We start from the raw sequence: 115,343 nt of genomic DNA on the forward strand, positions 1-115,343 counted from the left end.
TTCTTGAAGAAATAACACGCTATTTTCATAATATGAAAGGAGATGCAGTTGATTGACATCTCCATCATTAAAAAGCTTCATACAGCAACATACACATTTTATAACAGATTTAGAAACAATTATTGATACAATTATTGAAAAGCAGCACGTTTATCTTTACGATACATCTGCCATTTCGATTCATGAAAAGGCATACTTTCGATATGATGAAAGGTTATTTCTAAAGAAGGTTAAAGATACACCTGTTTTAATCACAGATGTAATCGTGAAAGAAATGCGGCTAATTGAGGATGTAGAGCAGCGATATATGAAATATTTACAGCATTTCAAAACGATTTTATATGTCGAAGAACAGCAATTATATGAGTTACTTAAAGTTGATTTCGATGTTACAGGTGCAAAGCGAGAGTTTTTAGGAGCAAGTGAGCAAGCATTTACTTGTATACAGCCGCTGCGAGACACGGTACGAAAGGCTAGAAGATCATTCCAAAACGCTGAAAATATCATTTTAGATGACTACATTAATTTTTTTGTAAACAAGCATGATAAAAATCGCGGAGAAATCTCTTTACTATGGACCGCATGTGTGCTAAATCGTTTACCTGGTACATTTTCGATTACATTTATCGGTATTGATCATGATTTATTCTCCTATGTAGAGCAATCTTGTTTGTTAGGTAGAAATAAAGATTACAATGTATACATCATGAGTAATGAGACATTACTACAAATAGAGTACGTTCAACATCAAAATACAACTAAATTACAAAAGCTTACTGATATATATCGCAATGAAGATCGAAAAATCATGTATTTTAACCGGAACGAAGAAGGTATTATGCATTTAATAAGGCAAAAGAGCAAACTATCTAATCAAGATTTTATAAAGAAAATTACTTGCAATCAAATTCAAATTGTGTATTAAAAACTTCCTAATAAGCGGAAGTTTTTTTATGTACCAAACAAGCATTATGTTAACTAGGATGAAATTCACAACAATTAACATATAGAAGACCGAATCAAACAGATTGAATAACAAATATAAATCGACTGAAATACATACAAATTTCACGATCGTACACATCACTTATAAATAATGTTACGTGTCATTTCTGAAATGCTTTTTTGCAATTGATTCTACGCGCCTTATTTTTATGGACTCAGCCATGTGAAATTTGTACAGAAAATCTTTAAGTGTTTAAACGAATCGTTTCAATATATAAATCAGCATAAAAAGACAATCTCATCGGAAAAATTTTCTTCTGTCTCATTTTGTATAGTTTACTTGTATTTAGAGACAAGAAAATACTTTATTTCTATAACTGCCTATAATATATATTATGTCTACTAGGAAAAAGTAATAAACTTATTTATAGTAATCGTTATTCCCTCTCGTAATCTAAATTTTTTATTTTCGATCACCATTAGTTTTGGATACTTCAATTATTTTTTGAGTAAGCAGATATAATGTACAGATAAAAAATCAGTACATACACTAAATAATTAGTTGTGCATACGTACTGATTGAGTTTGTTTTAGTATATGTTCACAAAAACTATTTTTTTAGTTGGAAAATTTCATGTTTTCGTTGTAAAAATAATTCTTTGTCGGTATAAATCCATTCCGAGAACTTTTTAATGGTATTTTTACCACTTAAATATATACGATATTGTTTTTCTTTATTAATGAATTTTGGTTGATAATTGTATTCCATAAGAATTTGTTTTAAAGAATTCATAAAGTGATATGAACCACCAACAAAACTTACAAAATGTCTTTGCGGATTTACGTGGCCATCTCCATCAAAGTACCCCCTAACAAAATGATGTAGATGCTCTTGTGGGACAAATGGGAATTGTACGTCGTATGATTTACAAGGCGTTATTCCATGTAAGTTCATTAGATCATTTTTCATTATTTTACTATTTAAATTTAACATGTAAACGCCAGTGTTTTTATTTTGGTACAACGGCTGATTTGAATTGAGTTCGATTTTTATATCTTCTAAAATTCTCGATTCTTTTTGAGAAATACTTACGGTTTGATTTTCTTTTGTAATGACACCATCTGCAATGAAAAATCCTAATATATACGCCATATTATTAGACCAATTCTTAAAATAATCTTCATTTAAATGATATTTTCGTTTCCAGCTCCCTCTTGCTCTCTTTTCAACATTGTTATCTGTTAAAACCATCCGAACATATCTAGCTGAGACATTAGCCAATTTCGCTATATTTGACGTGCTCTCCCCTTCTAAATATAGCTTAATCATTTCGTCCTTTTCCAGTGTACATTTAGACTTCTTTTTGCTCCTGTCAACCACTTGATTCTCTCCTTTCAATAGATATAAATTAGGTGTACATCTTCTTCTATATCATATAAAAGAACGGATGTTCTGTCCATTTTATCTATTGAAATTGGAGTAACATTTTTATTCATTGTAGAACTTTTCTTCGTAGATTTTTGTTCGAAAGGCAGCTCAGGATAAAAATAGTTTTTTCGATTCTTCCCATTTCCCTCGAAGCCTTCGCAACTTTATTCTGCCGGGTATAGGAACCTAATTTTCTCATAATAAGTGAACCAGATACTTTTCCTTCTCGAATGGAATGAGCGATAGGAGAACCGATCGTATATAATTTAGAACTTGATATATCTCTTAATCGTGGTGCGAAACGAAATCCTAATAGATGTGTTAGACCAAATACTTAATCTGTCCTGCTGTATCCGTATAATGCTCTTCAATCATTAAATCTGATTCGCGATAAAGTATTCCATCAATTACGTGTACAGCATCCCTTGCATTTGTATTAATCACTTTTGTATAAAAAGAAGAAAATTGATCACTTACAAATCGATATATAGTTGCCCCTTTTCCAATCCCGTAGTGTGGGTTAGAACTGATGTGTAATTCATTTTCTTTGCTTGTAGCCTGATCAATTAAATCTTGTGTTAAATCAAGTAAATAAGCTACCAATATGGCATACATACCTTTTGTATCAATATTTAACTGTAAGCCTTTTATATATTCTAAACGCAATTACCTTTAAAAAGGATTCTGGTGAAAATTGGCCAGGTATTTCTTTTGCTTTTTGTTCCGCTTTTTCTATATTAGATGCATGCCCTAATTCTACTAATAATCCCGTTTCTTAGGTTCTTTAATTTCATCTGTCAAGTGAATTATTATTTCTTTTGTCTCAAGAAACAATCAATATACAAATCAGCTATGCATCGAGTTTCATCCCTAATTTTTATAGCATGATATTGAAATTCCTTTTTAAAATAAAATTGCTGCGCTTGCTGCTCCTCTAGATTTTTTTCCCATACCAAGGCCATTTGTCTATTTTTCATATTTTTAACAACTATTCTTGCCGCATACTTATCTTTTTTCGCCTCTTTTTACTATTACCATGAACCTTTTTACTTTCTTCGCAGTTTTAACAACTTTTTTCACATTTTTATTTGTTGTGAGTTTATACTTGGTTTTCATTTCAACATGCTGCTTAAAAAGGTGTTTAAAAATCTAAGTTTTTATTCAACTATAGCACTCGATAATTGAAGGATCATTCACGTGATTTTATAATTCAAACCTTTTTGATACTATTTCAGCTACTTCTGCAGCACTCAAATTTGTATTATTAATTTTTATGTAGTTCTCATTTTTAATTTCACCTTTATAGGAATTCAATCTGTATATTCTCATGGATTCCCTTAGTTCTTTCTCCGACCAATCAATGTTTCTTTTGGTAGGTTTATGCTCAAGTCGATGCGGACTTTTATTTCGTTCCAGCCTCTCGTCCATATCAGCTTCTAATTCTATAAAATAAATAGTGGCACCCTGGGATTCGAAAATTTCACATGTCTGACTTACGAAGTCTGAATCCTCTTGTTGATCAAAAGCCCACACATATGTAAAGATCAAACCTTCCAGTTCACTTTCAGCCACTGCTTTGAATATTTCTTTTCTAAATAAAGTTGACAATCTTCACAGTTTCGGGCTAAATCCGAATAAGGGCTCAAGTAATTCAATGGTCATATGGTTATGAAATCATTTTAATCCAGTTACTTTAGATAACTCTTGCCCTACTGTCATTTTACCAACTGCTTGCGGACCAAATATAAGTGCAAATTTCATAGAATTCCTCCATTAATGATTTTTTATTATTATACAAGTAATTTCAAGTACCCTTTTTCACAAGTATCACGGTAATCAAGATGAATAGAACAAGTCAATTTAATTTCAAACTATGTTTATCATTTTTTTTCGTTTTCACGTAATGAATACCTTCTAAAGTTAGGAATCAGAATACTTACTAATGTTGCCCCAATAGCAGCAGAGAAACCGCCAATAATTATACTAAAGGTTTTGGGGAAGAAGGTTCCTACCATCCCAGCTCGGAAATCCCCCAATTGTGGTCCGCCAAATCCAAGAGTTTCAAAAGTATAATAACCAATCTAAAGAGTCTTCTTTCGTTGCTATATATCCATCTAAACTTTGAGCAATACATAATATAATTTTTCGTTGATTCCTCTAATATTTCTCCCATTCACACTCTGACATGAGAATGTATGTTATTTCATACTTTAACAAAGAAACACTTTTCTTGGATGGAATATTTAAGTAAGAAGGAACTCATTTTGAAATTTGATTTCAAAAAAACTCAGTGCTATATTGTAACACTGAGTTTTAATGTATAAATGTAGTTGAACCTTCACGATTGATGTTCCATTCAAGCTATCTCATTCACTCTTTATATAATTATAGTTGTTCTTTTTCTTTCTCCCCTTGTTCTGCATTCCCATAAGTGAAAACTTCAGCAACAAATTCGCATAAACCAATGACTACTTCTCCGATTACTTCATCCATATGTATCTCCCCTTTTTGTAAATTATAATTTCATTATATGAAGGATGATTTATTTATACGATCGAAGAAGATGACATAAACATTACAAATTTGTAAGGATATTATTTGCTTCTAAAGTGGATGGAATTTAGGTGGATAATTGAAATGAAAAAAATCTATTAAAAATAGCCCTCGCTCAAAAGGGCTATTTTTAATAGAAAATTATGCTGGTTTTCGATAAAAATTTTGTGCCTCTTTTTTCTTCTTTTGAATTGGGGGCCGAATGAAAATAGCGATAATAAAGGAAAGAATACAAAGAATCCCAATTGCAATAAAGGTTGGCTGAAACCCACCTAGTAAAGCACCGATAAATGAACCGGCAAGTGCCCCGAACCCAAATCCTTGATAAACAATTCCGTAATTTGTACTATGATGTTTCAAGCCAAAAAAATCTCCTACGATAGCTGGAAAAATAGTAATGTTTCCTCCGAAACAAAAAGCTACACTTGCTACACACGCAAAATAAATTGGATAATTTAAATGCATAAAACTTAGAATAAAAACAGATAATCCAATGATCACAAACGTAGCTGAAACAATTTTTAATCTGCCAATTTTATCAGATAACGTTCCGAGAATAATTCTGCCAACTGTATTAAAAACAGCAATCATGGCAACAGCATTCGCGGCAGTTGCAGCGCTAAGTCCTACAAGCTGAACACCGATATCCTTTACCATCCCGATTAAATATAACCCACTCATACACGAAGTAAATAACATGAAAAATAAAAGATATCCTTGATTTGTACGTAACATTTCCTTAGGTGTGTAGTTATTATTCGCAGTTTGAGTAATCGTCTCATTCGTAGGTGCTTCATGTAAAAAGAAAGATCCTGCTAAAATGAAAAGTAAAACAATCATGCCCCAGTATAAAAAAGCCTGTGATACACCAACTGTATCGATTAGCTTAACGTTTACATATTTAAAAATTAAACTTCCCATTCCGTAAGCTGAAACGGATATCCCTGAGATGAGACCTTTACGATTTGGAAACCATTTTATTAAATTTGATAATGATGTAATGTATGCAGTCCCATCTGCATAACCGACCACTACACCAGCTAATATATATAGTAAAAATAAAGAAGAAATTTGGGAACTGAGTATCAATCCTAACCCAAGAATAATTCCTGAAATTGCAATTAATTTGCGAAGTCCTATTTTTTGTTGCAATTTACCTGCAAATAAGGTTGAAAATGATAATGAAAAGCTGGTAATAGAAAAAGTAACTGCTACAGCATGAAGTGGCCAACCGAATTCATCTACTAAAGGTTGATTAAATAAACTCCATGTATAAATTGTGCCGAGGCCAATTTGTACCACGATTGTACCTAGGACAATAAGCCATGGGTTAATCATTGTTTGTTTCATGCTAACTGTCCCTTCTTTTAGTGATATGTTTTTCACGGTTTAGTTTTAATATATCCATGTTCAGTTGTGAGATACGAACAGAAAAATGGAAATTATATTGTGTAAAAACAGACAAAAAGACGCTCCATTGTAGGAAACGTCTTTTTGTAGATTATATACGGTTGTTGAAAAAAGTTTGTTAAGATAAGGCATCTTCAAATGCTTATGTATATATAGTATCAAACCATTTTGTAATTGTTATAGGGCTTAAGATGTATATTTCATTCCTGAAAAAGTCGGATATTTAGTATTCAATCTCCTCATAATCTTTCGGATGAGGAACAGTCTGCATATTTGCTGCATCTTTTGGATCACTATAAACTGCGTTTTGTTCCGTACTTATTTCTTTTGTAACAAGTTCTTTTTTCTTTTTATTTGGCTGTTTCTTCATGAAATTCAACTCCTTTATATCTCTTTATAAGTAGCTATACCCTACTTTCGTTGAGTTTACTAATGATAAATTTCATGATATATGTGTAAAATAAGGAAAGAAAAGTATTTTACATACGTTTCACTTTTCTTTCCTATGATGGAATCCATACAGATTAGAAATTAAATGAAAAACCACCAGTTCCAGCAATTAAAACAACCGAAACAACCAAAGCATCCGAAACAACGTCCGCCGCAGCGACCGCAACCTCCACAACGCCCACACCCGCCGCAGCGACGAGCATCCTCTTGCATATAATAATATGGATATTGATTTTGTTGATCCCAATACACTACATTACCAGGTTGATAATCGTTAAGACTTAACGATTGCAGTTCTTGTTGAAACTCATTCATATCGACGCCCTCCATTTATTCATTAAAAATTTAGCTATGCCGCTTTCTATTTTTTCTCGGCTCAATAGGACTGATCTATAAACTAATACGTACACCAACAAAATATGACCTATCAGTAGGTGATGTACCTTGTTTAGATGCCTATTTTTCATAGTTATTTTAATAAACTAATTTGAAATAAATGGAGTTACTATCCTTAAAGATACCTCGGATAATGTGTCATTGATATACTCCTAATCGTTTGTTTTTATATATCGTATCGTTTAAGATTTGTTTGATAAAATCTGTTTTCCCTTCACAATAACCATCTATGTTATAACAATAGATGCTAGCTAACTGATACTTTAGTTTTTCATATTCTTTTCGCGCTCGTTCATTAGCAGATAAATAATCCCGCAGTGCAATGTGTTCTAAATATCCTTTCCCATCCTGTGGGCAAACGTAAAGGTGATACTTCATTCCACTCTCGTCATCTTTTCTTTGAAAAGCTTCACGCCCTTCCACCCCTAAATTCCCTTGATGTTTATACCCTTCTTTTTCTAATCGATCGATAATGTTTGGTAGTAGATCGTTGCTTTCAATAACAACATCAATATCAAGAATCGGTTTAGCAGCTAAGCCTTCTACTGAAGTACTCCCTACATGTTCAATTCTTAAAATGAGATCCCCAATGTATCTTTCAAGCATCTTTTTTATTTTTTGAAACTCATCTTTCCATTTCGGATTATATGGGACAACTTCTATTTTTCTTTTTTCAGGTATCATTATTGGTTCCCTTCTCTCTTTTTTCATAAAATTTCTTTTAATATCTATATTTCGGCTCAATATACTCAAATATATTTCCATCTGGATGGCGTGCAATCATTTTTACTCCCGTTGGAACTGAAATAGGTTCTGTAAGAATATCGCCTCCGTGTTTTACAATAAATTGTTTAGCAAGTTGAACCGTATCTGTCACGAGCGTTGCTGCAACATGGCGTGTCGCTATGTGGTTTTCATCTACAATTAATAATAAATTAGAGAATCTAACTACTTTTGTTTCATGTACTTGAAATTCATGAGGTTTGTCTTGTTTTAATAAAGATCTGTAGAAATTAAGATGCGGTTGTAAGTTTGAAATATATATACGGGGTATAGCGGTTAATATATTCATATTGTTCCCTCTTTTCATAAGTATATATAGAAAAAACATTCCATTTGCTAGAATATACAGAAAATACCTTTTGTAAATTTTAACAAGTACATCTCATGATAGCAATCATTCGTGTAATTTTAAAAAGAAATGAAAGATACAAAATCCATATATATGATTTCCTTGTTTCTAAAAAATGTTTTCTTTTCCCCGTATACTTCCATTAGAATACTGTTCCATTTTTTAAAAGATGATGAAATTAATTTGTGAACATGATAAGATTGTCGAAATGAAAAAAGTGGTATATAATAAGCAGTAACATTACTAGTAATTATTTTAGGTATTCCTAGAATAAAGGAGCGATACATATGAAAATTACTATTTATTTCGGAAGTCATGAAGATCAAGATGTACGTACAATGGATTGTCATTTAGATGTAGACGATGCAGAAGAACTTGTCTCTGTTTCATAATATAAATTGAACATAAATAGGGAAGAACCCTCTTCCCTATTGCATGTAGACACCTTTTTATAGGTGTCTTTTTTGTTGTTTTTCGGCGGAAAATCCTTTACTTTAGCGCAATAAAATAGTAAAATATAAACATACGAACAAACGTTCTTTTTATTTTATTTGTACTTGAAGGGATGATTTTTACAATGGCTCAAAAGAAGCGCAGAGGAAGAAAAAAGCATACACCTACTATCTCAAATACAGGCTTTATTGGCTCTGTCTTTATTGATACATTGGAATTACAAAAAAAATCTTATTACTTCGCCCGAAAAAAGTTGCAAATTGTCCATCACGTATTAGATGGTCTTGCTGAAGCAACAAGTTCTTTATTTCATGAGCATGAAGTTGCAGCACATATATCTTGCGTATATTTACATAAACAAAAGAAAATCGGTTTCGTTCTTTCTACAAAACCGTTTGAACAAACCGATGGTATTGCTTATTTTAAAAATTATTTAATCGAAAAGAATTTTTATGGTAAAACGGATCAAGATGTGGAATATCAAGAAGTATTTAATACAGGGTTTATCGGTGTTGTATTTGCGGATTTATCTAGTATTGATCGCTTTCATTTTGAATTTGAAATGAATATGCTATTTAAACTTATGAAAGATATGATTATTCCGGTTAAAGAACTTTTCTTACGCCATAACATTCCGGCTTATATTTCGACATCTCATTTAGAGGATCAAAACAAGATAGGATTTGTTTTATCTATTAAACCTTATGATGAACGAGCAGAAGCGGATTTATATTTTGAAACATACTTAAAAGAGCGCGGTTTATTTACCGGTGATGAAGAAGATGAAATAGATAAGATTGTGATTCGAAAGAAAGTCGAACTTCTATAACAAAAGCACAGGATGAATAGAAATCCTGTGCTTTTTCAAATGTATTAATATGGATCTGCTTCATGCCCTTTTTCTATTGCAATTTTAGTTGCTTGATCACCATCTCTATTTCCAAGTGGCTTTTGACTAGACCCATCTTTTATGGCGCTTTCTATTCCCTCTCTTAAGCGTCGTCCATATTCTTCATCCGCTTCTTCCGCAAGAGCAATCATTCTATCTTGAATTCTTTTATCGCATTTTGAAAGATCTGCTACAAGATTAGAAATCAATTCTTCTTTTTCCCATTCTTCAAATTTACGATATGTTTCGCCTGCCTGTTTTGTGTTACTTTGTCTATCAATCGATTCACGTACTAAATTGCCTTTGATACGCGGTTTGTGCTCTTTTCCGACTTGTTTTGCCTCTTTTAATCCTCCTAAAATAGAAGGTTCATAATTAATATGCGGATTTTGGTTTGGAGCACGATCGACTTTAAATTGCATTTGTCCACCACTTTGATTTGTAGCAATTCTTTTTTTCGATGCATTAATTGGTAATTGTAGATAATTTGCACCTACGCGATATCTTTGGGTATCTGAATATGAAAACGTTCGTCCTTGAAGCATTTTATCATCTGAGAAATCAAGGCCGTCTACAAGAACACCAGTACCGAATGCGACTTGCTCTACTTCAGCAAAATAATCTTCAGGATTTCGATTTAAAATCATTTTCCCTACTGGAAGCCATGGAAACTGATCCTCTGGCCATAATTTTGTATCATCGAGAGGATCAAAATCTAATTCAGGATGTTCATCATCACTCATAATTTGAACAAATAATTCCCATTCTGGATAATCTCCACGTTCAATTGCTTCATATAAATCTTGAGTTGCATGGTTGAAATTTTTCGCTTGAATTTCTTCAGCTTCTTTTTGTGTTAAATTTTTTATACCTTGTTTTGGTTCCCAATGGTATTTAACAAGAACTGCTTCACCCTCATTATTGACCCACTTATATGTATTAACTCCAGATCCTTGCATCATGCGATAATTAGCAGGAATTCCCCAAGGTGAATAAACAAAAGTAACCATATGGAATGTTTCGGGAGAACTTGCGCAAAAATCGAAAAACCTTTGGCTATCTTGAATGTTTGTAATGGGATCAGGTTTAAATGCATGAATCATGTCTGGGAATTTCATTGCATCACGAATAAAAAATATTTTTAAATTATTTCCAACTAAATCCCAGTTCCCATCTTCTGTATAAAATTTGACAGCAAAACCTCTTGGATCACGGAGTGTTTCTGGCGAATGACCACCATGAATAACAGATGAAAAGCGAACAAAAACAGGGGTCTTTTTTTCTTTTTCTTGAAATAATTTAGCTCGTGTATATTTAGAAATTGACTCATTCCCAGCTGTTCCATACGCTTCAAAATAACCATGTGCCCCTGCACCGCGCGCATGCACAACACGCTCTGGAACTCGTTCTCTGTCAAAATGACTAATCTTCTCGATAAAATCATAATTTTCTAAAGTAGCAGGACCACGATTACCAACAGTTCTTATATTTTGATTGTTCGTAACAGGATGTCCCTGCCTATTTGTCAAAGTATCTTCATTTTCAATGTTCGTTTGCCCTTTTTTACCTCTATCTCGATTTTTTGTCATCTTATATTCTCCTTATCCTTTTTAGAGATACTCATTGTTTTTAAACTTTCCTACATGTATGATGTAAGAATCAAATGTTATTCTTTCTTTTTTTATTAAAATTATCCATATTATTACAAATTAATCCATTCATACTTGTCATCGCTTATGACGATTTTGATGATACTGAACTACAAGACAGTTTAAACATATGGAAAGGCTTTTTTAGATGCCGGACATTAAATTACCTAAAATAGATCATTGGATAAACAAAAAATTATGAAAATCTCTTTTATTTCTGAACAACTTTATCAGACTGGCTGTATCATGCTAAATGATAGTCGATATGGATTGTTCCCCATTCCTTTTCCATACAAAAATAAAAGGATAAATCTCCATAGATAAGAGATTTATCCGAAATTTTCATTTTCTAAAATAACAACAGAATCATTTGTCATGTTTCCGGCTTCTTTTGTATAAGCAACAAGCCTTTGTATATTATCACAACAAAGTTTTGCTCCCCATACAAGTAATGGGACACCTATAAAATCAATATGTAACCTTCTTGAAAATAAGCCCCCGAATGTCATTGGTAAAGGTACAGTTGGTGATGTATTCGAAAAGATAATTTTTTCGTTATTTTGGTATTGTTGTTGAAGAATCTCTGCCAAATGCTTCATTGCGGGTACGACTACTTTGGATGCTCCATGACCAACTGTGTAAACAGGATTTCCTAGCTCGTCTCTCCCGCGAAAAATAATCTTCCCCATATCCGAAGTTTTTAGTTTGTTGAAATACGCTACATTTAAAATTTCTTCTTTTGTTAGTTTTCGATCAGTTGGTAGCTGATTTAAGTGATACGCTGCAGCAAGCGAAGTTGTATGTGTCCCGCCAAAATCTGTATAAATAAAAATCATCTGTATCATCCTTTATTGTAATTGTTCAATGTATATTAGTATCACCGAATGTAACATTTACTAATCAAAAGACTTTTATATTTAAAGAACATGGAAAGTGTACGAAGCATGTTCATTCTGTTATTCTTGCTAGGTTGCAGAGGGAATGTAGAGATGATATGACAAAATAATGGATTTCTTCATAAATGCTCAATATCTAATTGTAACTTTTATAAAAAGACTGCATATAGTTAAAAAGATTACTTTTCTAAAAAGGAGCTGATTCAATTGTTACAGGCCCTTCTTGTTTTTTCGGCCCTTTCCTTTTTATTTATTCTAGGAGGATTTCTTCTCTTGTTACAACAACAAAAAGAAATCCAAAATATAAAAAATATGTTAAATGAACAACAAAATACTACGAACAACGCATCGGGAAATGGGACACCTGTTAAGCTAGATATGAATGTTTTAAATAGCCTTCTCAGCGCTAGTTTATCTAAAGATCTGAACGTAACAAGTAATCATAAGGAAGAAGCTAAAGAATAGCCTCTATGTCCTCGTTATAAAAGGAGAATTCCTATGTCAGAGAAATCTATTTCTATTATAATCCCTGTCTATAATCATTCGAATTCGTTAAGAAGCATATTACCATCTTGTCACCAGTTAAATCCGCTAGAAATCATTTGTGTCGTAAATAACAATGCTACTCTCCCACTTCATATTACGGAAAATAAAGTTGTTAAGATAATAAAGGTGGATGAAACTCTTCATCACAACAACCGTCAAGTAATAGGCGCAGAAGAAGCAATCGGAGATGTCTTATTATTTTTAAATTCACAACCTATCATTTCTTCTTCTGAATTCTATGTATTTCTTAAACCATTATTGAAAGATGACGCAGATGTAGTATTGAATAATGTAAACAAGATTTTTTACAAGAAAGAACGCCCAAATACAATCAGTATATGGCAACAAGTAGCAAATCATATTTTTAATCGCCCTGATTTAAATATCGATTCTTTTTTATCATTGCCTTACGCAATAACGAGAGCTGCGATTGAGACAATCGGCCTTAAATCATTAGTAAATCCCGTTCTAGCAGAACAAAAAGTAATCCAGCATAATTTTCGTATTGCTCATCATGTAGAAGTAGATTCTCATTCTCCTTTCCATACGAAATTTCATGATAACGAACTCTCTCTTGATGAAAAAAGAATGATCCATCATTATATAGAAGCAATCGCAAATCATCTTCATAGCTCACAAAGCTCTAGAGCTAAATATACTGACGGAAATCGTCGGCGAGATATTGCTGCGGATTTCATCTCCCGACAGTTAAAACATTCCCCAAAAATCACGATCGGTGAGCAAACATTTTCTAAGCTTTATGGAGGAAAGCAGCTTTCTATTATCATTCCTGTTCGTAATGAAGAAAAAACAATAGAAGCTGTTATTCAAGAATTAAAGAAATTAGAACCGTTAGAAATCATTGTTGTAATGAATGGAACAACAGATCATACGGAAGAAATTGCAAAAAAATGCGGTGCCACTGTTATCGTTTATGAAGAAGCACTCGGAAATGATACAGGGCGTGCGATTGGTGCCTATTTTTCAAAAGGAGATATCGTATTATTTGTCGATGGAGATTTCGTCATTCCGAAGTACGATTTATTGCCATTTGTGCAAGCTGTACAAAATGGCGTCGATTTAGCCTTAAACAACTTAGATTCCTACCACATGTATCGCTTCCCTTATTCCATTGTTACAGCTTGTAAATACGCTGTGAATGCAGCATGTGGCCGCAAAGATTTAGGTATGGGCTCTACGATTGCGGTTCCACATGCTTTTAGCCGTAATTGTCTTGAAAAAATCGGTTATCTTTCACTTGTTTGTCCAGTCTATAGTCAAGTGAAAGCAATACTAGAAGGTTTCCATATAAAAAATGTTCATTCTGTTTCTGTTGATACGATGAATCGCATTCGTCCAGAAAAGCATTTTTCTAAAAATAAGGGGATCTCTTTAGCGACGCAACAAATTATTGGAGATCATGTAGAAGGGATTTCTTATCTTATTACTCAGAGACTTCAAAGTAATCGATAATGTGATGCAGTGTGTTATCAATGCTAAAAAGGATTGGTAACACACTGCAAAATTATTCATATGAAAGATTTTGTTTTTTAATTAAATAGGACAATGCCTCGATATGGTCTCCCATTATTCTTAATACTGCAGGAGGATGCCCGCCTTTACTAAAGTGCTCTTTGAAACGAAAGCGGTTTGGTTTAATAACGTCTACATAATGAACACACTCCACTTTGTAACCTGCTAAAATCGCTTTTACTTGCGCGAAGCTAGGACATATTAGACTTTCCCAACCAATCCCTTCTATACATTCTCTACTTATTGCATGTGGAATCGCTACTAATGAACCATTGCTTAAATCAGGCCGACTATAAGACAGATTTAACATATACTTTAAAATATCAACAATGTGAAATGGTGGCTTTAAACTAGATGTTAAATGATTTAAAGCGATATCTATCCCTTTTGCCACTGCTAGCACATATGGAGATAAATCATTGGCAGGAATGCTGAAATCAGCATCTACAAATAAAAGAATGTCTCCTGTAGATGCAAATGCACCGACCGCTCGCCCAACATTGTGCCCCAGTGACTCCGTATATTCAATCACTGTCGTCCCTAGTCTCGAAGCAATCGTTGCTGTTTGATCACTTGAACCATTTACAACGACAATCACTTCTAACGGTTCTATTTTTCTTACTTCATGAATCACGCGTTCTATTGTCTTTTCTTCATTTTGCGCTGGAATGATAACGGAAACTTGTTTCTTATTATAAAGGGCAGATTGCATTCCAAAACCTTTTTGATAAAAAGGAAATGACTGATCATACTGCAATTGTTCGATGACATCTCTTCGCTTTCCTCCATCTGTAAATCCTCCTCGAACATTACGCCCTCTTAACCAGTTTGAAATTGCTAGTAGATAACGTTCCACTTCAAGACTTTCCTCTTTTGATAAACCATCCTTATATAGACTGCTTTCTTCTAGTAGTGCTTCAGCAAATAATGTATGAAGAGCACAATGGTGACGAATGCGCCAACCTTGTTCTAATAATTGTATATGTGATAGAAGTGGGTTTTTAAAATTGACATATCCAATATTTGTCACCACTTCTTTTGTAAGAGCAAAGGGAAGAGAAAGTAATGAATTACTCTTCAAGTCTGGGCGACCTAAAAATTCATTTAATACTTTTCGCCATACGATGTGTAAGTTTTGATATTTCTCTATAGGAAGAATCCCATCTAATTTATTTAAAACCACATCCGTATCATCATAAAGAATAGGTGCTAAAAATTCTTTTATTTGTTCAGATGACAAAAGAAAGCTACCATGTAAAACGAAACAAACATCACCCTTTACGATCTCTAAAGCAGAGGAATAATCATTATATTTTGTCTCAGATGTATTTTTAAAGATAGGTAAACAATGATATTTCTTAGAAATTTCAATCACTTCACGCTGTGAATGAGAACATAACATGATAATTTCGATAGGATTTAGTTGCTTCACATTTTTAATTAATTCCTCCAATATATCAAGTTGATTGCTGCATACAATAATTGCCGTTAATGACTTTTTCATTCCCTTCCACCGTCCTCTCTTCGCATTTTGTTTTATAAAAAATACACGCTACTAAATTACTATATACAAATGGAATCGATAGCGTATAAAATAAACGTCTATTTTTTATAAGAAATATTTATTATGTATACAAAAGGAAGAAAGGTATTGGGCCAATCTTTTATTTTGATTTATTGCCGTTCCATCAAATATTTTCATGCATATCGTACTCATAGATGCTATTAGAAAGGAGGAAAAATCTATGGCATGTACGACGAATAATATTTGTTTTGACGTCTGTCTTGTTATCACAATTACACCTGGAAATGGTATATCAAGCTCAGTAAATTGTGACGGGACATGCGGGAATAGTCCATCTATTGAAATCAGTCCAACTGGATCAATAATCATCACACTACCGTTAATCGCATGTTTCTCTATTACTTTAAATGATGATTTAAGCGTTGCTTCTCAGCTGACAAGCCTTTCATTTCAAACTTCTTAATTTTAAAACGATATGTAAATGCACAAAAGCGAAAAAGAGATGGAATTTCACTGTCTCTTTTTCGCTTTTGCTATATATAAAGAAATATAATAAACATTTCCATTTAAAATATCATTCATAATTAATCCATATTATGCTGGATAAGTTCTAATAAAATACTTAATCCTTTTTTTAATTCTTCCAATGATGCATAGGCATAAGAAAGACGAATATGATGGAAATCGCTTGATTCATAAATATAGCCTGGATTGATTAAAACATTTTGTTTCAATAGATTTAGAAATAACGCCTTATTTACAATAGGCTCATGAAATCTGAGCCATATATAAAAACCACCTTCAGGATTTTTCCACGTAGCGATTTTTTGAAATCGCTGTTCTAATATTTCTTCTACAAATGTAGCCCTTCTTTTCAGTTGTTCACGAAGTTTCATTAGGTGCTTTTCATATAACCCTGACGATATCCAATATGAGACGATTTCTTGAGAAAAAGCACTAGAACCATAATCCGTTTGCATTTTTATATCAGCCAATCGCTCAATTACAGGTAAAGGTGCAACCACCCAACCAATTCGCAATCCAGGGCTCAATGTTTTAGATACACTACCGATATAAAGCACTTGGCCTGATGTGTCAATTGATTTTATAGCAGGAGAAGAGGATTCAAATAACAGTTCGTGATACACGTCATCCTCAATAATCGGGATTTGTAGCTCTTTGCACGTATTATATAGTTGTTTCTTTTCTTTCATTGACCAATTAGACCCTGTTGGATTGTGTAATGTTGGTACACAGTAAAATAAAGATTGTCTTTTTCTTTTGAGTGCCCGTAGATTGTCGGTTAAACTAGCATCCCTCAAAACTGAAATCATACGCATTCCAGCGGATTGAAAAGGATGCACAGAATGTAAATAAGAAGATTGTTCTTGAAAAACAATGGAACCTTCTTCTAATAATCCAAATGCAATTAATTGCAGTGCTTGAAGTGCACCTGAAACAATTAAAATGTTCTCTGGCGTTGTTTGAATACCACGTTTTTTTAAATAGTTACATAAAACACCTCGTAGCTTTTTATTTCCTTGTGGTGATGAATAACCAATTGCTTTTGAATCAATTGAAATCTCTTTTAATGACTGTTCAATTTGTTTTGTTGGGAGTAATTCTGGTGATAATTCGCCTGTTCCAAGACGAATTATATGATCCATTTGCTCGTATTCGTTGATGAGTTGAATCGTATGATAGTTTGGCTTATGAATACTTGATTCAATGTGTTTCTGCCAATTCGGTTGAGATTTATTTAAAAGTACATTCCAGGAATTATTAGCCACAAATACTCCTGAACCCATTTTTGATTCAAGCAAACCATCCGCCTTTAATTCATCAAGAGCAAGTTGCACAGTACTTCTATTCACATGAAATTGCGTTGCTAGTTGGCGTTGTGTTGGAATCTTTGTGCCAACAGTCCAATCCCCTCGTTCAATATGAGATTTTATCCAAGCTACAATTTGTTCTTGAACAGTTAAGTGAGAATAACGGTTTGGTTTCCACTTCATATAATCTCCCCTTAAATTGGGTGGATAAGAAACCATCCAATTGGTTGTTTTCTTTTAGTTGTATCATAGTACGATAGTAATTGAAAGGGAGTGGATTATATGGAAGCTGTTATTCATGGAATGATTTTAGCATTCGGACTTATTCTACCTTTAGGAGTACAGAATGTATTTGTATTTTCACAAGGAGCCACACAACCAAGATTCATTCGTGCACTTCCGGCTACTATTACGGCTGCACTATGTGACACATTTTTAATTCTTTTAGCTGTCTTTGGACTATCCATTATCGTTTTGCAATTTCAATGGCTACGTCTTAGTCTAATGATTGTAGGGATTTTATTTTTACTCTATATGGGGTATGTTATTTGGAAGTCTAAACCAACAACTAATGAATCAAACAAAGCATTATCGACCCGTCAACAAGTCATCTTTGCTTTATCAGTTTCTCTATTAAATCCTCATGCCATTTTAGATACAGTTGGGGTTATTGGAACAAGTGCATTAAAATATGTCGGAACGGAACAAATTTTTTTCACAATGGCATGTATTACAGTATCTTGGATTTGGTTCTTTGGATTAACGCTCGCTGGTACAGTTATAAAGAATCTAGATAGTACAGGTAGTTTAATGAATATCTTCAATAAATGCTCCGCCTTGTTTATTTGGGGAACTGCCGTTTATCTTTTTATTGGATTGATATAACACCTTTATATTCAAAAGCCAGGCGAAAATTTAAAGTGATTGGAAATTGAATCGAGAAAAAAGCACTCAGTACAAGTGCTTTTTTCTCATGATTTTGTCTTCCATACCGTTATCCTAAGTGTCGGCATAAGCGACATAACTGTATCCTAATTTGCTCATTCCTAGCTCGGTGTTATGTTTAGTCTGCTCCTCTCTCCTTGACGAACAACCATAATCCAATTGCAAAGAAAAACAAAATATAGGCGATATCTATCGCTAACGACATAGGTAAGCCAACTAATTCCGATTTATATTGTGACGTGCTCCAATAGACACTTAAATCATCATGATGAATGAATAGAATGTGTGTCCATGATATAGATAAGAGACTACCACCAAATATCATTTGTAAAAAGTATAGTACTAAGCTACTGCCTACTGCGATAGCAGCTGATCTTGTCCACACGCCAATCAAGGATGCTAGACTTGCATATAGGCAACATTGCAATACGATTGCTCCGATAGAATATATAACATCCGTCATGTCGCCCCATTGTATGTTTTGGGGAGCCATCAGAAGATTCGCTAACAAAGAAACAATGAATATATTAACAACGCTCGTAATGATAAGCAAAATCATCGCAGCAATTTTTGCAACATACAACCGTGAGCGCGAGGATGTATGCAGGAACAGTTGTTTCAGAGTACCATACTGATACTCATCCGTCCAAATAAGAGGTGACAAAACAATCGCCCAAGGTAGAATAACAAGCATCCCCGATAGGCCAAGCAAAGCATTTACCATTTGAGCCACCGTATCTTCAGCCTTGAGATTACTGGTGTGTGCCCAAGAGAACAGTATCGTCATCATAATAAAACCAATGTGTGAAAGAATAAAGATTCTTTTATTCACTATCTTCAAACATTCATTCCATAACAACTTAATTCACCTCACCGCGCGCAGTTGTCCATTTTAAATACTTATCCTCTAAACTCGTATGTGCCGACAACACCCGATGAACTTCCACCCTGGCCTCACACAATGCTCGAATCAGCTTTGGAACTTGACCTTCATCAATAGCTACTGTCATAGTATGCAAACCGTTAGATAATTTCTCTGTCTGCATAGAATCCCATGCATGATGATCGTCCCCAAACAAGTTAACCACAACTTCGCTTGTAAGCTCAACATTATCAATGTGAAGAGTGATACAGAATTCCCCATCATTTAACCCATCATCAATCCGCTGCTCTGTCACTAAGCAACCATTCTGCATAATAACCACTCGGCGTGCCATCTGCTCAATCTCAGACAGTTGATGACTGGAAATCACAATTGCTACGCCCAAATCTGCCGCAATTCTATTTAAATAGTTCCGGGTTTCACGAACACCAGCAGGGTCAAGTGCATTCATCGGCTCATCTAACACAAGCAACTTTGGCTTTCGCAGTAGTGCTTGTGCAATTCCTAAGCGTTGTTTCATTCCCATGGAGTACGTGCCTACTCGCTGCTTAAGCGCATGTTCTATGCCGGTTAAACTGGCTACCTCCAGCAACCAATCCTTACTCGCATTTTTGTGCAAACGCTGATATTGACGTAAATTTTCGTACCCACTCAAATAAGGATAGAAAGCTGGTGCTTCAATCACTGCCCCTACATTGAAGAGCGCTTTAGAAAACTGACTCTTCATACTGTAACCTGCAATCTGCACGTCTCCGGCACTTATAGTGCTTAGACCAACTATCATCTTCATTGTCGTTGTCTTGCCCGCTCCGTTTGCACCAAGTAGTCCAATAATCTCTCCCTCTACCACATCGAACGATATGTCTTGCACAATCAACTTGCCCTTGATTTCTTTCGTTAGGTGTTGTACCGATAGTACCGTTTTCAATTGTCCCACTCCTTACAATTAGTCTCCAATGTAATCTCAAGTCGATCCATATATTGTTAGTTTAGCTATTATGTTTTAAAGAAGACATGTATTATTCTTACGTTTGCCTTACAATGTTGTAAGGTGTAATGAGTATTATGTTTTCAAACTGAATAATTACAGAAATGAGATGAGATTGTATGAAAATAGCGAGAGGTAGAGAATTGCTTACACTGGAACAGCGACAAGCCTTTATGCAAATTCCTGAAGATGAGTGGGTGCTAGGAATCTACTACACTTTTTCCAAACGAGATTTAGACATTATAAATAAGCGAAGGAGAGAAGAAAATCGTTTAGGGTTCGCCGTTCCATTAGCCATTCTTCGGTATCCCGGTTGGTCATACACTCATATCAAAAGCATCCCATATATAGTGAAACAAATCGGTTCTACTCCATCTTCGCTTAGTCTTTATCTTCAAAGAGAAAATACACTTTGGGTTCATTTGAAAGAAATTCGTAATGAATACGACTATGTAACTTTTACTCTAAAAGCATATCGAATAACATTTAAGCACCTTCATCAATTAGCTTTGGAAAAAGACATACAAAAACGCTATCCTTTCCTATGATTCTACAGAAAGGATAACGTCTTTTTAGTTTTATGGATAGTGCAAAACTTTAGCTTTATAGCAGTACTTTATATAGCCGTTTAATAATTAATTCTGTTATTTACCTATGTTTACATGACCTTCGTTATCGGTAATAAAATGAATCTTTCAGTAAAGATCTTTTTTATTTCATCACTATTATTTAATTTTATTTATTAAACAAAGAATTTATTGAAACGAATCTTTAAGCTCATTTGAATTAGAATAGAATTTTACTTTTGATGGTTGAACACTGCAAATAAATAGTATGATAGATATCAAAAACATTACAAATGCTCTTGAAACTACAACAAATCGCATAGATATAAGCTCTGAAAAAACACCAAAGATTACAGTAACTGTAATAATTAAAAAAGCCTCAATAAACCCGTAAATACTGACAACTCTGCCCATCACATCAACAGGTGTATTGTTTTGATAAAATGTGTAAAAACCGGTATTAGAAAAGGCAGTAGCAAATGATAAAACAAAAACCCCTACAGATGCTATAAAAAAGGTATTAGAAGATGTAAAAATCATATAACCTACTGCAGTTATTAAGGAACCCATACCCATAAGCCATGAGGTAGGTATTTTTTCATTAATTATTGCATTAGATAAAGAACCTACCAATACTCCTGCTCCAGCAATGCTGACTAAAATTCCATATTCACCTTCAGATAAAGAAAGTATCCTAGTTGCAAAAGCAGCTTCCAACGAATCTGTAGTTGTCATCATGACTACCATCGCACGAAATAAAATTTTGTTGTATCTGATGTTTTTTCTAACTGTGCAGTGGATTCAACATTGGGCATTCCTACTGTAATGAATGCAGATAAAAATAACCCGTTAAAATAAATAATTCTCATCTAACAACTAAAAAAAGAAAAACATTTCAGAGAAAAAATCATTTGCAACTATAATACAAAGTCGTTTTTGGGGTGCTATCAAGCTAAGCCCATACAACACAACGTCAAGTAGAATAGAAGTTGTTTCTTTTTTCTAAAAGCTAAGTGTAGAGAATTTAAAGATTTGCATGCGAAATAAACCCTATCGAGTTTCGTTTTTTGAATTAGGCCGCTTGATCATCCAGACATGGTACAATTGTAAACAGCACCTAATATATCAAAGACGGTTCTCTTCTCATACCTATCGGATTTTCGCCCGTTTTGCTGTAGGAGGTTGAACAGGCAAATGAGAATCTTTGATAGTTCTTGGGTGTCTTTCTGTATAGCTTGATAAATAAGAAAAAATAATCTTTAATCATATATATGGCCTTATATTCACTGAGTTCTCGTTTCTTTTTCATAAAAAGGAATTGTCGCATTTGAAACATAGTAGACGAACAGAGTAGAATGGCAATCAGTTGCCCATACAAATGGTATTCCAATCGTTCTCTTTTTATCTTTTTACAATGATGAATATGAAAGAATGATTTCCATGTTTTAAATAAAATCTCGATTTGCCAACGTAAAGAGTACCAATTTTTTCACACTCTATTAACAAGGCAATTATAGCATCCTGGTTTAGCGTTAAGAATGTGAATATACTCTACTTCTTTATTATCAAAAATTTCATCTATATTTTCTCTTAAATTTACACCTTCTGTAACCCTTGCTTCTACAATCATTGAGTCAGCATTGTAGCCGCGTATAGATAGATACCTATGATGTAACATAAGCGGAATTTCATTTACATCTAGCTTAGCGGTAGTTGCTCCCTTTCGTATAAATATAGGACCACTTGCTTTATAAGGCGAATTAACACTATGATATTGGTAATTCAGTAAGATTACCTCTTCTCCTACCTCTGCATCCTTCAAACTTATCCTGCAAGGATATCCAGGATTTTTATTTGCTATTATTTTGACTGCCCCGATACTTTTTAATGCTTCTTCATTCATTAGAAATAGGTTATTAAACTCCTTTTCTTGTAACGCAACGATTTGAAAGTTATTTCTCATATTCTATCCCTCCTTAATCAGTTGTTATAAAGAATTTCACTAATGATGCTACCACTAAAGTTCATAAAACTTGTTCAATAATCCTACCCGATCGCAGAAGATTGAATTTTCATAATCTTTATAGTAAGTTTAACATAAAATTCCACAGGAGCCTCTAAAAAAATCAACCTTTTTAAAATAGGATGATTGCCCAGTTTATTAATATCGTTTAAAGTAAATCGTTTATCGGTTAAATTTAGTTTCTGAACTGGCGTTTATCTTGTCTTTTTAGATACTTTAGTAGCCAAACAGAAGTTGTAGTACGTTCTAAAAATATATATTTTTTGTTTTAGGAATAATGTATTTCTTAACTTGATGGCGATGTGGTGCTACCCCATGCCCATTAAGCTAAGATTTTGAAGTGCCCCCAAAACGAAATTTCTATCTAAGAATTAAAACATTAAATGTAAAATTAAAATAAATGTATTTTATTTTAATGTCTTAAATACGCATAACCCCGTTCCAATTTTAGAATGGGGTTAAAATAATTTTTTTTAGTTTTTGATGCGATATACTTCCATATTAAAAATATAATAACACACATTCGTTTAAATATAGTTTGGATTATTCCACAATCACTCCTGATTGCTATAGATCAATAATTTTTTTGAGGTTCTCAATTTAACAGGGTAAATAGTGATTTATCGGTAATTATTATGAATTGGTTGGAACAAATCCTCTCGGCTGGTCCGAACAACAGAAAAATTGTCAACATTGTAATGACCATGAAGTATTTCATTATGATGACTTATTATCTTTTCAGCAGATAGGATTGAAGAATCTGTCGTTGAATGACCATCCCCAACTAAAGTAACATCAAAATGATTCACCGTTGCAGTTCTAACCGCTGTGTCAATACAATGTTCTGTTTTACATCCCATGATAATAAGATGTTCGATCTCGTTTTCCTTTAAAAAATCCATTAATAGTGTACCATAAAACGCATTTGTAGCTACTTTATCAAATATTTTTGCATTGGTTGGCACTTTTACTGTCTGGTGTATTTGAAAACCTGGACCTTTGCCCTCAGCAACATCTTTATCCCTCACAAAGATAATCAAAGCATGTGATTCTAGTGCTTTATCAATAACTAAATTAACATTATCTAACAATTCCTCTTTATTAAACACATTTTTAGTTTCGTTATTACCATCAACTAATTCTTGTTGGACATCAATAATAAGCAAAGCTTGGTTCAATATAAAAACTCCTTTACGCTATAATTTATATATGTTCTCCATATCTTTCTTCATTCTAATAATCATAATATTGCCCTCTTTTATCTTTTGAACCTATTTCGTTACGAACCTAATAAGTAGTATTGTTATATGTTAAGAGAGCAGACACTACTAGATAGGGGTCTAGGTCTTTTGACAAGCTCTCCTTGACAATCAGGACATACATAATTCATTAATTTTGTACACTCCTCACAAAATGTACATTCATGTGTGCAAATAAAAGCCAAAGATTGCTCTTCAACCTTATTATTACATTTCTCACAGCATTTCCTCATCTCAAGTCCCATTTTTATTCCTCTAATAACATTTTTTCATTATATACATAAAATTATAAATATAATATAATTTTGTTTAAATACAAATTATTAGCTATTTCATCCAAAAGACTTAAAAAATTTATTCATTATAAGCGTTTTGCTTTAAATAAAAAGGGGATGTTTAAAACGGACCATATTGACCGAAAGATTTTACATATTCTTCAAGAAGATGGACGCATATCTATGACTGAACTAGGAAAAATGGTGAACTTATCAACACCTGCTGCAAAAGAAAGAGTAAAAAAATTAGAGGATAAAAATATTATTACAGCCTATAGGGCAGTTATAAACCCAGAGAAATTAAATAAGAATGTAACGGCTTTTGTTTTGTTTGAATCAAAAAAATGTCAACAATTCAGAAATTTTTGCAAAGAAAACCCTATGGTCTTTGAGTGCCACAGATTAGCTGGACAATATAGTTACTTGGTGAAAATAGTCACTGAATCGGTACAAAATTTAGAAGAATTTATAGATGCTTCAATGGAATTTGGCTATCCATCAACTTTAATTAACTTATCATCACCAGTAAAATATAGATGTATTTTTTAGAATAGAGTTCTTCTAAGCTATTTAAGAAATTCTGCCACATGAGACTATCAAAGTAACAAAACAAGAATTCCCTAAAATGAAAAAATACGTTATTCTTTCTGTAGAATCATAGGAAAGGATGGCGTTTTTGTATGTCTATTTCTGTATCTGATGAATTACAACTATTTGCTCAAGAGATTCAAAGTTTTTTATCTCCAAATACCTTACGGGATCTTGCTAGAGATGTTAGTTTTGTACAACGAACCAGTAAATACCAAGCAAAAGATTTAGCAGCTTTATGTGTATGGGTGAGCCAAAATGTAGCTATGACTTCTTTAACTCATTTATCTAGCCGTCTTTGATATATTAGGTGTCGTTTACAATTGTACCATGTCTGATAATCAAGCCGCTTAATTCAAAAAATGAAACCCGTTAGGGTTTATTTCGTATGCAAATCTTTCAATCACCTACACTTGCCCTTTAGAAAAAAGAAACAATCTCGCCTAAAATTGACTTTGTATAATCTTAGCTTGATAGCGATGTGGTGCTACCCCTACTAATACTACTAATCTGAAAAGAATGTGGGTGAAGTATGTCTAAGCTAAGTGCATTCAAATGGAAACACTATCAACTTTAATGGTGAGATGGTACCTACGGTGACCTTGTAGAAATGATGGAAGAGCGAGGACTATCTATCTCTCATACGACCATCATGCGTTGGATTCATCAGTATGGTCCTGAATTGGACAAACGAATCCGATGTTATCTTAAACAAACAAATGACTCCTGGAGAGTCGATGAAACATATATCAAAGTAAAATGTCAATAGATGTACCTGTATCGTGCTGTTGATTCGAAAGGAAATACAATCGATTTTTACCTAAGCAAAACAAGAGACCAAAAGGCTACAAAGCGCTTTTTCAAGAAGGCCTTGCAGTCTTTTCATGTTTCAAAACCTCGTGTTATAACAGTCGATAAAAATCCAGCTTATCCTACAGCAATTGAACAGTTGAAAAAAGAAAAAAGCATACCTGGTGGTATGCGACTTAGACAACAAAAGTACTTGAATAATATAGTAGAGCAAGATCAACGCTTTATAAAGAAGCGAATTCGTTCTATGCTAGGGTTCAAATGTTTTGACACAGCTACATCCATTCTTTCAGGAGTAGAAGCCATGCATATGATGAAAAAAGAACAGGTTGATTTACGGGACCAGCCTGTCCAAAATCAGAAAGAGTTCATCCATCAATTATTTGGACTTGCAGCATAAGTTACGATTCCGTTAGGAATCTATGCATTTTATTCTCTTTTATTTTTGTACCAGAACCGATTTTATTACTCAGTTTTCTTGTTTTGCTGTATCCACAGCACTGTTTTTTCTACGTCTATTTCTGAAGAAGGTTTATTTCCATATCGGATGGATTCATAAATAGGAATGATATCCCTGGTTCTACAAATTCTATATAACCATTGCTGTATGGACTCGTGAGAACGCCGTTTTTCATGTAATTGCAAGGTTTGTTCCCATTCAATCAATTTTATTCGCACCGGATCAGTGGGAAGTTGATATAATGGTTTATTAATAATCCCTCCTTTTTTTTCTGTATTAATTTTTTGATTGCTTGTATGATATGTTTTTGGGTGGTTTCTTTTTTTACGGATTTGTTTTCTAACATATTTATAAATAAAATAAACGATAATTAGAATACAAATGAGATAAAAAACTACAGTAATCCATGCATTGCTAAGTAGTGAAATTATAGAATTTAAGAAATTTTTTTCTTCTGCCATTTTTATTTTTCGATTGGTGTGCTTCTTTTGCTCAGTATCAATATGTTTGACTTCCTCCATAGGTGTTTCAGGAAGGTCAGTTTCTTTAAATTCCCTTATTGTCTCTTTATACTCTTTCTCGGGTGATTTCTTAAAATAATGTTCTTTAATCACTTTTTGTATATGTACAACACTAGTGGACATAGTTATCGCACCAATTAAGAAAAAAATAATTATCAAAAATCTTGCACACCACAAGCCAATCTGTATATGCCCTTTACTATTGAACATGACATAAATCCCTTCTTATTCTTTTATTACAATCCATTTTTCGGTTCGATTATTTGGTTTCGGAGAAGTACCGATAATTAAGGGAATAGCATCTAATTGCTTACGACGAAAACCTGCCGTAAAAAAATAAGAAGAAGATACAGGAGTATCCTGTTCTTTAATGGAGGCAAGTACTTTTAGCGTGTTATGTAACTGCTTTCTGCTATTTCCTAATTTAATGTGTAGCAATCCATTGTGACTTACGGTATTTATCCACAATTCATAAGAACAATTTTGTACTAAAAGTTGTTTGCACATACCGGCTGTTATTTCTATAAGTTCCTCTGTATCCTTTCTTATTGACACTCCGTTCTTATTTATTAAATTTAAATAGAGTGCATATTTATCAGATTGTGTTCGTTCGTATTTCTTTGCAGTTATTATTCCTGTTTTTGCCGTTGCACTCCAATGTATCGAGCGGAAATCTTCATTTTCATAATTTTTTATCCCTATTACATTCGTTTCATCGTACAATGGTGAAGATAGAGATTTTCGAAATCCACGCGACCACTCTTTTAATTCTGGTACCTGGATATTAGGTACAGCAGGAAAAATCAAATAAGCAGGTGTATCAATTTGACTATACGTTAGATGGCTCATAATGAGACCAAATGGATCAGAAATTACTATTTCAACTTCTTCCCATTTCCCGATTCCCCTTTTCAAGGCTATGGCTTGAATGTCAAATGTTCTTATCTCCTCTCCCTTCATATTGAATTTCATATAGTAATTTGAACCTGTACTTTGATTTTTGTTTAGTGCGTCATGTTTCCAACTTAGTCTATTATCGCATTTAAATCGAAATACTATATTAAATATGGGTAATATAGTATTGTTTGAAATTTTAATTGAACAAATATTTTTTTCTCCTATAAAAGTATTTGGACTACCTTGAACATACTCCCAATGCACATGAGATATTTTACGTACATAAACATGGACAAACAGTATTAAAAAAATATATAAGAATACAAACGATAAAATCAATAGATTGCTTGAAAATATACATAACACTAGGGCAGCTACTGATACAACTCCTATCATAAGTGGCTCAGCTAATGGAGTGTAAATAAGTGTCCGTTTCATTGCGTATTCTCCACCGGAACATGAAGGCGATCGAGAATTTCATTTATAAGTTCCTCTTTTGTAGTTTTCATTTCACCTTCAATAGTTAAGGTTAATCTATGAGCACATACCGATTTTGCAAGTGCCTGTAAATCATCAGGAGTACAAAAATCTCTTTCTTTTAATAATGCACGAGCCTGAGCAGCTCTCATAAATGCTAGGGTACCCCGTGGACTGACACCAATTTCGATGAGTTCGTGTTTACGTGTCGCCTCAATAATTTCAAGAAGATACTCTTGAACGTCATCCCCCATTAAAACTTCTCTTGCTTGTTGCTGTAAAGCTAAGATTTCTTCGCTTGAAATGACGGAATATAGGTTTTCTAAAGGATCATTTCTTTGAAATCGCTGCATCATCTCTTTCTCAGCCTCTCTAGTAGGATACCCTTGACGTATAGTTAATAAAAAACGATCTAATTGGGCATCTGGTAAAGGGAATGTCCCTGCTGATTCAAGTGGATTTTGCGTTGCAATAACTAAAAAAGGTCCAGGTAAAGTGTATGTGCTTTTTGCTATAGTAACTGTACGTTCTTCCATAACTTCCAATAATGAAGATTGAGTTCTAGGTACAGCGCGATTTATTTCATCGACCAATACTATATTTGCAAATATAGGCCCTAATCTCGTTTTAAATTCTGATTCTTTGACATCAAAATATTCTAACCCAATCACATCACCTGGTAAGGTATCGGCAGTAAATTGGATTCTTTGAAATTCGGCATCAATACTTTTAGCTAAACTTTTAGCTAAAGATGTTTTCCCAGTTCCAGGAACGTCTTCTAATAAAATATGTCCCTTTGCTATAAGAGCAATGGCCGCTAATTCAATCGACTCGTTTTTACCTATAATTACCCTTGAAATATTATTGACTATTTTTTGTAATGTACTCATAAAATACCCACCTATCTATCATCCTATTTTTTGTTTCGCCAGATCTTCCCAAGTCTGTAATTTTAGAGTATCTGTTATGTACCCACGACTGTTAACTATAATGGCTTGCGGAGCGGATCTTATGTTATATAACTGAAAAATATCAGGAGATACCGAGAAAGATAAATTATGGTTTTTAAATTTTGAAATGTAACTATCATCTAATTCTTTATTACTAATAAAGAAAATTTTGATATATTCAAAATTGTAGGTAGAACTAATTGAATCGACAAATCTTTTGCAAGTTGGACATCCTGATGAAATAAAAATTAGTAGTGTATTACTATTGGAATTTGGCCCAACTCTTAATTCTTGCTTAAATTGGTCTTTTAACTTAAATGGTGGTGCAGCCTGTCCAATCTGTAGTTCCTTTCTAAATTTTACATAAGATGAAGTGGCAATTACCCCAGCGAAAAATTTGATTTGGTTTGTAAATTTAAACAATAACAATCCTTGAAATACTACTAAAATTGATAAAAGTATTAAAGCCATTAAGGTTATTGAATTGTTCATCGTATCCCCCCTTATTTATCATTAGTTGACTCAATTACCTCTATAAAGTCGTTCAAGCTTTTAATGATGTAAAGCATAAATCCCGCTTCAGCTATAACAACAATCCATAAAATAATAAAACCCACAATTAAAAATGTATCCATATATTATTCCCCCTTTGTTATTATGTTTCTAATATTGAGTTTGAAACTATATATGATTTTTATAGTTAAATATATAATGATTTTCAAAATTAAATAGGAATGAAGAAATAGAAATTGGTTATTAAAAGGGAAACTAAATACTTTATAATCAAAATTCAACCAAAGTATAAAAATGCTAATTATCATTATTACATTTCGAAATACCAACTTCTTTGATATTTTCCCATTGCCAACAACTCCCCCACAACCACAATCGATATTTGTTCTACCCCTAAATAGATTAATTGTTATCGCTATTGTATACATTAGCAGTAATAACATCGCGAATATTAGGTTAATTTTAAGTAGCAATCCAATCAATAAACAGAGTCCAATTACCAATTCTACTACGCTATCAAACCATGCAAATAATCTATTTGCGGATTCAGGTACTATATTATAGGAATGTACAATAGCGTAGTGTTGTTCAAATCTTAGTATTTTATATAAACTAGATGTAATGAAAATATATCCAAAAACAAAGCAAGTCATATTAATAATTAGGTTCATAAATTTGCTCCTTTACTGTATCTTCTTTAGGGTCTATATACTTCTCTTTTTGTGAACTATATAGATTGAAATATTCACCGTGTAGATTCAATAATTCATTGTGTGTACCCATTTCGACTATGCCCCCGTCCTTCATCACTATAATTCGGTCAGCTAAATGGCATGCATACATTCTATGAGAAATAAAGATTGTGATTTTTTCGTTGGATATTTCTTTGAATTTTTCAAATAGATTTGCTTCGGTATTAGAATCTAGTGCAGATGTAGGTTCATCTAAAATGAGTATCGGTGCTGTTTTAATCAATGCTCTTGCAATAGCTATTCTTTGCCATTGTCCACCCGATAAATCTGTACTATTGCCAAATAGCCTTCCCAATTGAGTATTATAACTGTTTGGTAGTTCCGATATTAAACTATGTGATTCTGCAATTTTAGAAGAAGAAATTATGGTGTCTTCGGAAAACTCACAGGAACCTATTGAAATATTTTCTTTAGCAGTTAATTCATATTTAACAAAGTCCTGAAATATAACAGATATATTGCTATATAAACTTTTCTTTTCTATTCTATTTTTATCTATTTCATCAAAAAAAATCGTGTTATTTGGAACTTCAAAACTTCCAATTAAGCATTTAATAAGGGTAGATTTCCCAGATCCGTTTTCTCCTACAATCACTAACTTCTCGTTCGGAAGAATATCAAAATTTATATTTTTTATTACCTTTTTTTCTGTTCCAGGGTATGAAAAAGATAAATTTTTAACCTGTATTCCTTTCTGTAGTGCTTTTGGAAACAGTTGTAGTTCATTTGTAATACTAATTTCTTGTTCGTCCTCGTAGCCTAGTAGCTCGTACAAATCGGTTATAAACAAATTTTGTTTATATATATCCGCAAGCATGGTTGCTATGGTATTTATTGAGATTTGTGCAATTTGTACCGCACTATTTATTGAGACGAAATCTCCAATTTTTATTGATTTTCTAAAAATAAAAAATAGCAATAAAATTACTGTACCCATACTAATTATGTGATTAATAGAATTAAACAAGATTAATTTATTTTGCTGCCTATTAACTTGCATTAAAATATCGTTATTATTTACTTTTAATGATTTAGACCATTTTTGAATTAAAAATTCATGTGTTTGATTTAAACGTAATTCACGATTCGCTTGGCGATTTACTAATAATGAAAAGATATAATTTTGTTCGCGTGCTTTTGGTGTTTGGAATTTCATCAAAAAGTAATTTTGTTCTCCAAATTTCTTTTGCATAATAAACAGCGGGATAGCTGAGATTATACTTAAAAAAAGAAACAGCCAATGAAATTGTATCAAAAATATAAGGGTGGACACTAAAGTAATACTATTTCTTGTGATTTCTATAATTTTCAATATAGGATCTAAAAATTTATTTCCTATATCCCCCTGAACTCTTTGAAGATGATCATAAAACTTATTATCTTCAAAATATTGATACTTTACCTTTAACACTTTATTTGCAACTATTTTTTTAATTTTATAGTCTATTTTTTGCTCTAATTTTATATTTATCGTTATCTTATACTTATCTAGAATAGTAGAGGTTAAATTAATTAAAAGCTGTAGAATCAAATAGATAATCACATTGGAGATTACTTTATCATTAGAAGTAAATAATTGTTGAATCGTATTTAGTAATTTTTGAGTAATAATTAACGTAAATAAAGGTAATATCCCTTGGAATATATTTATTAATAGAATACAGATTAGTTCTATTCTAGCTGCAGACCATACTAACTTACTAGACTTTAAAAGATATTCAATCCGCATAGTCCACCTCCTTTTTCAGAAAATTTTAAAAAAACTAAAAATATTGTTTCATTCCAAATTATAACATGTTATAATTTGGAATGAAAGGGGGGGAGAATGATATGTTATTAGGCGCAATTTTATGCGATTGTAGTAGAACTTCTTGTAGTGCAGATACATATTGTGGGACAGGTGGTAACCCACATCCATATGTAGGGACAGCAACAAGGTATGTTTGGGACTGTAAATCTGGGGCTGACTGTGGTTCGAATCCGACCGGTTCTAGATGTAATTGTAACCGTTAAAACCAAAACAATGGATTAGTTTATAAACTAATCCATTGTTTTATGTTGACTTATTGGGGGAATATAAATGTTTTACTTCGTACTGTTTATTCTAACATTAGTGATATTTGTATTTACAAATCTATCACTTAAAAATTTGCATTCTAAACTACATACAATACAATCTGCAAAGCAAAATAATATGACTTCTAATAGTCTACCTATCAATTCAATTGCTCCAAGCTTTAGTTTAGAAACCGTAACGGGAAATATAGTGACATTAGAAGAGTTACAGGATAAACCCGTTATACTCTTAATTGCTGCTGATACTTGTGATGCTTGTTCACTAGACATTATTGAATTTAGAGAAGAAGTTAGAAAGTACGGGGATAATTATAACTTTGTCTTGATTGTTGCAACCTCTGATCCTACTACATTAAATAACATGAAATATGTAGAAGAAACAAACTTACAAGTATTATTAGCCACAATGAATTTTATGAAAGACTATAAAATCTCCATGATTCCTACATTTTTATTTCTTGATGAAAGAGGTACTGTTTTAGGATCTCCTTACATAGTAAATCAATTTGATAGATATTATAAACTTCTCGGTAATTCTACAATAACTGCATAATTTCCCACACATTGTTTTAAGAATGTTACATAAAAACTGAATAAAATATAATTAATCAAAAAAGGTTACAAGAAAAGATATACTTCCTTACTTATAACCTTTTTTTGAAGAAAATTTTATTACAGCTATTAATACATTTAAAAAATATGGCGATGAAAAATACTTTACGTTTGTACGTCACAACTTTGGTTTAATGTATCCTGATTTGTAGTTCTGGTTTTGGTGCAAAAACTCTAGGGAAATTGCAAATAATCTCTAAATCTTGGACATACTGATACTATTACTCTAAAAAAGGTGTGTGATCGGTATAAAAAAGGAAAATTTGTTCAAATGGAAGCACTATCAACCTGATATTATCTTATTAACAGTAAGATGGGACCTACGGTACAACCTAAGTTTTCGTGATTTGGTGGAAATGATGGAGGAACGAGGTTTGTCTATTACTCACACTACCATTATGCGTTGGGTGCATCAATATGGACCTGAATTAGATGAAAGAGTACGACGTCAGCTTAGGATAACAAATGATTCTTGGAGAGTCGATGAAACGTATGTGAAAGTTAAAAGTCAATGGATGTATTTATATCGCGCAGTCGATTCAGAAGGAAATACCATTGATTTTTATCTCAGTGAATCAAGAGATAAACAAGCAGTTAAGCGCTTTTTCAAGAAAGCTTTGGATGCTTCTCATATTTGTAAACCTCTTGTTATAACAGTAGACAAGAACCCAGCCTATCCTGTAGCAATTCAAGAATTAAAAGAAGAGAAACGTATGCCTGAAGGCATACAAATAAGGCAAGTTAAATATCTCAATAATATAGTGGAACAGGATCACCGTTTCATTAAGAAACTTGCGCGTTCTATGTTAGGATTCAAGTCATATAAAACAGCCATTTCTATATTGAGCAGTGTTGAAACCATGCATATGATGAAAAAAGGACAACTTCATCTACAGGTGAAGTCTGCCCAAAATGAAGTTAGGTTCATACGTAAATTGTTTGGAATTGCATCATAATCTGCCATTGAACAGTCTATGTAGGTTTCTATGTCTCTTTCAAATGCTTTTTGCACCAGAACCCAAAAATTTAATGGGGCGTGGAGTATTACCTAAGAATGAAACAATACATAAAAAAAGACCCTGCCACCAGACAAGATCCAACAAAATGTAATCCAAAAATGAAAAAGGATTCTTTCACATTACAATTTCAATGCTAATACATATCTATTTTTACTACAAGCTCATAAAATCGCATTTTCTCCCTAAGAAACACGAAAATATATCGCTGAGAATCGCATTTTAAGCCAATTAACTTTGCTTTTATGTACAATTTCCCTTACTAATCTCCCTACACAGCACATCGAAATCTTATCTGGGATATTTTCTTTCCTTAAGTTGATGGATGTGTGGTGCTACCCCTAAAACGAAAAATATTGTTTTAGTTTAAACTTATTTTTCATGCAAATAAAATTCCCTTTAAATATTAAGGATTATATTTTTCTAACTATTTAATTTCATAATACTAAACAATTCGGGAAAGAATTTCTTCCTGTTATTTGAGTCGATTGAGATTCAGTTTATATAGTAACTAGATTAACATATCCTTAAGTAATGTTTTTTAGAATATTTTCCTGTACAAATAGAAGACCCCCATACGAGTGTCTTCTATTTGTATGAACGATCACACTTAGAACGAAAGACTTGTAAGTTGGGAATCGACACTTAAGTCATCACTTAATGTGATTGTGAAACATGCAGCAAGTGGTAATGTAATCACAACAGATCCACAAGGTGTTATTATAATTGTTGGACTTGTCCCACATAAGTTCCCGCAATTTACGACGGATTCTACACCGTTACCAGGTGTAATGGTAATAACAAGACAGATATTAAAACAGATATTGTTTGTCGTACATGCCATAGCCTCTCCTCCTTTCTAGTAGCATCTATGAACACAATATGCCTTAGAAAAATTAGGGGAACGGCACAATAATCATTTTTAACAAATTAATAGAGACGGAATCTATCTCTTAATTAAAGCAACTAGCTCCGTTGAATACGTGAAATCATTATTTAAAGTTGTATCAAAACAAGCTTGAAAAGGTAGAACGTTAAAATCAGATGAACAATCATCATTACATTTCACAATAAGCTCAGCTCCACCATTCGGATTTATTCTCGTTTCCAAACAGATATCAAAACAATTTTTATTTATACAAGCCAATTGATAGTCTCCTTTCTATTATTTTTCTATATACAGATATGATATGTATTTTTATTTAAATCGTTCATTTTCTTTTTTACTGTGCATCTTACTCATTCCATTCATACATAAATCTCATAAACTATTTTATAAAGGAGGCCTTCACAATGATTACTTACGCAAAGCTAATCAATTGGAGAGAATATGGAGAAGCAATCATTTTAGAATGTTTAGTTGGCGAAGAATATATCGAAATATCCACTTATAAAAATCATATATATAACGCTCACCTTTTAAAAGATCAAGTCTATATTCGTTTAGACTCTGCTGGAAGGATACTTGGGATTGATATACTGCAATCTTGATGCTTTCTTATTATTATTAGTAGATTATTTTTTGTAGCTATTAATACGGTATGTGAAATTAACTGTTTTTTTCTGAATAACACTCGTATATGAGGATTGTTCAGACTTGTCTTGCTTCATATTGTACATTCTTTTCTAATTATGAATGCACTACTTCCCTTCTGATTTCTTTACTCAATAAAAAGGAAAAATGCCTCTCACTTGTTTATTACCTAACGAGTGAGAGGCATTTCGAAATCGTTTGCCTTATCTGTAACTGTTAAAATAAAAATATCAGTTATTGATTTTAAGTATAAAATCAACCGCCACCGTTACCATGTTCCATCAACATTGCAATAGAATTAGAATGTTTTTCAGTTGGACTGTATATACCAAGAGCTAAAGTAAAAACTGCTACAATTCCTATTATTTTAATCGCTATATTCTTCATTTTAGTGCCCCCTTATCTAATGATTTTTGTCTTGATTGTAAGCCAGCATAAAAATATTGGCTTGCTGTATGGTGTTGATTCTCTTCGTAGAATTTAATTGCTAATTTTTCTTCATATTCTTGTTTGTATTCATATAATTCTTCTCTCTCGAAATACAAAATCCCTTTAAGAATTATTTTTTCTAACTCTTCTGCAGAAACATTGTTATTCAAAGCTTTTAAAATTTTGAAGTGATGTTGATATCCTTCATTCTGTATTTCGTCACAAATTTCAAGACCTGCTTCTATAAGTTCAGCAGCTTTCTCATACTCTTTTAATTTGTAGTGTTCTTTTGCTTTCACATATATAGCTCTGTATTGTTTTGGGGCTTTCTCCACAACTTCAGACAGATAACGAATTGCTAGGTCTGATAGATTTTGGTTAGCGTATAACCAACCTAAGTTATGCCGAACTATTAAAATAAAGTTTTCTTCGCCAATTTTTTGGAATTGATCCATTGCAGCTGCAAAATGTTCCTCTGCTAGTTCCCATTCCTTTAGGTGTGTGCATGCCAAACCAAGAATATTATCACAGAATGCTATATTTATTTCATATCCGGCATGATTTGAGAACATATCTTTAGCTTTGGTTACCTCTTTAATAGCTTGAAGTGCTTGCTGGTTATAATTGGTTAGCTCCAAATGGTCGACGCATACTTAGAGCTGAAGAAGTATTACGTAAAATTGCTTTTTCTACAAGCTGCTTAGCTGGTGAAAAGGTAGCCCAGGCGATACATTTACCAGTTAGTCATGATATATTACTTACTATTATTTATAAGACACCTATAGATATAGAAATATCTCCCTTTTGTAGGAATTAAAGCATAATACTTTTTCATCACCTAAATAACCAACTGGATAAGGAACACCTACATAGTCAAAATCACGTTTATCTGCTGAAATAACCATTCTTCCGATAATCATAATGATTGGTTCTACACCTTCTAGTTTAACAACTGAGCCAATAGGTAATAGTCTCATTTATTTGCTCTCCTTTTTCTTTTTATATTTGAATATAAATTCTAAAATAATTATAAAAGCAAATCCAATAGATAATTGAATGACTGTAAAAAGGATTTTTTCTTTTGAAGAAGCTTCAGGTAAATCCCATATTACTACAGGGGGAATAAGTACCCCAACAATGGTAATAATCCTTAACAATTTATTCATATTTTGAATTCCCCTATCACATAGGTAAGATCATTTCTTGTTAAATTTACTATGTACCAGTTCAAAAAATTTATTTGCACCAAGTGAAATTGCACCAATAATAAGAACCCCAATAATAAAATAAATCTTTTTAAATAAAATCTTCCCCAAAAAGACTATTCTTATTTCTTTTCCTTCACATTTAATCTTTAACCAAACCTAAAAAGCCTTTCCGTTTTTGTTTTATAAATCCTCTATATCATATTCAGTATATCCCTCATAATAGTAACTAATATCAATGCCTTTCATGAATACTTCACGACTATTTATTTCATCTACTAGTGCATTTTGGAGTAAATGCTTAATTTCAATGTCTTTAATTGGGCTGCGTTCCATTGCCAGTAAATAATCTTCTTTATCAATTTTATTCCAGTCGACCACCTGATGAAGTTCATTTTTAAAGATTAAACCTAGCCATATTCTAGTCGCTCTACCGTTTCCTTCTCTAAAGGGGTGGGCAATATTCATTTCAACATACTTTTCAACTATTTCATCAAAGGTTGTTTGTGGCATAGTGCTTATATGCTCTAATGAATGGCTTAGGTACATAACAGGGGCAAAACGAAAATTCCCCTTCGCTACATTAACCTTTCGAATCTTTCCAGCAAAGAAATAAATATCCTCAAATAGGTATTTATGAATGTCAGAAAGACCCTTGAATGTGCCAACTTCTATGTGGTTTATCTCTCCTGAATCATATAAATTTTTGACTTTCATTTTTGATAGTCGTTCTTCTGCTCGATTCAATTCTAACTGATTTTTGATACCTAATTTATTTTCTAACACGATCATTCTCCTCTTTTTCTGCAATTAATTCTTTTAGCATATTCAAATCTTCTTTTGTGGCTAGATTCTTAATGAAGCTTCTAGCCATAGTTTTATAATTGAGGTATTTCGCTTGTTCTGGATTGCGTTTTTTATAGTTCTTTGTGGCTTCGTTTTGCGCTTTGCTGTATGCCATTCTATCCACTCGCTTTCAAGTCTATAAGTACATGATATATTACTTAGTAATATATTAAACAAAAAATAAGATAGAGCCGAAGCCCTAGTCTATAGCCTTATCAAATATATAATATTAGAATGCGATTCTCGTTACTACTTAAATCATAAAAGGTATTTTAGTTAACACATTCTTATTTTTATTTTGCAAACAAATGATTGCCAATTTCTGCAATGGTTTGACGTGTTGTAATCTATTTGTCAGTAGCTGTTTTAAGATTATAAAAATAAAGCCAATCTGAATTTTTTCCTTTTGAGGTAAGTGCTTCTTCTACTGCTATTTTCGCTTCGTGTATAGCAGGTTGATTCATTCTCCCATCTGTAACTGTTGTAAATGCATAACCATTTTCTTCAGCTTTTTGCAATTGTCGATAAGCCTGGATTTTACTAATGGAGTGATTTCCTTTTTGAGAAGGAAATCACTTGTTACGAAAATGCTATCATTCCCGTTTATAAAGGGCTTTTAAAAGAAAATATGATTTTTCATCATAATATAATAAACAAGAGTTAAAAAAGCTAAAATTGAAAAGTTATAGATACTAAATCTTATAAGGTACATTTTACTTTTTTGTGGATTGCTCTTCATAAAAAGTTTAAATGAAATCACGCTTGCGAGGGACGCAACAATTGTACCGAGTCCCCCTAAATTTACCCCTATTAATAAAGGCTGCCAATTCACGGAGAATTTTGATAAAAAAATCGCAGCTGGTACATTGCTTACCAGTTGGCTTAAAATGATCGAACTGAAAAAGATAGATGTGGGACTTTTGAGAGTTTCACTTGCAAATGTTTGAATCACTCTTACTTCCGATACGTTTCCTATAAATATAAAAAAACATATAAAAGTAATAAGCAATACATAATCAATTTTCTTCAATAGTTTTATATCAAGTATACATGCGGTTCCCAATGCGATAATAAACGCAAGTTTGTAGCTTAAAAAGCCTAATATGGATGCAGATATGATACAAAATAGGATTCCCCATACCGCTGCCTCTTTTTTATTTTTTATCGAAATAGACGGAAGTTCCATTTCTAATGGTTTGCTTTTCAATCTTTGGTTAAGAAATAATAACAGAACAATTCCAAGAACTACTAATAGAAGGATTGTTGTAAAAAATTGTATAGGCTTTATTCCGTAGTTAGTAAATATGAAAAGATTTTGAGGGTTTCCCATAGGAGTTAAGCTACTCCCGATGTTAGCCGCAATTGTCTCTAGTATAATAGTATCCAACATAGAAGTTTGTATCATCTTACTAATGATAAGTGTTAATGGTACAAATGTTATTAATGCCACATCATTCGTTACAAGCATAGAACTAAAGAAGCATAATAAAATTAAGATGGTTGAAACACTTTTACTATTATGACATTTACTTAGTATAGCGATGGCAAACTTATCCAATAATTTCAGATTGTCCAGAGCTTTAACTACAAGCATAAGATTAAATAAGCTGATCAATACTTTAAAATTAATATATTCTAGTTTTGGTGCATGGAATAAACAACTTCCAATTGCTAATAAGAATGATATCGTAAATACAATATCTTTTTTAAAAATTTCAAATTTCAAGTTCACTTTTTTTTCGTTTTTCACATAAATATGTCCTTTCATCAATCCCCACTTCAGTACTATTTATTTTACCACACGCCTATGTTTCTTGCATTTGAAACCTCAATGCACTTAAAAGCACCATTCATATAATACTGATAACAATCAAACGGAATAAAGAAGATAAAAATGATATGCAACACTTTCTTATAAGTCATCCTTCATATATAGAATTCTAATTATTATTTTAGAACATTCATTGTAACCTTAGCAGCCTGCGCGATCAATTCGTTATTATAGGTAGCATCTTTTTTATCTCGGGTGGACAAAATTGTGATGATAATAGGTTCTCTGTTCGGTGGCCAAACGATAGCAATATCATTTCGTGTTCCGTAGTTTCCAGCTCCTGATTTATCACCGACTTCCCAATCTTTAGGTACACCTGCGCGGATCAGTTTGTCTCCTGTAGCGTTTCCGCGCATCCAATCCGTCAAGATTTTACGCTTGTCAGCTGTGAGTATACTTCCGACTGTGAAAGCTTTAAGGTCAATAGCAAGCGTTTTCGGTGTAGTTGTATCACGAATGTCTCCTGGAATAGCTTCGTTCAAATCTGTCTCAAAACGATTAGCACTAGTAACCTTATCACCAATCTGTCTAAGTGCCTTTTCAAATCCTTTAGGGCCGTCTAGTTTCTTAAATAAAAGGTTTCCGGCAGTGTTATCACTGTAACGGACAGCAGCTTCTGCAATTTCCCCAAGAGTCATACCCGTATCTACATATTTCTCTGTAATTGGTGAATATGCGACGAGGTCATCTTTTGTATAGGTAATCATTTCATCGAGTTTGTCCATTGAGTTTTGTTGTAACAGCACTCCTGCAGCCAGAGCTTTGTAAGTAGATGCGTAAGCAAACCGCTCATTAGGTCGATAAGCGACTGTCCGGTTTGTGCCGGTGTCAATCGCATAGACACCAATCCGGGCATCAAACGTTTTCTCAAGTTGAGCGAATTCTTGATGAGTCGCATGATTTGTATGTTTTGTTTGCTCGTTTTTTTCTTTTGCCTTTACTTGCAATGGTTCACCTATAAGGAGTTTTATACTTGTAAGACTCAAACTTACTATCCCAACACACATCCCTATTTTTAGCAGCCTTGTACTTTTCAAAATGATCGATCCTTTCATCTTTTAAATGAAGTGTAGTGCTTTAAAAAGAAGATGTATTCTTCACGAAAACAAATCTTTTTAACATTACCGTTTTTTTTGCTCGTTCAATATTTCCATCCCCATTAAACAATTCTAAGTCACATTATAAACGAAAAATTTATGTCATGTTATGATTTTTGCTTTCACGTAAAAACTTTACCATTTCAACAAATGGTTCATATTTAATTGATTCCAAAGCAAGATTTCCGGCTCCATAAGGCTGAAACTCTACACTGGTACCATTTGCACGATGGAATGTAGATTGATGTTTTATTGTATGTGGCGTACTATCACATGCCCATCAAGCTAATACTTTAAACTATCCCCGTTGTTCTTTTTACCCCTTCATTTTAATCTTAAAACCGCAGTTGTTTTAAAGATTGCCTCACCAAAAATATAAACAGGAAATCTATTATACTTATCGAATATTTTAATTTGATTATATAAAATAAGAGGTGAACAATGAAAGAACTTCCAATTACAATTCATTTAGATCATGTTACGTTTCAATTAAAAGAGCATCAAGATTTTGAGTGGCTGACAAAACTCGGAAAAGTGTTTGCTGTATTTGATGAGCAAGACTCCGGAAATCTATCTTTTGGTATAGAACAAGATGGCATTCAATCATTTGTTAAATTTGCTGGCGCGAAACCAATGAATTATGAAGGGAAACCTAGTGATGCGGCTCGATGTTTAAAACAAGCTGTTCCTCTCTATCAAGAACTCAAACATCACCATCTCATTTCATTAAAGGATCATTTTGAAGTAAACAATGGGTATGTCGCTATTTTTGAATGGTTTCATGGAGAATCACTAAGACCTAAATTACAAAATCAGCTTAATCTCGCTTCTTCTTTTGAACGTTATAAGCAGTTACCGATTGAAAAACGTCTTACTTCTATAGATTGTATTTTCAATTTTCATGTACATGTTGAACAACGAAACTATGTCGCTATTGATTTCTATGATGGAAGCATTTTATATGATTTTAAAACCAATACAACTAAAATTTGTGATATTGATCTTTATGCGCAAAAACCTTATGTAAATTTCATGGGAAGAATGTGGGGCTCTTCACGATTTATGTCACCTGAAGAATTTGAATTAGGCGCACAAATTGATGAGAAAACAAATGTATTTAACATGGGGGCAATGGCCTTCTCTCTTTTAGGTGGTGGCTTGAATCGATCGTTTGCAAAATGGGAGGCTGGAAAACCTTTATATGATGTAGCCTGCCATGCTGTAGAGAGCGATAGAAATAAACGCTATACATCGGTAAAAGCGTTTTATGAAGCATGGTGTTCTGTATGATAATCTTCCTACTTCGTCATGATCTTTCATAAAATATAACAAAAAAGGAGCTACTGGGCTCCTTTTTTTGTTTGTACTCATACGAATACATTACATAGTTTTTTCTTTTACACATATTTGTGAAGGTGTATTAAAAATTAATATCCTCCGCCCCAGCAGCTGCATCCAACAATAATCAATAAAATAAATAATACAACTAATAAAGCGAATCCTCCACCAAAACCACAAGAACCACCGTAACTCATATTTTTTTCCTCCTTTTGGTTTCAAAACTAATAGGTAGTTGATTATTTTAACAGGTTCGTATTATACAGTATGTTTTTATCCACTTTTTGAGCGTGTCTCATTGAAATAAACGAAAACTTTCTTCTAAATTAGGCAATGGTGAGCTCCTCTTTTCCTTTAAAAGGGAAGAAAAACCTTAGACCGGCGATCACAAAATAGGAACTATCATGCTTGCTGTATGTTCCGTTTTTAACATTAAATTTCGTGCGTTTTTGCACAAGTCTTATCAAAAAAACAAAATGATCTAACTCATCAATTACAATTCATGTGGAAAAGAATCATTTTAAATCATTGTATTCTTATCGGAATTGTGAAATAATAAATAAAAAACTACTGTAACGGAGGAATAGAGTATGAAAACAATTGGGTTAATCGGTGGGTTAAGTTGGGAGTCAACATCTTTATATTATAAACATATCAATACACTTGCACTTACCCAATATAATCAAAATGCAAAACTCGTTTTATACAGCATGGATTTTGGGGAAATCACAACATTATTGCAAAATCATCAATATGAGGAAGTAAAACATGAATTAATTGACGTAGCAAAGAAAGTAGAAAGCTCCGGCGCTGACTGTATACTCATGTGTTCAAATACTGTTCATCAATTTGCAGATGAAGTAGAAAAAGCAGTATCTATCCCTCTCCTCCATATAGGTGATGTAAGTGCAGAAAAAATTGTGAAGCAACAGATTAAGCGCATCGGACTTCTCGGAACAAAACAAACAATGGAAGAAAATTTTTATAAAGCAAGGTTAGCGAATTATGGGATTGAAACAATGATTCCTCATGAAGATGAACGAAACTTGATCCACCATATTATTTTAAATGAGTTAAGTAAAGGTATCCTTTCACCGCAATCAAAAGAAACATTGTTACAAGTCGCAGCGAAACTAATTGAAAACGGCGCTGAAGGTATTTTATTAGGATGTACAGAAATTCCTTTACTGCTCTCGCAAAAAGATTTCTCTATTCCCGTGTTTGATACAGCTTATTTACATGCAGAAACTGCTGTGCAATTTGCAGGGTAACATCTTTCATGCGTATATAGAACATGTCAATCATTCGCAATATACGATCTTCTCATCTCATTTCATTTCATATGAAAGAATCATTTTGTGTTTTTAAAATAAGTACATGAAGAATAAAAATGTTATTCTTCATGTACTTAACGATTTACCCATTTGCTACTTGTTTTTGTTCCATTTGTTTCTTATCAGAACGCATCAAAATAGGCATGACAGCACTTGCTATAACAAATAGTGCACCTGTAAACTGAATAAAAGATGGAATGCTATTATTAAATAATACGTCTAAAAACAAAGAAAATAAGATATTCAAATACAAAAGCGTAGATAACTTTGATATTCGTGGTGTTAATTTATATGCTATTCCTCTAAACCATTGATTTCCGAGACTACCAGCTGCCATTAAAACTAAAAATAATAGTACAATTGGGCTCGACATAAATACTTCTTCGTAACTCGTCTTCGTAAAACAAATTGATAAGAATGCAGAGAGAATACTACCATATAAATAGGTGTAAGTCATGATAGAAAGATTATCATCAGTTTGTGCACTTCTATGTAAAAATATCTGTGAAAAAGCTAGCGAAATTCCAGAAAGTACACCTATTCCTAAATAAAATAGAGATTTAAAATCAATCCCCCCTGTTTTCAATATAAGAAACACTCCTAAAAATCCAAAAAGAGAAGCTACCATTTCCATTCTTGTCGCACGTTTTGTTTTGGAGAAGAGTGTAAAGAGACAGATAAAAATAGGTCCTGTATTATATAAAACCATAGCTATAAACAAGGAACTATTAGCTGCACATAGAAAAAATAACGCTTGAGAAAGAGTAATGGAAAACGCTCGTGGTAACTGCTTATAACTATTCAGCCAAAACTCTTTTCTTTGTACCCGATTCACAATAAAAGGAATTAAGAAAATAAACGGAATGAAAAATCTTGCTGTTAAAGTTAAAAAGAAATCTCCAGAAAAAATAGCATGTTCTGCGAAAAAACCAGATAGCGAAAAACTGAAACCTGAAAGAATCATATAAAATGATGCTTTCTTCATATTGTTCACTAATAAAGAACCTCCAATCTAGTAAATAGATAGACCGAGAAATATTCTTTTTGATTTCTCGGTCTTGTCTAGGCATAATCAATGACACTGTCTAAAGCATTAGAGTAGATGCATAAGATGAACTTTCATAACCTTTCTTTTTTTCATAAATCAGCCTTCTGCTTGTTGACTTCTTTCCATCACTACATTTTTAAGTGAAACTTTCATGTTCCAAAAATTTTTTGTATCATTATCATTTATGATAATATTAATTCTCCTTTAAAAATTAACCGCGCAGTACGAGTAATGCTAGATTGTTTAATAGAATACTTTCCATTTGATTCCACTACAATTGATTCTGTTTGAATTTGACCTGCTGGATGTTCAATAATTATTGGATTCGATTCTTCCTCTTTATATGAACCACTCTTCTTTACAATATGATTAGCAGTCGTTCCATTAATCTTTATTGCCGCAGAAAGTGCCAGCGACCCTGTTACAGCATGTGTGCTATGACATTGATGTGGAATAAAATATCGTGATGTTATCGTACCGGACTTTCTAGGTCTTGAGACAATTGCTATTTTAGGAATTACTTTATTAGACACATTCCCTAAATTGGCAAGTGCAGCTACTTCTTTTCTAATCATATCAATTTTGTTTAAAAACATCGTATTAGAATTCAATAATTCAGGGCTTTCATCTCCCTCAATACCAAGTTCATTCGCTTGAATAATAATTAAAGGGACTGAAACATCTATACAAGACACATTGATGCCTTCAATCACATCTATCTTTGATCCTGTAGGAAAAAGCTTTCCTGTAACAGATCCAACTGAATTCATAAAGTTCAGTCGAATCGGAGCGCCAGTTCCTGGAACACCATCAATTTTAACATCTCCACTATACAGTACGTTTCCATTTTCAGTCAGAACCTTTGACTCCACGATAGCATTTGTATTTACATTTCTAATTGTAACTGTCATTTCACCGGATTCAGCCTTTATTATGTCACTTTCAATCGCATATGGTGCCACAGCTGAAATAATATTACCGCAGTTTACACTATCATCTAGTACCATTTTCTTTAAATCTGCCTGCAAGAATAAATAGTCAATATCGATTCCTGGATCAGTTGATTTACGAATAATAGCAATTTTATTGGATAAAGGATCTAGTGTCCCCATTCCATCAACACCGCGAGCATTTCCAGCTCCTAGTACTTTTAAAATTACCTCATCCCTCAATCGTTTATTTGAAGGTAAGTGTTTATCTAAAAAAAATAATCCTTTTGATGTTCCTCCACGCATTACAAAACAAGGTATTTTCATTATAAGCATCTCCTTTTTTATAAAAATAACTTTAGTACTTTACATAAAAATAAATAGATATAATAGAACAACTATTTATTTTGTGATGATATGTTACCTAGTCAAAGAAAAAACTATGATTCTCCAAATATATAAACCTCCTATTTCGTTTATCATTTTTAAAGAATAGAAAAAAATAACTTTTATGTAAAACACCCCCTAACTTTATTATGTATTCTAGCAAGAAAGATAATAATAATTAATATCATTTCCTGTATAAAAACATGTTCTAAAATTCGGAACATTGATGATAAAAAAGCACATCGTCCTCTCATATAGATGACAATGTGCTTTTTCTTTCTATTTATTCTAGAAATTAGATTTGAAATAAAAATCGATTAGGGTGATTATATATTTTAAAAGTTACTTGATATTTGTTGCATTTGCTAATTACGAATTCGCTATAGTAAAGGGATGTTCATTGTCAGAAAGAGATTTTTCGTGTTGGAACATTGGTAAATAAATCGTAACAGATGTTCCAACGCCAACTTTACTCATAATACTAATTCTTCCTTGATGTCGTTCAATAATTTTATAGCTTAACATTAAACCAATTCCAGTGCCTTTCTCTTTTGTACTATAGAATGGTTCTCCTAACCTTTTAATACGTTCTTCTGGTATACCAATTCCCTCGTCTACCAAATCAATTATCACTTCATTTATTCTATTCGTTTTCATATGAATAAAGATTTTACCACCATCTGGCATCGCCTCGATTGAATTCTGTAAAATGTTAATAAATACTTGTTTTAATTGATTTTCACAGCACTCAATTACTAATTCTTTTGATTCAGATATAATTTCAATTTGAATATTTGTCATAATTGCTTTTGTATTAATTAATGAAACAACATTTTTCATAATAGAATAAAGATTTTTCTTTTCTGTAGGAATTACATCTGTTTTAGCGATTGATAAAAATTCGTGAAGAATAGACTCAATTCGTTCAATCTCTGAAAGCATAAGATCAAAGTATTTCTCTTGATCCTCTTTATTCATTTGAAAGAGCTGAATAAATCCTTTAATTACCGTTAATGGATTTCGAACTTCATGTGCTACTCCTGCAGCTAATTGTCCAATTGCTGCAAGTGTATCAGATTTATTTAATAACTCTTCTGTCTTTTTTCTTTCAGTAATATCACGAACAATAATCATAATTCTATCTTTCGATAATGGAAAACATCTAGCTTCAAAAAAGCTTATGCTTCCTTTCAAAGAAAGAGAATATTCGACAATAGCGATTGTTTCTTCTTTCTGTACTTGATCAATAGCTTCTTGGAATTGCTGTGCTACAGGAGATGGCAAAACTTCATCAAACTTTTTCCCCATAAACTCTTCTGCTGGTACATAAAATTTCGCAGGTGAACCGGCTTTATAATCTATAATCGTTCCATCAGCTTCTGTTAAAAAGCATAAATCTGGTAGCGCTTGAAAAATGAGTTCCAATTCGGATGTCTGTTCTTTTAACTGTGCTTCTATCTCTTTTAAATGGGTAATATCGACCCCAACAGCCCAGTAACTAAACCCAGAAACCGGAAAGCGATTGGATATATTAGACCACATAATTGTTTTTTGCTCACCATTTTTACAAGTTAAGTTCATTTCCCAATCTCGAAAATCTCTTCCGTAAGCAGCAAACTTTTCTTGGATTTGTCGGCGATAGTTTACATCTGGATATAATAATTCAAGAGCTTTTGGGTTTCCAATCATTTCTTCTGCTGTGTAACCCGTTACACTCTCACATTCACGATTCCATAAAATAAATTCACCATCAAGGTCAAGAGCATCAACCATAACGGGCATATTTTGTAAAATGGTATATAATTGCTCTTTCTCCTTTGAAAGCAATTGTAAATTTTGATTTTGGTTTTGAAGTTGAGTTCTCGCATGATTTACAATAAGACTGGAAAGTGTTTCGAAGTATTTTTGACAATAAACCATATCCTTTTTTATAGGACAAGCAATAAAAGACCCTAAATATTGCTCGTCTAAAAAAATGGGAATTTCAACCGTAGTCAATCTATGATTTATTTCTTGATCTAGACCGAATGAAAAAATACATTCTCTTTCAACATCAAGAAGTTGGTGTGATATATTTGTTAATTTATAAAACTGTTCCGCCATTATTTTTATTGTGTTCACATCAATGAGTTCCATTAACCGAGCACTCATTCCCTTTTCACCTCTATATGTAAATTTAATACCAATTTTTAACGCATGCTTCTTCATTATACGGATAATGGCCGTTCAGGTATATAGTAGAAGTAGAATTATTCAAATAAATTTTTATTTTTTAACGCTTTATCCAGAAGAATTCTCCTTCCTCAAGCGTGTGCAGGGCGATAGCCCAACGGTAGGTGGGAGATGAATTTCGGTTTGGCATAGCCAAAAGATTTTTGATAAACTAGAAACATGAAGTTCTTTGATAACTTGATATATAAGGTTGCAGGAAGAAAACAAAGTGCGAAAACCAAGCCGTTCGGTTCCTGCGTAAAATATCAACCGTAAAAAAGAACGTCCAAGCGTTGGACATCTAGGGGTGGAATAACCCGAAGTAACGCTCAGGGAGACGAAAGGTTGCTTTCGTCGTGGAACTGAGAAGCCCCTACTTCAAAATTCGTTAGAATTTAAGTGGCGGGTAGTTCACTAAGAACAACTAAAACTACTAATGAAGTAAATATGGAATTCACAAAATTTTCACAAATAACCATCAAAATATATACATCAATTCCAAAATATTCTATATAATATTTGTAATAAGGATTCTATAAGTCTCATAGAATACCTTACCCCTAATAAAAAAACAAAAAAGAATCCAAATTCGGATTCTTTTTTGTTTCAATCATGATCTTATGCCATTACATAATGATATAGAGCATGAGCAACACCGTGCTCTTCATTTGTTAATGTTTCATAGTGACACATTTCTTTTAACTCGTTAACAGCATTCCCCATCGCAATGGACATATTGGCTTTTTGCATCATGGAAATATCATTTAGTCCATCACCAATGGCTACTGTGTTTTCAAATGGAATATTAAGATATTCCGCTAATGTATATAATCCATTTCCCTTTTGAGCATCACAGTGATTAATCTCTAAATTATGCCAATAAGAAGCAGAAATAATTAACTTACTGTTATGCTGGAACTTTTCTTTTAATCTTTTTAATTTCGTCTTATCATAAGAGAAAGGTAAAAATTTGTGCACATATAACTCTTTGTTTATAATCGCTTTACAACTGTCTGTACTATGAAAAGCTGTATGTTCAAGGTAAAGCGCTGCAATGTTTTCAACCTCTTCTTCACTAAGGTTTATACCTAGATTTCGAATCGCTTCCATTTCTTTACGTACATTTTCTTCACCATACTTTGGTACGTATACACCTTTATCCGTATATAATTGATAATACATCCCTTGCTCTTCCAAATATTCTATAATTTCAAGTGCGTGCTCATTTTGTATAGCGTATCTTTTCAACATTGTTTTATCTTTATAAATAACTGCACCATTTTCTGCAATGATTGGACATTGTAAGTTTACTTCTTGTAACAGACGTTCAATGTCAACGATAGAACGTCCGGTACAAATGGCTACAACATGCTCCTCTTCTTGACATTTTCGAATCGCTTCTGCATTTTCTTTACTAATCATTTTATTTTTCGAAAGAAGCGTTCCATCTAAATCAATCGCAATAAGTTTCATTATTTCTTCACCACTTTCTAGGAATCCACGAAAAGATAGAAAGATATCGTTTCCATATCTAACGCAGTAACTACCTCTCAGTTATAATGTATGAAAAGCGTTTCAGGTCAAGAAATATTTCCATATCAATTCAAAATAAAAACGCCATCCTTCCCCCGAAATAAGATAGCGCTTTCATTTTGAATTATAACTGTTATGAGCTATATTGAATATATTTCATCTTACACCTATATATCTCTTTTCTTTCGGTTGGAATAAACACTTTAAATTTCTCCAGTTTCTTTCCATAAATATGAATGGTAACAACTTGTTCATTCGGTTCGATTTCAAGGATATGACAATCAGCTGGAGGAATGACTTTATCCGTTTCTCCTTCCCCTAAATATAACTGACCTAAATATTTCAATTGAAAAATTGATTCTTCTAATTGCTTGATTTGTAAAAAGTTTTTCACCTTAATTCGGCCAGAAAAAACTCCTTCTACTCCCCAAGCACCATCATGATCATGTAATGGTGTTGCTTGTCCGTCCTTCCATACAAGCGCAAGTACTTCAAAACGATCTAATGGGTCTTTATATAATAAATGACGAGCATATTGATTCATATTTGTTTTCTGTTTTTCTAATGGGAGCCATGCTTTCGTCTCTAAAAGTTTTTCTAAAAGTTTCTCAATTGTACAAACTATCGTTTCTTCATTTTTATTATTTTCAATACTAGCTGTTACATTACGAATAAACTGTTGAAAGATCTCGCTTTTTTGACACATTAACATCAGCATCATCCTCCACTCTATTTGATTTAGCCATACTTTCATCGTACGAGAGAAACCATTTCTTTACAATTGAGAAACATAACAACAAAGTGAACTTCTGCCTCACCTCGTTTTTGGGGAGGATGATTTAATGAATAAAAACGCAACATGAACGACAAGAAAAATAAGAAAAAGTGAATGAAAATGAGATTTATTATCAATAATATAATTAAGAAAAGGGTAACCGCCATATGGTTACCCCAAAAAATTAAACTTCTGGTATGAAAGTTTTACAATCTGTTTCTTCTGTTTTCGACGCTTGCTTTCCTTTATGACTTACTACATAAATTGCATCGGCATTACATCTGTTACCGTTGCCCCAATATTTACAGTTGTTTACTTCACATAAAACATCTTGTGCCATCAGTATCACACCTCCTTATGCTTTTATCATTCACAAATTCATGAGGTCTGATACTTCTACTTTCTGTTAGAATTATGATTCTTGTTGAATAGCACTCCCGTCTTTCGCTGGTTGATTTTCAGCCCTTACGGCAGGTTTTAAATGATAAATTGGCAAAATCACAAATAACCCAATGATAAATAATACAGCTGTTCCTTCATAAAGTATACTAAGTGAAAATACTTCTTTTAATGAACCAGCTATACTCATCGTGAGTACCATTGACCCTGTAAATAGTGGACTTAAGATTCCATTTACACGTCCGATAAAGTCTGTATCAGAGTTTTGAATAATAAGTGTATTAATGCCAATTTGAATACAAGGAAGAGCAAGACCGCTAAACAGTTGTGCCGTAAGTGTAATCCATAAGTTTGTAGAGAAACCAATGATCCCAATGCCAATTGCTTGTGCAAGTAACCCAATCATTAACATCTTTTGCGGTGCAACATTTTTCGCAAATACCATCGCGAATGCACCGCCAATGATCATACCGGCTCCGTTTACAGTCAATAACCATTGCAAACTTTCCTTAGATAAACCAAGTTGCTCTGTTACGATAAAAATTCCTAACGGCTGAATAAGACCAATTCCTAATCCTGCAGCCATAAAACAAATACCGAGTAACGTTAATGTTTTTTTAGCTAACACATACTTAATGCCATCTGCCATTTCTTGCAGTAAACTCACTTGTTTCTTTTCCGCCTTCATCTCCACATCTTTTGGCAAAAATAACAAGACGATAGCCGCAAGTAAAAAAGCAACTCCTGTTACGACAATTGAAATATAAATACCGAAGCTTTGAAAAACAAAAGTGCCAAGTATAGGACCAAGTATCATAAATATCGCAAAAATCGTTTGATATAACGACATGGCTAATTGGATCTCTTCTGCTGATAAATGTTGCTTAAATAACTTCATACCAGAAGGCTGGGAAAATTGCGAAAGAATCGCTGAGATTAAAGTAACGAAGAAAACGATTTTCCATGTACCAAACATCAATGTGAGAAGGACTGCAAATACAGATAAAGCACTTAAAGCTTCGCACCAAATCATCGTTTTTCGTGGTTTCCAACGATCCGCAAATGTTCCCCCAATGAATGAAAAAATAAAAATAGGTGCAAACTCCGCAACTGAAATCATAGAAATCGCAAACGCATTTCCTTTCGTCATTTCCATGACATACAGCAATACTGCAAAATTCCGAACCCATATTCCGATTTGTAAACATAGTGCTGAAGTAAGAATCCCTTGCACAAAACGATTTTTTAATACTTGTGACATACCAACTTTTTGATTTATTTCGGCACTTACTGACATAAAAAAGCCCCCTATTTTCGTTCTGAATAAGAGGCAGTACAAATCATATGAAAAAAGACTGTATATTCGCAGCGCGAACCACATCCCTTTTATACAAAAATGTACATACTAATCCTATCCAGAAGAAGATTTCGTTTTTTAACGAAGATTTCTTAACAAATAGAATTAGTTGATCATTGGGATGTCTTCACCCTTCCGTTTCGATTTTAATTTACACATACATACTCTATGTAAACGAAATATGATGTATGCGTGTCTCACATACCTAAATTCTAGAAAGTTAATGGTAATTCCTTTAAAGAACGCATTAAATAATTACCTTCCCATTTTATATCTTCTCTCTTTCCTTTTATTTGTAATCGAGGCATACGTTTTAACAATGTAGCAATTCCGATTTTTGCTTCTAATCTAGCTAATGGTGCTCCTAAACAAAAATGCCCTCCATGACCAAAAGCGATATGACAATTATTTTCTCTTGTAATATCAAATACATCTGGATTTGCAAAAATTGTTTCATCCCGATTCGCAGAGGCTAAAGAAATCGTCACCATATCCCCCTTTTGAATCACTTGATTATGTATGTGAAAAGGCTCAGCTGCCCAGCGTGCCGTTGTAACCTCAACTGGAGAATAGTAACGTAAGCCTTCTTCAATTGCTGAACCAATAAGCTCTGGCCTTTCTTTTAATAACTGCAGTTGATCTGGATTCTCTAACAATGCTAACATTGTATTCGTAATTAAATTTACCGTTGTTTCATGACCAGCTACAATAAGCAACATAATCATGGAATAAAGCTCTGGTGCACTTAATTGACTGCCTTCACTTTCAGCTTGTATTAACCTACTAATTAAGTCTTCTTTTGGCTCTTTTCGTTTTAAATCAACTACGTATTGTAAATACGTAATAAACTCAGAAAGTTTTTCTTCATTCTCTATTTTTTCTTCTGGTATTTCAGGTGAAGCGATGACCGCATGAGACCATACTCGAAATTTCGCTTGATCTTCTTTTGGAATGCCGAGCATTTCACTAATAACAATGATTGGTAACGGAAAGGAAAAATCACTAACGAGATGAAAGGAACGCTTCTGTTCAACATGATCTAATAAAGTGTTCGCTATATGCTGAATTCGACTATGTAATTGTGAAACCATTTTGGGAGTAAATGCTTTTTGAACAAGTGCTCGCAAGCGGTTATGATCAGGCGGATCTGCATTTAACATATGTTTTGTTAAATGATCGCTATTTTCAATCGAAAATAATGATTTTAATTTTTCTTGAGAAAAAATATTTTCTGGATTTTTCTTTAACCGTGAATCTTTTAACAAAAACAGTGCATCTTCATATCTTGTAATCAACCACTCTATGCCTAATTCCCCTTTATATACAAACAAAATCGGTTGTAATTTACGTGATTCCTTATAAATTTCATACGCATCTTCTTTAAATTCAGGAGAAGCTAGCTTAATCCCATCCTTAATGTTTCGACCAACTTTGTTTTTTACAGACATCACATTCCCTCACTCTCATGTTTTATGAAAATCACGCCAACATATGAATTATAACCTATTACAAGAATGAAAATTATATATTTTTTGTTAATATATTACTTTTGGGCTTGAAAAATAAAAATCAAAGAGAAGAATATTCTCCTCTTTGATTTTTTTCTAAGCAAAGCACATAAAATTACTAATTTGTTGATAGCGATAACTCACTTTCCGGCGACGTCCAGCTTGCCACGTATAACCGGATACCCCACCTCTTCTTACTTCAGTTGGGAAAAACCATAAATCTCTTCCAAAAGGGCCAGGACGATGCAATCGTAAGTATCCCCATCTTCCTAAACAATTACACATCCACGATTTAATATTGCCACTTTGTACAGGTGCCGCAAATGTTGAAGGTACGGAAGGTGCTTGCGATGGAGGCGGTGACGTCGGTGCATCTTCCGCATCATCAGGGCGATACTCTTCATAATCAACCTCTCTCAGTTCCATAGCTTCTTCCTCATATCCTTGGTACTGCGAATACATAGTTTGATCGTAACCTACACCTGGATAATTAGGATAGTTATACATATGAAATGTTACCTCCTTTATCTATATTTCTTTCAACATTCATATGTCATCGGTCACCTAAAGGTAGCTTATATATCGCCCAAATTCATTTTATGAACTAAAAAAGCCTTACTTTTGAAAACATATCCTTCAAAAGTAAGGCTTTCATCTTTTTATCTATTTAATTTCACACTATAATAGCGCATTGCTTTTAAGGAACCTTTGGCTTGAAAAATATTTTGTTTTATTAATGTTTGTAAGCGATATTCAAGAAAAACATCCCCAACTAACTGTTCTACACGGCCAAGTACTTCTCCAATTACCTGAGCGGCTTTAGAAAAATCTTTATCTGCTCCTATTTCTTTTGCACATCGAATTATATATTCATCAAAATAATCTTCTACTACAGAATGAACTGTACCATCTTTCCAGATGCGTAAGAGTGCTGTGTTAGTAGATAAAGCGTTCCATTCTTTTATTAACGCTGCTCGAACTTCTTCTTTTAAATATCCCTTTTCTTTATATTGTTCAAGAATGATTGCTATATCTTCTGGATCTAGTTCACCCGTTCTACATATATCATACTCTTTATTCAATAACTTTTTTGGCACTTCTGAAGTGTTAATCATTCTAATATTTTTCTTATCTTTTAACATAGCAAGTACAAAGCAAAGCCCTACATGTTCATGAGCATTATCTGCTTTCCAAATCGTAACTGATGTATCTTTTGGAATAGAGCGCATCTCTTCTAATGAAGAAAGAAAGGACGGTAAATACTCTTCCTCAAAATAGAAATCACCTGTGCTTAAATTGCTAGATAACCATTTTTGCCTAGCAACTTGCCCTTTTTGATCATCTAAGTCAAAAATTGGCCCGACTGAAAAAATATCCGATAATGAAATGACATAATCTTGATGAAATCCTTCCTTTTTTAACGTGTGCTTTAAGCAACCTGCCGACGAATCACCAAATGCAATATGTACATGTTCGCTATCTTTTATGTGTAATGTAGGCTTTTGTGATTCTATTAATTGTTTTGGTATTTCTGCTACCATATGAATCATTTCTTCATCCCGATGTTCCGCTACAAGCTCAAGTTGTAGTAAAACAAGGCGTAACAGTGATTTTGCTTCTTCTTCTGACATGTTATCAATAATTTTCAGTAACTGATCTCTCATGCATATGTTCCCCTATTCATTTTTTGAAATAATCAAATGCTGATTCAGAGCCTCGCTCATCATTTCTGCAGGATACTTCGGTATTTTTGTCATTAAAGTTTGGTTTAAATTTTGATTGAGTTCTGCAATATTGATAAAAGGCTTCTGTTTCTCTACTAATTCAGCATAGAAATAATGGTCCACCATAAAGACCGCATCATTCATTTGCGAAAGAATACTGCGATTATTTATTGCTGCATATTGCATCGGTGAACTATCCTTTACATAATATTCAATCACTTCTGGTTCGACTCCATCTAATAACAAGTTTGTGACTAAGTTTTTTTGAAATAACGCCTCAAAATCTCGTAAATCTTTTTTCGTTACGCCATAAATGATGAAATGATACCGCGTTACATTATTCATCACGATTACACATTTCTTGCGATTGATTGTAAATAAATTCGCATGCCAACTATGTAAGTTATTACTTTCACTTAGGGCTATTTTCTCAGTTTTTAATCCCATTATATCTGCTAGTTTTTTTGTACATTGGATTAATTGCATATGAATTCCTTTCATGAAACCGTTCCACTCAAAATATAGAGTATCACTTCTTTTTTTATGAAAAGTATAACAGATTTCTTAGCTTGAACTAAAGTAACAATAGTATTTATTCAAATAAAAAACACAATCCACTCTCTTATAATTGAGAGGGAATTGTGAGTTCAATTAAACATGATACCGATTCCGTCTTCGCTCCATTCTTGTTTGACCTAGTGTTGTCGTTTCTTGTTGCTCATGTTGCGGTTCTTGTTGTATTGCGTGGATATTTTCTTCACGCATTGATTCATATAGACGCTTGTCTTTTGATTGAGTAGATGTTCTTCCGAATTTTAGCATTTTAATTCTCAGTTTCGGTAAACGTGGAATACGAATGTGAAATGTAGGTCTCATTCGTTTCTTTTTTTGTTTTAATACATTTGGTGTTTTTTGTTTAAAATGATCATTTTTACGACGAAATCCATTTGCGAATAAACCACCTACTAAAAAGCCCGCTATGAGTAATAGTAAATACAATTTTTCTGTTGTGAGTAAATTCATCATACGCCCTAAAACAACTAATGATTGTACTTCTTTTACATCCCATAACACTGCTCCCCATAGCGCAAGTAATCCAAACGTAATTCCATATGTACGGAAGCGAAGGACGGCTGGAAGTAAAGCGATACATGCAGCAATTTTTGCGTTTGCTAGTAATGAACTCGTTGTTACGTATTGATCCCAAATACCCATCAAAAACGTGATAAATATAGTATAAGCTAACCAACTACAAACACGAGAACTCGTTTGTTTTGTATAATAACTACCAAAACTCGTAAAAAATAATAATCCACCTATAATGAGTGATAATGGTAACGGGATTTGTTTCATGACCCCCGCAACCGGGAACAAACCACTAAGTAACATTAACAATACATCAAGCTTTTTCACAATGTTCCATCCCTTTCAAAACTTCTTTCATTTCCATTTTGTACAGGAACTGTTGTTATTTTTTCAGCACTGCTTACTTTTAAACAATGCCATATAAAAGCATTTTTCATATTTTCATAACTATTATTCCTAAAAGACATCTTAATCCTGCTTGCATAAAAAGTAAATACAAAAAGCAAAATTATAATTGACAATCGCTCCCTACATTTTTATGAAGAAATGACAAATCCCGTTCTCTAGAATACATGGGATTTGTCATATGTTTAGAAGCATTATTCGTTATTTTTTAATGATTTTGTTGCTTCTGAGTACGAAGGAGGTTCTGGATTATCCTTCTTTATTTTTAATCCAATATATCCGCTTATGATAGCAAATAGGAAAATACCTTGCCACGAAATCATAATAGGATCCATAAAATAATCAATTGTCATAATGAGAATATATGTTTTTCCTGCATCGAATATAAACGGAATCCATCCTTTGCTTGTTTGAATCAAATCAAGAGATTTCAAAGCTTTTGGTATATTGTCCACAATGAGTGAAAGCGGAAGATCGGTGAATAGATACACGATAAAGAACATAATGAGAGCCTGATTCGATTCATATTGCAGTCCTACTATTTGTAATAACACCAATTCAATCCATGTAAAACTAAGTAAAAGAATCGCTATGATCAATGTACAGATTACAATCATCTTTCATTTTTTCACAATTTCTCACCACCTATCCTTATTCATTTTCTATCAGCCAATCTGTGTCCAATTCATCACTTGATTGCCATAAGTCAATATCTGTTATATACCTTTTTATTAACTTTACCATTTGCATTGGAAATGGTATAAACGGACGCTTCCCAGGTATGATGCTCATTTGGCACATATAAGTGATTATTTTAGCAACCTGATCTCGTTCCTCTTGCTTCGCTCCGAGTACTACAAATTCTAATATGCGTTGTTCCTTCTGTCCCGTATCACTTAGAGGATAGGCATTTACACTATAATACAGTCCACTTTGGTCCACATATAACCTTGTTTCATCGCACTCCTTTTCTAACGGCATCATATAGTTCGGAACATCATATTGATTGTTAATACGAATGACTGTTACGTTAGAAAGCGATTGAAATTCCTCACTAATATACGGTAGATCATGTAAGTCCATACATTCATTTTGCAAACTTTCAACCCAATACTCTCTCATACTTGCATCTATAAGAAAATACACTTGCTTATTTTCCTTTTTGGCTTCTTCTGCAATTACTGTTAATTCTTCCGTTATATATTTATTAAATTGGATTCCTATATCATTTCGCTTTGACGGTTGCGGTAAGAACGTTTCGTGTGTACTTACGTTTAAAATGGTAGATGTAAAGTCTCGCCACTCATGACTTCCATATAGTTTATATACAATTTCTTCCTCATTTATTTTGGATATAATAGGTACAAATTGATTGTTATAAATTTCTTCTATTGATAAACTAACATATGTATGTGATGGATTTATAATCTCCCAGCTTCGTTTACGAAATCCTATCTTTTCTAACAAACTAAAAATGGCTCTTACTATATGTTCCTTCTCTATTTCTTCTCCGTCTAATCGTTCGATAAATTGCGAAAGGCGATTTGTTCTTGCAAATGCTTCTCGAATCACTTGTTTCGGATCGATTTTTTCACGACCATTACACTTTTCAATTTCTATTAAAGACAACGATGTTTGAAATGATTGCGTTGGTATAGAAGATATTGCTCGGATCACACTTTGGATACAATCTTCTTTATACCTATGGCAATAATCCATTCGATATGGGTGCTGCTTAATAATTTTTGGATTATACATGACGATGTTCAGTATAATTTGCGGTTTAGAATGTAATATATAGGAATAATCTGTCCTCTTCTCTAAAATTAGTTCTTCTTCAAATAATATTTTTTCTATTTCTATAAGTTTTTGAGAAGACCATAGTTCTAATGTAATCTCTTCCATTCCTTTTGGTGTATAAAGTGGAAATAACTCATCATTCTGATTTATAGTTATATTTTTACATAGCGGGATACGTGTACAATGAGGAAATCGCTGATGAAATGCTTGTAAGAGTACTTCCTTTTCTCTTCTACTTATCCCCCGTTTTATTTTTGTACCAGGAACCTTAAAGATATTTTCATCATATATAACAAGTGCTCGTACCCTTTTCCCTTTTATATATTTTTTTGGATTCGTCATAATCTTAACTAAATGTAACTGTTTCTTAAGCATAAAAACATTCTGTAATTCCCGATAAGCTCTGGACCAATTCACTCCAAATCGCGCGTCTTCTATTTTGAGTGTAACAAACTGATCCTTTTCATTATGGCAGTTAGAGACTAGTACAGTTCCTTTTCTTTTTTTCATAATCATATAATTTTCATATTGATTTGCTGTTTGATAAAAACGCCTTTTACCAATAGAAACTTTAAGTAAAAACATATTTTCAATACCACGAGTGATAAGCTCAAACCGATATACATAAGAAAAATATTCCTTTGTTTTTTTATCCTGAATAGGCTCAGACATCGCTTCACATCTATTTTGTTCTCGAAGCGGGTAAAAAGGAACTTCTTCATATTGTTTTATAGTTAGATGCAATGCATGTTCGCAAAACAACTGTGAAATTAATGCTGGTACCCATATATAAAATGTTTTTTTATCATGTAGTAACGACAACTGTGAAATCGCACTAGGTTGCCATTCTAATAAAACTTCTCCAGGCATTTCGGTCGGTTTCCAGTTATGAATATACGCATACCATTGACGACAAATATATTCTAGCTGTTCAGAGCTGAGAGGTTTTAAAGATATAATCCATGGACTATCTTCTGCTAACTTATATGGATCATGCTCAATGAATAAAATATCAGAAAACATGATATACAATCTTTTATTTAGAAGCTTAAATTTTTTTATTAATTCGTATGGTCTATTGTGTTCTAATAACAGACTTGACCAATGTTTTGGCCATTGCACATAAAATACTGTTCGCTCAAAAAGTGGATCTATTACATCTTTAAAGGCTAACAACTGTAGCGTTTCCATAAAATGAATACTTCCTCTCTTTATTCGTTATTTTACATGAAATCCAAAATCAATAGACTGTTAAAATTTGAAACAAAATACAAATTCCACCTCCTTTTTATTTTTATTATACCATCATCAAAATCCATTTTTTGTTAAAAAATAGTAAAAAGAGAGAGGAGGGTTCTACCTCCTCTTTATCTTTCCTCTTTCTCTTTTTAATTGTATAATTTTTTCATAATATATTACGAAAAATGGAGAAATAAAACGAACATCTACCGGGTTACTATTTTTTCTTTAACAGGCCATTTTTCTAACGTATAAGCCATCTCCCAGAACGAATATTCATATTGACTACTAATGATAAAATGCTGTTTCATTCGCTTACGATCCGACTCTGTTACTGTTTCCGCAATTTGATCTAATCGCATAATTTGTTCTTCTACTAATGTGCGGAACCAATCAGAACCATATGCTGAAATCCATTCTTGGTAAATCGGTTCCTCTGGTTTACATTCTTTTAGACGTTCACCAATTTCATAATACAACCAATAACACGGTAAAATGGCCGCAATAATATCACCTAAATGTCCTTCATAAGCAGCGCGATACATATGGGATGTATATGCATAAGCCGTTGGTGCTGGAATAAAGGCTGCTTTTTCTTCTTCAGTGATTCCTAATTTTTTCGCAAAATTTTCATGCAGTGATAATTCTGCTTCATATGTATTTTGTGCATGATGCGCCATGCGAGCTGTCGTTTCCAATTCAATTGCCTTCGCCGCCCCTAATGTTTGTACTCTAGCAAAGTGACTCAAATAGTAGGAATCTTGTAAAACATAGTAACGAAAGCTAGCTAAATCTAATGTTCCCTCACCTAGTTCTTTAATAAATGGATGCTCAAAACTCGCTTGCCAAATCGGAGCAACTTCTTGACGTAATAACTGTGAAAATGACATTTGTATCCCTCCTCATATATACTACACTTAGCTAACATCTAACGAAAAAATAGAAATGTACAAAATAAAAACCACTTCCTTATAGGTAAAGAAAGTGGCCTAGATATATAAATATCATATTTTGTCACTTCCACTTCCCTACGCTGGTACGAACCAGATCAGGTACTAAGAGTCTTAAAGATAAACTTTAATCTCAGCCAATATCGGCACCCCTAGTGGATAGATGATAACTATGTAGTTTTGATAATCATCATAACATAATTTAGAGGGTTGTCAATTATCCAAACTTATATAGTATATTAATATGAAAAATGAGTCATTTTTTTAGCAATTCCATTACATCATTACTGTGCGGCTAACCCAATAGGTGAGAATAATACATAGGCACCTAGCATGAATATAATAAGAAAGATTGAAAATACCTTTGCATATTTCCATGGCTTTAAATCAACTTTATTAGCATCGAAAAGTTCAAAATCTGTTTCTCTCGGTTTTAATTTTCCGACAATTAACATCATAATTACACATGCCGGGAATAATACACTAAGAATATATAAAAAATTAATGGATCCTAAAAACACTTTTGAGAGCGCATACAAAACAATATGAAAGACTAAAGCAATTTTCGGAGCATTTGCAGGTACTTTTTTACTAAAAAATCCTACGACAACAGCTGCGATAATTGGTACATTGTAAAAGCCAAACATTTCTTGTAAGTAGTTATATAATCCAGAAGGTGCATATAAAATAAATGGTGATACGATAACCGCAATGAGACCGAGTGTAATCGCAAAAATACGCCCTACTTTTACTAACTCTTTCTCGCTTGCTTCTTTCTTGAAAATTGGTTTATAAAAATCAAGTGTGAATAAAGTGATAGAACTATTTAATGCACCGTTAAATGAACTTAAAATAGCACCGAACAATACAGCAGCAAAAAATCCTGATAATGCGACAGGTAAAATCTTAATTACTAACATCGGATAAGCCATATCAGCATTTTTTAATTGATTGCCAAATAAATGAAACGCAATGATTCCTGGAAGCACTAAATATAATGCTCCAAATACTTTAAATAATCCTGCAAACAATACTCCTTTTTGTCCTTCTGCTAAATTTTTTGCCCCTAGTGTACGTTGAACAATAGCTTGATTGGTACACCAATAAAATAAGTTATTAAACAATAGCCCCATAAAAATTGTTGTCCAAGGTATAGAATCTTGTGAATCTCCAATTGCATTTAATTTTTCCGGATGGGAATGTAATAAAAGATTTACACCATCCATAATATTCCCTTTTCCAAGTGCAAGGAGCCCAAGAATTGGAATTAAGCATCCTCCAATAATTAAACCAATTCCATTTAGCGTATCCGAAATAGCACATGCACGTAGGCCGCCAAATACAACATAGGCAATACCAGTCATACCAATGATGAGTGCAATCACCATAATCGTTGTAAAATTACTAAGCCCAAATAGTTGTGAAATATTAAAGATGCTATCAAGTACTAGTGCACCGGAATACAATACAGTTGGTAAATAAGCGATGGCATAACCTAATAAAAATAGAATGGAAATAATTTGTCTTGTTCGTAAATCGTAGCGTTGCTCTAGAAAATCCGGGATTGTTGTAATTCCACTTTTTAAGTAACGAGGTAAAAAGACAAATGCCATAAAAATGAGCGCTAGCGGAGCGGTTACCTCCCAAGCCATGACGACCATTGAAGTTGCATAGCTTTGTCCATTTAGTCCTACCATTTGTTCTGTTGATAAGTTTGTTAATACAAGTGATCCTGCGATAACGATACCAGTCAAACTTCTACCACCTAAAAAATAACCATCTGAACTATCTAAATCAATATGTCTTGTCTTATACCAAGAAAACCAGGCAATGAAAATCGTATATACTAAAAATGTAATGATTGTTACAAATGCCATGGAGCAATAAACCCCTTTCAAATGATATCTATTTCTCTAAAAGGGAGTAGAGTGCCCTCTTGCTCTTTATTTTGTATCATAAAAGCCCTCTACCTACCCCATCTTATAATCTAGAAATGTATTACGAATGAATTTTATCTATTTGAAAGTTCTGAACATTGATAAGTTCACCTGTTTCAAATGATTCTTTACATGCATATCCAAGCACTGTTGATTTTACTCCATCTTGTACCGTAATTGTTGGCTTACGTTTTTCGATAATGCATTGAATAAACTCTTCTACTTCACTTAAATATGCTTGTTCAAAACGTTCTAAAAATCCCTCTGAACATTCGCGAACTGCACCTGTTTGATCAAAAACAGTCACGGCATTTTTTTCTGGAACTGTTCCAACGCGAAGCGATCCTTTTGTACCGATAATTTCCGTTTCAATATGATAACCATGCATGCAGTTTCGACCTGCGACAAAAATACCCATTGTATCATTTTCAAATTTTATTAGTGCCGCTCCAGTATCCGCATCGTTAAATTCCTTAAATTCAGAACAAGCAAATGCTCCTCCAATCGCCCACACTTGTTTTGCCTCTGATTCTAAATACCACCTTGCTAAGTCTAAATCATGAATGGCCATATCTAAAAATAAGCCCCCGCTATAATTACTCTTTGCGAATTTCACAAAACTATCAAGAGCTTTTGTCGGATCTATACCATAGCACCGTACTAAAACTGGCTTACCGATTACGCCTTCTTCAATTTTTCTCTTTGCATACATATAAGATTTATCAAAGCGTCTCATAAATCCAAGCATGAATACTTGATCCGGATGCTTTTGTACTACCTTTTCTACATGAAGAGCCTCTTCTAAATATAGTCCCAGTGGCTTTTCACTAAAAACATGGAATCCTGCTTCTAATGCTTTTTCGATCTGTTCGCAATGAAAACCAGATGGCGAAGCAATAAAAATTGCATCTAATTCTTTATTTCGCAGCATTTCATCATAATCTGTATAACCATATGGTATGCCCCATTCTTCCTGCGCTTGTTTTACTTCCTCTTCAATTACACTACATACCGCTGTTAATTCACAGTTACGAATATGAAATGCAAGATTTTCTGCATGTTTTTTCCCAAGTCTCCCTAACCCAACAATACCAACCTTTACACGTTTCATGAAAAACACCTACCTATTTTGTTTTTGCCAAAAATTACAAATTCCATTTATGTATGTTCGCGCCTTTACTGCATATTCAAATGGATTTGCTTTTTCTGGATCTTGTTCTGCCTCTACTAATAGCCATCCTGTATAATGCTGTTCAGCTAATTTCTTAAATATCGGTTCAAAGTTAATACTGCCATCACCTGGAACTGTAAATACTCCCTCTTTCACTCCTTGTAAAAAGCTTAATTTATTTTGTTTTACTCTCTCTGCAATATTTGAGCGCACATCTTTTAAATGTACATGTTTGATGCGATCCATGTACTTTTCTAATATATATATTGGATCCTCACCAGAAAAAAAGAGATGACCAGTGTCATAGAGTAAATGAACAACATTTGGATTTGTTAAAGACATCAATTTTTCAATTTCCGCAGTTGTCTGTACTCCCGTTCCCATATGATGATGATAAACAAGATAAAGTCCGTGCTCTTGAGCTAATTTCCCTAAAACGTCTAAACCTTCCGCAAGTTTTCGCCAACTTTCCTCATCAAAAATCGGTTTCTTTTCAAAAAGAGGTGTATCCATCAGCCCTTGAATACTATGTCCTTGTTCTGACACAACAACGACTTTCGCTCCCATTTGTTGCAAGAAATCGCAATGTTCCATAAATGGATCCACCGTTTCATTTAGCGGTTTTGTTGTTAAATAAGCGCTAAACCATGCACTTGCTATTTCCATCTTTCTTAGTGACAACGCTTTCTTTAAAATGGCTACATCTCTTGGATATTTATTGCCAACTTCAGTACCAGTAAAACCAGCTAATGCCATTTCACTAATACATTGTTCAAATGTATTTTCTTTTCCTAATTCAGGCATATCATCATTGGTCCACCCAATCGGTGCAATGCCAAGTTTTACAGTTCCTTCTTTAAACATCTTGTCCAGCTCCTTTTTCCCTTTAGAAAAGGCAATGAAACGAATTGCTTCATTGCCTTCTATTAAAATAAGAAAGGCATTTTAATATTGTCTTGCTTGTTTTAAATGGCCCATTCGATCTTCATAAGCAGCTTGAATTTTCTTATTTTCAGTCATCTCAGCAACACCAACGTTCCACCAAGAGTCATAGCCATTTGTCATCGTTTTAGGTAATACTTTTATATCAATTAGTGTCGAGATTGTTTGTTTTTTCGAATCTTCTAGAGCAGCTACTAATTCTTCTATCGTTATTACGCGATATGTTTTCACACCATAACCAGCTGCACTTTGGGCAAAATCTATTTTCATAAATCTTCCTGCTGGCGTTCCAACTTCATTTTCTCTATGACGAAACTCTGTACCGAAGCTTCCCATACCATTTGACATTTGAAGATTGTTAATGCATCCAAATCCAGCATTATCAAATAAAAGAACATTTAATTTTTTACCTTCTTGTATGCTAGTTACAAGTTCTGAATGAAGCATTAAATAACTTCCATCCCCAACCATCGCATATACTTCTTTATTTGGTTCAGCCATTTTAACACCGAGCGCTCCAGAAATTTCGTATCCCATACAAGAATATCCATATTCCATATGGTACGTATTTGGCTTTTTACTCATCCACATGCGCTGCAAGTCACCAGGAAGACTTCCTGCTGCGCCAATAATAATAGCATCCTCATCAAGTAATCTATTGATTTCCCCAATTACTTTCGTTTGTGTGAGGCAAGAGCCCACTGTTTCATAAAATTCTGGTAGTGCTTCGTCTAGATGGCCTTTAATTTCTGGTTGAAACCCATCTTCTTTATAATCGGTTTGATAAAGTCTCTTTAACTCTTGATCCCATAACTCTTTCACCGCATGAATTTCATCTATGTAACTAGATTGATATTCTTTACTTTCCAATACTTTTTCAAGTTCTTCTAATGAAACCTTCGCATCTGCGACAACTTTAGTTGCATCTAATTTGCCAGCGTGAAAATCTGACACATTAATCGTTAAAAACTCAACATCTTCATTTTGGAAAAGCGCTTTTGATGATGTTGTAAAATCAGTAAAGCGTGTTCCAACTCCAATTACTAAATCTGCGTCTTTCGCAATACGATTGGCAGCTAAGTTTCCAGTAACGCCAATACCTCCTAAATTCATTGCATGATCGCTTTCGATGGCACTTTTTCCAGCTTGTGTTTCCCCAAACGGTATGCGGAATTTCTCTGAAAAACGTTTCAGTACTTCGCCCGCTTCAGAGTAACGTACACCACCCCCGCAAATTATGATTGGTTTTTTCTTCTTGAAAATAAGCATTGAAGCATCATGAATTTCGCTTTGAGTCGGCATACGTCTTTCGATGCGATGTACACGCTTTTTAAAGAAATATACTGGATAATCGTATGATTCCGTTTGTACATCTTGCGGGAGGGCAATGGTAACTGCACCTGTATGAGCTGGGTCTGTTAATACTCGCATCGCGTTAATCATCGCTGTCATTAATTGTTCCGGACGATTGACGCGATCCCAATATTTACTTACTGGACGAAACGCATCATTTGTTGTAATGGATGCATCATGAAGTTGTTCAATTTGCTGAAGCACTGGATCTGGCTGCCGAGATGCAAATGTATCTCCAGGTAATAACAAAACAGGAATATTATTTGCTGTTGCTGTTGCTGCTGCTGTAATCATATTTGCCGCACCGGGTCCTACTGAAGATGTACAAGCCATAATTTGTTTCCGATGTTTTTGTTTTGCAAATGCTACCGCAGCCTGCGCCATTCCTTGTTCATTTTTTCCTTGATATACTTCTAAACCTCCGCTATTTTCTTCCAAAGCTTGCCCAATCCCTAATACATTACCATGACCGAAGATTGTGAAAATTCCTTTCACAAATTTTTCTTCTCTCTCATCAAACTGTATATATTGCTGATTTAAAAATTTAACTAACGCCTGTGCTGTTGTTAAACGAATTGTATCCATTCTTTTCAACCTGCCTTACCTTAAAGTTAAGCGCTTTCTTTAAAAAGGAAATGATAGCAGAGAGAAATGAGACTCTCTGCTATTTACCTTTATTACGCCCAGCGAGTTGTAATCATTTTCTTTCTTGTATAAAATTCCACACCGTCCGGACCATTTGCATGTAAATCGCCATAGAATGAATCTTTCCAACCAGAGAATGGGAAAAATGCCATTGGAGCTGGTACACCAACATTTACTCCTAACATACCTGGATCTATATTTTCGCGAAATGCACGAACTTTACCACCGTCATTTGTAAAGATACAAGCACCGTTTGCAAATCTTGATTCATTTGTTAGCTCAATTGCTTCTTCTAATGTTTTCACACGTACAATAGATAGTACCGGTGCAAAAATTTCATCTTGCCAAATTTTCATTTCTTGTGTTACATGATCAAAAATTGTTGGTCCAACAAAATACCCTTCTCCATTTACTTCCACATCATTTCGGCCATCGCGAACAAGAGTTGCTCCTTCTTGTATACCTGTTTCAATGTATTGCAATGTACGTTCTTTATGACCATCGCGAATTACAGGTCCTAAGAAAACATCTTCTTCTAAACCGTTACCAATTTGCATTGTATTAGATGCTTCAACAAGTTTTTCAATCAGCTTATCAGCTACTTCCTCTTGTACAGCTACAACAGAACACGCCATACAGCGCTCACCCGCTGAACCGAATGCTGCATTTATAATTTGGGTTGCTGCTAAATCAAGGTCTGCGTCATTTAAAACGATTGAATGATTTTTCGCACCTGCTAACGCTTGTACTCGCTTTAAGTTTGCAGAAGCTGTTTTATATACATATTCAGCAACTGGTTGTGAACCAACGAATGAGATTGCTTTAACATGTTTATGTTCTAATAAGCCATTTACTACATCATGAGCACCATGAACAATATTTAATACCCCTTTTGGAAGGCCGGCTTCTTCTAATAATTCTACTAAGCGACAAGCTAATAATGGCGTGCGTTCAGATGGTTTTAATACAAATGTATTACCGCAAGCAATCGCTAATGGGAACATCCAGCAAGGTACCATCATCGGGAAGTTAAATGGTGTGATTCCGCCAACTACTCCAATTGGATAACGATACATACCAGATTCTAAATTCGTTGCAATATCAGGAAGTTGTTTTCCCATCATTAATGTTGGAGCACCGGCTGCAAATTCAACACACTCAATACCGCGTTGTACTTCTCCATATGCTTCTTTGAAATTTTTCCCGTTTTCGATTGTGACCATTTTTGCTAGTTCATCCCAATGTTCAACTAGCAATTGTTGATATTTAAACATGATTCTTGCACGTTTTGGTACCGGCGTTTTTGACCATGTTTGAAACGCTTTTTTGGCAACTTGTACAGCTTCATCTACCTCTTCTTTTGTAGAAAGTGGAACATGTGCAATCATTTCTCCAGTTGCTGGATTGTATACTGGTTCTGTTTTAGAGGAATGTGATTCTTTCCATTCACCGTCGATATAGTTTTTTACTGTTTGAACTGCTACTTGAGTCATTTTATTTTCCTCCTTCATGATTAAGAAATAGATGTTTCTTTTCCTTTTGTAATAAACTGCTGAATTTCTTCTACTGTCGGCATTGCATCTGAACAACTATGCTTAGAAATGACAATTGCTGCTGAAGCGCTTCCAAATTCCATCGCTTTTGGCACATCCCAGCCTTTCATCAATCCGTATATAAAAGCCGAGGCATACGAATCACCAGCACCGAAAGTTTTTAATACTTTTGTTTTAAAGATACTTCCTTTATATGTATGACCATCTTTTGTATAAGCAATAGATCCTTCCGAACCGTGCTTGATTACAACAATTTTCGCATGATGATCAAACCATTTTTGAGCAATCACTTCATCTTTAGCTTTCGCATCTCCAATGATTCCTTCCATCATTTCAAATTCTTCTCGTGTACCAATAATCACGTCACATTTTTCAGCTGCAAGATTGTAATACATTGCTGTATCTGCTTCGGATGTCCACGTATATGGTCGATAATCTAAATCAAAAAATACAACAACGTTATGTTTTCTCGCATAATGTAATGCTGCAAAAGTGGCTTCACGTGAAGGGCTTGCTGCAAGAGCTGTTCCTGAGATAAGGAGTGCTTTTGCTTGTGCAATATATTTCTCTGAAACTTCTTTTACTTCAAGCTTCAAATCTGCCACATTATCACGGTACATTAAGATGCTACATTCTTCTGGACTCTTAATCTCAGTAAATGATAATCCTGCAACTGCACCTGTTTTATCTACAACGACATTCTTTGTATCAATCTTTTTTTCTTTAAAATAGTTTGTAATAAAGCGTCCCATTTGGTCATCTGCTACTTTTCCAATGAATCCACTTTTTAAACCTAACGTAGCTGTTCCAACAGCAATATTCGCTGGTGAACCGCCTACATATTTTGTAAAAGTTATTGTTTCTTCCATCGGACGATTGATCTCATTTGCATTTAAATCAACGCATGCTCTTCCTAACGCTAAAAAATCAAGAGGTCGATCGTTTGCGATTTGTAACATGTCCACTATCTCTTACCTCCCCATTAAAGTAACCGCTTTCTTTTTATTCTAATAAAAAACATTTTATTTAATAAATCTTTAAATAAAATGTTACTAATACACATAGTAGAGAAAGTATTTTTTTAGTTAAGCGCTTTCCCTTGATTGAATTATAACGAATAAATTCTCAAAAATAAATACATATTTTATTATTTTCTAAATTTTTTTATTAATTATTTTATTAGTAAAATTAATTGTGATAATATACACAAAATAGAACGAATAAAAGATACGTGCAACTGCCTCTATTTCTCCAAAATAAATAGCCCCTATTTTATTTAGAGGAAAATAGAGGCTAAAATAATGATATGTATATCCATTAAAATATTATGGTACAAAATATTAAATTTATGATATTTTTGCTGTTGACTTCCGAATCATTAATTCCGGTACTAATAGTATCCGCTGTTTAGGTTTATCTTTATGTTCAATTTGATGAATTAATAAACTTGTCGTTTGTTCAGCCATCTCTTGAATGGGCTGTGCAATTGTTGTTAATGGAGGATAACAAATATCCGCTAAAATGGTATTATCAAAACCAATAATCGAAAGTTCTGATGGAATTTGTATTCCTTCTTCTTTCGCCCCTTGCATGACACCCGCAGCTAATATGTCATTACAGGCAAAAATTGCTGTGGGACGATCTTTTTCCTCAAATAATAATTTCGTGATTTGCTTTCCATTTTTTATCGTTGCGGCTTCTGTATAATGAATTAAATTTTCATCCACTTTCACCCCGGCTGCTTCTAATGCATCTTTGTAACCTTGAATACGATATTTACTACTTGTTGTTTGTTCAGCAATTAGACCAATACGCTTATGTCCGAGGGATAATAAATAATCCATCGCTTGAAAAGCAGCTTTATAATCATCCACCGACACCATATCAACAGATAATGCTGGTATGTCCGTTGAAAATAGTACAACAGGAATATGTTTTTCAACAAGTTTTTTTATGTGTGTTGTATCTTGAAAACTTGTAGCAATAATTAAACCATCTACACGCTTTCTCAATAATAAAGAAATATATTTCTTTCCTTTTTCATCGTTATTGTCCGTGCTGCACATAATAACATTGAATCCCTTTTCTTCAGCGGAGTCTTCTAATGCGCGTGCAACTTCCGAAAAAAACGGGTTTGCAATATCTGGAACTAGAAGGCCAATTGTATGTGTTTTTTTTCCAGTTAATGCAGAAGCGACAACGCTAGGTTGGTAATGCAAGCGATCCATTACTTCTAATACATGTTTTTTTGTTTTTTCACTAATTTTCCCAGTACCATTCACTACCTTTGAAACAGTTGCAATTGAAACACCCGCTTCTTTCGCCACATCATAAATAGTCGTTTTCATTGTCTCCCACTTCTCTTCTCATAACGTTATCTTCCTTTCAGTATATCATACGAAACTTAAATTTTTCATCTTGAGCGGAACTCCCTTCATTCCAGCTGCACATATCTTCTTTCTTCTTACAAAAAATAAGATAAAATAAGCAGTATGCCCACGCATAGACATACTGCTTATAAACGATATAGTATAAAAAAACTATTTACATACAATTTATTTCATGACACCTTCAAATAGCCATTCATGATCTGAATCATTATGAAATTTCCATGTACGCACCGGTCCTGCCATTACATTTAAATAGTAGGACTCATAGCCTGGAGGCGCTGAAACAGGATGATACCCTTCTGGTACAAGTACAACATCACGATTCTTCACAATTAATGCTTCATCAAGTGTACGATCATCATTATATACACGTTGCATAATAAATCCTTGTTTCGGATTTACTTCATGGTAATATGTTTCCTCTAAATAGGATTCGTGAGGCAAGTTATCCTGATCATGTTTATGAGGTGGATAACTTGACCAATTCCCTTCTGGTGTATATACTTCTACAACTAATAAACTATCTGCCTCTTGATCCTCTGGTAAAATATTATGAATTTTACGTGTCATATGTCCATAACCTCGCTCTTGTACACCAACACTATTTGGTGCAATAAGACGCGCTTTATATGTACCTTTTCCCGGGGCTAAACAAACAGCTAATTCTAGATCTGTTAGTGCTTCGACATGAAATTGATCTTGATTTGGCACATAGACTGAGTATGGTGGAATCTTTTCAAAAACACTCATGCGCTTCCCAATATTTTCAAAACTCTCTTCTTTCGTCGCAACATTTGCTTTTCCGCTTAATAAAACAAGGCAAACTTCTTTATCATTTGTTACTTCTTGCAAAGTCTCTCCTTGCTTTAAAGAAAATAATTCAAATCCAACATATTTCCATCCTGCTGATTCTGGTGTTACAGATACAATGCGCCCATTTCCTTCTCTTTCATGCGGGCTTACGATTAAATTTGCCATAACTTTCATCTCCCTCATTTATTCAATAGTAATGGATGATTGATTTTAACAGGTTGTTTCAATCGCAGCGATTCTTTTGCTGCATGGGCAATGCGCTCTGCTTGTAACCCATCGTTTCCACTACAAATTACAACTTCATCATTTAAAATAGAGTGTACAAACAATTGAATCTCTGTAATATAAGCCTCTTTATAGCGTTCTAAAAAGAAATGTAGCGGCTTGTCTTGCATGACACCGTTTGCTGTTGAAATGCGTACAGTTGATGGACAATCATTTTCTGTACTTATACATCCTTTTTCCGCAAATAACTCTATTCTTTGATCATAACCATATGCTGTTTTGCGGCTGTTATCAATAACTCCAATCGCACCATTTGCGAATGTTAATGTAATAATAGCGGTATCGATATCCTCATACTCAGAAAAAATAGGATCGATTAAATTCGCACCTTGTACATATACTTCAGTTACTTCACTGTTCATCACAAAACGAGCCATATCAAAATCATGAATGGTCATATCCATGAACATTCCACCAGAAGTTTGAATATAATTTGCATTTGGTGGCTCTGGATCACGGGAAGTAATTTTTAAAATATGTGATTCTCCTAACTCGCCAGACATGACAAGATCACGCACGCGTTTATAATTATGATCAAAGCGACGGTTAAAGCCAACTTGTAGTTTTACACCGCTCTTTTCAACTACTTCTAATGCTTCCTTCGTCTCTTTTTCTATAAAACTAATTGGTTTTTCACAAAAAATATGTTTTCCCGCTAATGCAGCTTCTTTTATAAGAGTTGCATGCGTATTTGTTGGGGAACAAATACACACAGCCTGTATGTTATCATCTTGTAAAATGTCATGATAATTATTCGTTACTTTATTTATTCCTTTTTCTTTTGCCCAGCCATGAAGTGCGTCAATATTTACATCTGAAATAGCTACAACATTCATTTCTGGTATATAAACTGAATTTTCGATGTGAAGCTTTCCGATTCTTCCTACACCTATAACTCCAACATTTAACATATCCCTAACCAACCTCCCATACATAGGTAGATTAGGAAAGCGCTTAACTATTTATTTTTAGTATACTGAATATTTTCAAATAATTCAATTATATATTTATATTTTGTAGCAACTTCCGAATATCTCCATATGATTCTTTACATTTTCGTATGCCGCCTGAATGACATCTTGATGAAGTTTAAAATAATCTGTATAAGGGGTAGCTTGAACGGAATTGTTAATCATGTGGATTACATTGTGAAACGTAGCAGTCGCTACATTTACTTTCCGAATACCGTATTGAATACACTGCTGAAAGTCTTCTGCACAAATACCTGAACCGCCATGTAAAACAAGCGGTACCTTAACTTGTTGCGCAATTTCTTGCAAGCGATCAAAGTGTAAATGCGGATCCCCTTGATACATGCCATGTGCATTTCCAATAGCAATGGCCAGCGCATCTACACCTGTTTCGTTAGCAAAATGTTTTGCCTCTTCTACGCTAGTTAGAGAGATTTCTATCTCTTCAGATCCATCCTCACTTCCCCCAACTCTGCCAATCTCAGCTTCGACAGTTGCACCATATTGTTTCGCTAATGCAACTACTGCTTTTGTGTTTTCAATGTTTTCTTGTAATAGATAGTGAGAGCCATCATACATAACAGAACTAAACCCAATTTCTAATGCTTGTTTTATTTTTTCAATCGTCATACCATGGTCAAAATGAACGGCTACAGGAACATCCGCTTCTTTTGCTGCTGCTACCATTAAAGGACCAATCATATGAATTGGCGAATGATTCAACCGAACTTCAGCAATTTGTAAAATTAGCGGGGAGCGTAATTCTTCTGCTGCTCTAATCGCCCCTATTACCATCTCCATATTAGCAACACTAAAAGCTCCAACTCCATAATTTTTCTCCATTGCTTCTTCTAAAATATCTTTCATTTTTACTAATGTCATACCCTTTTCTCCATTTCTTCTTGTTAAATTAAACGAATACTTCGTTTCTTCTGAAAAAAGTAAAGCGCTTTCCTTAATTATACATACAAAAGAAAGAACCTCAAACTATTTTTACAATATTCTTATTTTTAAAGCAAGAAAAAGCGTTTATGAAACTTCTCGTTTACATAAACGCTTTTATATCACCTGGCTCAGCTCCCTTAACATATCCAGGCCCAGCTAGATTAATCTGATTCCAATCTAGCTCTTGAAACGCAACATTTTCTAATTGAATTTGATTTTCAAAACAAGCATATATTTCAAAAACGACTCTACTTCCAGCCTCCATTTGTTGGCATGGTGTATTTTAAGGTGACATCTATACGATACTTCTTAATAATGCAAGGTGTATACTATTTTTTGGCGAATATATAACTAAATTAGATTTATAGTGAATAAGTGGTAATCTTTTTTTCATAGCCATAACTTTTCGAAATAATATGCTAATTTAATCATAAAATTAGAGGTGAAAGATGGAGCGAATAGATTATATTAGAAGAGAAGAGAAAAAATATCACGATCTATGTTATGAGCAATATAAATTATTTGAAACTGGATCATGGCTTTATAAGCCGGTAAAAACCGTCATGGATATGATGCAATATTTCGAAGATCAAGTTCAAGTCAAAGTACTTGATCTCGGTTGCGGTGTTGGTAGAAATAGTATTCTAATTGCTCAAAAGATAATACGTGGGGGTGGTATAATTACATGTGTTGATTTACTTGACTCTGCATTAAGTAACTTAATCATAAATAGTAAAAAGTATCATGTTTCTGAAGCGATAGAACCAATCCAAGCTGCTATTGAAAACTTTCCTATTCAACCAGATAACTATGATTATATTATTGCAGTATCTAGTTTAGAGCATATAAACTCAACAGAAGCAGTACAAAAAGCACTTTTATCAATAAAACGAGGGACAAAACAGAACGGAATCAATTGTTTCATTATAAATTCTAATGTTCAAGAATTTGATATGGAAACAAATGAAGAACGAGCCGTATTAATAGAAGTAAATCTTTCTACTGAAACAATGTTGGATATATTGAAGAGTACTTATAAAGGTTGGAAAGAAATACATATGAAAGTAAAAGAATTATCCTATAACATCACTCGCAATGAAAAATCCATTCGATTACAAACAAATGTGATAACTTTTGTTGTTCAAAAAAGAGGTGCATACGATGAATCGGAGTAAGTTGATTTTCTTGGTTATTATACTCTCATTACTTAGTATACTTGCATATGCCATACATCAATATAAAACCAGAGATATCATTGGTGGCGGTACCATTTTTGCTGGCTCTTTAATACTTAGCTATTTGATAAATCATATAACATGGGGAGATCCAAATGGTGTTTCAAAAGAAAGACAAAATGAAATAGGATAACATATTACATATACAAGCTTCAAAATTGGATATTTCGTATTAGTCATTATTTTGTTTCTTTTGTTGATTTGGACAGAAGGGTTTTCTACTTTCTATTCACTTGATAGTATTCAAAACTTTCCTTTGTTCCTTGCGCTTTGCTCGTCATTTATTGTGATTCCACTTGTTGAATGTATTATTTCAAAACGACATCAATAAAGTGAAACTTTAATCAGTAGGCAAGCTCTATCCCCACTGATTAAAAGCCCTCAACAATCGGGCTAACAGAATAAAGGATATAAAAAAAGAAGGAATTCTTTTACAGAGGAATTCCTTCTTTTTCTCCATATTTTTTACAAACTCGTTCCAATTCTTCTAACATGTCATGAATTGATAATACTTCAAATAAGATGATAGCTTCACTTGAAAAATGATGATGGTAATCATCTGGTTTATGCTTTGCTAAATCATTTTTATGTTCCCAAAAAAGTTGATCTAATTCGTCTATGAATTGATAATGTTTGTAATCCATTTCATAACAATGATTACGCAATATATGAATCGTGGAAAGAATCACTTTATATAGCGTTTCTTTTTCTTTTTGCGACCATTTACATTCTGTTGTAGATACACGAGTTAAATTATTTAAATGATAAATAATTTGCTGAAGGATGTGAAGTTCCTTTTGAATTGCTAAAAAGCTGCGCATTTCATTTTTCGTATGCCGATGATATTTCCAATCCTTTTGCTCATACTGCACAAATTGTATTGCTTTATGCAAAAGGTTTGTTAATTTAGAAATACGATGAACGGTTTCCTTTTTTATTTGTTCTCCATTTATAACTTGCTGTAACCATTCTTCCATAATAGTTGCTGTTTTCGAAAATAATTCCGTTTTACAATCAACAATTGTTTTTGCATAATGCGGCGGTAAAATAAAGAAATTTACTAAAGTAGAAACGATAATTCCAGTTGACGTCGTCGCTAACCGAACTAAAAAGGCTGTAAAGTAATGATCAGTTGTAATCGGAATCATTGCTACTGCTGTTAATGTAGCGACTAATGTACCCGCATGTAATTTCAATTTCTGACACGTTACAATTGTAAGCATAGCTGCTAAAGCATAAGAAATCGCTTGGTGACCAAATAAAAAGGTAAATGTCATAGCATATGCCGATCCAATTGTTGAAGCTGGAAAACGAATCAATCCTTTTTTAATCGAGTCTGTTGCCGTTGGTTCTATCGTTACAATAGCAGTAATAACCGCAAAAATTGTAGGGATTTGCAAAAAGTCACAAACAAGTACAGTTAAAAAAACAGCAATCCCCGTTTTTACAACTCTTCCCCCAATTAAATTCCATTTTCTTAGTTGTTGCATACGTATCTTCCCTTATTTCATTTTTATATTCAAACTAATTAATAATAACATATTATATCGTAACAGATAGAGTTGTTTTCTATAAGATGATATTCAAAAATTGATATATAACATAAATGTACTTATGTTGAAGAAAAGGAAGTCTCTAAACATACAAAATACCGTTCGGAAATAGAACGGCATTTTAAATAGTAATTTCATTTTCACTAAAATAAATAACAATATAATCGTTTAAATCAAAGTAATCTTCCACGATTGCGCTTAATTGCAAACAAACAAATGCATGAGATAACCTCTCTTTTAAAACAAAAAATTTTGAATAAGTGAAATAGTGATAACGAGTGTTGATAAAGAGCCTAAAGATGTTAAAGTTATAATCTTTCTGTTATTTTGCTTTTTTGAAGGTTTACTGAGTTCATGCGTCACTGCACCCCATAATAGTATGGATACTAAGGCAAGAATACTCATAGACATATTTGACACATCCTTTCATTATTTATCATTTTAACTCCACCCTATTTATTACACAAGCTGGCCCTTTCATAAAATATCTTAACTAACAATTTTAAACGATTTTATTAAAAAGATCATTTTTCACGCCCTTTTAGTACAAATTCTGCCTATATGATTACGCAATTCATTCCTGTTCTTTGATTGATAAGTATAAAATAAGTTGTCTTCCAATCGGCCCCATTTTTCTTTGTCCTCTATCTTCAAAACCAACTTTTAAATATACTTTTTGTGCTGGAATATTTCGTTCATTTACAGCTAAAACAACTTCATTTGTTCCTGGAAAGTACGCTGTGACATATTCTTGTAGTAAACACAATCCTCTTTTCGCATAGCCTTTTCCTTGTTTTTCATAATCAACTGAAAAAGAAACTAACAATACTGCATCAGAATTATTTGTATATTCCTTAACGATTTCTCCTGTTTGAAGTGCAAAAATACCAACTGGAACATCTTGATCTACAATCACAACGACATGTTTTGTAATGTCTTCTTTTGCTTTTTCAAGTAAGTCACTTGGATTTGCTGTAAACTGAACTTGTTCGCTAGGTAAAGTGAATGTTGCGATTTTTTCTTTATAGTCCTCTTTATAAGGAACAAGTTTAATGTCTTCTGTATGTATGCTCATTTTCATTTCCCCATTCTTTCTAGTTTATAAAACTACCCCTTTTTCTCTCTTTATTTTTATTAAACCATATATTCCTTTATTAACAAACTGAATTTTCACTATTTATTCAAGAAGAAAAACCCCGCGCTTTCCACACGCGGGGTTTTTCTTATCTTTGCAAGTGATTATTCGATTGATCTTTCTGTTCTTTTTTCAACTCATTTTCTTCGTTTTTCGGCAACTGCTTATCATTATCTTTTATTGGATCTGTTTCTTTATTTTCAATCATATCATTTGGCACTTGCGGCATGACACGGCCGACAATGGCAGCCAGTTCATCAAGAATTCCTTCTCCCGCTTTGCCATGTCTAATTTGCTTTCCCATTTGTTTCAGTCGTTCATACGTATCAACATCTGCGACAACAACAGCATTTGCACCGTTTGGATCATGCTTTAAGCTTTCTGCAACAGAATATTTAATGGATTCAACGCGAGAACGATCCAACTTTGCTTTTACATCGATACCAACAACAGCATATTTACCGATAACAACCGCCGTTGCATCTCGCACGCCCGGTATACTCGCTGCTAAAGAGGCGAGATGATCTGCTACTTGTTCATTTGGTTTGTTATGGTTCGTATAAGTAACATTACGCATAGATACATTTTTTTGTTCTGGCTTTTCGCGTGCATTATCTTTTGTTCCGACGCTGCAGCCAGTGATAGCTAAACTAATCATCAGCATATATATATACTTTCTCATTCTGTTCACCACCTTATTCTTGATGTTTAATCATACATATGTTCCACAGCTTGCATCTTCTTCACTTTCTCTTCTGTTCCATCATTTGCATTAATAAAGATTTGATACGTATCTTTCCCTAACGTCCCTATAAATTCATAACACAGTACTTCTTTATGCAAATCATTTACAACAATCGCTTTACGTTCTTCCATTACCTTCACATCTGGATTGATTTTTTTTCTTGCCTCAGCAGCTGATAATGTTGCGGTTGGGATGGTTCGACTCTGATGAGATGCTAAATATTCTTTTGCTGAAAAACCAACAATCGATCCATCATCTAATGCAATTTTCATTTGAATAGCTTCAGGGTAAATCCGCACCCCATTTTCATTTGCCACGTACGTAAATACGCCAACATTATCATATTGTGAACTATCATACAGTTCCATATTTGTAAACTTATGGTTTTTCAAAAATGCTAATCCTTTGTTTCCTGCGTCATTTAAACTAACCTTTTGTTTTTTAATCTCACGGTTATTTATGACCCAAATTGGATATCCACCCTTTCCGGTAATATCCATATAAAACTCATTATTTGTTTTTGGATCTTTAATTTTCACACTGTAAAAAGATTCTTTTGCGCCTTTTCCACTTTTCTCAACTTCTACTTTTTCATTTCCTTTTAAGTTTAAAAATCGTTTTGCGATTTTAACTGCTTCATCTTTTGAAATTGGTTTCCCTTCAGCTTGAAACCCACCTTTTTCTTTTTTCTGCAAACTCGTAAAAGTAGGACCAAAGTTTGTTGAAGCATATGATGTTACATTTTTTTCAACTGTTTTCAGCCCATCGATAATTGTGTTATCGGCTGGATCTTTATTTGATGCAAGCGCAAGCTCTACATCCATCCAGCGTAAATTATTTTTCAGTACAAGATGCTGTACTTTGCGAAGTTCATCTTGAATATTCTTTGCATTGGCATATAAACTTTGTAACGTTTTATATTCTTTGTCATTGAGTGGCTCTTTTTCTAAATCGCGAACAGCTGTGCGGTAACTAAAATCACCGATATTCGCCAAAAATTCTTCTGTTTTATTAAAGGGTAATAGTGTTAAAGGAAGCTGTCCAACATCTGATCGCGCTTCAGATGTAAGACGCCATACATCCGCCAGTGCTGGCGATAAAGAAGAACGTGAATTCATCGCTAAAGTTGTTCCGATTTTATCGTGTAATAAATCGACCTCGTATGCTAAATCATGAAACGCTCGCTGATAATTGTTTTCTGCTCGAATCAATACCGCATTCTTCTCTTGATGCTCTTTATAGCCCCAATATCCTGCCCCCACAACACCAATTGTTAATAGTACAATGATAATACCTCGTAACATCTTTCCACCTCCGCTCTATTTACAGAAAATATGTTTACCAATTTTTTTAATTTGCGGACGACTCCAAATCCACTTACTCGTTGCAGTGTCTGGATTGAAATAATAAAGCGCATTTCCAGTTGGATCCCAGCCATTTATCGCATCTAACACTGCTTTTTTCGCCGTTTCATTTGGCGTTAAATAAATTTGGCCGTCGGCAACTGCTGTAAAGGCACGCGGCTCAAAAATAACACCCGAAACTGTATTCGGAAACGATGGACTCGTTACACGGTGCAAAATTACCGCTGCAACTGCAACTTGTCCAATATACGGCTCTCCTCTCGCTTCGCCGTAGACCGCATTAGCCATTAATTGAATATCATTTTGAGAATAACCATTTGGAACATTGGTCCCTTTGTTTTGCGCTGGCTTATTACTTTGACCGCCACCGCTTTTATTGGCAGACGATTTCTCATATTTCGTTGCTTTCACAAGCATTTGTTTTGTTTTTGGACCCGCTAGTCCATCAACCGGTAATCCAAATTTTTGCTGAAAGTTTCGCAGTGCCCAATATGTACCCCATCCAAATACACCATCTACTTTTCCTGTATAATATCCGTTATATTTCAGGCGTGATTGCAATTCGATGACATCTTCCCCAGATGCCCCTCTTTGAATGACTTGATTAGAAAAGGCCTGTACATTTTTTGTTTGTTCGCTACTTACGATGACGGATATACTAATCAGTACAAGTAAAATGAGTATTTTTAGAATACTTATTTTACGCATGTATTTCCCTCCTTAAAGACAGTAATGAATTCATGGTTATGTTTTGTAAACGGCGCGCTTTTATGTAAAGAAGACAAAAAAATCCACAGTTATATGTTTTTTGTTCTATGCAAACAATAGAAAAAAATTAAAAAGGAGTTTATTTATGAAACGACTTTGCACATATTTCATGTTAAGTGTTGTACTTTTATCAACATCTTTTCATACATACGACGGATTATCTATTGTTCATGCACAGCCGCCCTATGCAAAATGGGGGAAACTAGCAGTAGAAAAAACGAAAGAAAAATATCCGAAAGCAAAGATTATTGATTATCTTCATATCGGTAGAACACCAAAGACTGTTCATGTGACTGTCGAAAAGTTTAAACTTTGGTTACGTGAAAACGGGAAAGAATATGGTGTTTTTGTTCATATAGAATTTGAGACGAAAACGGAGAAACTTTTGAGGATTACCTTTCAAAAAACGAATAGGTAAAAGAAATTTCGATTAATAAAAACTGTATACTTATTTAAAAAAGGAAACCTTAAAAGATTTCCTTTTTTACTTTGTCAACTGTAAAGCTTTCTTATATTCATTTTTCTTTTCTAACGTCTGTTTCGCATTTTCTGCAGTTAATATGTAGTCTACAGGAATATTTTGGAGTAAATGTTGCTTAGCGTTTGGAAGCAAAATGGTGATATCCTCTATAACTATCCTATTATTTTCAATTGTTTTATTAAATGATTGAACTTTTCTTGCAACTTCCGCTAATTGTTCCATATGCTCGGAATTGTTTATATCTAAAAAGATATTACTTTGAAATACTCCGGTAACATACGTCTTCTGATTTTTCTTTTTGATTTCTTTCTCAGTTTTTTTATCAAAAACAGTATCTCCCGTCTGTATTTGATGAAACGTAAATAGCGTATGATCCCCTATTTCTTCATAATATGTATGAAATTTTTCCTGTACATCATGTGCTTGTTTCTTTACTTTATAGTTATCATTCTCTACTTTAGGAGAAATTTGCCCCTCAAAATTGAGTTGAAATTGCACGTGCGGTTCATCAACTTGTTGCACATAAGCGGTGCGAAGATCTGGACCCCATAATAAATCTTTTTCGTCCCCTTTTATGTCAACTCGATTTAAATTAACAGAAATTCCATATTCTGCTTTCGCATAATCTTGTGCTTTCGTTTCGATTTCATCATTTGATATATCACATGATGCGAATAGGAATACAGTGCATATCATGCTACCTATTAGTTTCTTTCTTTTCATATTTCATCTCCTTTTAGCTCTACTTCATCATACAGGAACACTATCATGATATAAAGTGAAACATGTAAGCTGCAGGTGTTATAATCTGGCATAGCTCTCTCCTATACATACAGATTTTCTTGCAGATGCGCAATAAATAATTGTAACGGGACTAATCCTCGTTTTGGCATTTTACTGCTTATAACAGCAACAAGCTCTAATTTTGGAACAACAAATATATATTGTCCTCCATATCCCATTGCAAAATATATACAGTACGGTATGTGAAATCTTTTGTGATCTACAATCCACCAATGATATCCATACGCTCCCACATGCCCATATGTTTGATAACGCGGAATCGTTGATTCTTTTATCCAGCTTGATGATACAATCTGTTTCCCATTCCAGTATCCTTCTTGTAAACATAAGATTCCTAATTTCAATAGGTCTTCGCTTTTCATTTTCATACCAAATCCACCAACATAAATTCCTTGTGGATCTTGTTGCCATTCATACTCAGTAATCTCTAAAGGCTCGAATACATATCGTTTTGCAAACTCCACTGTTGTCATTCCCGTTGCAATTTGTAAAATATAACTTAACAAATGAGAGGATCCCGAATTATAGTTCATTTTTGTTCCTGGTGCTTCTACGAGTGGACGTTGTAAAACGTATGTAATCCAATGATTCGATTCAACAAAATCATTAGGAAATACAACACCATCTCCAAATTCTTTCCACTCCTCTCCAGTTGTCATAGTTAATACATGATAAAGTGTTAGTTGTTGTTTATCTTTTGGGACATGTTCAATCCACTGCCTTATCGGAATATGTATATCCTCTATATATCCTTTATCAATTGCTATACCAATTAAGAGAGACAAAATACTTTTCGTAACAGAATTTATTTTATATACATGATTTGCATTTTCTTTTTCCTTATAATACTTTGTTATGTATTCACCTTTTTGATATACAAGAAATGCATGTACTTTCTTATGACGAAATACATCCTCCAGTTTACAAAAATCCACCATCTGTCCCTCCACATATATACTTTTATTCTTACTATTCTACTCAAAGCAAAGAAATATTTCTAACTTCAGCTTTAACATTGTCATAAAAAACTGCACCTCCACTTGTAGACTGTGTCTAACAAGTGGAGGTGCAGTATAAAGAGCCGCTGATTTATTCTTGTAATAAGAAGCATAAGTTTCCCATTATTTAAAAATTAAAAGGAATCAATATTGACATCATTAGTTCACTTCTTTCCATAATGATAAGGCAAAAATCCAATTCAGATCCCCATTCCCTTGATAGCTCTGAACTGCTTCGTACACCTTTCCCGCATGAACTACTCTATCTCCTGTTTTATACGCTTTATACGCATCCCATTGTTCATAAGAGTTTTCTTGTCCTTTTGTTGTAACCGTTAAAGCATCACTTTTCATTGATTCATTACCAGATGTATCAACAGCAGAAACTACATACTTATATGTTGTATTCGCTTTCAAATTCTTATCGATAAATGAAGTTGTATTAGCAGTACCTATTTCTTTCATAGCTTCTCCAACTTCTCTGTATATAATATAATGGCTCACATCTACATTATCTTCAGATGGACTCCACATTAAGTCAATATTATTCATAGTGGTTCCCATACTGTGTAATCCTTTAGGCTGAGTTGGTGCTTCTATATCTGGTTTTTCCTCTGTTGTTTTAATAACTAATGTTTCACTTTCCTTAGATATATTCCCTGCAGCATCAACTGATTTTACTGTATACGTATACTCTGTATTGGGACTTAACTTTTTATCAACTACACTTGTACCAACTACAGTATTAATTAATTCCCCATTACGTAACACCTGATATTCTTTCACCCCTACATTGTCTGTTGCAGGTTTCCAATTAAGTTCTACACTATTTGAGGTAGTTTTTACTACTTGTAGTCCAGATGGCTGGGTTGGTGCTTCTGTATCTGGTTTTTCATCATTTATTAGATTCACATCGATCACACTATAGAAAGCGTTTACGGTATCAGCTACATCCCATACTGCTAAAATGACATGATACCCACTACGGTCAGTTGGTACATTAATTTTATGGGATAAATTATTAGATGCTGCAGAACCATTATGTTTTACAGTTCCTATCGGTTCAAAATCTGCTCTTGTTAAAGGTTTATTTGGATTCCATCCCTTTTTCGTGATGTAGTAGTGCCATTGACTTGTTGAATGAGGAGCTGTGTATTTCCAAGTGAATGTATTTTCTCCACCCTTAATCGTGTTCTTAAACCATCGATCAGCTGTTTGTTGATCGAGAATCCCACCAAACAGTCCCCCTGCTGAAGCAATTTTTCCATCTGCTGGTCCACCTTGTGGAAATCCTTTAGGGGCTTCTAAACTTTGCGGTTCATACATTATATTTCCACAATTTGAATTCAGCGCGCCATAATTTTGACTGCATAAAGCCGCACGACTACCTGGTTTTTCAACGAATCCATGTGCATAAGCATTTTGAGGAATTAAAGTTGTACTCATAATTCCTACCACTACTGCAGCAACACTTAACCCTTTTTTATTGGTAGCCATTTTTCTAAACTGCCCTAGAATTTTTTTATTCATGCTACTAGTCCCCTCCTATTAAATTTCTTACTATATTAAGATCATGGATGTAAGTGAGGGTTAAACACGTATAACGAAAATGAACAATTAAATACAAAATCTCAAAACTTCGTACTCAACTATTTATCTCCATTACATTCAAATAACCCTATAGTTAAATTATTACATACTAATTTATTAAACTTACACAGAAATTGTGACAATTATTGAACTTTCTTCCTGTAATCCTCTTTTTCTTAAAAACTCTTCTTTCTGTAATTTTGACTGTGGTTTGATCAAAAATACTTAAGCCATATTGAATAACTAATAACTTTCTAAAAAGAAAACATGTACTGTCATAGATAACTATCTTTAGATACATTTTTCGTTCCTAACTATTCAAATGGACATACTGAATCATGAAAGGAAGGATTACACCTTTCTTTTTCTTATATTTTAGAATTAAAAACTCCATTTGTTTCTTTTCGTTGGTTTTCCAGCATGTTGTATATAAAAATAAGGCAATACCTACGAGTATTGTATTTTCATAACCATTTGCAATAAATATATTTCATATTTTTCCATAAATTTATTTATTTTGTTATTGAAATCTTTATTTGTTCTAGCCATTTCTTCTCCTTATAACAAATAATTCGTAGATATTGCCAGTATTCTGTCGCATGCCCATCAATCTAAAGTTTTAAATTATCCCCCAAACGAAAACTTTGTGTCTTTTATAACAACGAAGTTCATTTTTATCGTTTTGGGGCAATCCGTTCTGTTCGCTTGATGGCGATTGGGCCCCGCCAACATATTAACAAAAGCCCACGCTACGCAAAAAATACAATAAACTGCCCATATGGACAGCTCATTTACATAATTATCGTTATCGATAGTTTCGATTTCAGCAAAAAAGAATTAGCTAAATGCTAGTCCTAAAGGTTTTATATTGGATATTCATTCAACCAAATCAATGCTTGTTCATAATTATCAAAAAAACTTACAGATTCTTTTGTATTGGACTGTTGTAAATAATTCATTATCTCTCCTTCCTCAAGAAGAAACGCAATTGCTTTACTATGATTCAAAATGTTTTCATTGAAAAACTTATCTTTCCATGCTTTTTGAACTGAAAAATGATTTGGAGTGTACCCTTTTCTATCTACCAACAATTTGTATTTCCGACCTTCAGAAATGAATTGCTGACAAACTGTCTCGAATCCTTTAAACCATTCGTTAACATCATCTGTTTCAATTTTGCCAATCAGATGGGTAACAATTAAATCTCCTGAAACTGTTGTACTAATATTCTGTTTACTCAACTTGGAATCATCCCCCTTAGTTACAATTATGTGTAAAAAACTTTATGAAATCAATTAAAAGAAGGAATGATTAATTTTTTATGAATCATATATACATATCTACTTAACATAACGTCCCGTTATCAAAAGTTCTCTTCATCAACAATCCCCGACTTATCTTCTGTGAAACATCATCTTCACCTGCATATGCAGTTTCTTATTCATCCCATTATGTCAGTGGTTAAAAGTAATTATTGCCTTTACTTCATATGTAGAGGCCGACTTACGGGGTAATAAATAACAGACCGTAACTTATAGGTAAAGTGACATTTATAATTTCGTTCGTACATTCCAAAGCTCTGGGAAAAAGCGTTGGTCTAATACACGTTTTAAATAAGATACACCAGACGAACCACCTGTCCCCATTTTATGACCAATGATACGTTCGACCGTTTTCATATGACGGAATCGCCACTGTTGGAACCAATCTTCTATATCAATTAACTTTTCTGCAAGCTGATATAAATCCCAATATTTTTTCACATCGGCATATACTTCTAACCAAGCCGCTTCAACTGTCGGGTCCTCTTCGTAAGGCTGCGTAATATCGCGACTTAGTACGTCTTTATTGATTGGAAAGCCTTCTTTTACAAGCGCCTGAATTGCTACATCATAAAGGCTTGGTGAATGAAGCGCTGTATGTAAGCGAGCATGTAATTCTGGATCTTTTTCATAAATTTTTAATGCGTGCGGTGTTTTATAACCAAGTGCATATTCAATCATTCGATATTGATATGATTGAAAACCTGATGCTTGACCGAGTGAATCGCGAAATTCAATATATTCAGATGGTGTTAATGTGGCAAGAATATCCCACGATTGAATGATTTGTGATTGAATTTTCGACACTCTTGCCAGCATTTTAAATGCAGGTGCCATCTTCTCATTTTGAATAGATTCAATCGCTGCATTTAACTCATGTAAAATCAGTTTCATCCAAAGTTCACTTGCTTGATGAATAATAATAAACAGCATTTCATCATGATGATTAGATAACCTGTTTTGACTATCTAATAAGCGATCTAACTGCAAGTACTCTCCATACGTCATATTCTCCTTGAAATCTGTATAAATTCCCTTTTCCATCATTACTTTCTCATTTTCCGTCATCGCTATGTAACACCCCTTCTATGCATCATGCATCACCCTGTTATAATGGTCGAATTATAGCACGAACTGGACTACCATCCGCTTCTGTTAAAGCAAGTGGCAAAGCAATCAGCTCATAATCTCCGTCTTGTACATGATCTAATACGACATTTTCTAAAATATGAATACCGTGCTGAAATAATTGATGATGCGCTGCTAGTTCTTTATCATCAAGTGGATCTACAGAAGGTACATCTACTCCAATTAATCGGACTCCTTTTTTCGAAAGGAATGGCGCAATCTCCGCATGTAAAAATGGGATTGTATTTGGAAACTTTTGTGCGTTTCCATGCGAAGAAGTACGTAGTAATAAGCGCTCCACGCCTTTTAAATCAAATGGTTGCAATTCCTTTACTCCAATAGAACCCATACTTGAAACATCGATAATACGCGCTGGCCCCACATACACATGAATATCTAAATCTATGACCTTCTTTCCATCGTTATCAAAGTGAAACGGCGCATCAATATGTGTCCCCGTATGAATGCTCATCGTTAACTTTCCAATATTAACAGACCCACTTTGCTCTTTCGTACAAGATACTTCATATGAGAAAGGTGTATCCCCTGGCCAGGTTGCAATCTCATTATTTAATGGCTGTGAAATATCAATCCATTCGGATGCCTTCATCTTACGCCACAACCCCTCGTTTATTTTCAAATTGTTTATATTCTTCATTTACCATAATTTTCTTTAAAACCTGAACAGACTTCCACACTTCTTCATATGTATTATATAAAGCAACTGGCGCAAGGCGAATGCCATTTGGCGCGCGAAAATCAGGAATTACTCCATTTGCTTTTAACGCTTTACATATGCGAGCAGCTTCTCGGTGCTCTAAATAAATATGTCCTCCTCGTTTTTCATCTTCTAAAGGATTTCCAATTGTGAATCCTTTATCTTTTAATTCATAATCAATCAAATGTAGCATATAACGTGTCATATGTAATGATTTTTGACGTAATCGACCTATGCCTGCCTCTTTAAATATCTCAAGTGAGCCAATTAATGGTGCGATACTGAATACATGTGGTGTTCCAATTTGATACGCTCCAGCATGCTCAGCTGCTGTTAATGTATGTTCCATATCAAATTGTTTATCTTTTCTCGAGCTAAACCAGCCAGAAAGACCAGGCAAACGATCAAAATGTTTTTTATTTACATATAATCCGCCAACACTACCAGGGCCTGCATTTAAATATTTATAGTTACACCATACCGCAAAATCAACACCCCACTCTTGAAACTGATGAGGAATCGTTCCGATCGAATGACATAAATCAAACCCAATATGAATACCACGCTTATGTGCTTCAGCCGTCAATCGCTTCATATCTAAAATTTGCCCGCTTCGATATAAAACTGCTGGCAATAAAATTAAAGTAATATCATCTGTCATCGCAGCAATAATATCTTCCTCTTCTAATGTTCTTCCGTCTCGACTTTTCACTCGAACAAGATGCTTATCTGGGTTTAATCCTTTTAAACGAATTTGACTTTGCAAAGCATATATATCTGACGGAAACGTTAATTCATCTGCTAAAATCTTTGTGCGAATTCCTTTCGGTTCATAAAACGTCGCAATTACCTGATGAATATTCGTCGTCGTGGAACCGGTTACAATTGTTTCTTCAGGCAATGCACCAATAAGTGGTGCGATATGTTCACTTAATTGTTCCGATAGAAAAAACCACGGATATTCTCCTTCTGTCCATCCATCAATTCCATACTCTTTCCATGAATCTAACATAGTGAGTAATGACTTTTCAGCTCGTTTAGATAATAAACCTAATGAATTTCCATCTAAATATATTGTATCTGCTTTCTTATAAAATTCATTTTGAAAAGCAGCAAGTTCATCATGTTTATCACATTGGATTGCATACTCATAAGATGATTCAAATGGCTGTTGATACATACATTCACCTTCTTTTTTAATTTTCTGTTTATTCTAACTAATTGAAATATAACATTATAACTATTGGAACGTCAATGATATTGTATTCGTTGATTTCTTTCCTATTACACATTGAAACTTCATAATATCATTTCCCTGGTAAGCGTATATTCCGACAAAACATATGCTTATTAAAAGAAGCAGTACCTGCTTTTACAATTGAAACTTTTGCATTCGCTTATAAAAGGTACTGCGCGGAACATTTAATAGTTTTGCTGCAAGTGATACATTTCCCTTTGTTTTTTGTAATGCTTCAATCATTCCATCACGTTGTATTTTTTCACGGAAAGTGAACTTATGTTCTTTCTTCATATCCTTTGTTTCTTTCCAGAGATTTTTTTGATCTCCTTGCATAGATTGCAATATGAGTGAAGCTTGCTTTTCATTTATTTCCTTCCCTTGCGAAAGAATATATAGGCGCTCTAATACATTGAATAACTCTCGAATATTTCCGGACCATTCATATTGTAATAACCCGTTACAAATATTAGTTGGAAATTGAATATCCCACTTCTTTCTTTCACAAAAATCTTTTATAAAATACGGTATATCTTCACTTCTTTCTCTTAAAGAAGGTACATATATCGGATAAACATGTAATCGATAATATAAATCTTGCCTAAATTCTCTTTCCTCTACAAGTTGAAATAAATCACGGTGTGTTGCAGTAATCACCCGGATATCTACTGTCACTTCTTTTATGCTGCCGATAGGAGTCACTTTGCGCTCTTGTAAAACACGTAAGAGAGCTACTTGCATTTCTGGTGAAACCTCTCCTATTTCATCAAGAAAAATGGTTCCTCCATTTGCTTGTTCAAATTTCCCTTTGTACCCTTGACGCCGCGCTCCCGTGAATGCTCCTTCGACATAACCAAACAATTCACTTTCCATGAGTTCCTTTGGCAATGCTCCGCAATTCAATGCTATAAACGGACCGTTTTTTCTTGAACTATTTTCATGAATCGCTCTTGCGACATACTCTTTCCCTACTCCCGTTTCCCCGCACACATATACACTGGCATCTGTCTGAGAAACGAGTTTGATTTCTTCTAATGTTCGCTGAAATGTATCGCTGATTCCAATCACTCCAGGAAAATGGATGGGTTTCTGAAACGAAGCGGATAAATGGACTGTTTTAGACTGCTTTTCTGCTAAATATAAACATTTCCCAATCATTCTATTATTATTATATACAGGTGTTTCTATCCGAATATTCCAGCCATCATGTAATAAATCATCTACTTTTATCCGTGACCAATTTGGAACTTGTTTCCGAACTGATTTACTTGCAGAAATGACAATTTGGCGGTGATTACATATCACTACTGGTTCTCCACTATCAGTGACATGTAAAAAACGATGAAGTAATTCTAATTCCTGTTGATACACCCGAATGCTACACTCGCGCTCAATGGCATGTGCAATGGAAGTGACCATGCCGAGCATATATGGATGTGAACATTCAATCGGACACGAAAAATCAAGGACACCAAGTAATTTTCCGTCGTCATTATGAATCGGTGCAGCTGCACAGCTCCAACTATGAGAGGCAATAGAATAATGCTCTGTACCGCTTATCATAATCGCTTCTTCTGTAGCAAGTGCCGTTCCAATCGCATTGGTTCCTACAGCTGCTTCTGTCCATTTCACCCCTTCTATAAAATTAATATGCTTAGCTTGTCTTAATGTCTTTTGGTTTCCAGTAATAGAAAGGACATAGCCATCCGGGTCAATTAATAATGCCATCATTTGTAGTTCGTCTATTGTCTTTTTCATATTTTGTAAGTGTGGCAATGCAATATCAAGGAAGATTTCACTTTTTTTCTTTTGTTCCTTAAATTTATTATAAGTCAAAATATTCAGACCCTTTTGTATGTGCGGATTTACATTTTCTTCTTTACAGCGGTGCCACGATTCTAAAATTCTTTTATTTATTCTAGTTGAATCAAGAACACCTTCATTCACAAATTTTTCCCATGTATGTAAGTAAAAAGGTGAGGTTAACATATTATCATCTCCCTCTTTTTCATTTTGGAGATTTGTAGTTAGGAGTTCACGCGAGGAAATATAGTTTTATTATAAAACTTGATAAAAACGTTTTCAATAAAATTAAAAAAATGATATAATCCGTCACTTCATTACTACTAAAAAGCTGTCCAAAAGTTATACTTTTAGGACAGCTTCCTCATTTAATATCTCTTTTATACATTCATAATTTTAAGTGTTACGCGTTTACACTTTCTGCTCGATTGGCTTGTTTTGCATGCATTTTTTTCATTGCAAATCTGGCGATTGGCTGAGCGATTAATAACTCAATCCAAAATGCTACACCAAAATTTCTAAACCATTTAGGAAAGAAATTTTGAAACGGTTCTAAACTTATTTGTTTCATACCAACCCAAGTGCCTATAATGGTTAGAAGAACGGATAAGATTGTAACATTTAATAGAATATTTAATAAAACTCTAGCATTAAATCCATCTGTTTTCCCCACGAATTTTGGCAGCAATTTCCCAGCTAACGGTCCTGCAACTAATCTTACTAACAGAACGACGATAATCCACATAAACGGAATGATCTTTAGCGTTTCTACATAATTTTCTTTGCTGAAACCGCGTTCTAGTCCCATAATAATTGGGGCAATCGTGTTTACCGAAATAATGGAAATAATCAATAAAAATAATATGCCTTCTTTTGCATTTTGAGGCAATCGATCTTCTTTGTACATGTTTTCCCTCCGAAATTAAAATTTCAGATGGTAGACGTATCTTGCGACATATATTTTTGGTCAGTAAAAAACTAATACCAATATCTCTACACACTGACTTAATAAGTATACCAATTTCCAAAGTAAATGCAATGATTTCTAAAACACTTTTATTATGAAATAAGTTGGACATAGAAGTAAGAGTTTCACATCTTATCTTCTAAAAGAACGAAAAAACGAGTATAAGCTAGCGATGGCTATACTCGTTTTTTTCTATTAAACATGTACAGCATGACCAATCGCTTGTAACAGCGCTTCATGTATTGATTCTGCTAACGTTGGATGTGCTGCGATAAAATCTCTCATAATATCCGCTGTTACTTCGGTATGAAGCATAACTGTTCCTTGTCCGATTAGTTCTGTTGCGCGGGGACCAACAATAGAAATCCCTATAATTTCTTGATATCTCGGCTCCACAATTACTTTTACTTTCCCTACCTGTTCTCCTAAAATAAGCGCCTTTCCATTTGCCGTAAACGGAAATTCTCCAATAAGGATATCTCCATATTGATCACGCGCGGTCTTCTCTGTTAATCCGACACTCGCGATTTCTGGTGCAGTGTACATGCAGCGCGGAACAGCATGATAGTTCACTTTCGTTTCTTTCCCACATGCATGTAAAGCTGCGGTAGCTCCTTCATGAAATGCGACGTGAGCAAGTTGAATGCCGCCAATAACATCACCAGCTGCATAAATATGGGAAACATTCGTTTGCATATGTTCATTTACAGAAATCCCTTTACTGGAAAACTCTATTCCTGCCTGTTCAAGATTTAGCTCATTCACACGCGGTCTTCTTCCAGCAGAAACAAGAACATACTCTGGATTCTGTTCAAAAGACCCTGTTTCATTTTCAAATAGCGCTTGTTTTTTATGAAGGTTTAACCCTTTTAACGCTGTTTCTGTATAAATTTCTACCCCGTCATTTTCTAATTTTTCTCTTAATATATTTGCAATATCTTCATCTTCACCAGGAAGAATTTGATTCGCCATTTCAACAATCGTTACTTTTGTTCCCAGTCTACTATAAATACTAGCAAACTCGCATCCAATCACCCCACCACCAACAATAAGCAATGACGATGGGATATGATCAAGCGACATCACATCGCTACTATTTAAAACCCATTCTCCGTCAAAAGGGGCAACCGGTAATTCGGTCGGTTCCGATCCAGATGCAATAATAAATTGGTCTGCATCTAACGTTTCTTCTTTCCTTTCTTGTATAATATGCAAGCGGTGATCTGTTTGAAAATGAGCTTTTCCTTTTAGTACTTTAATTTTATTTTTCTTCATTAAATATTGAATTCCTTGTACAAGTTGCTGAACAATCATTTGTTTTCGATTTTGCATTTGTCTCCAATCAACGACAATATTATCCTTCAAAATGTTCACACCAAATGTTGGCGCATGCTTTACAATATCATGAACTTCCGCACTTTCTAATAAGGATTTCGTTGGCATACACCCTACATTTAAGCACGTTCCACCAAGTGTTCCTTCTTCTACAAGGACAACTTCTTTTCCATTTTGAGCAGCTGTAATTGCAGCTACATATCCAGCTGGTCCCCCGCCAATGACAACTAATTTACTCATTCTCTCACCTTCTTTTATACAAGAATTGTTACAGGTTCTTCTAAATATTGCTTAATCGTACGTAAAAAGGTAGCAGCTGGTGCACCATCTAATACGCGATGATCAAATGTTAAACTTAGCGGTAATATACTTCCTTTTTGCAGTTCTTCCCCGCGATACACCGGAACATGTTCAATGGCTCCTACGCCTAAAATCCCTGTTTCTGGCATATTAAGTACAGGTGTGAAATATTCAATGCCATAAGCCCCTAAATTACTAATTGTAAAAGTTGTTCCTCGCATCTCATCACTGCTTAATCTGCCTTCTTTCGCTTTTTTGGCAACTATTTTTATTTCTTTTGATAATTGTACAAGCGATAAGTTATTTGCAAAATGAATGGCCGGTACAACTAAGCCATTGTCGAGCGCTACCGCCATTCCTAAATGGATATGCTCAAATTGGTGAATTGCCTCATCCATATACGCACTATTCATATCTTGATGTTCTTCAAGAGCCAATATAACAGCACGAGACACAAAATCTGTTATCGTTAATTTATGATCATATCTTCTTTGAATGCTTTCCGCCATCGTTTTATGTAACGCAACTAAATCTGTTACATCTACTTTCATTGTTAACGTTAATTGCGCGCTGTTTTGTAAACTTGCATGCATACGGTTTGCAATTGTTTTTCTCATGCCGGTAACTGGAATACGTTTCGCCTGTTCTTGTTTTATAGATATTGGTGATACATCTTTTTCTTCCGCTGCCTTTAATACATCTACTTTCGTAATTCTTCCTCCAGGTCCTGTACCTACAAGTTTAGTAATATCAAGATTTTCAGCTTGTGCGATTTTTTTAGCTACAGGTGAAATTTTTATTCTTTGTTTCATTTCTTCTTTCCCATATATTTCGGATTGTTGTACATTTCGAGGCAATTCTTCTTTCGCTATAGATTCCTCTAGAACGGATTTTTTTCCTTGTACGTCTACTTTTTCATTTGGCTTACCAATATAACAAATGACCGTTCCAGGCGGAACCCCTTGATCTTCTCCTACTGCTATATTTAAAACCATCCCATCAGCTGGTGCTTCTATTTCTGTCTCAATTTTTTCGGAGTTAATGCTAGCGATAAATTCCCCTTTCGTCACATGATCTCCTGTTTTAATATTCCACGATGTAACCATTCCTTCTTTCATTGACATTCCAAGTTTTGGCATTACAACTTCTACAGCCATACGCCTCTCTCCTTTCTTTTTGTTACGCTATACATGTAATAAAGAGCGATCCCCAATCATCTCGGATACTGTTTCAATTACTTTTTCAGGTGTTGGTAAATATAATTTTTCAAGCGGTGGTGAGAATGGTACTGGTGTATGTGGCGCTGTAATCCGTTTAATTGGTGCATCCAATAAATCAAATCCCTTATCAGCAACAATTGCTGCAATATCTGTTGCCATGCTACATCTAGGATTTGCCTCATCAATTACAATAAGGCGATTTGTTTTTTCAACAGATGCTAAAATCGTATCTTCATCAAGTGGTGATAAAGAACGAGGATCAATGACTTCTAATTCCAATCCTTTTCTTGCTAGTTGCTCTGCAGCCTCTAGCGCTGTATGGACTTGCTTGCCAATCGCTACAATTGTTACATCAGACCCTGCTCGTTTTACATCTGCTTTTCCAAGCGGAATTGTGTAATATTTTTCAGGAACTTCACCTTGCATATTGTAAAGTGTTTTATCTTCAAAGAAGATAACTGGATCATCATCCTCAATAGAAGCTAATAGTAATCCTTTTGCATCATATGGAGTGGATGGAACAACGACTTTAATACCTGGAATGCTTGTAAATAGTGCATATAAACTTTGTGAGTGCTGAGCTGCCGCACTAAATCCAGCTCCATGCATGGTACGAACCGTTACAGGAACTTTTGCTTTCCCGCCAAACATGTAACGGAATTTTGCCCCTTGGTTTAACACTTGATCTAAACAACTACCGATAAAGTCATTAAACATTAACTCCGCAATTGGTCGTAAACCTGTTGCTGCAGCTGCCATCGCCGCTCCCATATAACCAGCTTCAGAAATCGGTGTATCTAAAATTCGATTTCGTCCAAATTCTTGTACAAGCCCTTTTGTTACGCCAAGAACACCGCCCCAAGCTTCATCATCTTGCAAATGATCCACTTGCGCCCCACCAGCAACATCTTCTCCCATTAAAATAACATTCTCATCACGGCGCATTGCTAATTTCATCGCTTCATTAATTGCAGTTGACATACTTACTGTTCTTGTCATTCTTTTTCACCCTCCTCTTATTTGTAAGACACATATACATCTTGTAATAATTCACTGTCCGCTGGATATGGACTATTTTCACTAAACTCAATTGATTTTTGAACCGCTTCATCAACAGCTTTTTCCATATCTACTAATTCAGTTTCAGTTAGTAATCCTTCATGAATGAAATGCTTACGGAAATTCACAATCGCATCTTTTTCATTTAAATGTTCTTCCCTTTCTTCGGCCGTTTTATATGTTTGGGCTTCTCCTTCAAAATGGCCGTAGTTCCGATACGTCATGCATTCAATTAAAGTTGGTCCTTCTCCATTACGCGCACGTTTCACCGCGAATTCCGCTGCTTTATATACAGCAAGAAGATCTTTTCCATCAACGCGAATTCCTGGAATGTTATAAGCCTTTGCGCGATCAGCAATCGATTTACAACTTGATGCATATTCAAATGGTGTAGCTTCACCGTAACCATTATTTTCAGCTACAAAAATAACTGGTAATTTCCAAATGGCCGCTAAATTTACGCCTTCATGGAATGTCCCCTCATTATTTGCGCCATCCCCAAAGAAGCAAACGCTTACATCTTTTGTCCCTTTATACTTTGCTGTTAACGCTGAACCACATGCAAGCGGAAAACCTCCTCCGACAATACCGTTTGCTCCAAGCATTCCTTTATCTAAATCAGCAATATGCATGGAACCACCTTTCCCCTTACATAGACCCGTTGCTTTTCCGAAAAGTTCAGCCATCATTCCATTTAAATCACAGCCTTTCGCAATACAATGTCCATGTCCTCTATGTGTACTCGTAATACTATCGTAATCCGTTAAATGGGCACATACCCCAACAGCTACCGCTTCTTCACCAGCATATAAATGAACGAAACCTGGAAGCAAACCTTGCGCAAACAATTCATGCACTTTATCTTCAAATTTGCGAATCTCAAGCATCTTTTTATACATCCAACGAGCTTGTTCTTTTGTTATTTCATTTCCTTTACTTTCCGTTGTTTTTAACATCTTTTAGCCCCCCTATTTTCTTTTCATCTTTTATTCTTGCAAATCGCGTGCCAATTTCAAAAAGGTGTAATGGTGAGCTTTTTCTCTTTATGAAAAGAAAAAAAGTGGACATAATGAGACAGCTGTCTCATTATGTCCACTTTTGTACAAGATGAAAGTATGGATAATTATATTTTTATTAGAATAAAATTATGATTTATTATGAAATTTTCCTTTAATTATATCAAGGTAAATGATAAAGAATCTTCTAATTTACTTCCTCTCTACTGACTCTTACTAACCATTCTTTCACTAAACTCTCGAATAATTGAGGCTGTTCAATTTGTAAATTATGTCCTGCCATATCTAGAATAGCGAACGTTGCTCTCGGATAATCTTCTACAACGTCTAATATATCTTTATAGCCTACAACTATATCTTGCCGCCCTGCAAGTACAAGAACGGGATTCACATATTTTTGTTCCTTTATAGGAAAATTCGAGCTGTAATTCTTTTGTAAATTTTCGATAAATTCTATGTTTGCCGCGCTAAGTCCTGGCTTAATTTCTTCTTTATACCGATGATATGTATATTCATTTGCTATCACTGCGAACTCACAAAACTCTCTCCTTTCCTCTACTGGAAGACTATTTAAAAATAGATCATCACTGTTAATAAGATGATAATCCGGAACGGTCCGCTTTTCATGCTCTGCAATTATAACGGGACATATTAGCAGTAAGCCATGAATACGATGAGGCATTTTGGTAGCTATCACCCTCGATAAATACCCACCATATGATTCTCCTGCAAATAAGAAAGGTTCGTTTGGAATGATCTTTTCTATACATGAAATAAGTAGCTCTATTAAACCATCCGAACTATTTACCCATTTCGGCGCATTTGATTTCCCCATACCTGGCAAGTCAATGTATATTCGCTTATAACCAGAATACTTATGAAATACTGGTTCCATACACCCTTTCATTGCTCTATGATCAATAGAACATCCATGCAGGATAACAATTGGTTTTCCTTCCCCAATTATTTCATAATAAATTTCCGCATCTTTTACAGAATATATCATAAATAACCTCCTCCTTAAAAAACCAATAAAGCATTATCTCATAGACAGAATGTATGTTCCATTATATATTTTTCACAAAAAAATTAACAACTCTAACTTATCAAACTTTTTCTTAGGTAATAAAACAAATATATCCTCTACAAGAAAGAGAATCATAGATTTCCGATATAAAACTCGTTATGATATAAGAAAAAAAGAAAGTGAGCAGAAAATGAAAAAAATCGCGATTATTACTGGTGCCTCAAGTGGCTTTGGTCTATTAACAACTATTGAATTAGCTAAAAAAGATTATATTGTCATCGCTACAATGCGCGATCTGAATAAACAAGAAAATTTATTATCGCAAGCTACCGCATTACATTTGCAACATCATATCAAAATTCATCAACTGGATGTTAAGGATCCAAATTCAATCCATACTTTTCAGTTATTTTTAAAAGAATTAGACCGAGTAGACCTTCTTATCAATAATGCAGGATATGCAGGGGGCGGTTTTGTAGAGGAAATTCCTATAGAAGAATATCGTAAACAATTTGAAACGAATGTATTTGGAGCGATCTCCATCACTCAAATTGTATTGCCTTATATGAGAAAGCAAAAAAGTGGAAAAATCATGAATGTAAGTAGTATTAGTGGTCAAATTGGCTTTCCCGGTTTATCTCCTTACGTTTCTTCTAAACATGCATTAGAAGGTTGGAGTGAATCCCTCCGCTTAGAAGTAAAACAATTCGGGATCGATGTTTGCTTAATTGAGCCTGGTTCTTATCATACAAATATATGGAAAGTTGGAAAAAATCTCGCAAAAAATTACGAAACAACTACTTCTCCTTATATGAAATATATGCAGAAAATACAGCGTCATATAAGTAATGGGAGTGATACATTCGGCAATCCAATCGATGTTGCTAAGAAGATTGTAGAGGTTGCCGAAGCAAAAAGAACATCCTTTCGTTATCCCATTGGAAAAGGCGTAAAACTGATGATTACTGTAAAAAAACTAATTCCGTGGAGAATGTGGGAGTTTCTAGTTCATAAAAACTTTAAAAAGATGTAATAAACATGGATGATATACTTTTCCCTCTACTTCAAATAAAGGTTCATTAATAATCACTAATTTTTCAAACTTTATATTTTAGCTAAAAAACATCCCCACATTATGATGTAGAGATGTTTTTTGTAATCTTCTTCTGTTTTTATTAATTTACACAGCCTAAAATGCCAACAATCTCACTTGCCTTTGCATTATTAATGTAATAATACATTTCCAATCCTTTTCGTTCGGAACGTAGCACTTTTCCTTTCATTTTCGATAAGTGCTGAGATACAGTTGATTGTGGGATTTCTAAAATTTCTGTTAGCTGTGATACGTTACAAGTTTTTCTATTTTTTAACTCATTAACAATTTGTAATCGTACTGGATGTGCCATCACTTTTAAAATATCTACATCTTCTTCTGTAATTTGTGTTTTTATCTCTTTACTTTCCATTGCCATGAGAATCTCTCCTTTTTTGTTGTATTTCTTTTTCTATAAAAGGCATTCAGAAAAAGTGAATGCCACCCCTGTAACTTATTTGTTGTTATTCTATATAAAAATAATTAAATATAATTCTTACTTCATATCTGATATCTACATCATACACTTTCAATGTGTGTTTTATATGAAGTTTATTTAAAGTTACAATGAATTTTTCACAAAAAATTCATTGTAACTTCTTGAAAAATATCTTTTTTGATTATTTTACTGAAACTTTTCTGTCCTATCCTCTTCTTCTTCGATGAAATCCTTGTGTGATTCGATCTAATATAATAGCGATTACGACAATGGCTAGTCCTGCTTCAAATCCCATTCCAATATTCACTTGTGTTACAGAGCGATATACATCTACACCAAGTCCCGGCGCTCCTACAAGTGATGCTGTCACAACCATCGATAATGATAACATAATACTTTGGTTAATCCCGGCCATAATTGTTCCTGTCGCAAGTGGCAATTGTACTTTAAATAACTTTTGTGATGCTGTAGATCCAAATGCATTTGCAGCTTCAATTAAATCTTCTGGTACTTGTCTAATTCCAAGGTCTGTAAAGCGAATCGTTGGTGGCATCGCAAAAATAACAGACGCGATAATCCCTGGCACTACCCCAACTCCAAAGAATGTAATGGCAGGAATTAAGTAAACAAATGCCGGCATTGTTTGCATAAAATCTAATGTTGGTTTTAAAAATTTCGAAAACCGTTCGTTTTGCGATGCTAAAATACCGATAGGGATTCCAACAATAATAGAAATAATAACGGATGTAAGAACAAGCGCCAATGTTTGCATCGTTTGTCCCCAATAGTTAATGTTTAAAATAAATAATAAACCAATCAATGTAAAAATAAGTAAAGAGACTTTTCTTGTTGTATACCAAACGAGAAAGCAAACAATGACAATCATTAAAAAAGCTGGAATGAATGTTAAAAAATTCGTCAGTAAATCAACAAAACCACCAATCACATAAGAAAATCCTCTAAATATATTTTCAAAATGCTCATATAAACTCGCTACAAACGTATCTACCCATTCACCTAACGGAATACGTGGAATATTATTCATTGTCATTCACCTCATCTTCAATATTTCCGGCAAGAGCTTGAATGACACTTTCTCGTTTAATAATCCCCCTTAGCCTATTTTTTTCATCAATAACAGGTAAAGGAAATTTCATCTCTGCCATTTTTGCATACGTTTCTTCTAGCAATGTATCTACATACACATGAGGAAGATCTGTAATTAACAAATCGGCAATTGGCCATTGTTTTTGCACTGCTTTACTTGCATCATCAGCCGTTAAAATTCCTAAAAACTCATGTTTTTTATTGACTACATATACAGTAGATACACCCGCATTTCTCATAATTTGCAGAGCTACGCGCGGTCCGCGATCAATCAGTAATGTTTCTGGCCTTTTTAAAATAGATTCAGCAGTAATAACTTTTCCTAAGTTTACATCCGCAACAAATTTCTCTACAAATTCATTTGCTGGGCTCATCATAATTTCTTCAGGTGTTCCAATTTGGACAATTTCCCCATCTTTCATCAGCGCAATACGATCTCCAATTCGAAGCGCTTCGTCTAAATCATGCGTAATAAAAATAATTGTTTTTTCCATTTTATCTTGCAGCTCTAATAATTCATCCTGCATTTCTTTTCGAATCAATGGATCTAATGCACTAAATGACTCATCCATTAGAAGCACGTCTGGATCATTCGTAAGCGCTCTTGCAATTCCAACACGTTGCTGCATCCCACCGCTTAATTGCCCTGGATAACTATCTTTATGATGATCTAATCCAACTAATTTGAGGGATTCTAATGCTTTTGCTTCTCTTTCTTCTACCGGTACCCCTTGTACTTCTAAGCCATACGCTACATTTTGAATAACAGTTCGATGCGGAAATAAAGCAAATTTTTGAAATACCATGCTCATCTTCGTTCTTCTTACTTTGCGAAGCGCCTCTTTCCCCATTGTTGCGATATCTTCTTCATCTATGTATATATGCCCTGCCGTTGGTTTTATAAGCTGGTTAAGCATACGAACAAGTGTTGATTTTCCACTTCCTGAAAGTCCCATAATCACAAATATTTCTCCTGTATATACTTCAAATGTTGCTTTTTTTACACCAACATTCATCCCTGTTTCTTTCAAGATTTCTGATTTACTTTTCCCTTCCTTTAATAAAGCAACTGCTCGTTGAGGATTTTTCCCAAATACTTTTGTCACGTTTTCCACACGTACTTTTGTATTTTTCATAAAACGACTCCTTTTCTACCCATCTATTCACATAGTGTAGCGATTTTAAACAGAAATATTACATAGAAATAACAGAAATAAGCTTTCTTAAAATCTTTATTTTCCGTTCATAATAAGAAGGTTCACCTATACATTTATTTGTATACAAATGTTAGTGATGAAACGGGAGGATTTCAATGAAACGGAAAATATGGCTTATTAGCATCTTGTTATTTATCAGTATGATTATTACCTCTTGTAATGCAACAAATGCAAATACAAAAGGAAAAATTAAACTTGGTGTTACAAGTTGGAAAGAAAATATTGCAATTGCAAATTTGTGGAAAGTCTTATTAGAACAAAAAGGGTATAAAGTAGAACCGATGTATTTAGAAAAAGCAGCAATTTGGACTGGTGTTGCTCGTGGTGATATAGATGCAAATTTAGAAGTTTGGCTTCCAGTTACCGATAAACCGTTAAATAATCGGTATAAAAATGATATCGTCTTAAAATCAAAATGGTATGAAGGAACTGGACTTGGCTTAGTTGTTCCTTCTTACATGACAGACGTTAACAGCATCGAAGATTTAAATGCTTATAAAGAAGAATTCGGTAATAAAATTGTCGGTATTGAACCAGGTAGTAGCTTGATGAATTTAACAAATAAAGCGATGAAAGAATATGATGTAAAGTTAAAACTTGTCCAATCTTCAGAAGCTGCCATGATGAGTGAATTAAAAAAAGCATATACACAAAAGAAACCAATCGCTGTTACGCTTTGGAATCCACACTGGGGCTTTTCAGAATTTGATTTAAAATATTTAAAAGATCCTAAGAAAGTATATGGTGAAAAAGACGACATTTATTACTCTGTAAGAAAAGGATTTGAAAAAGATTATCCAGATGTTGTGAAATATTTTGATAAATGGAAAATGAATGATGAACAACTTGGTACTTTAATGGTTATGCTAAATAAAATGAAAGATCCTGAAGAAGCTGCACGAAAATGGATTAAAAAGAACCAAGGACTTGTGAATGAGTGGATGAAAGAATAGTACACTGTATAAAAACAGGCTAGGAAATAAATTATGTTCCTAGCCTGTTTTCCATTATTTTTTTGTAATAACTGCATCAACAATCCCGTATGTTTTTGCTTCTTCTGCTGTCATAAAGTAATCTCTTTCTGTATCACGTGCTACTTTCTCAATTGGTTGCCCTGTTCGGTCGGATATAATGTTGTTAATATCTTGTTTTAACTTTAATATTCGTTTTGCTGTTATTTCAATCTCTGTCGCTTGCCCTTTTGCTCCGCCAAGCGGCTGGTGAATCATAATTTCACTATTTGGAAGCGCAAATCGTTTTCCTTTTGTTCCGCTAAGCAACAAAAGTGCCCCAAATGATGCTGCAAAGCCCATACAAAGCGTTTGTACATCTGGCTTAATCAAATTCATTGTATCCAAAATCGCAAACCCTGCTGTCGTCGAGCCACCTGGACTATTAATATAAAGAAAAATATCTTTTTCTGTATCTTCCGCTTCTAAAAACAATAACTGCGCCACTACACTACTTGCAACTTGATCATTAATTTCTGAACCAATCATTACAATACGATCTTTTAATAATCGAGAATATATATCATAGGAGCGTTCTCCTAACTTTGTTTGTTCCACAACATACGGAATTGTATTCATCATGATCCCTCCATCTTATTGTTAAGCTGCGCATAACATAAAATTGTAAGAAGAAGATTTTTTCGCACTGAACAATAACACCGGCTCTTTAGAAGATACATGTGTAAAATGAATAGTCGGAAGGAGTTTTGTTAATAATTCTGGTTTTTGTTCTCGAACCGCTGTTACGACTACCTTGACATCATCTTGCCATGCTAAGTTGCTATCTTCTTCATTTCTCATTTTCAATTTATTTCTACTCCGAAATAACGAAGCTTTCACTGCTCCTTCTGATATCGAGCATATTTTCGCAATATCAGATAGATGATATTGAAAGACATCCTTTAACAAAAAAATAACAGTTTGTTGTGCATTTAGTGAAGTGACTACTTTTTCCGCCATCTCATGCAAATCAGCAATTATTTCATGTGGTGTTTCAAATGTTACTTCCTTCTCTACTTTCTCTTGAACAGATTTTGATTTTAATTGATCGAACCATTGATTTCGCGCAATTTTATATAGAAGCGTCATACAAATATCTTTCTCTGCATATTTTTGCAGTACTTTACAAACCGCTTCTTGCGCTAGGTCTTCACCGTCCCACTTGTTTTTTGTTAAAAACATGCAGTATCTTTTTAATTCGGCATAATTCTCAATCAGAAAATTTTTATTTGAATAATCCATATCGATAGGATTTTTAAACAATGGCATTACTTTTGTGCACAAAATAACCACTCCTTTTCAGCGCTTACTTAATGAACGATTGAAGGGATGAAAAAGTTACGGAGAGAATAAAAAATTTTTAAGGTTTATGTTTTTCAATGTGCGGTCATAAATATGTTATGTAGAATTTTACACAAGGAGGCTATCAAATGCCAAAATTAACTGTAATCGGCACTGGTACTTTTGATGTTGAAGAAGGAACAAAATTAGTGTTAGCTCTTGAAGATAACGGCGTGCCGATTCTTCATCGTTGCGGCGGGAAAGCTCGCTGTACAACTTGTAGAGTCGAAGTCGTTGCAGGTGATTTCCGTGAGCCTACACCGAAAGAAACACATGCAATGACAGAGAAAGGCATTGAAGATTACTTACGATTATCATGTCAAATGCGAGTATATAAAGATTTAACTATCCGGCCCATATTAACAGTCGAAAATTCAGGTTTAGATGCTGGGCCGCGTCCTGCAGAATAAGGTGGTGGAGTGTATTATGAATCTAAAACGTTTAGCTGGTGAATATGCTGTGCATTTTGTAAAAGATGGGATGAAAATCGGACTTGGTACAGGGTCTACTGTGTATTGGACGATACAACGGTTAGGACAACTTGTCAAAGAAGGTCTTACAATTGAAGCTGTACCTACATCAATCGCAACGGAAAAATTAGCGACTCAGCTGTCTATCCCATTACGACCTAACAATACAATAGATCATCTTGATCTCACAATTGACGGCGCAGATGAAATCAACCCAAATTTACAGTTAATAAAAGGTGGAGGTGGTGCTCTTTTGCGAGAGAAAATAGTCGCCACTTCCTCTCAAAAATTAATTATAATTGCAGATGAATCAAAACAAGTAGAAGAGTTAGGTACGTTCCCTTTACCAATCGAAGTCATTCCATTTGCCTATAATCAAACAGAAAAAAAGATTCAATCGCTCGGTTGCCAAACTGTGTTACGTATGAAAAACGGTGTGCCCTTCCTTACAGACAATGGTAATTTTATTTTAGACTGCACGTTTCCAAGTCGCATTACAAATCCACTTGAAATCCATCATCGTTTAAAAATGATAACGGGTGTTATTGAAACTGGATTATTTATTAATATGGTACATAAAGCAATCATCGGGACTGAAAATGGAATCATCGAGTTATGATTCCATTTAATCAGTGGAGGGGTTCTTCCTCCCTGCCCCTTTACTTTCACTGAATTTTGAGATAGATATATAATGTTTCATAGAATACTTGGATGATCTTATAACTATTGAAAGAAGTTTACATGTTTTGTAATGTAGTATATATAAATGACCCACTATTATACGAAAAAGGACTGAGTCAGTTGAAATCGAAAAGAATTCAAGAAATGAAAGATCTAGAAACCGCCTTTCAAATTCGAAAAGAAGTATTTGTAAAAGAGCAAGGAGTTCCTCTTGAGGATGAATTCGATACATTTGACACGTTAAGTGAGTTCTGTCAGCATATTTTAGTTTATTATAACGAAATACCGGTAGGAACGGGCCGAATTCGCTTTGTTGACAACATGGGGAAACTAGAAAGAATTTGTATTTTACAGCCTTATCGGAAATATGGACTTGGAAAAGTAATTATTCAAACGTTAGAAGAAATTGCCTATGAAAAAGGAGCCAACAAAGTAAAACTACACGGTCAAACACAGGCTGAAGGTTTTTATAAAAAATTACACTATCAGCCTTCTTCCGATATTTTTATGGAAGATGGAATTCCTCATATTTTAATGACAAAAGAATTATCATGTTAAGTTCTTTCCGCAGAAGGCATTGAAAAAACAACACGTATTTTATCGGAATGTTGAGAATGAAAAGGAGTCCATCATCTATATAGTGGGTGATGGACTCCTTTTTTATGATGAAGTGGACTTTTTCAGCGGCCTCTTCTTCATGTTATCCCTTTTTGATTTGAAAGTATAATAGTAAATTTTTATTACTTCACAAACCATCCCGACTCCAACGCCAATTGTATAAGCAAATACATCACTCCATAAAAAACCATAACCTAATACAAGTCCGCCTAATGTCGTGGCACGAATACGATCAATCCATTCTGCATGATATAATTGACTCATTTCAATTGCATAGCAAAATAACAAACTCATTAAGGCCACTTTTTTCGTTTCCATTTTATGAAAAAGGAATCCAAATCCAATAAAAATCATAAGTGCCCATAATGCATCCCCTAAATATGAATGTAAGAAGCCTGGAAAAATATGTGCAAATTTTCTCGATCCTAACCCGAAGAGCATAACGATTATTGTTAATAATACATATCGTACTCTATTTCGTTCATCATTCATTGTTTTATCCTCTCTTACTTTCTCTACCCAGTTTACATAACAATATTACATTCAACTTATAGCATTTCTCAAAAAAGTGCTGACGATATCCTCCACCCATAAAAAATCGATAGGAAGATAATAAAAATACATCGTTCTCGTTATGTCTCCCTAAGTTTTTCTAACATCGTCTTTTAATAGAAGCTTATATGTTACCTCATCTGGCAGAACGGACATATTAGATTGAATGACTTTATTTTTTATATACTCACTTGCATTATTTTGTTGTATAAATTTCAATGCATGTGCTTGTTTTCCTTTTAACACTTTTCAACATTCGATCCTTTATTTCTAAACCCTTCTTATCGATTCAACAAAATACTGTTTGGCAAAGTAAATGCACCATGTTCTTGATAAAAAAGAACAGCATCTATAACAGCATCGATATGTATAGTTCCATATACATGTGGATAATCTTGACCATTCGATGATTTTTCATATTTTATTTCAGCTTGAACACGTGTTGAATCTATTAAAAGTAAGACTAATTCCTTCTCAGTACGAAAGTGTTTTTCTGCAACGGATAAAGATTGTTCTAAAAATGAACAATGAATAAATCCCTCTTCTGCAAGTGATGCCTCCTTAATTTCCCCGCTTATTTGTGCTGCTTCCCAATCTTCTCTTTTCATAACTTTTGTGATAATAGTCAATTTCTTTCTCTCCTTTTTAAATTCCAAAGTGAATCATATATTTATTCTCTACTTTTGCTTGAATAATTTTGTTAGCTAATTCGTTCAGTTCAATAGATTGCTTCCTATCTTTGGAAGATATAACTATATCTAGAAATTGAGATAATGATTCAGGTGGAATAATCGTAATCCCCCAATTTGCCAAACCATATTCAGGGCGATCTAACGTATGAAAATATGTCTTCATTATCGATAAAGGTTTAAATAAATTTGTAAGAATATCATCATTTACAGAAATACAGTTATGTACATCTGGATTGTAACTCTCGTAAGTCTTTTGATTATTGATATCATGAATTATACCAAATTCGTGATTTAAAGCCATACTTATACTCCCCCTTTGATAGCTTTCCGCCTCTTTTCCTAACTACCTGAGTATCAAAAGATTCTTATTTCCATTTCTTCAGCTACAAGTTCTTATTTTGATTCCTTATTGAGCTAATCTACTCCGTTAGTGGAAGAAAGATTTTTAAATAATTATATTTTTTTAAATGACTTTATTTTACATTATCAAGACCTAATTCAAAAAAGTCATGAAAAATAAGGAGCTATACATATTATCCATGACTAACATGTATAACTCCTTTACTTCTTATTAAACAATCGCGCCCTTTAATTGAACAAAGGACCTTTAAATTAGCATTCATAAGCCATTCTTAGAAATTCATATGTGCTACCATTTGTAGCTTGCATAAATGTATCAATATCTTTAAACCCAACTTTTCTATATACTTTTATCGCTCTTTGATTAAAAGTTGCCACTGACAATGTAATTTTATCTGGTATAAATCTTGATTGGACAAAATCAATACCTGCATTTAGAAATTCTAACCCTCTACCATCGCCAGTCAAATCTGGTCTCATGCCTAAACCTATATCATAAATATTAGCAGCTACTTTTTTAACACTGAAGAAACCAATAATTTCATCCTCTTTCAAAACGGCAAACATTGAGTTACCTCTTGTTTCTGGGTCTAAAAATTCAGCTAAATCTTCTTCATCAGCTTCTATATCATAAAAAGAATATTCTCCATCATAGTGCCAATTATGTGCAATACCCTCAGCTTGTTCCTGAGTCATAATCTCAAACTTATAAGTCATAAATATTCCCTCTCGCTTTTATCCTCTTACTCTACTATTCTGCCCGTTTGTTTAATACCAATCATCTAAACTTTTTTCAAAACACGCTTTTTCTCTTTGTAATTGAATCATCCTTTTTTACAAAGGTTTGATAATTTTTGTAATTCTTGCTCCATAAAACGCCCTGTTAGTTTAAGGGCGTATACTCATAATATTATAAAATGATAACAACCCTCTTTATTTTTCTCTATTTTTTTATTTGTAAATAAGCCCGAATCATAAAATAACTCACTTCATCTGGGAGCTGTTCTTTTATTGACCTTAAACCGCCCTCTGCATGTCGAACTGCTGATTCGATAAGAGATTCATACTTTGTTGGCACAAAGCTTTGCCAATCTACTTTCATCCCTTCTTCCGAACAACGAATTAAATGGTTTTCTACAGTTTGACGCGATAAACCTCTTACTTTTGCAATTTCACTGAGTTCAATGCCTCGCTCATACATTTCATACGTTTCTAAATGAGAGTTTTTAGAAGCTTTCCCTGATTTCTTCCGCTCAGTCACAACTTCTGTTTTAACCGTTTCTGCGTAATTCGGATTTTCTTTCATAAAATGAAGCACCGCTTGTAAAAAGTGAGAACCGTACTTCGCCAGTTTATGCTCTCCTATTCCTTTTACTTGTAGGAGTTCCGTCTCGTTTTTTGGCATTTTCGTACACATATCTGTTAACGTTTGATCAGAAAAAATAACAAATGGCGGTACACCTTCGCCTTGTGCAATCTCTTTTCGAATTTCACGAAGCACTTCGAAAAGCGGATGGTCCTGTACAATTTGTCTTGTTTCTACTCTTTCTTTACGCAGTACACGTTCGTTTCCAAGCAACACTTCTTTTCCTTTTGCTGTTACTTTTAATGTTGGATACGTTCCATGCTCTACCGCAATTAATTCATCCGAAATTAAAAACTCAATAAATTCACTTACTTCTTTTACACTGCGATCTGATAAAAGCCCGTACGTTGGAAGTGTATGAAAACGAAATTCAAGCACTTTTTTATTTTTTGATCCTGTTAACACTTGTGCAATCATTTGTTTTCCAAAGCGTTGATTCGTTCGAATCATACACGATAAAACCATTTGTGCTTCTCTGGTTACATCAATACTTTCACGCTCATCTATACAATTTCCACAGCGATCACAATCCTCTTCTGGCACTTCTCCAAAGTAATCTAGAATAAAAGATTGTAAACATTGTTCCGTATGGCAATAATCGGTCATGTGCTGTAATTTCTCTAATTCATTTGAGAAACGTGACTCTCCCGTCGATTGGTCAATTAAAAAACGTTGCACTTGTACATCTTGAGAGGAATATAACAAAATACATTCGCTATCTAACCCATCACGACCAGCACGACCTGCTTCTTGATAATAGCTTTCCATATTTTTCGGAAGTTGATAATGAATCACATATCTTATATTCGATTTATCAATTCCCATACCAAATGCCGATGTTGCGATCATGACACTGACTTCATCTCGTAAAAAACGTTCTTGTTGTTCATCACGTTCATAGTCGCTCATCCCAGCGTGATAGCGTGCAACGGAAACACCAACCTTACTTAGTTCTTCATATAGCTGGTCTACGACCTTTCGTGTTGCCGCATAAATGATTCCAGATTCTTTTTGGTTTTGCCGAATATATTCTTTCAAATAAGCATTGCGATCTTGTCCTTTTATAACAGAGAATGATAAGTTTTCTCTCTCAAACGTTGTCATGATTGTATGAGTAGGATCAATATCTAATGCACGGCAAATGTCTTCTCGTACTTGCGGTGTTGCAGTTGCGGTTAACGCGAGCACGATTGGCTTTTCTGGCAAGTAATCTAATATGCGATGTATATGTAAATAACTTGGACGGAAATCATGTCCCCATTGTGAAATACAATGGGCTTCATCAATTGCAATCATCGGTATTTTCATATCGATTAATTGATCCACAAATTCCATCGAATCGAGACGCTCCGGTGCAACATAAAGCAATTTATAATGCCCTTGCTTCGCTAACTGTATACGCTGATTCGCTTCTGTTATCGAAATAGAACTATTAATATATGTAGCGGAAATGCCATTTTGTACAAGTGTATCTACTTGATCTTTCATAAGTGAAATCAAAGGTGAGATTACTAAAGTCGTTCCTTCAAATACCAATGCAGGAATTTGATAACAAATCGATTTTCCGCCACCTGTTGGCATAATACAAACTGTATCTTTCCCATCCAATACATTTTTAATTGTTTCATCTTGTCCTCTGCGAAATGACGAGTAGCCAAAATAAGAGGATAAAAGTTCTTGTGCTTTCGTAAACAACAAAAATTCACCTGCTTTTCTTAATCTTTCATCTAGCTCTTATTATATCATCAATTTTCAATCATTGTCGTTCTCGCTATTTCACCGTATGTTTCTATATCAGTGCAAATCCTTCATGTAAAAATGAAGAAATCCATTTCTTTTAATCATTATTTTCATACGTGTACTATTTGGTAGTTTTTATTGTTCTCATTATATAAAAACGGCGTAATCCATTCACAATTAAGTAGTACATAGAAACATGTGCAACATAAAAATTAGAATATTCCTTTCCTAAAACGATACGCATTACTATAAGGGAGGTTTATATATGAAACAAAAAAACAATGTAATTGCGTTTCCGCTTTCAAATAAACGCAGCAAATCCTCGTACGATAACACTTGGAAAGATGAGTCACATTATAAATATGAACCATTCTTTTCATACAAAAAGATTGTGCATTTCTTTTTAAAAAAGATCAAACAGTTATGGACATAATTAAAAACTTTCTCAACATCATCCTTATAGACTTCACACTTTGCAATCGTTAATATGTAATTAATCTGTTGGATATAAAACCCCTTCTTACGACCCGTGATGGATTTGCGGGTCTTTTTTGATTTCACTCTTATGTTTTTCCATGTGTATAGGTTGTGCTAATCCATTTATGTCCATTTTTTTCTCAATACAAAATCTTCTTTCAATTTGTTATGATAAAAGTACTCCAGATGAGTTATGACTCATCAACATTATCTAGTTAAAGAGACCTATCATGCGGGAAGTAGGTCTCTTTGACTTTTTTGAGATTTCTTGCATCTATTTCTATATAGCTACGAATCTTCTTTTTCATACGTCTCCTTTTTTTTATTCTTTCCAACATGACTTATTAACCTTTTCATACTTTCATTTTCTCCTTTACATTTAACGTATAACCATATATTTTATTAATATCTTTTTATATTTTTTTGGGAGGAAACAGATTGATTAACGCCATAGGTCTCGCTTTTATTCTTTCTAATAAGCTAGAGAAGAAAAAAAGAGTTTATTTAAATGATAGATTCGCGCTAATAGATATTTTAGAATCGAAAGAAGTCTATGATTCTGAAGGAAATCTGCTCGTAGAATTAACTTGTAAATATAGCATTTACTTAGATGAAAAATATTATTGTAAATCACTCGACGACTATACAGGACAAGTATTCCCTTTCCTAAGCGCAAAAGTAGGAAAAGGCCTCGTTAGAAATTTAAATTACTATTTTTCACACATTGATCTATATGATAAAAAGCCACCAGTTAAAGAGATTAGACAGCTTATGAAACAAGTCATACATGATAGATAATATATTCTAGTATGTCATAAAGTGAAACTTTAATCAGTGGGGGTTTTCTTCATCCCCCACTGATTATGAGCCCTCACCAATCGGGCTGTTACGGGCAGCCCTACTCCCACCTATCTTCCTTGTTTCTTTCTGAATCTTGAGGTGGGAGTCTTACTGCCCTAAAATAGCGGGATAAACGATTCTCTCATAAGCAAGAGGGGAACGTTTTCTCCCCTCTTTTTTATGTACAAGCAATTCACCTTCATCATATGAATTCTTTAATATCACTCGCAATGTTTGCAATGACATTTCACCTTCTTTCTTCCCAGCAAAAGATTCATTTTCTAAAATGATATAAAAAAGCAACTCTAGATTTTTAGAGTTGCTTTTTCTCACCATCTAATACTATGTGATTTTATAGCGATTCAAATACTTGTGAGGGTAAATGCATTTACTATTTAATTAAATCCCACCGCCAGGCTCTGACACGTACAACATTGTTTCATACTTTAACTCAGAAGAAGCATTATCTTTTGTAATAGGACTATTTAAACCAAATGATACTACTACAACACTCATTAAACCTAACAATGTAATTTTAATCTTTTTCATTTTAAACGCCCCTTTTCTTTTAATAAATTTCTAGCTTCGTAACCCATATGATAATAATCAGATGCTTTATCTTTCTCACCCATATTGTACCATTTAACAGCTAAAATCTCTGAATATTTTTGTATTTCATTCCATAAATCTTGCTCTTTAAAGAAAGAAATAGAATCTAACATAATTTTTTCTAGCTTTTCAATGGGTTCATTATCAAGCATAGTTTTTAAAATTGTAAAATGATATTTATATTCTGTTGTACAATCTTTAAAGCCTTCTTCAATATAAAAATTTGCTTCTTTGAAGTTTCCTAATTTAAAATGCTCTTTAGCCAACACGTGAATTCCCTTTTTCTGATAAGGTGCTCTCGGTTGACCAAACTCTCTAAATACATCTGTAAGATGTCGTATTGCTAATTCTGAAAGATTTTGATCGGCATAAAATACTCCTAAATTATATCGGACAGTTAAAGCTGCTCTCAATTCATTTTCATGTTCAAAGATATTCAAAGCTGATACTAAGTATTCCTCCGCCATTTCATATTGTTGTAGAGTAATACAAGCCATACCTAAGGTGTTTTGACAAGCTCCCACCTTTGCTTTATATCCTTCATACTCTGAAAAATACTCAAGAGCCTTTGTAGCGTAATGAATCGCCAATGTTGGTTGTGATAAATAATAATGGTATAGCGCAATCCGATAATGGTACTCCGCTGTTTCAGCTTCATTTGGCATCATATCTAGTAGATTAGCTGCGATTTCCCGATGGTATTCTGCACAATTATAGTTTCCAGTTTCAGTGTGATAAATAAAATGAAAGAAATGATAATAATATTTCAAAAAGCAATCTGGCATATCTTTTATGTAGTCAAATCCTTCAAGACCCTTTTCGAAATCGCCGGTTAACATCTGATATCTAAAGTTTAATAATGAGTAATAAATAAAAGAATCTGTATGCTTCTTCCTATTACTAAATTTATCATCTATTTCTTTTTTTAGAACCATTGCTTTATCTAATTGTTGAGAAAGCATTTTCTGGTACCATTCATCTAATAAATCATATCCTTTGTCGGCGATAGTCTTTATTCCCATACGAGACCTCCTTTTTTAAGAATATTATCTAAATTTTACCATAAACAATCCAACTAAAGATCCTATTTAATTCCTGATTTATATTGAGAAATAATTATCAGATAATTCAACCTTACGTGTAATAGCAAATTTCTTTTTTATTCAACTCTATGTAACTTTTCATTCAGCTCTGAAACAGGACTTTCCTTGATCAAGTAATGAACTATTGGTAAGACTAGAAAACTAGCAATTGCACATAATATACCTATTGTTAAAAATGTTTTTCCGCCAACCAACAACCATGAAGCACCCGCCGATGCAAACATCATCCCAATATACATTGCAGAACTATTCAATGCCATTACTGTTCCTCTAATTTTTGGGCTTAGCTCCGATATTAAAGCTGTTAACGATGATTGACCTAAACCAATTGACGTGCTCCATAAAACGTGAACAATAATTGCAAGTACAGCATAATTCGTTAATAATGAAAAACTAATAACACCTATTGCTGCAATCACAGCTACAATCGATACGACGGCTTTTTTACCAACTTTATCAGATAGTTTCCCACCAATTACATTACCAATAATGCTACCAGCACCTGCAAGAAAAATTACTATCCCAATTTTTCCAACGCTATAATCAAAATTTTCTTTGTAATATACACCTATGTATGAGAACATACCTTGTAATCCAATTGTCCACAAGAATGTAGATAATAATGCAAAAAACACAGATGAATTTGTAAATGCTGCTTTAATAGCCGAAACCATTGCAATTGGTGCTGATACCGGTATTTGATTTGTTGCTGGTGTTTTCGGCAATGCACCAAGTGCAATAAATGTAACTAAAAGTGCTAGTATTCCTATACCATAAAATGTCCATTGCCAATTCCTAATTGCAGTTAAAAATGCACCGATTGGTACACCTAATACAGTAGATCCAACCATTGCTCCCATTATCATCCCCATTGCCATTCCACGCGTTTTATAAGGGATTTTATCTCCTATTAATGCAAAAATACTCGGCATAACCATTGCTCCTGAAAAGCCAGTTAAAGCTCGAAATGCTAAAATTACATTAAAATCTTGTGTCAATCCTGTACAAAAGGTACCGATTGAAAAAATAAACATTCCTGTTACAATCATTTGTTTCCGCCCAATTTTATCTGAAATCGGACCAAATAACGGTGCTGTTAGTCCGTAAAATAAAGCATAAGAGGTAATAAGCCATCCTCCCTTTTCAATTGGTGTTACGGTCGCCTTTGCAATATCAGGAATCAATGGTGATACTACTAAAGAATCCATTCCAATAAAAAATGCTGCAATTGCCAATGTAAATAACATAGGTTTTATTCCTTTGTCATTCATGTTAATCTCTCCTTTTCAATATATTTATTTCATATATGAAATAAATAACCAAATTACTTCATATATGAAATATATCTCAAACAAAAAATGTAACTACTTGTTACATTTTTTTGTTTATCCCTTTTTGACATGCGCTAAATGCAGCTTATAGTCATTGAGAATTTCAAATAAAGAACGAAAGCTTTCTTCATTAAAATAAGAAAAGTTTTCTTCAAGAAATGCTTTGTATTGAATAGCTACCTTATCTTTCGTTTCTTTTCCTTTTTCAGTTAAATACACTAAAGTCTCTCTTTGATCGGACGGATTTTTAGTAGTTGCTACAAAACCATCTCT

Annotated in this window: 112 protein-coding genes, 13 pseudogenes and 1 riboswitch (2 of these 126 running past the window's edge); of the genes and pseudogenes, 27 read left to right on the forward strand and 98 right to left on the reverse strand. The window is 33.8% G+C overall.

The window, feature by feature from the left end:
- Together MR058_RS05595 and MR058_RS05600 are read left to right on the forward strand one after the other, a co-directional pair.
- A protein-coding gene (locus MR058_RS05595) for an ImmA/IrrE family metallo-endopeptidase (RefSeq protein WP_242143039.1) crosses the window boundary here: on the forward strand, positions 1-56 show its end. The gene continues 727 nt to the left of window position 1, outside the view; only the last 56 of its 783 coding nucleotides appear in the window; the start codon falls outside the window, past its left edge; its stop codon occupies positions 54-56.
- Positions 53-925: a hypothetical protein gene (locus MR058_RS05600; RefSeq protein ID WP_242143040.1), complete on the forward strand. Its 873-nt coding sequence runs from the start codon at positions 53-55 to the stop codon at positions 923-925. The genes MR058_RS05595 and MR058_RS05600 overlap by 4 nt, the downstream gene beginning before the upstream one ends.
- Before the next feature lie 630 nt (positions 926-1,555).
- Here the strand turns inward: MR058_RS05600 and MR058_RS05605 are convergent.
- The 8 genes and pseudogenes from MR058_RS05605 to MR058_RS05640 form a co-directional block, all read right to left on the reverse strand.
- Complete coding sequence (locus MR058_RS05605; RefSeq protein WP_242143500.1) at positions 1,556-2,275, reverse strand: LAGLIDADG family homing endonuclease; 720 nt, start codon at positions 2,273-2,275, stop codon at positions 1,556-1,558.
- 172 nt (positions 2,276-2,447) lie between these two features.
- Positions 2,448-2,917 (reverse strand): annotated as a pseudogene (locus MR058_RS05610) (Tn3 family transposase); the annotation flags it as partial.
- A 660-nt stretch (positions 2,918-3,577) separates the two neighbouring features.
- Positions 3,578-4,135, reverse strand: a pseudogene (locus tag MR058_RS05615) (DEAD/DEAH box helicase family protein).
- Between the two features lie 933 nt (positions 4,136-5,068).
- The gene (locus MR058_RS05620; RefSeq protein WP_242143041.1) at positions 5,069-6,277 is read right to left on the reverse strand and encodes an L-lactate MFS transporter; all 1,209 of its coding nucleotides are present in this window, start codon (positions 6,275-6,277) and stop codon (positions 5,069-5,071) included.
- A gap of 283 nt (positions 6,278-6,560) precedes the next feature.
- Entirely contained in the window at positions 6,561-6,707 is a 147-nt protein-coding gene (locus MR058_RS05625) for a hypothetical protein (protein ID WP_012094341.1), read from the reverse strand.
- Between the two features lie 161 nt (positions 6,708-6,868).
- Complete coding sequence (locus MR058_RS05630) at positions 6,869-7,117, reverse strand: heterocycloanthracin/sonorensin family bacteriocin (RefSeq protein WP_242143042.1); 249 nt, start codon at positions 7,115-7,117, stop codon at positions 6,869-6,871.
- A gap of 204 nt (positions 7,118-7,321) precedes the next feature.
- Positions 7,322-7,867: a GrpB family protein gene (locus MR058_RS05635; protein ID WP_242143043.1), complete on the reverse strand. Its 546-nt coding sequence runs from the start codon at positions 7,865-7,867 to the stop codon at positions 7,322-7,324.
- Positions 7,868-7,904: 37 nt separating this feature from the next.
- Complete coding sequence (locus MR058_RS05640; protein ID WP_242143044.1) at positions 7,905-8,255, reverse strand: VOC family protein; 351 nt, start codon at positions 8,253-8,255, stop codon at positions 7,905-7,907.
- 637 nt (positions 8,256-8,892) lie between these two features.
- On the opposite strand from MR058_RS05640, the gene MR058_RS05645 reads away from it, so the two are divergent.
- Positions 8,893-9,597, forward strand: a complete 705-nt coding sequence (locus MR058_RS05645) for a hypothetical protein (RefSeq protein WP_242143045.1) — start codon at positions 8,893-8,895, stop codon at positions 9,595-9,597.
- Between the two features lie 44 nt (positions 9,598-9,641).
- Here the strand turns inward: MR058_RS05645 and MR058_RS05650 are convergent, their stop codons facing one another.
- Together MR058_RS05650 and MR058_RS05655 are read right to left on the reverse strand one after the other, a co-directional pair.
- On the reverse strand, positions 9,642-11,246 hold the full coding sequence (locus MR058_RS05650; protein ID WP_242143046.1) for a catalase: 1,605 nt from the start codon (positions 11,244-11,246) through the stop codon (positions 9,642-9,644).
- Between the two features lie 389 nt (positions 11,247-11,635).
- A complete protein-coding gene (locus tag MR058_RS05655; RefSeq protein WP_242143047.1) occupies positions 11,636-12,142 on the reverse strand; it encodes a DUF3189 family protein in 507 nt (168 codons plus the stop codon).
- A gap of 333 nt (positions 12,143-12,475) precedes the next feature.
- On the opposite strand from MR058_RS05655, the gene MR058_RS05660 reads away from it, so the two are divergent.
- On the forward strand, positions 12,476-12,667 hold the full coding sequence (locus tag MR058_RS05660) for a hypothetical protein (RefSeq protein ID WP_242143048.1): 192 nt from the start codon (positions 12,476-12,478) through the stop codon (positions 12,665-12,667).
- 33 nt (positions 12,668-12,700) lie between these two features.
- Positions 12,701-14,221, forward strand: a complete 1,521-nt coding sequence (locus MR058_RS05665) for a glycosyltransferase (RefSeq protein ID WP_242143049.1) — start codon at positions 12,701-12,703, stop codon at positions 14,219-14,221.
- 52 nt (positions 14,222-14,273) lie between these two features.
- Here the strand turns inward: MR058_RS05665 and MR058_RS05670 are convergent, their stop codons facing one another.
- A complete protein-coding gene (locus tag MR058_RS05670) occupies positions 14,274-15,785 on the reverse strand; it encodes a glycosyltransferase family 2 protein (protein ID WP_242143050.1) in 1,512 nt (503 codons plus the stop codon).
- A gap of 241 nt (positions 15,786-16,026) precedes the next feature.
- Here MR058_RS05670 and MR058_RS05675 point away from each other — a divergent pair, with 241 nt between their 5' ends.
- On the forward strand, positions 16,027-16,269 hold the full coding sequence (locus MR058_RS05675; RefSeq protein ID WP_242143051.1) for a hypothetical protein: 243 nt from the start codon (positions 16,027-16,029) through the stop codon (positions 16,267-16,269).
- A 121-nt stretch (positions 16,270-16,390) separates the two neighbouring features.
- Here the strand turns inward: MR058_RS05675 and MR058_RS05680 are convergent, their stop codons facing one another.
- The gene (locus MR058_RS05680) at positions 16,391-17,821 is read right to left on the reverse strand and encodes an aminotransferase-like domain-containing protein (protein ID WP_242143052.1); all 1,431 of its coding nucleotides are present in this window, start codon (positions 17,819-17,821) and stop codon (positions 16,391-16,393) included.
- A 99-nt stretch (positions 17,822-17,920) separates the two neighbouring features.
- Here MR058_RS05680 and MR058_RS05685 point away from each other — a divergent pair, with 99 nt between their 5' ends.
- The gene (locus MR058_RS05685) at positions 17,921-18,523 is read left to right on the forward strand and encodes a LysE/ArgO family amino acid transporter (RefSeq protein WP_242143053.1); all 603 of its coding nucleotides are present in this window, start codon (positions 17,921-17,923) and stop codon (positions 18,521-18,523) included.
- Between the two features lie 178 nt (positions 18,524-18,701).
- Here MR058_RS05685 and MR058_RS05690 read toward each other — a convergent pair whose 3' ends face one another.
- Both MR058_RS05690 and MR058_RS05695 read right to left on the reverse strand, forming a co-directional pair.
- Positions 18,702-19,442, reverse strand: a complete 741-nt coding sequence (locus MR058_RS05690; RefSeq protein WP_242143054.1) for an ABC transporter permease — start codon at positions 19,440-19,442, stop codon at positions 18,702-18,704.
- 1 nt (position 19,443) lies between these two features.
- Positions 19,444-20,394, reverse strand: a complete 951-nt coding sequence (locus MR058_RS05695) for an ABC transporter ATP-binding protein (protein ID WP_242143055.1) — start codon at positions 20,392-20,394, stop codon at positions 19,444-19,446.
- 179 nt (positions 20,395-20,573) lie between these two features.
- Here MR058_RS05695 and MR058_RS05700 point away from each other — a divergent pair.
- Positions 20,574-20,969 (forward strand): annotated as a pseudogene (locus MR058_RS05700) (DUF4158 domain-containing protein); the annotation flags it as partial.
- A 240-nt stretch (positions 20,970-21,209) separates the two neighbouring features.
- Here MR058_RS05700 and MR058_RS05705 read toward each other — a convergent pair.
- From MR058_RS05705 to MR058_RS05725, 5 genes and pseudogenes are all read right to left on the reverse strand, one after another.
- Positions 21,210-21,880: pseudogene (locus tag MR058_RS05705) on the reverse strand (MFS transporter); the annotation flags it as partial.
- Between the two features lie 212 nt (positions 21,881-22,092).
- Positions 22,093-22,506 (reverse strand): annotated as a pseudogene (locus tag MR058_RS05710) (transposase); the annotation flags it as partial.
- Between the two features lie 3 nt (positions 22,507-22,509).
- Positions 22,510-22,983, reverse strand: a complete 474-nt coding sequence (locus MR058_RS05715; protein WP_242143056.1) for a DUF1203 domain-containing protein — start codon at positions 22,981-22,983, stop codon at positions 22,510-22,512.
- Between the two features lie 680 nt (positions 22,984-23,663).
- The gene (locus tag MR058_RS05720; protein ID WP_242143057.1) at positions 23,664-24,221 is read right to left on the reverse strand and encodes an isochorismatase family protein; all 558 of its coding nucleotides are present in this window, start codon (positions 24,219-24,221) and stop codon (positions 23,664-23,666) included.
- 125 nt (positions 24,222-24,346) lie between these two features.
- Complete coding sequence (locus tag MR058_RS05725) at positions 24,347-24,547, reverse strand: DUF1272 domain-containing protein (protein ID WP_242143058.1); 201 nt, start codon at positions 24,545-24,547, stop codon at positions 24,347-24,349.
- Positions 24,548-24,694: 147 nt separating this feature from the next.
- Between MR058_RS05725 and MR058_RS05730 the strand changes: the two genes are divergently transcribed.
- The 3 genes and pseudogenes from MR058_RS05730 to MR058_RS05740 all read left to right on the forward strand — a co-directional run bounded on the left by MR058_RS05730 (position 24,695) and on the right by MR058_RS05740 (position 26,375).
- Positions 24,695-25,126: an Lrp/AsnC family transcriptional regulator gene (locus MR058_RS05730; protein WP_199640702.1), complete on the forward strand. Its 432-nt coding sequence runs from the start codon at positions 24,695-24,697 to the stop codon at positions 25,124-25,126.
- 131 nt (positions 25,127-25,257) lie between these two features.
- Positions 25,258-25,464: pseudogene (locus MR058_RS05735) on the forward strand (IS4 family transposase); the annotation flags it as partial.
- A 233-nt stretch (positions 25,465-25,697) separates the two neighbouring features.
- Positions 25,698-26,375, forward strand: a pseudogene (locus MR058_RS05740) (IS6 family transposase).
- Between the two features lie 65 nt (positions 26,376-26,440).
- On the opposite strand, the gene MR058_RS05745 reads toward MR058_RS05740, so the two are convergent.
- Genes MR058_RS05745 through MR058_RS05765 form a run of 7 tightly spaced genes read right to left on the reverse strand, consistent with a single transcriptional unit; the run spans position 26,441 to position 32,274 of the window.
- Positions 26,441-27,166 (reverse strand): hypothetical protein, encoded by a 726-nt coding sequence (locus MR058_RS05745; RefSeq protein ID WP_242143059.1) that lies wholly within the window; start codon positions 27,164-27,166, stop codon positions 26,441-26,443.
- A gap of 15 nt (positions 27,167-27,181) precedes the next feature.
- Entirely contained in the window at positions 27,182-28,291 is a 1,110-nt protein-coding gene (locus MR058_RS05750; protein ID WP_242143060.1) for a DUF58 domain-containing protein, read from the reverse strand.
- The gene (locus MR058_RS05755; protein WP_242143061.1) at positions 28,288-29,220 is read right to left on the reverse strand and encodes an AAA family ATPase; all 933 of its coding nucleotides are present in this window, start codon (positions 29,218-29,220) and stop codon (positions 28,288-28,290) included. The genes MR058_RS05750 and MR058_RS05755 overlap by 4 nt, the downstream gene beginning before the upstream one ends.
- Before the next feature lie 18 nt (positions 29,221-29,238).
- Positions 29,239-29,772, reverse strand: a complete 534-nt coding sequence (locus MR058_RS05760) for a TlpA family protein disulfide reductase (RefSeq protein ID WP_242143062.1) — start codon at positions 29,770-29,772, stop codon at positions 29,239-29,241.
- Between the two features lie 11 nt (positions 29,773-29,783).
- The gene (locus MR058_RS23285; RefSeq protein ID WP_002052178.1) at positions 29,784-29,915 is read right to left on the reverse strand and encodes a hypothetical protein; all 132 of its coding nucleotides are present in this window, start codon (positions 29,913-29,915) and stop codon (positions 29,784-29,786) included.
- Positions 29,916-29,918: 3 nt separating this feature from the next.
- A complete protein-coding gene (locus MR058_RS23590; RefSeq protein WP_396021422.1) occupies positions 29,919-30,464 on the reverse strand; it encodes a MauE/DoxX family redox-associated membrane protein in 546 nt (181 codons plus the stop codon).
- Positions 30,448-32,274 carry an ABC transporter ATP-binding protein gene (locus MR058_RS05765; protein WP_242143063.1) on the reverse strand — a complete coding sequence of 609 codons (1,827 nt, stop codon included), beginning with the start codon at positions 32,272-32,274 and terminating at the stop codon, positions 30,448-30,450. Before MR058_RS05765 ends, MR058_RS23590 begins: the two co-directional genes overlap by 17 nt.
- 101 nt (positions 32,275-32,375) lie before the next feature.
- Between MR058_RS05765 and MR058_RS05770 the strand changes: the two genes are divergently transcribed.
- From MR058_RS05770 to MR058_RS05780, 3 genes are all read left to right on the forward strand, one after another.
- Positions 32,376-32,558 carry a hypothetical protein gene (locus tag MR058_RS05770; protein WP_242143064.1) on the forward strand — a complete coding sequence of 61 codons (183 nt, stop codon included), beginning with the start codon at positions 32,376-32,378 and terminating at the stop codon, positions 32,556-32,558.
- Between the two features lie 67 nt (positions 32,559-32,625).
- A complete protein-coding gene (locus MR058_RS05775; RefSeq protein WP_242143065.1) occupies positions 32,626-33,174 on the forward strand; it encodes a peroxiredoxin family protein in 549 nt (182 codons plus the stop codon).
- A gap of 307 nt (positions 33,175-33,481) precedes the next feature.
- On the forward strand, positions 33,482-34,189 hold the full coding sequence (locus tag MR058_RS05780; protein WP_242143501.1) for an IS6 family transposase: 708 nt from the start codon (positions 33,482-33,484) through the stop codon (positions 34,187-34,189).
- Between the two features lie 670 nt (positions 34,190-34,859).
- Here MR058_RS05780 and MR058_RS05785 read toward each other — a convergent pair.
- Together MR058_RS05785 and MR058_RS05790 are read right to left on the reverse strand one after the other, a co-directional pair.
- Complete coding sequence (locus MR058_RS05785; RefSeq protein WP_242143066.1) at positions 34,860-35,093, reverse strand: hypothetical protein; 234 nt, start codon at positions 35,091-35,093, stop codon at positions 34,860-34,862.
- Between the two features lie 102 nt (positions 35,094-35,195).
- Entirely contained in the window at positions 35,196-35,360 is a 165-nt protein-coding gene (locus MR058_RS05790; protein WP_242143067.1) for a hypothetical protein, read from the reverse strand.
- A 182-nt stretch (positions 35,361-35,542) separates the two neighbouring features.
- Here MR058_RS05790 and MR058_RS05795 point away from each other — a divergent pair, with 182 nt between their 5' ends.
- A complete protein-coding gene (locus MR058_RS05795) occupies positions 35,543-35,740 on the forward strand; it encodes a hypothetical protein (RefSeq protein ID WP_242143068.1) in 198 nt (65 codons plus the stop codon).
- Positions 35,741-36,038: 298 nt separating this feature from the next.
- Here the strand turns inward: MR058_RS05795 and MR058_RS23290 are convergent, their stop codons facing one another.
- From MR058_RS23290 to bla, 9 genes and pseudogenes are all read right to left on the reverse strand, one after another.
- A complete protein-coding gene (locus MR058_RS23290) occupies positions 36,039-36,170 on the reverse strand; it encodes a hypothetical protein (RefSeq protein ID WP_277926461.1) in 132 nt (43 codons plus the stop codon).
- Positions 36,167-36,829: pseudogene (locus tag MR058_RS05800) on the reverse strand (tetratricopeptide repeat protein); the annotation flags it as partial. The gene MR058_RS23290 and the pseudogene MR058_RS05800, both read right to left, overlap by 4 nt.
- Before the next feature lie 186 nt (positions 36,830-37,015).
- Positions 37,016-37,189, reverse strand: a pseudogene (locus tag MR058_RS05805) (DUF4176 domain-containing protein); the annotation flags it as partial.
- Complete coding sequence (locus MR058_RS05810; protein ID WP_242143069.1) at positions 37,190-37,378, reverse strand: hypothetical protein; 189 nt, start codon at positions 37,376-37,378, stop codon at positions 37,190-37,192.
- Positions 37,379-37,600: 222 nt separating this feature from the next.
- On the reverse strand, positions 37,601-38,209 hold the full coding sequence (gene fic / locus MR058_RS05815; protein WP_277926462.1) for a protein adenylyltransferase Fic: 609 nt from the start codon (positions 38,207-38,209) through the stop codon (positions 37,601-37,603).
- Positions 38,190-38,378 (reverse strand): hypothetical protein, encoded by a 189-nt coding sequence (locus MR058_RS05820; protein WP_242143070.1) that lies wholly within the window; start codon positions 38,376-38,378, stop codon positions 38,190-38,192. Before MR058_RS05820 ends, fic begins: the two co-directional genes overlap by 20 nt.
- A 232-nt stretch (positions 38,379-38,610) precedes the next feature.
- Positions 38,611-38,829 (reverse strand): annotated as a pseudogene (locus tag MR058_RS05825) (hypothetical protein); the annotation flags it as partial.
- Positions 38,830-38,879: 50 nt separating this feature from the next.
- Positions 38,880-40,031: an SLC13 family permease gene (locus MR058_RS05830; protein WP_242143071.1), complete on the reverse strand. Its 1,152-nt coding sequence runs from the start codon at positions 40,029-40,031 to the stop codon at positions 38,880-38,882.
- Positions 40,032-40,210: 179 nt separating this feature from the next.
- A complete protein-coding gene (gene bla / locus MR058_RS05835; protein WP_242143072.1) occupies positions 40,211-41,149 on the reverse strand; it encodes a class A beta-lactamase in 939 nt (312 codons plus the stop codon).
- A 483-nt stretch (positions 41,150-41,632) separates the two neighbouring features.
- On the opposite strand from bla, the gene MR058_RS05840 reads away from it, so the two are divergent.
- Positions 41,633-42,481 carry a protein kinase domain-containing protein gene (locus MR058_RS05840; RefSeq protein WP_242143073.1) on the forward strand — a complete coding sequence of 283 codons (849 nt, stop codon included), beginning with the start codon at positions 41,633-41,635 and terminating at the stop codon, positions 42,479-42,481.
- A 137-nt stretch (positions 42,482-42,618) separates the two neighbouring features.
- On the opposite strand, the gene MR058_RS05845 is transcribed toward MR058_RS05840, so the two are convergent.
- A complete protein-coding gene (locus MR058_RS05845; RefSeq protein WP_000120182.1) occupies positions 42,619-42,726 on the reverse strand; it encodes a YjcZ family sporulation protein in 108 nt (35 codons plus the stop codon).
- A gap of 393 nt (positions 42,727-43,119) precedes the next feature.
- Here MR058_RS05845 and MR058_RS05850 point away from each other — a divergent pair, with 393 nt between their 5' ends.
- Positions 43,120-43,800 (forward strand): aspartate/glutamate racemase family protein, encoded by a 681-nt coding sequence (locus MR058_RS05850; RefSeq protein ID WP_242143074.1) that lies wholly within the window; start codon positions 43,120-43,122, stop codon positions 43,798-43,800.
- Positions 43,801-43,945: 145 nt separating this feature from the next.
- Here MR058_RS05850 and MR058_RS05855 read toward each other — a convergent pair whose 3' ends face one another.
- The 26 genes and pseudogenes from MR058_RS05855 to MR058_RS05980 form a co-directional block, all read right to left on the reverse strand.
- Positions 43,946-44,848, reverse strand: a complete 903-nt coding sequence (locus tag MR058_RS05855) for a DMT family transporter (RefSeq protein WP_242143503.1) — start codon at positions 44,846-44,848, stop codon at positions 43,946-43,948.
- A 245-nt stretch (positions 44,849-45,093) separates the two neighbouring features.
- Positions 45,094-46,167: a 2-methylaconitate cis-trans isomerase PrpF family protein gene (locus MR058_RS05860; protein WP_242143075.1), complete on the reverse strand. Its 1,074-nt coding sequence runs from the start codon at positions 46,165-46,167 to the stop codon at positions 45,094-45,096.
- Positions 46,168-46,596: 429 nt separating this feature from the next.
- Positions 46,597-48,378 (reverse strand): PAS domain-containing sensor histidine kinase, encoded by a 1,782-nt coding sequence (locus tag MR058_RS05865; RefSeq protein ID WP_242143076.1) that lies wholly within the window; start codon positions 48,376-48,378, stop codon positions 46,597-46,599.
- Positions 48,379-49,056: 678 nt separating this feature from the next.
- A complete protein-coding gene (locus tag MR058_RS05870) occupies positions 49,057-49,911 on the reverse strand; it encodes an HAD family hydrolase (protein ID WP_242143077.1) in 855 nt (284 codons plus the stop codon).
- A gap of 193 nt (positions 49,912-50,104) precedes the next feature.
- The gene (locus tag MR058_RS05875) at positions 50,105-50,683 is read right to left on the reverse strand and encodes a cysteine dioxygenase family protein (RefSeq protein ID WP_242143078.1); all 579 of its coding nucleotides are present in this window, start codon (positions 50,681-50,683) and stop codon (positions 50,105-50,107) included.
- A gap of 247 nt (positions 50,684-50,930) precedes the next feature.
- Entirely contained in the window at positions 50,931-51,086 is a 156-nt protein-coding gene (locus MR058_RS05880) for a DUF1540 domain-containing protein (protein WP_242143079.1), read from the reverse strand.
- 72 nt (positions 51,087-51,158) lie between these two features.
- Positions 51,159-52,442, reverse strand: coding sequence for an MFS transporter (locus tag MR058_RS05885; RefSeq protein ID WP_242143080.1), 1,284 nt, complete (start codon positions 52,440-52,442; stop codon positions 51,159-51,161).
- A gap of 272 nt (positions 52,443-52,714) precedes the next feature.
- The gene (locus tag MR058_RS05890; RefSeq protein WP_242143081.1) at positions 52,715-53,950 is read right to left on the reverse strand and encodes a cytochrome P450 family protein; all 1,236 of its coding nucleotides are present in this window, start codon (positions 53,948-53,950) and stop codon (positions 52,715-52,717) included.
- 156 nt (positions 53,951-54,106) lie between these two features.
- Complete coding sequence (locus tag MR058_RS05895; protein WP_242143082.1) at positions 54,107-54,517, reverse strand: hypothetical protein; 411 nt, start codon at positions 54,515-54,517, stop codon at positions 54,107-54,109.
- A gap of 152 nt (positions 54,518-54,669) precedes the next feature.
- Positions 54,670-55,674: a DUF1835 domain-containing protein gene (locus MR058_RS05900; protein ID WP_242143083.1), complete on the reverse strand. Its 1,005-nt coding sequence runs from the start codon at positions 55,672-55,674 to the stop codon at positions 54,670-54,672.
- A gap of 12 nt (positions 55,675-55,686) precedes the next feature.
- Positions 55,687-56,235: a DUF6933 domain-containing protein gene (locus MR058_RS05905; RefSeq protein ID WP_242143084.1), complete on the reverse strand. Its 549-nt coding sequence runs from the start codon at positions 56,233-56,235 to the stop codon at positions 55,687-55,689.
- A gap of 150 nt (positions 56,236-56,385) precedes the next feature.
- Complete coding sequence (locus MR058_RS05910) at positions 56,386-57,147, reverse strand: DUF3959 family protein (protein WP_242143085.1); 762 nt, start codon at positions 57,145-57,147, stop codon at positions 56,386-56,388.
- Positions 57,148-57,419: 272 nt separating this feature from the next.
- On the reverse strand, positions 57,420-57,842 hold the full coding sequence (locus MR058_RS05915) for a YrvL family regulatory protein (protein ID WP_277926463.1): 423 nt from the start codon (positions 57,840-57,842) through the stop codon (positions 57,420-57,422).
- Between the two features lie 34 nt (positions 57,843-57,876).
- The gene (locus MR058_RS05920; RefSeq protein WP_242143087.1) at positions 57,877-60,216 is read right to left on the reverse strand and encodes a pPIWI_RE module domain-containing protein; all 2,340 of its coding nucleotides are present in this window, start codon (positions 60,214-60,216) and stop codon (positions 57,877-57,879) included.
- 254 nt (positions 60,217-60,470) lie between these two features.
- Entirely contained in the window at positions 60,471-61,154 is a 684-nt protein-coding gene (tenA, locus tag MR058_RS05925; RefSeq protein WP_242143088.1) for a thiaminase II, read from the reverse strand.
- 118 nt (positions 61,155-61,272) lie between these two features.
- Positions 61,273-61,378: riboswitch (TPP riboswitch) on the reverse strand.
- Between the two features lie 120 nt (positions 61,379-61,498).
- Positions 61,499-63,091, reverse strand: coding sequence for a solute:sodium symporter family transporter (locus MR058_RS05930; protein WP_242143089.1), 1,593 nt, complete (start codon positions 63,089-63,091; stop codon positions 61,499-61,501).
- A gap of 121 nt (positions 63,092-63,212) precedes the next feature.
- Positions 63,213-64,262: a Gfo/Idh/MocA family oxidoreductase gene (locus MR058_RS05935; RefSeq protein WP_242143090.1), complete on the reverse strand. Its 1,050-nt coding sequence runs from the start codon at positions 64,260-64,262 to the stop codon at positions 63,213-63,215.
- A 9-nt stretch (positions 64,263-64,271) separates the two neighbouring features.
- A complete protein-coding gene (iolE, locus tag MR058_RS05940; protein WP_242143091.1) occupies positions 64,272-65,186 on the reverse strand; it encodes a myo-inosose-2 dehydratase in 915 nt (304 codons plus the stop codon).
- A gap of 81 nt (positions 65,187-65,267) precedes the next feature.
- On the reverse strand, positions 65,268-67,202 hold the full coding sequence (gene iolD, locus MR058_RS05945) for a 3D-(3,5/4)-trihydroxycyclohexane-1,2-dione acylhydrolase (decyclizing) (RefSeq protein WP_242143092.1): 1,935 nt from the start codon (positions 67,200-67,202) through the stop codon (positions 65,268-65,270).
- Positions 67,203-67,294: 92 nt separating this feature from the next.
- Positions 67,295-68,755 (reverse strand): CoA-acylating methylmalonate-semialdehyde dehydrogenase, encoded by a 1,461-nt coding sequence (locus MR058_RS05950; protein WP_242143093.1) that lies wholly within the window; start codon positions 68,753-68,755, stop codon positions 67,295-67,297.
- Positions 68,756-68,775: 20 nt separating this feature from the next.
- Positions 68,776-69,780, reverse strand: a complete 1,005-nt coding sequence (iolC, locus tag MR058_RS05955) for a 5-dehydro-2-deoxygluconokinase (RefSeq protein WP_396021423.1) — start codon at positions 69,778-69,780, stop codon at positions 68,776-68,778.
- Positions 69,781-70,161: 381 nt separating this feature from the next.
- On the reverse strand, positions 70,162-71,163 hold the full coding sequence (locus MR058_RS05960; RefSeq protein ID WP_242143094.1) for a LacI family DNA-binding transcriptional regulator: 1,002 nt from the start codon (positions 71,161-71,163) through the stop codon (positions 70,162-70,164).
- Positions 71,164-71,370: 207 nt separating this feature from the next.
- A complete protein-coding gene (gene iolB, locus MR058_RS05965) occupies positions 71,371-72,183 on the reverse strand; it encodes a 5-deoxy-glucuronate isomerase (protein ID WP_242143095.1) in 813 nt (270 codons plus the stop codon).
- Positions 72,184-72,197: 14 nt separating this feature from the next.
- Entirely contained in the window at positions 72,198-73,214 is a 1,017-nt protein-coding gene (gene iolG, locus MR058_RS05970) for an inositol 2-dehydrogenase (RefSeq protein WP_242143096.1), read from the reverse strand.
- Between the two features lie 96 nt (positions 73,215-73,310).
- A complete protein-coding gene (locus MR058_RS05975; protein WP_242143097.1) occupies positions 73,311-74,156 on the reverse strand; it encodes a class II fructose-bisphosphate aldolase in 846 nt (281 codons plus the stop codon).
- 172 nt (positions 74,157-74,328) lie between these two features.
- A pseudogene (locus tag MR058_RS05980) lies at positions 74,329-74,484 on the reverse strand (acetamidase/formamidase family protein); the annotation flags it as partial.
- A gap of 184 nt (positions 74,485-74,668) precedes the next feature.
- Between MR058_RS05980 and MR058_RS05985 the strand changes: the two are divergent.
- Both MR058_RS05985 and MR058_RS05990 read left to right on the forward strand, forming a co-directional pair.
- Entirely contained in the window at positions 74,669-75,394 is a 726-nt protein-coding gene (locus MR058_RS05985; protein ID WP_242143098.1) for a class I SAM-dependent methyltransferase, read from the forward strand.
- Positions 75,381-75,785, forward strand: a pseudogene (locus MR058_RS05990) (hypothetical protein). Before MR058_RS05985 ends, MR058_RS05990 begins: the two are co-directional and overlap by 14 nt.
- A 100-nt stretch (positions 75,786-75,885) precedes the next feature.
- Here the strand turns inward: MR058_RS05990 and MR058_RS05995 are convergent.
- The 5 genes from MR058_RS05995 to sleB all read right to left on the reverse strand — a co-directional run bounded on the left by MR058_RS05995 (position 75,886) and on the right by sleB (position 80,959).
- Positions 75,886-76,944 (reverse strand): aromatic acid exporter family protein, encoded by a 1,059-nt coding sequence (locus MR058_RS05995; protein ID WP_242143099.1) that lies wholly within the window; start codon positions 76,942-76,944, stop codon positions 75,886-75,888.
- Positions 76,945-77,581: 637 nt separating this feature from the next.
- Positions 77,582-78,082, reverse strand: coding sequence for a GNAT family N-acetyltransferase (locus MR058_RS06000; RefSeq protein WP_242143100.1), 501 nt, complete (start codon positions 78,080-78,082; stop codon positions 77,582-77,584).
- 148 nt (positions 78,083-78,230) lie between these two features.
- Positions 78,231-78,824 carry a YhcN/YlaJ family sporulation lipoprotein gene (locus MR058_RS06005; protein ID WP_242143101.1) on the reverse strand — a complete coding sequence of 198 codons (594 nt, stop codon included), beginning with the start codon at positions 78,822-78,824 and terminating at the stop codon, positions 78,231-78,233.
- Positions 78,825-78,850: 26 nt separating this feature from the next.
- The gene (ypeB, locus tag MR058_RS06010; RefSeq protein WP_242143102.1) at positions 78,851-80,191 is read right to left on the reverse strand and encodes a germination protein YpeB; all 1,341 of its coding nucleotides are present in this window, start codon (positions 80,189-80,191) and stop codon (positions 78,851-78,853) included.
- 15 nt (positions 80,192-80,206) lie between these two features.
- Positions 80,207-80,959: a spore cortex-lytic enzyme gene (sleB, locus tag MR058_RS06015; protein ID WP_242143103.1), complete on the reverse strand. Its 753-nt coding sequence runs from the start codon at positions 80,957-80,959 to the stop codon at positions 80,207-80,209.
- A gap of 145 nt (positions 80,960-81,104) precedes the next feature.
- Between sleB and MR058_RS06020 the strand changes: the two genes are divergently transcribed.
- On the forward strand, positions 81,105-81,437 hold the full coding sequence (locus MR058_RS06020; protein ID WP_242143104.1) for a YqzG/YhdC family protein: 333 nt from the start codon (positions 81,105-81,107) through the stop codon (positions 81,435-81,437).
- A gap of 66 nt (positions 81,438-81,503) precedes the next feature.
- Here the strand turns inward: MR058_RS06020 and MR058_RS06025 are convergent, their stop codons facing one another.
- The 14 genes and pseudogenes from MR058_RS06025 to MR058_RS06090 form a co-directional block, all read right to left on the reverse strand.
- Positions 81,504-82,223: a hypothetical protein gene (locus tag MR058_RS06025; RefSeq protein ID WP_242143105.1), complete on the reverse strand. Its 720-nt coding sequence runs from the start codon at positions 82,221-82,223 to the stop codon at positions 81,504-81,506.
- A 101-nt stretch (positions 82,224-82,324) separates the two neighbouring features.
- Positions 82,325-83,239, reverse strand: coding sequence for a serine hydrolase domain-containing protein (locus MR058_RS06030; protein WP_242143106.1), 915 nt, complete (start codon positions 83,237-83,239; stop codon positions 82,325-82,327).
- 222 nt (positions 83,240-83,461) lie between these two features.
- Positions 83,462-84,832 carry a lytic polysaccharide monooxygenase gene (locus MR058_RS06035; RefSeq protein ID WP_242143107.1) on the reverse strand — a complete coding sequence of 457 codons (1,371 nt, stop codon included), beginning with the start codon at positions 84,830-84,832 and terminating at the stop codon, positions 83,462-83,464.
- 923 nt (positions 84,833-85,755) lie between these two features.
- Positions 85,756-86,188, reverse strand: a pseudogene (locus MR058_RS06040) (STAS/SEC14 domain-containing protein).
- A 254-nt stretch (positions 86,189-86,442) separates the two neighbouring features.
- The gene (kynA, locus tag MR058_RS06045; protein WP_242143108.1) at positions 86,443-87,282 is read right to left on the reverse strand and encodes a tryptophan 2,3-dioxygenase; all 840 of its coding nucleotides are present in this window, start codon (positions 87,280-87,282) and stop codon (positions 86,443-86,445) included.
- 40 nt (positions 87,283-87,322) lie between these two features.
- The gene (kynB, locus tag MR058_RS06050) at positions 87,323-87,952 is read right to left on the reverse strand and encodes an arylformamidase (RefSeq protein WP_242143109.1); all 630 of its coding nucleotides are present in this window, start codon (positions 87,950-87,952) and stop codon (positions 87,323-87,325) included.
- A 1-nt stretch (position 87,953) separates the two neighbouring features.
- Complete coding sequence (gene kynU, locus MR058_RS06055; protein WP_242143110.1) at positions 87,954-89,240, reverse strand: kynureninase; 1,287 nt, start codon at positions 89,238-89,240, stop codon at positions 87,954-87,956.
- A 192-nt stretch (positions 89,241-89,432) separates the two neighbouring features.
- Positions 89,433-91,286, reverse strand: a complete 1,854-nt coding sequence (locus MR058_RS06060; RefSeq protein WP_242143111.1) for a sigma-54-dependent Fis family transcriptional regulator — start codon at positions 91,284-91,286, stop codon at positions 89,433-89,435.
- A gap of 217 nt (positions 91,287-91,503) precedes the next feature.
- Positions 91,504-92,007, reverse strand: a complete 504-nt coding sequence (locus tag MR058_RS06065) for a hypothetical protein (protein ID WP_242143112.1) — start codon at positions 92,005-92,007, stop codon at positions 91,504-91,506.
- 255 nt (positions 92,008-92,262) lie between these two features.
- Positions 92,263-93,642: a dihydrolipoyl dehydrogenase gene (lpdA, locus tag MR058_RS06070; protein WP_242143113.1), complete on the reverse strand. Its 1,380-nt coding sequence runs from the start codon at positions 93,640-93,642 to the stop codon at positions 92,263-92,265.
- A gap of 14 nt (positions 93,643-93,656) precedes the next feature.
- The gene (locus tag MR058_RS06075) at positions 93,657-94,859 is read right to left on the reverse strand and encodes a dihydrolipoamide acetyltransferase family protein (RefSeq protein ID WP_242143114.1); all 1,203 of its coding nucleotides are present in this window, start codon (positions 94,857-94,859) and stop codon (positions 93,657-93,659) included.
- Between the two features lie 27 nt (positions 94,860-94,886).
- Positions 94,887-95,921: an acetoin:2,6-dichlorophenolindophenol oxidoreductase subunit beta gene (gene acoB, locus MR058_RS06080; protein WP_242143115.1), complete on the reverse strand. Its 1,035-nt coding sequence runs from the start codon at positions 95,919-95,921 to the stop codon at positions 94,887-94,889.
- 17 nt (positions 95,922-95,938) lie between these two features.
- A complete protein-coding gene (locus tag MR058_RS06085; protein ID WP_242143116.1) occupies positions 95,939-96,937 on the reverse strand; it encodes a thiamine pyrophosphate-dependent dehydrogenase E1 component subunit alpha in 999 nt (332 codons plus the stop codon).
- A gap of 247 nt (positions 96,938-97,184) precedes the next feature.
- Entirely contained in the window at positions 97,185-98,003 is an 819-nt protein-coding gene (locus tag MR058_RS06090; RefSeq protein ID WP_242143117.1) for an alpha/beta fold hydrolase, read from the reverse strand.
- A gap of 211 nt (positions 98,004-98,214) precedes the next feature.
- On the opposite strand from MR058_RS06090, the gene MR058_RS06095 reads away from it, so the two are divergent.
- Positions 98,215-99,057: an oxidoreductase gene (locus MR058_RS06095; RefSeq protein ID WP_242143118.1), complete on the forward strand. Its 843-nt coding sequence runs from the start codon at positions 98,215-98,217 to the stop codon at positions 99,055-99,057.
- Between the two features lie 142 nt (positions 99,058-99,199).
- On the opposite strand, the gene MR058_RS06100 is transcribed toward MR058_RS06095, so the two are convergent.
- From MR058_RS06100 to MR058_RS06110, 3 genes are all read right to left on the reverse strand, one after another.
- Positions 99,200-99,496: an ArsR/SmtB family transcription factor gene (locus MR058_RS06100; protein WP_242143119.1), complete on the reverse strand. Its 297-nt coding sequence runs from the start codon at positions 99,494-99,496 to the stop codon at positions 99,200-99,202.
- A gap of 265 nt (positions 99,497-99,761) precedes the next feature.
- Positions 99,762-100,601, reverse strand: a complete 840-nt coding sequence (locus MR058_RS06105) for an ABC transporter permease (protein ID WP_242143120.1) — start codon at positions 100,599-100,601, stop codon at positions 99,762-99,764.
- Positions 100,594-101,799: a quaternary amine ABC transporter ATP-binding protein gene (locus MR058_RS06110; RefSeq protein ID WP_087098764.1), complete on the reverse strand. Its 1,206-nt coding sequence runs from the start codon at positions 101,797-101,799 to the stop codon at positions 100,594-100,596. The genes MR058_RS06105 and MR058_RS06110 overlap by 8 nt, the downstream gene beginning before the upstream one ends.
- 176 nt (positions 101,800-101,975) lie before the next feature.
- Here MR058_RS06110 and MR058_RS06115 point away from each other — a divergent pair, with 176 nt between their 5' ends.
- Positions 101,976-102,833, forward strand: coding sequence for a glycine betaine ABC transporter substrate-binding protein (locus tag MR058_RS06115; protein WP_242143121.1), 858 nt, complete (start codon positions 101,976-101,978; stop codon positions 102,831-102,833).
- A 54-nt stretch (positions 102,834-102,887) separates the two neighbouring features.
- On the opposite strand, the gene clpP is transcribed toward MR058_RS06115, so the two are convergent.
- Positions 102,888-103,469: an ATP-dependent Clp endopeptidase proteolytic subunit ClpP gene (gene clpP, locus MR058_RS06120; protein WP_242143122.1), complete on the reverse strand. Its 582-nt coding sequence runs from the start codon at positions 103,467-103,469 to the stop codon at positions 102,888-102,890.
- A 21-nt stretch (positions 103,470-103,490) separates the two neighbouring features.
- Positions 103,491-104,174 carry an RNA polymerase subunit sigma-70 gene (locus MR058_RS06125; RefSeq protein ID WP_242143123.1) on the reverse strand — a complete coding sequence of 228 codons (684 nt, stop codon included), beginning with the start codon at positions 104,172-104,174 and terminating at the stop codon, positions 103,491-103,493.
- 146 nt (positions 104,175-104,320) lie between these two features.
- On the opposite strand from MR058_RS06125, the gene MR058_RS06130 reads away from it, so the two are divergent.
- The 3 genes from MR058_RS06130 to MR058_RS06140 all read left to right on the forward strand — a co-directional run bounded on the left by MR058_RS06130 (position 104,321) and on the right by MR058_RS06140 (position 105,940).
- Positions 104,321-104,641: a 2Fe-2S iron-sulfur cluster-binding protein gene (locus MR058_RS06130; RefSeq protein ID WP_242143124.1), complete on the forward strand. Its 321-nt coding sequence runs from the start codon at positions 104,321-104,323 to the stop codon at positions 104,639-104,641.
- A gap of 16 nt (positions 104,642-104,657) precedes the next feature.
- On the forward strand, positions 104,658-105,320 hold the full coding sequence (rpiA, locus tag MR058_RS06135) for a ribose 5-phosphate isomerase A (protein ID WP_242143125.1): 663 nt from the start codon (positions 104,658-104,660) through the stop codon (positions 105,318-105,320).
- 182 nt (positions 105,321-105,502) lie between these two features.
- Positions 105,503-105,940 carry a GNAT family N-acetyltransferase gene (locus MR058_RS06140; RefSeq protein WP_242143126.1) on the forward strand — a complete coding sequence of 146 codons (438 nt, stop codon included), beginning with the start codon at positions 105,503-105,505 and terminating at the stop codon, positions 105,938-105,940.
- Between the two features lie 102 nt (positions 105,941-106,042).
- Here MR058_RS06140 and MR058_RS06145 read toward each other — a convergent pair whose 3' ends face one another.
- The 5 genes from MR058_RS06145 to recQ all read right to left on the reverse strand — a co-directional run bounded on the left by MR058_RS06145 (position 106,043) and on the right by recQ (position 110,665).
- Positions 106,043-106,492 (reverse strand): ribosomal maturation YjgA family protein, encoded by a 450-nt coding sequence (locus MR058_RS06145; protein ID WP_242143127.1) that lies wholly within the window; start codon positions 106,490-106,492, stop codon positions 106,043-106,045.
- 341 nt (positions 106,493-106,833) lie between these two features.
- Positions 106,834-107,175 (reverse strand): DUF952 domain-containing protein, encoded by a 342-nt coding sequence (locus MR058_RS06155; RefSeq protein ID WP_242143506.1) that lies wholly within the window; start codon positions 107,173-107,175, stop codon positions 106,834-106,836.
- Between the two features lie 22 nt (positions 107,176-107,197).
- Positions 107,198-107,545: a short-chain dehydrogenase gene (locus MR058_RS06160; protein WP_242143128.1), complete on the reverse strand. Its 348-nt coding sequence runs from the start codon at positions 107,543-107,545 to the stop codon at positions 107,198-107,200.
- 311 nt (positions 107,546-107,856) lie between these two features.
- Entirely contained in the window at positions 107,857-108,321 is a 465-nt protein-coding gene (locus MR058_RS06165; RefSeq protein ID WP_242143129.1) for a GNAT family N-acetyltransferase, read from the reverse strand.
- Positions 108,322-108,547: 226 nt separating this feature from the next.
- Positions 108,548-110,665 (reverse strand): DNA helicase RecQ, encoded by a 2,118-nt coding sequence (recQ, locus tag MR058_RS06170; protein WP_242143130.1) that lies wholly within the window; start codon positions 110,663-110,665, stop codon positions 108,548-108,550.
- Positions 110,666-110,975: 310 nt separating this feature from the next.
- Between recQ and MR058_RS06175 the strand changes: the two genes are divergently transcribed.
- Positions 110,976-111,143 (forward strand): hypothetical protein, encoded by a 168-nt coding sequence (locus tag MR058_RS06175; protein ID WP_242143131.1) that lies wholly within the window; start codon positions 110,976-110,978, stop codon positions 111,141-111,143.
- Positions 111,144-111,625: 482 nt separating this feature from the next.
- Positions 111,626-111,985: a cytoplasmic protein gene (locus MR058_RS06180; RefSeq protein WP_242143132.1), complete on the forward strand. Its 360-nt coding sequence runs from the start codon at positions 111,626-111,628 to the stop codon at positions 111,983-111,985.
- A 150-nt stretch (positions 111,986-112,135) separates the two neighbouring features.
- Here MR058_RS06180 and MR058_RS06185 read toward each other — a convergent pair whose 3' ends face one another.
- From MR058_RS06185 to MR058_RS06205, 5 genes are all read right to left on the reverse strand, one after another.
- Positions 112,136-112,360, reverse strand: a complete 225-nt coding sequence (locus MR058_RS06185; RefSeq protein ID WP_242143133.1) for a hypothetical protein — start codon at positions 112,358-112,360, stop codon at positions 112,136-112,138.
- Between the two features lie 66 nt (positions 112,361-112,426).
- The gene (locus MR058_RS06190) at positions 112,427-112,576 is read right to left on the reverse strand and encodes a Phr family secreted Rap phosphatase inhibitor (protein ID WP_242143134.1); all 150 of its coding nucleotides are present in this window, start codon (positions 112,574-112,576) and stop codon (positions 112,427-112,429) included.
- Positions 112,573-113,658 carry a response regulator aspartate phosphatase gene (locus MR058_RS06195; RefSeq protein ID WP_242143135.1) on the reverse strand — a complete coding sequence of 362 codons (1,086 nt, stop codon included), beginning with the start codon at positions 113,656-113,658 and terminating at the stop codon, positions 112,573-112,575. The genes MR058_RS06190 and MR058_RS06195 overlap by 4 nt, the downstream gene beginning before the upstream one ends.
- A 137-nt stretch (positions 113,659-113,795) precedes the next feature.
- The gene (locus tag MR058_RS06200; RefSeq protein ID WP_242143136.1) at positions 113,796-115,010 is read right to left on the reverse strand and encodes an MFS transporter; all 1,215 of its coding nucleotides are present in this window, start codon (positions 115,008-115,010) and stop codon (positions 113,796-113,798) included.
- A 114-nt stretch (positions 115,011-115,124) separates the two neighbouring features.
- A protein-coding gene (locus tag MR058_RS06205; RefSeq protein ID WP_242143137.1) for a MarR family winged helix-turn-helix transcriptional regulator crosses the window boundary here: on the reverse strand, positions 115,125-115,343 show its 3' portion. The gene runs 219 nt beyond the window's last position; 219 of the gene's 438 nt are visible here — the last part of the coding sequence; the start codon falls outside the window, past its right edge; the stop codon is at positions 115,125-115,127.

It is taken from the genome of Bacillus cereus group sp. BfR-BA-01430 (assembly GCF_022663115.1).
Classification (GTDB): Bacteria; Bacillota; Bacilli; order Bacillales; family Bacillaceae_G; genus Bacillus_A; species Bacillus_A cereus_BD.

What these genes read in the sequence shown, in the direction of transcription:
- MR058_RS05605 (WP_242143500.1), bottom strand. Translation starts at nt 2,275, where the DNA reads ATGATTAAGCTATATTTAGAAGGGGAGAGCACGTCAAATATAGCGAAA.
- MR058_RS05620 (WP_242143041.1), bottom strand. Translation starts at nt 6,277, where the DNA reads ATGAAACAAACAATGATTAACCCATGGCTTATTGTCCTAGGTACAATC.
- MR058_RS05625 (WP_012094341.1), bottom strand. Translation starts at nt 6,707, where the DNA reads ATGAAGAAACAGCCAAATAAAAAGAAAAAAGAACTTGTTACAAAAGAA.
- MR058_RS05630 (WP_242143042.1), bottom strand. Translation starts at nt 7,117, where the DNA reads ATGGAGGGCGTCGATATGAATGAGTTTCAACAAGAACTGCAATCGTTA.
- MR058_RS05635 (WP_242143043.1), bottom strand. Translation starts at nt 7,867, where the DNA reads ATGATACCTGAAAAAAGAAAAATAGAAGTTGTCCCATATAATCCGAAA.
- MR058_RS05640 (WP_242143044.1), bottom strand. Translation starts at nt 8,255, where the DNA reads ATGAATATATTAACCGCTATACCCCGTATATATATTTCAAACTTACAA.
- MR058_RS05645 (WP_242143045.1), top strand. Translation starts at nt 8,893, where the DNA reads ATGGCTCAAAAGAAGCGCAGAGGAAGAAAAAAGCATACACCTACTATC.
- MR058_RS05650 (WP_242143046.1), bottom strand. Translation starts at nt 11,246, where the DNA reads ATGACAAAAAATCGAGATAGAGGTAAAAAAGGGCAAACGAACATTGAA.
- MR058_RS05655 (WP_242143047.1), bottom strand. Translation starts at nt 12,142, where the DNA reads ATGATTTTTATTTATACAGATTTTGGCGGGACACATACAACTTCGCTT.
- MR058_RS05665 (WP_242143049.1), top strand. Translation starts at nt 12,701, where the DNA reads ATGTCAGAGAAATCTATTTCTATTATAATCCCTGTCTATAATCATTCG.
- MR058_RS05670 (WP_242143050.1), bottom strand. Translation starts at nt 15,785, where the DNA reads ATGAAAAAGTCATTAACGGCAATTATTGTATGCAGCAATCAACTTGAT.
- MR058_RS05675 (WP_242143051.1), top strand. Translation starts at nt 16,027, where the DNA reads ATGGCATGTACGACGAATAATATTTGTTTTGACGTCTGTCTTGTTATC.
- MR058_RS05680 (WP_242143052.1), bottom strand. Translation starts at nt 17,821, where the DNA reads ATGAAGTGGAAACCAAACCGTTATTCTCACTTAACTGTTCAAGAACAA.
- MR058_RS05685 (WP_242143053.1), top strand. Translation starts at nt 17,921, where the DNA reads ATGGAAGCTGTTATTCATGGAATGATTTTAGCATTCGGACTTATTCTA.
- MR058_RS05715 (WP_242143056.1), bottom strand. Translation starts at nt 22,983, where the DNA reads ATGAGAAATAACTTTCAAATCGTTGCGTTACAAGAAAAGGAGTTTAAT.
- MR058_RS05725 (WP_242143058.1), bottom strand. Translation starts at nt 24,547, where the DNA reads ATGGGACTTGAGATGAGGAAATGCTGTGAGAAATGTAATAATAAGGTT.
- MR058_RS05730 (WP_199640702.1), top strand. Translation starts at nt 24,695, where the DNA reads ATGTTTAAAACGGACCATATTGACCGAAAGATTTTACATATTCTTCAA.
- MR058_RS05745 (WP_242143059.1), bottom strand. Translation starts at nt 27,166, where the DNA reads ATGTTCAATAGTAAAGGGCATATACAGATTGGCTTGTGGTGTGCAAGA.
- MR058_RS05750 (WP_242143060.1), bottom strand. Translation starts at nt 28,291, where the DNA reads ATGAAACGGACACTTATTTACACTCCATTAGCTGAGCCACTTATGATA.
- MR058_RS05755 (WP_242143061.1), bottom strand. Translation starts at nt 29,220, where the DNA reads ATGAGTACATTACAAAAAATAGTCAATAATATTTCAAGGGTAATTATA.
- MR058_RS05760 (WP_242143062.1), bottom strand. Translation starts at nt 29,772, where the DNA reads ATGAACAATTCAATAACCTTAATGGCTTTAATACTTTTATCAATTTTA.
- MR058_RS23285 (WP_002052178.1), bottom strand. Translation starts at nt 29,915, where the DNA reads ATGGATACATTTTTAATTGTGGGTTTTATTATTTTATGGATTGTTGTT.
- MR058_RS23590 (WP_396021422.1), bottom strand. Translation starts at nt 30,464, where the DNA reads ATGAACCTAATTATTAATATGACTTGCTTTGTTTTTGGATATATTTTC.
- MR058_RS05765 (WP_242143063.1), bottom strand. Translation starts at nt 32,274, where the DNA reads ATGCGGATTGAATATCTTTTAAAGTCTAGTAAGTTAGTATGGTCTGCA.
- MR058_RS05770 (WP_242143064.1), top strand. Translation starts at nt 32,376, where the DNA reads ATGTTATTAGGCGCAATTTTATGCGATTGTAGTAGAACTTCTTGTAGT.
- MR058_RS05775 (WP_242143065.1), top strand. Translation starts at nt 32,626, where the DNA reads ATGTTTTACTTCGTACTGTTTATTCTAACATTAGTGATATTTGTATTT.
- MR058_RS05785 (WP_242143066.1), bottom strand. Translation starts at nt 35,093, where the DNA reads ATGGCATGTACGACAAACAATATCTGTTTTAATATCTGTCTTGTTATT.
- MR058_RS05795 (WP_242143068.1), top strand. Translation starts at nt 35,543, where the DNA reads ATGATTACTTACGCAAAGCTAATCAATTGGAGAGAATATGGAGAAGCA.
- MR058_RS23290 (WP_277926461.1), bottom strand. Translation starts at nt 36,170, where the DNA reads ATGAAGAATATAGCGATTAAAATAATAGGAATTGTAGCAGTTTTTACT.
- MR058_RS05810 (WP_242143069.1), bottom strand. Translation starts at nt 37,378, where the DNA reads ATGAATAAATTGTTAAGGATTATTACCATTGTTGGGGTACTTATTCCC.
- fic (WP_277926462.1), bottom strand. Translation starts at nt 38,209, where the DNA reads ATGATCGTGTTAGAAAATAAATTAGGTATCAAAAATCAGTTAGAATTG.
- MR058_RS05820 (WP_242143070.1), bottom strand. Translation starts at nt 38,378, where the DNA reads ATGGCATACAGCAAAGCGCAAAACGAAGCCACAAAGAACTATAAAAAA.
- MR058_RS05830 (WP_242143071.1), bottom strand. Translation starts at nt 40,031, where the DNA reads ATGAAAGGACATATTTATGTGAAAAACGAAAAAAAAGTGAACTTGAAA.
- bla (WP_242143072.1), bottom strand. Translation starts at nt 41,149, where the DNA reads ATGAAAGGATCGATCATTTTGAAAAGTACAAGGCTGCTAAAAATAGGG.
- MR058_RS05840 (WP_242143073.1), top strand. Translation starts at nt 41,633, where the DNA reads ATGAAAGAACTTCCAATTACAATTCATTTAGATCATGTTACGTTTCAA.
- MR058_RS05845 (WP_000120182.1), bottom strand. Translation starts at nt 42,726, where the DNA reads ATGAGTTACGGTGGTTCTTGTGGTTTTGGTGGAGGATTCGCTTTATTA.
- MR058_RS05850 (WP_242143074.1), top strand. Translation starts at nt 43,120, where the DNA reads ATGAAAACAATTGGGTTAATCGGTGGGTTAAGTTGGGAGTCAACATCT.
- MR058_RS05855 (WP_242143503.1), bottom strand. Translation starts at nt 44,848, where the DNA reads ATGAAGAAAGCATCATTTTATATGATTCTTTCAGGTTTCAGTTTTTCG.
- MR058_RS05860 (WP_242143075.1), bottom strand. Translation starts at nt 46,167, where the DNA reads ATGAAAATACCTTGTTTTGTAATGCGTGGAGGAACATCAAAAGGATTA.
- MR058_RS05865 (WP_242143076.1), bottom strand. Translation starts at nt 48,378, where the DNA reads ATGAGTGCTCGGTTAATGGAACTCATTGATGTGAACACAATAAAAATA.
- MR058_RS05870 (WP_242143077.1), bottom strand. Translation starts at nt 49,911, where the DNA reads ATGAAACTTATTGCGATTGATTTAGATGGAACGCTTCTTTCGAAAAAT.
- MR058_RS05875 (WP_242143078.1), bottom strand. Translation starts at nt 50,683, where the DNA reads ATGTTAATGTGTCAAAAAAGCGAGATCTTTCAACAGTTTATTCGTAAT.
- MR058_RS05880 (WP_242143079.1), bottom strand. Translation starts at nt 51,086, where the DNA reads ATGGCACAAGATGTTTTATGTGAAGTAAACAACTGTAAATATTGGGGC.
- MR058_RS05885 (WP_242143080.1), bottom strand. Translation starts at nt 52,442, where the DNA reads ATGTCAGTAAGTGCCGAAATAAATCAAAAAGTTGGTATGTCACAAGTA.
- MR058_RS05890 (WP_242143081.1), bottom strand. Translation starts at nt 53,950, where the DNA reads ATGTCTGTAAAAAACAAAGTTGGTCGAAACATTAAGGATGGGATTAAG.
- MR058_RS05895 (WP_242143082.1), bottom strand. Translation starts at nt 54,517, where the DNA reads ATGTATAACTATCCTAATTATCCAGGTGTAGGTTACGATCAAACTATG.
- MR058_RS05900 (WP_242143083.1), bottom strand. Translation starts at nt 55,674, where the DNA reads ATGAGAGATCAGTTACTGAAAATTATTGATAACATGTCAGAAGAAGAA.
- MR058_RS05905 (WP_242143084.1), bottom strand. Translation starts at nt 56,235, where the DNA reads ATGAAAGGAATTCATATGCAATTAATCCAATGTACAAAAAAACTAGCA.
- MR058_RS05915 (WP_277926463.1), bottom strand. Translation starts at nt 57,842, where the DNA reads ATGATTGTAATCTGTACATTGATCATAGCGATTCTTTTACTTAGTTTT.
- MR058_RS05920 (WP_242143087.1), bottom strand. Translation starts at nt 60,216, where the DNA reads ATGGAAACGCTACAGTTGTTAGCCTTTAAAGATGTAATAGATCCACTT.
- tenA (WP_242143088.1), bottom strand. Translation starts at nt 61,154, where the DNA reads ATGTCATTTTCACAGTTATTACGTCAAGAAGTTGCTCCGATTTGGCAA.
- MR058_RS05930 (WP_242143089.1), bottom strand. Translation starts at nt 63,091, where the DNA reads ATGGCATTTGTAACAATCATTACATTTTTAGTATATACGATTTTCATT.
- MR058_RS05935 (WP_242143090.1), bottom strand. Translation starts at nt 64,262, where the DNA reads ATGAAACGTGTAAAGGTTGGTATTGTTGGGTTAGGGAGACTTGGGAAA.
- iolE (WP_242143091.1), bottom strand. Translation starts at nt 65,186, where the DNA reads ATGTTTAAAGAAGGAACTGTAAAACTTGGCATTGCACCGATTGGGTGG.
- iolD (WP_242143092.1), bottom strand. Translation starts at nt 67,202, where the DNA reads ATGGATACAATTCGTTTAACAACAGCACAGGCGTTAGTTAAATTTTTA.
- MR058_RS05950 (WP_242143093.1), bottom strand. Translation starts at nt 68,755, where the DNA reads ATGACTCAAGTAGCAGTTCAAACAGTAAAAAACTATATCGACGGTGAA.
- MR058_RS05960 (WP_242143094.1), bottom strand. Translation starts at nt 71,163, where the DNA reads ATGAAAACGACTATTTATGATGTGGCGAAAGAAGCGGGTGTTTCAATT.
- iolB (WP_242143095.1), bottom strand. Translation starts at nt 72,183, where the DNA reads ATGGCAAATTTAATCGTAAGCCCGCATGAAAGAGAAGGAAATGGGCGC.
- iolG (WP_242143096.1), bottom strand. Translation starts at nt 73,214, where the DNA reads ATGTTAAATGTTGGAGTTATAGGTGTAGGAAGAATCGGAAAGCTTCAC.
- MR058_RS05975 (WP_242143097.1), bottom strand. Translation starts at nt 74,156, where the DNA reads ATGACATTAGTAAAAATGAAAGATATTTTAGAAGAAGCAATGGAGAAA.
- MR058_RS05985 (WP_242143098.1), top strand. Translation starts at nt 74,669, where the DNA reads ATGGAGCGAATAGATTATATTAGAAGAGAAGAGAAAAAATATCACGAT.
- MR058_RS05995 (WP_242143099.1), bottom strand. Translation starts at nt 76,944, where the DNA reads ATGCAACAACTAAGAAAATGGAATTTAATTGGGGGAAGAGTTGTAAAA.
- MR058_RS06000 (WP_242143100.1), bottom strand. Translation starts at nt 78,082, where the DNA reads ATGAGCATACATACAGAAGACATTAAACTTGTTCCTTATAAAGAGGAC.
- MR058_RS06005 (WP_242143101.1), bottom strand. Translation starts at nt 78,824, where the DNA reads ATGAGAAAGTATATATATATGCTGATGATTAGTTTAGCTATCACTGGC.
- ypeB (WP_242143102.1), bottom strand. Translation starts at nt 80,191, where the DNA reads ATGTTACGAGGTATTATCATTGTACTATTAACAATTGGTGTTGTGGGG.
- sleB (WP_242143103.1), bottom strand. Translation starts at nt 80,959, where the DNA reads ATGCGTAAAATAAGTATTCTAAAAATACTCATTTTACTTGTACTGATT.
- MR058_RS06020 (WP_242143104.1), top strand. Translation starts at nt 81,105, where the DNA reads ATGAAACGACTTTGCACATATTTCATGTTAAGTGTTGTACTTTTATCA.
- MR058_RS06025 (WP_242143105.1), bottom strand. Translation starts at nt 82,223, where the DNA reads ATGAAAAGAAAGAAACTAATAGGTAGCATGATATGCACTGTATTCCTA.
- MR058_RS06035 (WP_242143107.1), bottom strand. Translation starts at nt 84,832, where the DNA reads ATGAATAAAAAAATTCTAGGGCAGTTTAGAAAAATGGCTACCAATAAA.
- kynA (WP_242143108.1), bottom strand. Translation starts at nt 87,282, where the DNA reads ATGACGGAAAATGAGAAAGTAATGATGGAAAAGGGAATTTATACAGAT.
- kynB (WP_242143109.1), bottom strand. Translation starts at nt 87,952, where the DNA reads ATGAAGGCATCCGAATGGATTGATATTTCACAGCCATTAAATAATGAG.
- kynU (WP_242143110.1), bottom strand. Translation starts at nt 89,240, where the DNA reads ATGTATCAACAGCCATTTGAATCATCTTATGAGTATGCAATCCAATGT.
- MR058_RS06060 (WP_242143111.1), bottom strand. Translation starts at nt 91,286, where the DNA reads ATGTTAACCTCACCTTTTTACTTACATACATGGGAAAAATTTGTGAAT.
- MR058_RS06065 (WP_242143112.1), bottom strand. Translation starts at nt 92,007, where the DNA reads ATGTACAAAGAAGATCGATTGCCTCAAAATGCAAAAGAAGGCATATTA.
- lpdA (WP_242143113.1), bottom strand. Translation starts at nt 93,642, where the DNA reads ATGAGTAAATTAGTTGTCATTGGCGGGGGACCAGCTGGATATGTAGCT.
- MR058_RS06075 (WP_242143114.1), bottom strand. Translation starts at nt 94,859, where the DNA reads ATGGCTGTAGAAGTTGTAATGCCAAAACTTGGAATGTCAATGAAAGAA.
- acoB (WP_242143115.1), bottom strand. Translation starts at nt 95,921, where the DNA reads ATGACAAGAACAGTAAGTATGTCAACTGCAATTAATGAAGCGATGAAA.
- MR058_RS06085 (WP_242143116.1), bottom strand. Translation starts at nt 96,937, where the DNA reads ATGTTAAAAACAACGGAAAGTAAAGGAAATGAAATAACAAAAGAACAA.
- MR058_RS06090 (WP_242143117.1), bottom strand. Translation starts at nt 98,003, where the DNA reads ATGATATATTCTGTAAAAGATGCGGAAATTTATTATGAAATAATTGGG.
- MR058_RS06095 (WP_242143118.1), top strand. Translation starts at nt 98,215, where the DNA reads ATGAAAAAAATCGCGATTATTACTGGTGCCTCAAGTGGCTTTGGTCTA.
- MR058_RS06100 (WP_242143119.1), bottom strand. Translation starts at nt 99,496, where the DNA reads ATGGCAATGGAAAGTAAAGAGATAAAAACACAAATTACAGAAGAAGAT.
- MR058_RS06105 (WP_242143120.1), bottom strand. Translation starts at nt 100,601, where the DNA reads ATGAATAATATTCCACGTATTCCGTTAGGTGAATGGGTAGATACGTTT.
- MR058_RS06110 (WP_087098764.1), bottom strand. Translation starts at nt 101,799, where the DNA reads ATGAAAAATACAAAAGTACGTGTGGAAAACGTGACAAAAGTATTTGGG.
- MR058_RS06115 (WP_242143121.1), top strand. Translation starts at nt 101,976, where the DNA reads ATGAAACGGAAAATATGGCTTATTAGCATCTTGTTATTTATCAGTATG.
- clpP (WP_242143122.1), bottom strand. Translation starts at nt 103,469, where the DNA reads ATGAATACAATTCCGTATGTTGTGGAACAAACAAAGTTAGGAGAACGC.
- MR058_RS06130 (WP_242143124.1), top strand. Translation starts at nt 104,321, where the DNA reads ATGCCAAAATTAACTGTAATCGGCACTGGTACTTTTGATGTTGAAGAA.
- rpiA (WP_242143125.1), top strand. Translation starts at nt 104,658, where the DNA reads ATGAATCTAAAACGTTTAGCTGGTGAATATGCTGTGCATTTTGTAAAA.
- MR058_RS06145 (WP_242143127.1), bottom strand. Translation starts at nt 106,492, where the DNA reads ATGAATGATGAACGAAATAGAGTACGATATGTATTATTAACAATAATC.
- MR058_RS06160 (WP_242143128.1), bottom strand. Translation starts at nt 107,545, where the DNA reads ATGGCTTTAAATCACGAATTTGGTATAATTCATGATATCAATAATCAA.
- MR058_RS06165 (WP_242143129.1), bottom strand. Translation starts at nt 108,321, where the DNA reads ATGACTTATAAGTTTGAGATTATGACTCAGGAACAAGCTGAGGGTATT.
- MR058_RS06175 (WP_242143131.1), top strand. Translation starts at nt 110,976, where the DNA reads ATGAAACAAAAAAACAATGTAATTGCGTTTCCGCTTTCAAATAAACGC.
- MR058_RS06190 (WP_242143134.1), bottom strand. Translation starts at nt 112,576, where the DNA reads ATGAAAAAGATTAAAATTACATTGTTAGGTTTAATGAGTGTTGTAGTA.
- MR058_RS06195 (WP_242143135.1), bottom strand. Translation starts at nt 113,658, where the DNA reads ATGGGAATAAAGACTATCGCCGACAAAGGATATGATTTATTAGATGAA.
- MR058_RS06200 (WP_242143136.1), bottom strand. Translation starts at nt 115,010, where the DNA reads ATGAATGACAAAGGAATAAAACCTATGTTATTTACATTGGCAATTGCA.